107 protein-coding genes and 2 pseudogenes (2 of these 109 only partly in view) are annotated in these 115,343 nt (G+C 46.8%); 57 read left to right on the top strand and 52 right to left on the bottom strand.

Features of this window, described 5'->3' with window-relative positions:
- The 7 genes from hemC to ACUJFK_RS00825 form a co-directional block, all read left to right on the top strand.
- Positions 1-600 carry the 3' portion of a hydroxymethylbilane synthase gene (hemC, locus tag ACUJFK_RS00855; RefSeq protein ID WP_445425781.1) on the top strand. 327 nt of this gene lie to the left of the window's left edge, so 600 of the gene's 927 nt are visible here — the last part of the coding sequence; the start codon falls outside the window, past its left edge; the stop codon is at positions 598-600.
- Between the two features lie 8 nt (positions 601-608).
- The gene (locus ACUJFK_RS00850) at positions 609-1,346 is read left to right on the top strand and encodes a uroporphyrinogen-III synthase (protein WP_445425780.1); all 738 of its coding nucleotides are present in this window, start codon (positions 609-611) and stop codon (positions 1,344-1,346) included.
- Between the two features lie 115 nt (positions 1,347-1,461).
- Positions 1,462-2,466 carry a uroporphyrinogen-III C-methyltransferase gene (locus ACUJFK_RS00845; protein WP_445425779.1) on the top strand — a complete coding sequence of 335 codons (1,005 nt, stop codon included), beginning with the start codon at positions 1,462-1,464 and terminating at the stop codon, positions 2,464-2,466.
- Positions 2,459-3,541, top strand: a complete 1,083-nt coding sequence (locus ACUJFK_RS00840; RefSeq protein WP_445425778.1) for a heme biosynthesis protein HemY — start codon at positions 2,459-2,461, stop codon at positions 3,539-3,541. Before ACUJFK_RS00845 ends, ACUJFK_RS00840 begins: the two co-directional genes overlap by 8 nt.
- Positions 3,532-4,029 (top strand): DNA-deoxyinosine glycosylase, encoded by a 498-nt coding sequence (locus tag ACUJFK_RS00835; protein WP_445425777.1) that lies wholly within the window; start codon positions 3,532-3,534, stop codon positions 4,027-4,029. The genes ACUJFK_RS00840 and ACUJFK_RS00835 overlap by 10 nt, the downstream gene beginning before the upstream one ends.
- Positions 4,030-4,187: 158 nt before the next feature.
- A complete protein-coding gene (locus ACUJFK_RS00830) occupies positions 4,188-5,516 on the top strand; it encodes a TonB family protein (protein WP_445425776.1) in 1,329 nt (442 codons plus the stop codon).
- A gap of 203 nt (positions 5,517-5,719) precedes the next feature.
- Positions 5,720-6,442 carry a hypothetical protein gene (locus tag ACUJFK_RS00825; RefSeq protein ID WP_445425775.1) on the top strand — a complete coding sequence of 241 codons (723 nt, stop codon included), beginning with the start codon at positions 5,720-5,722 and terminating at the stop codon, positions 6,440-6,442.
- A gap of 161 nt (positions 6,443-6,603) precedes the next feature.
- On the opposite strand, the gene ACUJFK_RS00820 is transcribed toward ACUJFK_RS00825, so the two are convergent.
- Positions 6,604-7,011, bottom strand: coding sequence for an acyl-CoA thioesterase (locus ACUJFK_RS00820; protein ID WP_306178645.1), 408 nt, complete (start codon positions 7,009-7,011; stop codon positions 6,604-6,606).
- A gap of 159 nt (positions 7,012-7,170) precedes the next feature.
- On the opposite strand from ACUJFK_RS00820, the gene ACUJFK_RS00815 reads away from it, so the two are divergent.
- Positions 7,171-8,520, top strand: coding sequence for an SEL1-like repeat protein (locus tag ACUJFK_RS00815; protein WP_445425774.1), 1,350 nt, complete (start codon positions 7,171-7,173; stop codon positions 8,518-8,520).
- Positions 8,521-8,578: 58 nt separating this feature from the next.
- A complete protein-coding gene (locus tag ACUJFK_RS00810) occupies positions 8,579-9,928 on the top strand; it encodes a hypothetical protein (RefSeq protein WP_445425773.1) in 1,350 nt (449 codons plus the stop codon).
- Here ACUJFK_RS00810 and fre read toward each other — a convergent pair whose 3' ends face one another.
- Genes fre through ubiD form a run of 3 tightly spaced genes read right to left on the bottom strand, consistent with a single transcriptional unit; the run spans position 9,929 to position 12,418 of the window.
- Positions 9,929-10,636 (bottom strand): NAD(P)H-flavin reductase, encoded by a 708-nt coding sequence (gene fre, locus ACUJFK_RS00805; RefSeq protein WP_445425772.1) that lies wholly within the window; start codon positions 10,634-10,636, stop codon positions 9,929-9,931.
- A 22-nt stretch (positions 10,637-10,658) separates the two neighbouring features.
- On the bottom strand, positions 10,659-10,937 hold the full coding sequence (locus ACUJFK_RS00800) for a 2Fe-2S iron-sulfur cluster-binding protein (RefSeq protein ID WP_226751419.1): 279 nt from the start codon (positions 10,935-10,937) through the stop codon (positions 10,659-10,661).
- Positions 10,934-12,418: a 4-hydroxy-3-polyprenylbenzoate decarboxylase gene (gene ubiD / locus ACUJFK_RS00795; RefSeq protein WP_226751418.1), complete on the bottom strand. Its 1,485-nt coding sequence runs from the start codon at positions 12,416-12,418 to the stop codon at positions 10,934-10,936. The genes ACUJFK_RS00800 and ubiD overlap by 4 nt, the downstream gene beginning before the upstream one ends.
- A gap of 154 nt (positions 12,419-12,572) precedes the next feature.
- Between ubiD and ACUJFK_RS00790 the strand changes: the two genes are divergently transcribed.
- Positions 12,573-13,217, top strand: coding sequence for a class II aldolase/adducin family protein (locus ACUJFK_RS00790; protein WP_226751417.1), 645 nt, complete (start codon positions 12,573-12,575; stop codon positions 13,215-13,217).
- 85 nt (positions 13,218-13,302) lie between these two features.
- Positions 13,303-14,082 (top strand): EAL domain-containing protein, encoded by a 780-nt coding sequence (locus ACUJFK_RS00785; RefSeq protein ID WP_226751416.1) that lies wholly within the window; start codon positions 13,303-13,305, stop codon positions 14,080-14,082.
- A gap of 63 nt (positions 14,083-14,145) precedes the next feature.
- Here the strand turns inward: ACUJFK_RS00785 and ACUJFK_RS00780 are convergent, their stop codons facing one another.
- A complete protein-coding gene (locus ACUJFK_RS00780; protein WP_445425771.1) occupies positions 14,146-16,647 on the bottom strand; it encodes a TonB-dependent receptor plug domain-containing protein in 2,502 nt (833 codons plus the stop codon).
- A gap of 160 nt (positions 16,648-16,807) precedes the next feature.
- On the opposite strand from ACUJFK_RS00780, the gene ACUJFK_RS00775 reads away from it, so the two are divergent.
- Together ACUJFK_RS00775 and ACUJFK_RS00770 are read left to right on the top strand one after the other, a co-directional pair.
- Complete coding sequence (locus ACUJFK_RS00775; protein WP_226751414.1) at positions 16,808-17,977, top strand: cystathionine beta-lyase; 1,170 nt, start codon at positions 16,808-16,810, stop codon at positions 17,975-17,977.
- A 425-nt stretch (positions 17,978-18,402) separates the two neighbouring features.
- A complete protein-coding gene (locus tag ACUJFK_RS00770) occupies positions 18,403-19,248 on the top strand; it encodes an ion transporter (RefSeq protein WP_445425770.1) in 846 nt (281 codons plus the stop codon).
- Here the strand turns inward: ACUJFK_RS00770 and ACUJFK_RS00765 are convergent.
- On the bottom strand, positions 19,239-19,949 hold the full coding sequence (locus ACUJFK_RS00765) for a VC0807 family protein (protein ID WP_306178635.1): 711 nt from the start codon (positions 19,947-19,949) through the stop codon (positions 19,239-19,241). The genes ACUJFK_RS00770 and ACUJFK_RS00765 overlap by 10 nt on opposite strands.
- A gap of 163 nt (positions 19,950-20,112) precedes the next feature.
- Between ACUJFK_RS00765 and ppc the strand changes: the two genes are divergently transcribed.
- Positions 20,113-22,743: a phosphoenolpyruvate carboxylase gene (gene ppc, locus ACUJFK_RS00760; protein ID WP_445425769.1), complete on the top strand. Its 2,631-nt coding sequence runs from the start codon at positions 20,113-20,115 to the stop codon at positions 22,741-22,743.
- A gap of 314 nt (positions 22,744-23,057) precedes the next feature.
- Here the strand turns inward: ppc and ACUJFK_RS00755 are convergent, their stop codons facing one another.
- The 5 genes and pseudogenes from ACUJFK_RS00755 to ltaE form a co-directional block, all read right to left on the bottom strand.
- Positions 23,058-23,387 carry a hypothetical protein gene (locus ACUJFK_RS00755; protein ID WP_445425768.1) on the bottom strand — a complete coding sequence of 110 codons (330 nt, stop codon included), beginning with the start codon at positions 23,385-23,387 and terminating at the stop codon, positions 23,058-23,060.
- A gap of 267 nt (positions 23,388-23,654) precedes the next feature.
- On the bottom strand, positions 23,655-24,050 hold the full coding sequence (gloA2, locus tag ACUJFK_RS00750) for an SMU1112c/YaeR family gloxylase I-like metalloprotein (protein ID WP_445425767.1): 396 nt from the start codon (positions 24,048-24,050) through the stop codon (positions 23,655-23,657).
- On the bottom strand, positions 24,050-24,958 hold the full coding sequence (locus tag ACUJFK_RS00745) for a tetratricopeptide repeat protein (protein ID WP_445425766.1): 909 nt from the start codon (positions 24,956-24,958) through the stop codon (positions 24,050-24,052). The genes gloA2 and ACUJFK_RS00745 overlap by 1 nt, the downstream gene beginning before the upstream one ends.
- 81 nt (positions 24,959-25,039) lie before the next feature.
- Positions 25,040-26,335: an amidohydrolase gene (locus ACUJFK_RS00740; protein ID WP_445425765.1), complete on the bottom strand. Its 1,296-nt coding sequence runs from the start codon at positions 26,333-26,335 to the stop codon at positions 25,040-25,042.
- Positions 26,336-26,354: 19 nt separating this feature from the next.
- A pseudogene (gene ltaE, locus ACUJFK_RS00735) lies at positions 26,355-27,439 on the bottom strand (low-specificity L-threonine aldolase).
- A 114-nt stretch (positions 27,440-27,553) separates the two neighbouring features.
- Between ltaE and ACUJFK_RS00730 the strand changes: the two are divergent.
- The gene (locus ACUJFK_RS00730) at positions 27,554-28,171 is read left to right on the top strand and encodes a flavin reductase family protein (RefSeq protein WP_445425764.1); all 618 of its coding nucleotides are present in this window, start codon (positions 27,554-27,556) and stop codon (positions 28,169-28,171) included.
- Between the two features lie 10 nt (positions 28,172-28,181).
- Positions 28,182-29,741, top strand: a complete 1,560-nt coding sequence (locus tag ACUJFK_RS00725; protein ID WP_445425763.1) for a serine hydrolase — start codon at positions 28,182-28,184, stop codon at positions 29,739-29,741.
- A 52-nt stretch (positions 29,742-29,793) separates the two neighbouring features.
- On the opposite strand, the gene ACUJFK_RS00720 is transcribed toward ACUJFK_RS00725, so the two are convergent.
- Complete coding sequence (locus ACUJFK_RS00720) at positions 29,794-32,034, bottom strand: TonB-dependent receptor (RefSeq protein ID WP_445425762.1); 2,241 nt, start codon at positions 32,032-32,034, stop codon at positions 29,794-29,796.
- 228 nt (positions 32,035-32,262) lie between these two features.
- On the opposite strand from ACUJFK_RS00720, the gene ACUJFK_RS00715 reads away from it, so the two are divergent.
- Together ACUJFK_RS00715 and ACUJFK_RS00710 are read left to right on the top strand one after the other, a co-directional pair.
- Entirely contained in the window at positions 32,263-34,323 is a 2,061-nt protein-coding gene (locus tag ACUJFK_RS00715) for a protein-disulfide reductase DsbD family protein (protein ID WP_445425761.1), read from the top strand.
- A 40-nt stretch (positions 34,324-34,363) separates the two neighbouring features.
- The gene (locus tag ACUJFK_RS00710) at positions 34,364-34,963 is read left to right on the top strand and encodes a redoxin domain-containing protein (protein WP_229586094.1); all 600 of its coding nucleotides are present in this window, start codon (positions 34,364-34,366) and stop codon (positions 34,961-34,963) included.
- 21 nt (positions 34,964-34,984) lie between these two features.
- Here ACUJFK_RS00710 and ACUJFK_RS00705 read toward each other — a convergent pair whose 3' ends face one another.
- The 7 genes from ACUJFK_RS00705 to mtnK all read right to left on the bottom strand — a co-directional run bounded on the left by ACUJFK_RS00705 (position 34,985) and on the right by mtnK (position 42,273).
- Positions 34,985-35,893, bottom strand: a complete 909-nt coding sequence (locus ACUJFK_RS00705) for a sialidase family protein (protein WP_306178624.1) — start codon at positions 35,891-35,893, stop codon at positions 34,985-34,987.
- 12 nt (positions 35,894-35,905) lie between these two features.
- On the bottom strand, positions 35,906-37,141 hold the full coding sequence (locus tag ACUJFK_RS00700; protein ID WP_306178623.1) for an ABC transporter permease: 1,236 nt from the start codon (positions 37,139-37,141) through the stop codon (positions 35,906-35,908).
- Position 37,142: 1 nt separating this feature from the next.
- Positions 37,143-38,324 carry an efflux RND transporter periplasmic adaptor subunit gene (locus ACUJFK_RS00695; protein WP_445425760.1) on the bottom strand — a complete coding sequence of 394 codons (1,182 nt, stop codon included), beginning with the start codon at positions 38,322-38,324 and terminating at the stop codon, positions 37,143-37,145.
- Entirely contained in the window at positions 38,324-39,319 is a 996-nt protein-coding gene (locus ACUJFK_RS00690; protein ID WP_445425759.1) for an HlyD family secretion protein, read from the bottom strand. Before ACUJFK_RS00690 ends, ACUJFK_RS00695 begins: the two co-directional genes overlap by 1 nt.
- 1 nt (position 39,320) lies before the next feature.
- Positions 39,321-40,262: an HlyD family secretion protein gene (locus ACUJFK_RS00685; RefSeq protein WP_445425758.1), complete on the bottom strand. Its 942-nt coding sequence runs from the start codon at positions 40,260-40,262 to the stop codon at positions 39,321-39,323.
- Positions 40,250-40,930, bottom strand: coding sequence for an ABC transporter ATP-binding protein (locus tag ACUJFK_RS00680; RefSeq protein ID WP_306178620.1), 681 nt, complete (start codon positions 40,928-40,930; stop codon positions 40,250-40,252). Before ACUJFK_RS00680 ends, ACUJFK_RS00685 begins: the two co-directional genes overlap by 13 nt.
- A gap of 149 nt (positions 40,931-41,079) precedes the next feature.
- Complete coding sequence (gene mtnK / locus ACUJFK_RS00675; RefSeq protein WP_306178619.1) at positions 41,080-42,273, bottom strand: S-methyl-5-thioribose kinase; 1,194 nt, start codon at positions 42,271-42,273, stop codon at positions 41,080-41,082.
- Positions 42,274-42,361: 88 nt separating this feature from the next.
- Between mtnK and mtnA the strand changes: the two genes are divergently transcribed.
- On the top strand, positions 42,362-43,390 hold the full coding sequence (mtnA, locus tag ACUJFK_RS00670; protein WP_306178618.1) for an S-methyl-5-thioribose-1-phosphate isomerase: 1,029 nt from the start codon (positions 42,362-42,364) through the stop codon (positions 43,388-43,390).
- Between the two features lie 90 nt (positions 43,391-43,480).
- Here the strand turns inward: mtnA and ACUJFK_RS00665 are convergent, their stop codons facing one another.
- Positions 43,481-43,849, bottom strand: coding sequence for a PH domain-containing protein (locus ACUJFK_RS00665; protein WP_306178617.1), 369 nt, complete (start codon positions 43,847-43,849; stop codon positions 43,481-43,483).
- A gap of 238 nt (positions 43,850-44,087) precedes the next feature.
- Between ACUJFK_RS00665 and ACUJFK_RS00660 the strand changes: the two genes are divergently transcribed.
- The 5 genes from ACUJFK_RS00660 to lepB all read left to right on the top strand — a co-directional run bounded on the left by ACUJFK_RS00660 (position 44,088) and on the right by lepB (position 48,234).
- Positions 44,088-44,417 (top strand): ArsR/SmtB family transcription factor, encoded by a 330-nt coding sequence (locus tag ACUJFK_RS00660; protein ID WP_445425757.1) that lies wholly within the window; start codon positions 44,088-44,090, stop codon positions 44,415-44,417.
- Between the two features lie 29 nt (positions 44,418-44,446).
- Positions 44,447-45,502 (top strand): alkene reductase, encoded by a 1,056-nt coding sequence (locus ACUJFK_RS00655; RefSeq protein WP_445425756.1) that lies wholly within the window; start codon positions 44,447-44,449, stop codon positions 45,500-45,502.
- 336 nt (positions 45,503-45,838) lie between these two features.
- Entirely contained in the window at positions 45,839-47,026 is a 1,188-nt protein-coding gene (locus ACUJFK_RS00650) for a GGDEF domain-containing protein (RefSeq protein WP_445425755.1), read from the top strand.
- Between the two features lie 152 nt (positions 47,027-47,178).
- Positions 47,179-47,346, top strand: a complete 168-nt coding sequence (locus ACUJFK_RS00645) for a hypothetical protein (protein ID WP_445425754.1) — start codon at positions 47,179-47,181, stop codon at positions 47,344-47,346.
- 312 nt (positions 47,347-47,658) lie between these two features.
- Positions 47,659-48,234, top strand: a complete 576-nt coding sequence (gene lepB, locus ACUJFK_RS00640) for a signal peptidase I (RefSeq protein WP_445425753.1) — start codon at positions 47,659-47,661, stop codon at positions 48,232-48,234.
- A gap of 360 nt (positions 48,235-48,594) precedes the next feature.
- Here the strand turns inward: lepB and ACUJFK_RS00635 are convergent, their stop codons facing one another.
- The 3 genes from ACUJFK_RS00635 to ACUJFK_RS00625 are packed head-to-tail and all read right to left on the bottom strand — an operon-like array spanning position 48,595 to position 51,875.
- On the bottom strand, positions 48,595-49,269 hold the full coding sequence (locus ACUJFK_RS00635) for a response regulator transcription factor (protein WP_445425752.1): 675 nt from the start codon (positions 49,267-49,269) through the stop codon (positions 48,595-48,597).
- 32 nt (positions 49,270-49,301) lie between these two features.
- Positions 49,302-50,378 (bottom strand): sensor histidine kinase, encoded by a 1,077-nt coding sequence (locus ACUJFK_RS00630; RefSeq protein WP_445425751.1) that lies wholly within the window; start codon positions 50,376-50,378, stop codon positions 49,302-49,304.
- 12 nt (positions 50,379-50,390) lie between these two features.
- The gene (locus ACUJFK_RS00625) at positions 50,391-51,875 is read right to left on the bottom strand and encodes a TrkH family potassium uptake protein (RefSeq protein WP_445425750.1); all 1,485 of its coding nucleotides are present in this window, start codon (positions 51,873-51,875) and stop codon (positions 50,391-50,393) included.
- A gap of 183 nt (positions 51,876-52,058) precedes the next feature.
- Between ACUJFK_RS00625 and ACUJFK_RS00620 the strand changes: the two genes are divergently transcribed.
- The 5 genes from ACUJFK_RS00620 to ACUJFK_RS00600 all read left to right on the top strand — a co-directional run bounded on the left by ACUJFK_RS00620 (position 52,059) and on the right by ACUJFK_RS00600 (position 57,731).
- Positions 52,059-52,712 (top strand): potassium channel family protein, encoded by a 654-nt coding sequence (locus ACUJFK_RS00620; protein ID WP_445425749.1) that lies wholly within the window; start codon positions 52,059-52,061, stop codon positions 52,710-52,712.
- Positions 52,713-52,739: 27 nt separating this feature from the next.
- A complete protein-coding gene (locus tag ACUJFK_RS00615) occupies positions 52,740-54,107 on the top strand; it encodes a TrkH family potassium uptake protein (RefSeq protein ID WP_445425748.1) in 1,368 nt (455 codons plus the stop codon).
- Between the two features lie 208 nt (positions 54,108-54,315).
- Positions 54,316-54,732 carry a hypothetical protein gene (locus ACUJFK_RS00610; protein ID WP_445425747.1) on the top strand — a complete coding sequence of 139 codons (417 nt, stop codon included), beginning with the start codon at positions 54,316-54,318 and terminating at the stop codon, positions 54,730-54,732.
- A 160-nt stretch (positions 54,733-54,892) separates the two neighbouring features.
- Positions 54,893-56,335, top strand: a complete 1,443-nt coding sequence (locus ACUJFK_RS00605; RefSeq protein ID WP_445425745.1) for an IS1182 family transposase — start codon at positions 54,893-54,895, stop codon at positions 56,333-56,335.
- A gap of 889 nt (positions 56,336-57,224) precedes the next feature.
- On the top strand, positions 57,225-57,731 hold the full coding sequence (locus tag ACUJFK_RS00600) for a hypothetical protein (RefSeq protein ID WP_445425746.1): 507 nt from the start codon (positions 57,225-57,227) through the stop codon (positions 57,729-57,731).
- A 272-nt stretch (positions 57,732-58,003) separates the two neighbouring features.
- Here ACUJFK_RS00600 and ACUJFK_RS00595 read toward each other — a convergent pair whose 3' ends face one another.
- Entirely contained in the window at positions 58,004-59,446 is a 1,443-nt protein-coding gene (locus ACUJFK_RS00595; protein WP_445425745.1) for an IS1182 family transposase, read from the bottom strand.
- Positions 59,447-59,789: 343 nt separating this feature from the next.
- Here ACUJFK_RS00595 and ACUJFK_RS00590 point away from each other — a divergent pair, with 343 nt between their 5' ends.
- The 3 genes from ACUJFK_RS00590 (at position 59,790) to ACUJFK_RS00580 (ending at position 62,282) form a co-directional block, all read left to right on the top strand.
- Entirely contained in the window at positions 59,790-60,200 is a 411-nt protein-coding gene (locus tag ACUJFK_RS00590) for a hypothetical protein (protein WP_445425744.1), read from the top strand.
- 80 nt (positions 60,201-60,280) lie between these two features.
- Positions 60,281-61,465 (top strand): IS4 family transposase, encoded by a 1,185-nt coding sequence (locus ACUJFK_RS00585; RefSeq protein ID WP_445424681.1) that lies wholly within the window; start codon positions 60,281-60,283, stop codon positions 61,463-61,465.
- Between the two features lie 427 nt (positions 61,466-61,892).
- Positions 61,893-62,282, top strand: coding sequence for a DUF3703 domain-containing protein (locus ACUJFK_RS00580; protein ID WP_445425743.1), 390 nt, complete (start codon positions 61,893-61,895; stop codon positions 62,280-62,282).
- Between the two features lie 74 nt (positions 62,283-62,356).
- Here the strand turns inward: ACUJFK_RS00580 and ACUJFK_RS00575 are convergent, their stop codons facing one another.
- From ACUJFK_RS00575 to ACUJFK_RS00555, 5 genes are all read right to left on the bottom strand, one after another.
- Positions 62,357-65,479 carry an efflux RND transporter permease subunit gene (locus ACUJFK_RS00575; RefSeq protein WP_445425742.1) on the bottom strand — a complete coding sequence of 1,041 codons (3,123 nt, stop codon included), beginning with the start codon at positions 65,477-65,479 and terminating at the stop codon, positions 62,357-62,359.
- 9 nt (positions 65,480-65,488) lie between these two features.
- Positions 65,489-66,535, bottom strand: coding sequence for an efflux RND transporter periplasmic adaptor subunit (locus tag ACUJFK_RS00570; RefSeq protein ID WP_014611698.1), 1,047 nt, complete (start codon positions 66,533-66,535; stop codon positions 65,489-65,491).
- Between the two features lie 78 nt (positions 66,536-66,613).
- Complete coding sequence (locus ACUJFK_RS00565; RefSeq protein WP_305976153.1) at positions 66,614-67,858, bottom strand: TolC family protein; 1,245 nt, start codon at positions 67,856-67,858, stop codon at positions 66,614-66,616.
- Positions 67,859-67,908: 50 nt separating this feature from the next.
- On the bottom strand, positions 67,909-68,274 hold the full coding sequence (locus tag ACUJFK_RS00560) for a cobalt transporter (RefSeq protein WP_445425741.1): 366 nt from the start codon (positions 68,272-68,274) through the stop codon (positions 67,909-67,911).
- A gap of 53 nt (positions 68,275-68,327) precedes the next feature.
- On the bottom strand, positions 68,328-69,233 hold the full coding sequence (locus ACUJFK_RS00555) for a cation transporter (protein ID WP_445425740.1): 906 nt from the start codon (positions 69,231-69,233) through the stop codon (positions 68,328-68,330).
- Between the two features lie 73 nt (positions 69,234-69,306).
- On the opposite strand from ACUJFK_RS00555, the gene cadR reads away from it, so the two are divergent.
- The 3 genes from cadR to ACUJFK_RS00540 are packed head-to-tail and all read left to right on the top strand — an operon-like array spanning position 69,307 to position 70,988.
- A complete protein-coding gene (gene cadR / locus ACUJFK_RS00550; RefSeq protein WP_008224336.1) occupies positions 69,307-69,720 on the top strand; it encodes a Cd(II)/Pb(II)-responsive transcriptional regulator in 414 nt (137 codons plus the stop codon).
- Positions 69,721-69,751: 31 nt separating this feature from the next.
- Entirely contained in the window at positions 69,752-70,660 is a 909-nt protein-coding gene (locus tag ACUJFK_RS00545) for a cation diffusion facilitator family transporter (RefSeq protein WP_132581479.1), read from the top strand.
- A complete protein-coding gene (locus tag ACUJFK_RS00540) occupies positions 70,635-70,988 on the top strand; it encodes a YnfA family protein (RefSeq protein ID WP_049766853.1) in 354 nt (117 codons plus the stop codon). Before ACUJFK_RS00545 ends, ACUJFK_RS00540 begins: the two co-directional genes overlap by 26 nt.
- A 754-nt stretch (positions 70,989-71,742) precedes the next feature.
- On the opposite strand, the gene acuI is transcribed toward ACUJFK_RS00540, so the two are convergent.
- Both acuI and acuR read right to left on the bottom strand, forming a co-directional pair.
- A complete protein-coding gene (gene acuI, locus ACUJFK_RS00535) occupies positions 71,743-72,726 on the bottom strand; it encodes an acrylyl-CoA reductase (NADPH) (RefSeq protein WP_445425739.1) in 984 nt (327 codons plus the stop codon).
- A 35-nt stretch (positions 72,727-72,761) separates the two neighbouring features.
- Positions 72,762-73,388 carry an acrylate utilization transcriptional regulator AcuR gene (gene acuR, locus ACUJFK_RS00530; RefSeq protein WP_445425738.1) on the bottom strand — a complete coding sequence of 209 codons (627 nt, stop codon included), beginning with the start codon at positions 73,386-73,388 and terminating at the stop codon, positions 72,762-72,764.
- Between the two features lie 374 nt (positions 73,389-73,762).
- On the opposite strand from acuR, the gene ACUJFK_RS00525 reads away from it, so the two are divergent.
- On the top strand, positions 73,763-74,086 hold the full coding sequence (locus ACUJFK_RS00525) for a YajD family HNH nuclease (protein WP_226751378.1): 324 nt from the start codon (positions 73,763-73,765) through the stop codon (positions 74,084-74,086).
- A gap of 162 nt (positions 74,087-74,248) precedes the next feature.
- Here ACUJFK_RS00525 and ACUJFK_RS00520 read toward each other — a convergent pair whose 3' ends face one another.
- Positions 74,249-76,342: a choice-of-anchor I family protein gene (locus ACUJFK_RS00520; protein ID WP_445425737.1), complete on the bottom strand. Its 2,094-nt coding sequence runs from the start codon at positions 76,340-76,342 to the stop codon at positions 74,249-74,251.
- A gap of 140 nt (positions 76,343-76,482) precedes the next feature.
- On the opposite strand from ACUJFK_RS00520, the gene ACUJFK_RS00515 reads away from it, so the two are divergent.
- Positions 76,483-77,640 (top strand): serine hydrolase domain-containing protein, encoded by a 1,158-nt coding sequence (locus ACUJFK_RS00515; RefSeq protein WP_445425736.1) that lies wholly within the window; start codon positions 76,483-76,485, stop codon positions 77,638-77,640.
- A 467-nt stretch (positions 77,641-78,107) separates the two neighbouring features.
- On the opposite strand, the gene ACUJFK_RS00510 is transcribed toward ACUJFK_RS00515, so the two are convergent.
- From ACUJFK_RS00510 to ACUJFK_RS00495, 4 genes are all read right to left on the bottom strand, one after another.
- Positions 78,108-79,016, bottom strand: a complete 909-nt coding sequence (locus tag ACUJFK_RS00510; protein ID WP_226751369.1) for a LysR substrate-binding domain-containing protein — start codon at positions 79,014-79,016, stop codon at positions 78,108-78,110.
- A 178-nt stretch (positions 79,017-79,194) separates the two neighbouring features.
- A complete protein-coding gene (locus tag ACUJFK_RS00505; protein WP_226751368.1) occupies positions 79,195-79,737 on the bottom strand; it encodes a 1,2-dihydroxy-3-keto-5-methylthiopentene dioxygenase in 543 nt (180 codons plus the stop codon).
- Positions 79,738-79,743: 6 nt separating this feature from the next.
- Positions 79,744-80,418 (bottom strand): acireductone synthase, encoded by a 675-nt coding sequence (mtnC, locus tag ACUJFK_RS00500; RefSeq protein WP_445425735.1) that lies wholly within the window; start codon positions 80,416-80,418, stop codon positions 79,744-79,746.
- On the bottom strand, positions 80,415-81,056 hold the full coding sequence (locus ACUJFK_RS00495; RefSeq protein ID WP_445425734.1) for a methylthioribulose 1-phosphate dehydratase: 642 nt from the start codon (positions 81,054-81,056) through the stop codon (positions 80,415-80,417). The genes mtnC and ACUJFK_RS00495 overlap by 4 nt, the downstream gene beginning before the upstream one ends.
- Positions 81,057-81,157: 101 nt before the next feature.
- Here ACUJFK_RS00495 and ACUJFK_RS00490 point away from each other — a divergent pair, with 101 nt between their 5' ends.
- The 6 genes from ACUJFK_RS00490 to ACUJFK_RS00465 all read left to right on the top strand — a co-directional run bounded on the left by ACUJFK_RS00490 (position 81,158) and on the right by ACUJFK_RS00465 (position 87,575).
- Entirely contained in the window at positions 81,158-82,348 is a 1,191-nt protein-coding gene (locus ACUJFK_RS00490; protein ID WP_445425733.1) for a methionine aminotransferase, read from the top strand.
- Entirely contained in the window at positions 82,336-83,112 is a 777-nt protein-coding gene (locus ACUJFK_RS00485; protein ID WP_445425732.1) for an amidohydrolase, read from the top strand. Before ACUJFK_RS00490 ends, ACUJFK_RS00485 begins: the two co-directional genes overlap by 13 nt.
- 93 nt (positions 83,113-83,205) lie before the next feature.
- Complete coding sequence (locus tag ACUJFK_RS00480) at positions 83,206-84,381, top strand: MFS transporter (protein WP_445425731.1); 1,176 nt, start codon at positions 83,206-83,208, stop codon at positions 84,379-84,381.
- 54 nt (positions 84,382-84,435) lie between these two features.
- Complete coding sequence (locus ACUJFK_RS00475; protein ID WP_445425730.1) at positions 84,436-84,864, top strand: cytidine deaminase; 429 nt, start codon at positions 84,436-84,438, stop codon at positions 84,862-84,864.
- A gap of 2 nt (positions 84,865-84,866) precedes the next feature.
- Positions 84,867-86,177 (top strand): thymidine phosphorylase, encoded by a 1,311-nt coding sequence (gene deoA / locus ACUJFK_RS00470; protein WP_445425729.1) that lies wholly within the window; start codon positions 84,867-84,869, stop codon positions 86,175-86,177.
- A 213-nt stretch (positions 86,178-86,390) separates the two neighbouring features.
- On the top strand, positions 86,391-87,575 hold the full coding sequence (locus ACUJFK_RS00465; protein WP_445425728.1) for an IS4 family transposase: 1,185 nt from the start codon (positions 86,391-86,393) through the stop codon (positions 87,573-87,575).
- Between the two features lie 88 nt (positions 87,576-87,663).
- On the opposite strand, the gene rho is transcribed toward ACUJFK_RS00465, so the two are convergent.
- On the bottom strand, positions 87,664-88,929 hold the full coding sequence (gene rho, locus ACUJFK_RS00460) for a transcription termination factor Rho (RefSeq protein WP_226751360.1): 1,266 nt from the start codon (positions 88,927-88,929) through the stop codon (positions 87,664-87,666).
- A gap of 194 nt (positions 88,930-89,123) precedes the next feature.
- On the bottom strand, positions 89,124-89,450 hold the full coding sequence (gene trxA, locus ACUJFK_RS00455; protein WP_226751359.1) for a thioredoxin TrxA: 327 nt from the start codon (positions 89,448-89,450) through the stop codon (positions 89,124-89,126).
- A gap of 102 nt (positions 89,451-89,552) precedes the next feature.
- Here trxA and rhlB point away from each other — a divergent pair, with 102 nt between their 5' ends.
- Positions 89,553-90,842: an ATP-dependent RNA helicase RhlB gene (rhlB, locus tag ACUJFK_RS00450; protein WP_226751358.1), complete on the top strand. Its 1,290-nt coding sequence runs from the start codon at positions 89,553-89,555 to the stop codon at positions 90,840-90,842.
- Positions 90,808-92,364 carry a guanosine-5'-triphosphate,3'-diphosphate diphosphatase gene (gene gppA / locus ACUJFK_RS00445; RefSeq protein WP_226751448.1) on the top strand — a complete coding sequence of 519 codons (1,557 nt, stop codon included), beginning with the start codon at positions 90,808-90,810 and terminating at the stop codon, positions 92,362-92,364. Before rhlB ends, gppA begins: the two co-directional genes overlap by 35 nt.
- A 51-nt stretch (positions 92,365-92,415) precedes the next feature.
- Here gppA and hemB read toward each other — a convergent pair whose 3' ends face one another.
- From hemB to ACUJFK_RS00395, 10 genes are all read right to left on the bottom strand, one after another.
- Entirely contained in the window at positions 92,416-93,423 is a 1,008-nt protein-coding gene (gene hemB, locus ACUJFK_RS00440; RefSeq protein ID WP_229586055.1) for a porphobilinogen synthase, read from the bottom strand.
- On the bottom strand, positions 93,413-94,213 hold the full coding sequence (locus tag ACUJFK_RS00435) for a TatD family hydrolase (RefSeq protein ID WP_445425727.1): 801 nt from the start codon (positions 94,211-94,213) through the stop codon (positions 93,413-93,415). Before ACUJFK_RS00435 ends, hemB begins: the two co-directional genes overlap by 11 nt.
- 2 nt (positions 94,214-94,215) lie before the next feature.
- Complete coding sequence (locus ACUJFK_RS00430; RefSeq protein ID WP_445425726.1) at positions 94,216-94,725, bottom strand: hypothetical protein; 510 nt, start codon at positions 94,723-94,725, stop codon at positions 94,216-94,218.
- Positions 94,722-95,486: a twin-arginine translocase subunit TatC gene (gene tatC, locus ACUJFK_RS00425; RefSeq protein WP_226751354.1), complete on the bottom strand. Its 765-nt coding sequence runs from the start codon at positions 95,484-95,486 to the stop codon at positions 94,722-94,724. Before tatC ends, ACUJFK_RS00430 begins: the two co-directional genes overlap by 4 nt.
- Positions 95,464-95,844 (bottom strand): Sec-independent protein translocase protein TatB, encoded by a 381-nt coding sequence (gene tatB / locus ACUJFK_RS00420; protein ID WP_445425725.1) that lies wholly within the window; start codon positions 95,842-95,844, stop codon positions 95,464-95,466. Before tatB ends, tatC begins: the two co-directional genes overlap by 23 nt.
- A 2-nt stretch (positions 95,845-95,846) precedes the next feature.
- On the bottom strand, positions 95,847-96,101 hold the full coding sequence (gene tatA, locus ACUJFK_RS00415; protein ID WP_226751352.1) for a twin-arginine translocase TatA/TatE family subunit: 255 nt from the start codon (positions 96,099-96,101) through the stop codon (positions 95,847-95,849).
- Between the two features lie 41 nt (positions 96,102-96,142).
- Complete coding sequence (gene ubiB / locus ACUJFK_RS00410; protein WP_445425724.1) at positions 96,143-97,771, bottom strand: ubiquinone biosynthesis regulatory protein kinase UbiB; 1,629 nt, start codon at positions 97,769-97,771, stop codon at positions 96,143-96,145.
- Complete coding sequence (locus ACUJFK_RS00405) at positions 97,772-98,380, bottom strand: ubiquinone biosynthesis accessory factor UbiJ (RefSeq protein ID WP_445425723.1); 609 nt, start codon at positions 98,378-98,380, stop codon at positions 97,772-97,774.
- The gene (gene ubiE / locus ACUJFK_RS00400) at positions 98,380-99,135 is read right to left on the bottom strand and encodes a bifunctional demethylmenaquinone methyltransferase/2-methoxy-6-polyprenyl-1,4-benzoquinol methylase UbiE (RefSeq protein ID WP_226751349.1); all 756 of its coding nucleotides are present in this window, start codon (positions 99,133-99,135) and stop codon (positions 98,380-98,382) included. Before ubiE ends, ACUJFK_RS00405 begins: the two co-directional genes overlap by 1 nt.
- Before the next feature lie 123 nt (positions 99,136-99,258).
- Positions 99,259-100,281 carry a GGDEF domain-containing protein gene (locus ACUJFK_RS00395; protein WP_226751348.1) on the bottom strand — a complete coding sequence of 341 codons (1,023 nt, stop codon included), beginning with the start codon at positions 100,279-100,281 and terminating at the stop codon, positions 99,259-99,261.
- A 258-nt stretch (positions 100,282-100,539) separates the two neighbouring features.
- Between ACUJFK_RS00395 and ACUJFK_RS00390 the strand changes: the two genes are divergently transcribed.
- Positions 100,540-102,279 carry a DUF885 domain-containing protein gene (locus ACUJFK_RS00390; RefSeq protein WP_445425722.1) on the top strand — a complete coding sequence of 580 codons (1,740 nt, stop codon included), beginning with the start codon at positions 100,540-100,542 and terminating at the stop codon, positions 102,277-102,279.
- A 90-nt stretch (positions 102,280-102,369) separates the two neighbouring features.
- Here ACUJFK_RS00390 and ACUJFK_RS00385 read toward each other — a convergent pair whose 3' ends face one another.
- Positions 102,370-102,612: a hypothetical protein gene (locus ACUJFK_RS00385; protein WP_226751347.1), complete on the bottom strand. Its 243-nt coding sequence runs from the start codon at positions 102,610-102,612 to the stop codon at positions 102,370-102,372.
- A 42-nt stretch (positions 102,613-102,654) separates the two neighbouring features.
- Positions 102,655-103,113, bottom strand: coding sequence for an EVE domain-containing protein (locus tag ACUJFK_RS00380; protein ID WP_226751346.1), 459 nt, complete (start codon positions 103,111-103,113; stop codon positions 102,655-102,657).
- Between the two features lie 63 nt (positions 103,114-103,176).
- Between ACUJFK_RS00380 and tesB the strand changes: the two genes are divergently transcribed.
- Positions 103,177-104,046, top strand: a complete 870-nt coding sequence (gene tesB / locus ACUJFK_RS00375; RefSeq protein WP_229586042.1) for an acyl-CoA thioesterase II — start codon at positions 103,177-103,179, stop codon at positions 104,044-104,046.
- Here tesB and plsB read toward each other — a convergent pair.
- Positions 104,043-106,544: a glycerol-3-phosphate 1-O-acyltransferase PlsB gene (plsB, locus tag ACUJFK_RS00370; RefSeq protein ID WP_445425721.1), complete on the bottom strand. Its 2,502-nt coding sequence runs from the start codon at positions 106,542-106,544 to the stop codon at positions 104,043-104,045. The two genes, tesB and plsB, sit on opposite strands and share 4 nt — an antisense overlap.
- Before the next feature lie 80 nt (positions 106,545-106,624).
- Between plsB and lexA the strand changes: the two genes are divergently transcribed.
- The 5 genes and pseudogenes from lexA (at position 106,625) to ACUJFK_RS00345 (ending at position 111,736) form a co-directional block, all read left to right on the top strand.
- Positions 106,625-107,245 carry a transcriptional repressor LexA gene (gene lexA, locus ACUJFK_RS00365; protein ID WP_445425720.1) on the top strand — a complete coding sequence of 207 codons (621 nt, stop codon included), beginning with the start codon at positions 106,625-106,627 and terminating at the stop codon, positions 107,243-107,245.
- Between the two features lie 386 nt (positions 107,246-107,631).
- Complete coding sequence (coxB, locus tag ACUJFK_RS00360; protein WP_445426747.1) at positions 107,632-108,702, top strand: cytochrome c oxidase subunit II; 1,071 nt, start codon at positions 107,632-107,634, stop codon at positions 108,700-108,702.
- Between the two features lie 3 nt (positions 108,703-108,705).
- Complete coding sequence (gene ctaD / locus ACUJFK_RS00355; RefSeq protein WP_226751342.1) at positions 108,706-110,289, top strand: cytochrome c oxidase subunit I; 1,584 nt, start codon at positions 108,706-108,708, stop codon at positions 110,287-110,289.
- Between the two features lie 10 nt (positions 110,290-110,299).
- Positions 110,300-110,854, top strand: a complete 555-nt coding sequence (locus tag ACUJFK_RS00350; RefSeq protein ID WP_306178584.1) for a cytochrome c oxidase assembly protein — start codon at positions 110,300-110,302, stop codon at positions 110,852-110,854.
- Between the two features lie 2 nt (positions 110,855-110,856).
- Positions 110,857-111,736, top strand: a pseudogene (locus tag ACUJFK_RS00345) (cytochrome c oxidase subunit 3).
- Positions 111,737-111,742: 6 nt separating this feature from the next.
- Here the strand turns inward: ACUJFK_RS00345 and ACUJFK_RS00340 are convergent.
- Positions 111,743-111,952, bottom strand: coding sequence for a DUF2909 domain-containing protein (locus ACUJFK_RS00340; RefSeq protein WP_226751339.1), 210 nt, complete (start codon positions 111,950-111,952; stop codon positions 111,743-111,745).
- A 21-nt stretch (positions 111,953-111,973) separates the two neighbouring features.
- On the opposite strand from ACUJFK_RS00340, the gene ACUJFK_RS00335 reads away from it, so the two are divergent.
- The 5 genes in view from ACUJFK_RS00335 to ACUJFK_RS00315 are tightly spaced (at most 1 nt apart) and all read left to right on the top strand, a layout consistent with a single transcriptional unit that may run on beyond the window.
- A complete protein-coding gene (locus ACUJFK_RS00335) occupies positions 111,974-112,699 on the top strand; it encodes an SURF1 family protein (RefSeq protein ID WP_445425719.1) in 726 nt (241 codons plus the stop codon).
- On the top strand, positions 112,692-113,204 hold the full coding sequence (locus ACUJFK_RS00330) for a hypothetical protein (RefSeq protein WP_226751337.1): 513 nt from the start codon (positions 112,692-112,694) through the stop codon (positions 113,202-113,204). The genes ACUJFK_RS00335 and ACUJFK_RS00330 overlap by 8 nt, the downstream gene beginning before the upstream one ends.
- The gene (locus ACUJFK_RS00325; RefSeq protein ID WP_226751336.1) at positions 113,201-114,193 is read left to right on the top strand and encodes a COX15/CtaA family protein; all 993 of its coding nucleotides are present in this window, start codon (positions 113,201-113,203) and stop codon (positions 114,191-114,193) included. The genes ACUJFK_RS00330 and ACUJFK_RS00325 overlap by 4 nt, the downstream gene beginning before the upstream one ends.
- 1 nt (position 114,194) lies before the next feature.
- A complete protein-coding gene (cyoE, locus tag ACUJFK_RS00320; protein WP_226751335.1) occupies positions 114,195-115,106 on the top strand; it encodes a heme o synthase in 912 nt (303 codons plus the stop codon).
- Positions 115,096-115,343, top strand: the beginning of a protein-coding gene (locus ACUJFK_RS00315) for an SCO family protein (RefSeq protein ID WP_445425718.1). 388 nt of this gene lie beyond the right edge of the window; 248 of the gene's 636 nt are visible here — the first part of the coding sequence; it begins with the start codon at positions 115,096-115,098; its stop codon lies off the right edge, out of view. The genes cyoE and ACUJFK_RS00315 overlap by 11 nt, the downstream gene beginning before the upstream one ends.

The following is a 115,343-nucleotide window of genomic DNA, read 5'->3' as shown; positions in this document are numbered from 1 at the left end:
CAGTTCCGTAGTTTAGCTGAATTGCCACAAGGCGCTGTTGTGGGCACTTCGAGTTTACGTCGGCAATGCCAAATAAAAGCCTTACGGCCTGACTTACAAGTGCGTGATTTACGCGGTAATGTTAATACTCGGCTCAAGAAACTTGATAACGGGGAATTTGCAGCGATTATTTTGGCTGCGGCCGGGCTGATACGTTTAGGTTTTGCTGAGCGTATCGCCAGCTATTTAACCGTCGACAGCAGTTTGCCAGCTAACGGTCAAGGAGCAGTGGGTATCGAGTGTCGTAGTGATGATGCTCAGGTACAAGCCCTGTTAGCCCCTTTAGAGCACAATCTAACGCGGCAATGTGTGTTGGCTGAGCGAGCTATGAATCGCGCGCTACAAGGGGGTTGTCAGGTGCCTATTGGTGCTTTTGCTATATTAGAAGGTGAACAACTGTGGCTGCGAGGTTTAGTTGGCTCACTGGATGGTCAGCAGATTATTCGTGATGACGTTCGCGGTAGCATCGATGCTGCAGAGCAATTAGGTCAGCAATTGGCTGAACAATTGTTGGCAGCAGGCGCCGGAGAGATCCTCGCTGCTGTTTATCAGCAAAGTTAGCGCTTACTATGTTCTTAATTACGCGCCCTGCTGGCAAAGCAGACCATTTACTGGAATCATTAGACAGCTACGGTATTCCCTATCTGTATCAGCCGGTGATTACTACACAAATGGTGCAATTAAAACCGAAAGATATTCGCTGGCTAGAACAAGCGGATAGCTTAATTTTTGTCAGCATCAGTGCGGTGAACACCCTAGAGCAACAAGTTACAGTGAAACAATTGCCGGGGCGCTTATTTGCTGTCGGTGCCACCACCGGTGCCGCTTTGCAACGTTGGACTGGGCGTCAGGTGATCATCCCAGAAGATCAGCGCAGTGAAGGCTTGTTAGCACTACCAGAGTTGAACAGCGTTGCAGAGCAACAAGTGGTGGTGGTGCGAGGTAATGGCGGTCGTGAACTGATTAAACAAACCTTGGCGCAACGTGGTGCCACGGTGCGTTATGTGCAAAGCTATAGCCGTTTGCCATTGCCGTTAGATGGTGCTCAGCTGAAGCAGCAATGGCAACAGCAGGGCGTGCAGTGTATCGTAGCCACGAGTAATGAAATTTTGCAGCGCATTTTTGGGTTAGTGCCCACAGAGCAGCATGCTTGGCTTGCTCAACAACATTGGATCCTAGTTAGCCCACGGGCACGCGACAGTGCGCTGGCGCTAGGGATCCCACTACAGCATATTCATCTAGCAAGCAGCGCCAATGACGATGCCTTGTTAGAAGCGGTGACGCAGTTTAAGAGGAACATTCTATGAGTGAGCAAGGGCAGGCGACCGTTTCGGAAAAAGTGACAGCACCCGCTGAGGTTGCATCCGATACGACCCACACGGAATCATCAAATACACCGCCGCGCAAAAGTAATGGTCTGGCTTGGTTTGCCATTTTTCTTGTGTTGTCATTAACCGCCGCTATGGTGGCGGGGGGTATTGGTTATGGCCACAATGGCAATCACTCCAACAGCAGAGCCAGATCACAGAGCAGGAAATTGAACAAAAACTGCAGCAAACGACAGCGACGATCAGTCAGCAGCAACAGCAATGGTTAGAGGTTCAGCAACAAAAACAGTTACGCTTGCAGCAAGAGTATCAACAAGCGATGCAGCAAGATCGTGAACAATTGCAAATGCAAATACAGAGCTTACGCCAGCAAGTGCAACAGCGTGATGGCGCACCGCCACAACACTGGGTATTGATGGAAGTACGTTTCTTGTTAAAGCGAGCGAGTCAAAGTTTGGTCTTGCAACAAGATGTGCAAAGCGCGCGTTGGTTGTTGCAAGCAGCGGATGAGCAACTTGCTAAGCTAGATAATGTGCTGTTGTTAATCGTTCGACAAGCAATTAAGGATGATCTGGCTGCGCTGCAACAAGTCCCTAAAACGGATTTTTCACCGTTATATTTGCAGCTCGGTCAATTACGCCGGCAAAGCATGCAGCTACCATTAAAACAGCAAGAGCAACGTTTAATTCCTTCGCATCAACCGAATGATGATTTAGGCAATTGGCGTGAAAATCTGTCAAGTTATTGGGAGCAAGTATCAGGTAAATTATTCAATGTGCGTGCTGCGCAACCCCAAGATTTTTTCAGTTTATCTTCAGAGCAGCAAATTACGGTGCGCTTAAGCTTACAGCAGCAGTTATTGCTTGCGGAGCTGGCAATTTTACAGCAAGAGCCGGAAGTGTATCAGCACGCATTACAACAAGCCGCCGATTTATTGCAGCGTTACTTTGCTGCCGAAGATCCTATTGTGCAGCAAACCAGCGCTAGCATTGTCGAATTAGCTTCGGCTGCGATGCAAAAGCCCGCATTGCCCACTCTGCAAAGTATCAATCAGTTAGACCGACAACTTAGTATCATAACGGAGGCTAATTATGAGTAAGCTGTTGATCCTAACAGCAGTCTTAATTCTAGCCATGTTGCTGGGGCCGGTGTTCATTAATAACCCTGGTTATATCAAGATTGTTGCAGCAGGTTACACCATTGAAATGACCTTATTAGGCTTATTTGTGGCCGTCATCGCTGTGGTGTTAGTGTTAAAAATATGCTTAATATTGCTGCGGAAATTAGCTTATTGGCAGCAATTTTCGCTAAACTTCTTTCGTGGTAGGCGTCAACGCAAAGCGCGAGAATCTTTTGCCATTGGTCTGCAAGCGTATGCGCGGCAACAATGGCCTTTGGCCAGCGAAGAGTTACAACATGCTTTGTTAGATCCCCAATACGTGAATGAAAAACGCATGTTGGCCAGTTATGCCAGTTTTTATGCCGGCAATAGCGAGCATGCAAATGAATTAGCTGCGGCGTTAACGGCCGATGAAAGTAGCACGACCTTTGTGCAAGCTGATTTGATGCTACAACAAAATAAACCTGGGCAAGCATGTCGTTTATTGTCGGCACATCTTAATGCTGCGAAAACCGATCCCGCTTTAGGGCAATTGTATCTGCAAGCACTAAAACAAGCCGGCCAATGGCAAACGCTGCTGCAAACTATTCCGTTATCATTAACTCAGCAATGGTTTGGTAAAGCAGAATGGCCGTTGCAGCGTTATGCTGTTTATCCTGCGGCATTGAGCCAACTGAGTGCGCAGCAAGGTTTTAGCGAAGAGTCTGAAATTTGGCAAGCGTTACCGTCAAAAGAGCGTAAATCGGCGGCTGCGATGTTGGGCTTAGCATGGGCGCAAGCTCAGGCGGGGCAATGTGAGCGTGCTGAACAGCGTTTAGTTCAAGCACTCACCTTAGAAGACTTACCGGCAGCTTGGCCTTACTTAAAACAGATCCCGTTAAATAACTCAGTATTAAAGTTACGTAAAGAAGTGCAGCATTGGCTACGCTCTAGCCCCTCTAATGGCTATATTTACGCGGTACTTGCCTACTTAGCCGAGCAAGAAGGCGATCGTGAGCAAGCCAGTATGGCGTGGCAAAAAGTACGGCAATATAACCCCGAGCTGTGTCGGTAATTTTGCAAGGCTTGGCCGCGGTAACAAACCGCGATGCCAAGGTGTTAATTTTGGGGAGTATGCCGGGGGCTCAGTCGCTCGCCAGCCAGCAGTATTATGCCCACCCGCGTAACGCCTTTTGGCCCATTATGGCATCGTTATGCGGTTTCTCTGTCAATCTCGCTTATCACGAGCGCTTAGTCTTATTGCGACAACATGGTTTTGCGTTATGGGATGTGCTGGCGCATTGTCAACGTCAGGGCAGTTTAGACAGCGCCATTCGCCATGAGCAAGCCAACGACTTTAATCATTTCTTAGCCGAGCACGGTCAGTTAAAACTGATCGCTTTTAATGGTGCCAAAGCACAGCAAAGTTTTAACAAGCAGGTATTGCCAACGCTAGCCATCACACCCCCGCGATTGTTAACCCTTCCTTCAACTAGCCCGGCACATGCGGCGATGTCTTTTGATGCTAAATTGCAACAATGGCTGCACATTAAACAACGCTAGCTGTTATATGACGGCTAAGCATGAAAAATCGTGTTTTTCGCGCTTGAGAAATATGCAGCTGTAAAATGTCGACTGATGTTTTAATGTGGTGTTTGTTGTTGCGCTAAAGTGCTTTTGGTGTAGCATAAGTGTGTTTTTCAATATAGCAAGGATTAACAATGAAGCGCTTATGGATTTTGCTCCTGACATGGCTATGTAGCATGCCTCTTTCAGCTGATTGGAATACGGCAATGACGGCATACGACAAACAAGATTATGCGGTAGCTAAAACGGAATTTGAACGCTTGGTTCCTTTCGGCAACGAAGAGGCTATTTTTAATTTGGGCGCGATGTATCACCTCGGTGAAGGTGTACCGCAAGACAGTATTTTAGGTCTGGCGCATTTTATGTTGGCAGCAGAGCTAGGTAAGCCTAACATTTCCCATGTGGTCACGGGTTTACAGCAAAACCTAACCGCGTCGCAGTTAGCCCTAGTTGACACACAATTACAGCGTATCCGGCAACAAGTAAAAGTGCCAATGTTGACATCGATTGATGACAACGATAAAACTAAAGCGCCACAAGCGGTGAAGCGTGTTCAGGCAAAATACCCCGCGGCAGCGGCGGCAAAGGGGCAGTTTGGCTATGTGGCTATGCGCTTTTTGGTTGATGGCAAAGGTAATGTGCAAACCATTAATGTGGTGGACTCATTTCCTAACAACGTGTTTGATAGGGAGGCTATTAGAGCGGTAAGTCGTTGGAAATACGAAGCCAGTGGCAAAAGCCATATATTTAGCGCAGAGCTAAATTTTTTCCTCGAGGGTGGTGTCAATGTTGCAAAAGTTGATGATTTAATACAGCAGCATCAACTATGGCAAGGCGCGTTAATCGGCTCACCGCAACATCAATTTATGCTAGGCCATTTGTTACGTCTGGTTAATATACAAAACAGTAACTACATTTCTATCGACCGAGATATGCCGATTACGGCAGAGTTAGATTTATCTGTTTTTAAACCGATGAATAAATTGGAAGTCGATTTTAGTGGTTTTGTCGGTTATGCGGTGGTGCGAATAGCCGATGACGGCACTATTGTTGAGCAAATTTATGCCGATATTGACCCCAGTAGTCATGTGCAAAATTTGTTGGGGTTAAAGTTAAAAGGCAAGATAGATCACGACGTTTATCAAATCATGAAGTACAGTCATGTTTCAGCGCATCGTGCGCCCTGGGTTAGCGCTTCTTTTAAGATGCCGCAAAGTTATTCTGCACGTTTTTGGTGGGATAAAGCCGCGAAGAATGGCAGTAAAGAAGCGCAACGTATCATGGCCGCTTATGATAAGCGCTGGGAGCAGTATTTATTAGAGCAAGAAGATGCCGAGGCGATGGCCTGGGTAGGCAGCCGCTTACTGTTAGAAGGGCAGCGTGCGAAAGGTTTAGCCTTGTTAGATGCTGCTATCGCCAAGCAGTATCAACCGGCGAAAGAGTTAAAAAAGCAATTGCTATAAGCAACTCTAGTTATTATGAACAGCGGCGAAAAGCCGCTTTTTTTGAACTTCAATTAAGCGGGTTTGGATAGTTAGCCATTCATTAACTAGCGACAACAGTGCTATAAAATACTTAATGCAACTAAACGACGGTGAGCTTATCTAAACAGAACACTTTATCTTGAGGCCAGCAGTAACCTGGTTATGTGAGTGAACGTTGCTTAATGGTTAAACTAAAACAGCTATTTCGGGAATATGCAGCAGCCTTTGCTTGGGCATTATTGTTGCACAGCCTCGTGTTGGTTTTGTTATTACACACCACGCTACTAAAACCGGTTGCTTTGCCACAAGCCGAGCCGATCAGCACCTTTCTTTATCAACCAGCAATTAAATCGCCAGAGCCTGTTGCAGAAATGAAAGTAGAGCGTCCAGTAAAGGAACCTTTGGCTCATGCAGATAAGATCGCAGCAAAACAGGCTGCAGCTAGCCACATTAATCATTCCATCAAGCCGCTTCAAGTCAGTGCTACAATCGTTAGCAAAGCGCGGCAGGACGAGCCAGTGTTAGCCTCAAGAGACATTAACTCCTTGCCTATTACGCCAAGGTCCAGCTTAGCTGAGCGTAGTTTAAAGCAATTAGCGCAGCCTAATCAGCAAGCGTTAGCACAAGCCGCTGACGCGAGCTATCAACAATGGCAGCAACAGCAGCTGCAACCCAGGATAACGGTAGCCAAACAACATCAGCAAGCCAGTGCCAATCCAGAAAAAGCCGTGTTATTTACTTATAATGATGGCCAGCAATTGGTGAAGCTCGGTGACAACTGTTTAATCGTCGATCCACAACTCAGTGGCTTTGAACAAATGATGCAAGCTAAGGGCGCACCTTGCAAAGAGAGTGATGATGCGCTGTTGTTTCGTCAAACCATGGCCAAGTGGTTAAGCCGTTAATCACGCTGAACCTTATAAGCACAAAACGATATTAACTTGGGGCGCTATAGCGAGTATCAGCCACAATCATTGCTTATCATCATCGACTAAAGCTAATTTCGAGTTAGTGGCTTGCCTGAGATCATTGCGGGATAATTGATAAGGGCAAGCCAGCTGACAATTTACTCTGCTAAATGCTGCTCTAGACGCTGGCGCAGATCACCCTCAATGGCTACCGCTTTACCGGTTTTTTGATCCAGGCAAACGAATGTCACTTGAGCATCTGCCGCAATAGCGTCGGAACCGGCTATCCGAACTTCCTGAGTGACCACCGCGCTCTTGCCTCCCACTTTACTAAAACGTGTATACACTTCTAGGGTTTGGCCCATGGTCGCTGCCACGCGGTAGTTAATATTGATATTGACAATTACCCAGGCCAAATTGTGTTGGCTAAACCACTGAATATCCCCGCTGTCTTCTAAATACCCCCAACGGGCTTCTTCTAAAAACTCTAAATAGCGGGCGTTGTTTACATGTTGATAAATATCTAAATGATAGCCCCGAACTTTAATCACTGTTTTATGTTGCATCTATAGCACCTATTTTTAGTGTATTTGCTCTGATTTTGGCATAGTTCGTACACCGCTGCCAGTGACCATTATGTTTTAATAGTTGACGCTTAACACGCCTTTGTTAATATGCTGATAACTGCTTCATAAATAAAACGCTTATATGTTAAGGATGAATCGATGCGATTAATTTTAGTACTAGGATTATTGCTACTCAGCTTTGGAGTGCGGGCTGATTGGCTGAGCGCTTTGCAAGCATATGAAAATAAACAATACGCTGTGGCAAAAACAGGTTTCACTAATTTATTACCCTTAGGTAATGCCAATGCCGCTTTTAACCTTGGTGTGATGGCATATTATGGTGAAGGTCAGGAAGTTGATCTCGAACAGGCCTTAACTTATTTTTTACTTGCAGAACAATTACAGCATGAACAAGCTGGAGACATTGTTAAGCGTATTTATGAAGAAGCAAGCACAGCACAGCGAGCTGGTGCAGAAGAAGCTGCAGCTAAAGCATTAGCGGGAGTATTTATCAAAAAAAATGCTCAGCGCTATCAGTTAAGTAAAGAGCAACCGCCAGCTGAAATATCCACACCGATGCCCGACATTCCCAATGATGTCACCAGAAAGTATCCATTTGGTTATGTCGTTGTACAGTTTTTAGTGGATGGTGAGGGGCGGGTAAAAGTTGCCGATGCCGTAGACGGCTTCCCAGAAGGGGCTTTTGATCCTTATGTTTTCCGCACTATGGGGCGTTGGCAATATGAAGCAACCGGTAAAGCCCATTTGATGTCGGTACGTCTGAGTTTTTGGGCCACAGGTTCAATGAATGCGCGTTCTGCTAATCAGATTATCAAGGGGCAAAATTTATGGTCTTATGCGCAACTGGGCTCGAGTAAGCATCAAGAAATGCTAGGCAGCGTATTAAATTTAGTTTCGATGGTGTCAGGTGCTGAAGTGTATATCGACGAAGATTTGCCCGCACCAGCCAATGAACCCGATGTGTCGGCATGGTTTGAAAGCAGAAAATTTGATATCAACATCCCGGGTTTGGCCGGATCAGTCAGCGTAGCAACTAACGAAAAAGGTGAAATTGTTCGATTGTTGGATGCCAGTGAGTTAACTCATCCCGCGGCAGAAACACTGCAGGGAATGCGGATCCGTGGTGCTAATAGTGGCTTTTTCCGGTTAAGTAATAGTTTATCGCAAGATCGTTCGTTTAGCCGTGTTAGTAAGAAAAACAGCATTTTGGTTGAACAATATCATGCCGTTCATCAAGAGTTGACAGCGGGTTACTGGTGGAAAACCGCGGCTGCAAATGGTGATCGCCGAGCACAGCGTATTTTAGGTGCGCAACGCGAAGATTGGCAGTTCTATCTTATTCAACAGCAAGATCCGCTCGCGACGGCCTGGCATGGTGCACGTTTATGGTTAGATGGCGAAGCCGCAGAGGGTAAAGCGCTATTAGAGCAAGCGCAAGCCGCAGGTTACAAGCCAGCGAGCGAGTTATTACAAGCTTTAAGTTTGTAGTGCGCTTAGCTATTCAAACCGCGCTAATTGAGAAATAGTGAAAACTAAGGAAGATAGAATGCGTTTTATAACACTCGTATTGCTGATGCTGACAACCTTCGCCGTGCAAGCGGATTTGCTGGTGTCTTTACAAGCCTACGAAAATAAAAAATATAGCGAAGCAAAAGCGGGCTTTATTACGCTATTACCACTAGGTAATCCCGATGCAGCCTTTAATCTAGGCGTGATGGCTTATTATGGTGAAGGACAAGAGATTAATCGGGTAGAAGCATTAAGCTATTTTTTACTTGCAGAAAAATTACAGCATCCAGATGCCAGCACTATCGTGCAACGCGTGTATGCCGAAGCAAGCAGCGATGAGCGTTTGCAAGCCGACGCTGCGGCAGCTAAAGCTTTTGCTGCGGTCATTATTAAACAGGATGCGCAACCTTACCAGCTTAGTAAAGAGCAGCCTCCGGCCGCCATTAATACACCGATGCCGATAATCCCGGAAGAAGTCACCAGAAAGAATCCGTTTGGTTTTATCGTATTACAGTATTTAGTAGATGGTACGGGAAGGGTGCAGGTTGTTGATGTATTGGATAGTTTTCCGGTTGGTGCTTATGATTTTCACGCTATGCGCGAGCTGCGCCGCTGGGAATATGCAGCGACCGGTCGTCCGCATTTAATGTCGGTGCAGTTAAATTTTTGGATAGCCGGCGTGATGGATGCTGGCAGCGCGAATAGGATTGTTAATCAAAATAACCTCTGGACTTATGCACAAGCGGGCTCTGCTCGGCATCAAGAAACGTTGGGTAGCGCGCTAAATGTGATTTCTATGGTATCCGGTGCTTTAGTTTATGTAGATAAAGATTTGTCGGAGCCTGGTGATAAGCTGGATTTAACAACTTGGTTTGACAGTAGAAAACTGAAAATTAATATTGAGGCATTTGATGGCGAAGTAACAGTGCAAACCAATGCAAAAGGCGAAATCGAGCGTGTGTTGCAAAGCGATGAACTTATTGCACCCGAGGCAGAGACGTTGCTGGGCATGCGCATTCGTGGCGGCAAAGAAGGCATTTTTCGACTCAGTAACAGCACTAAACAAGAACGCACTTTTAGTCGCTTGGTGAATCGCCCGACTATTTTGATACAGCAATATGTGCCAGTGCATGAGCAGTTAACGGCAGAGTATTGGTGGCGTACAGCCGCGACAAATGGCGATCGTCGCGCACAGCGTATATTAGGCGCGAAGCGCGAAGATTGGCAGTTCTATCTGATCCAACAGCAAGACCCGTTGGCGGCGGCCTGGCATGGTGCACGTTTATGGTTAGATGGAGAGAAGACCGAAGCTAAAGCCCTGCTAGAGCAAGCGCAAGCCGCAGGTTACAAGCCTGCGACTGAACTATTACAAATATTAAGTTTATAGTTAGATATAAGCAAACGCATCAGCAAACATGTGCTCGCGATGGCCGCCTTGCGCGATAAAAGCCTCGCGAGCCACCCCTGCCATTGCAAAGGGGCCAGCCATATAAATGTCGTAGGCTTCAAGAGACACAATATCTTGCAACACGGCTTCATGCACTAAGCCGCGGCGACCTTGCCAATGTGCGCTAGGCTCTTGCACCACCGGGATCACTTGATATTTACGATTGCTGGCTGCCCAACTCGCCAATTCGGTCTGGTAATACAAGGCGTCTTCGCTTTTCACACCCCAGTACAATAATACCGGGATGTCTTTTTTCGCAGCCGCGATTGCCAAGGCAATACTGTGTACATAAGAGAACCCGGTGCCACCGGCTAATAACACGATGGGGCGATCACTGTTCGCTTGCCAAGCGGCATGACCCAGACCGACTTCAACTTGAACCGGCTCACCGGCAGCAAATTGTTGCTGTAGATGAGTTAACGCTGCGCCAGACCAGTTATCTCCCGCTGCCGCGCCAATGTGCAATTCCAACAACGGCTGTTCTGGGGTGCTGGCGATAGAGAAAGGTCTTTTATCTGTTGCGGTCAGACACAGTTGTAAGTATTGACCGGCAATAAAGTTAACGGGCGCAGCTGGCGCGAGTACAACTTTACTGACAACGTGAGTAAGAGCTTCAATGGCAACAACCTGACAAGCAATAGCGTTCATAAACATCTCATGTTAAGCGGGGTTAACCGCGTATAAAAGGGTGGTGTAGTTGCAGATCGGACTGGGCATAAGCCACGCAACAGTAAACAAATCGCTGCTGACGGTCAACGTCCGTTAATGGGCTTGGCTCGATATAGCTCACGTTACCGTCACGTAGTTTACACACGCAACTGGTGCATACGCCCTGCTGGCATCGATAAGGAAAATCAATACCCTGGCGCAGCGCGGCCTGCAGAATAGTTTCTTCAGGCAGCACTTCGAAACTTAACTGCGCTGGCAGTACCGTGACCTTATGGCTCATGGTTTGGCCGCGGGTAAAGTGATGCCCAGGCTTGGCCATAAACTATCAACCCGCTGCTTAATTTCGTCAGACATCACAATTGGCTCGCCCCATTCACGAGTGGTTTCACCTGGCCATTTATTGGTGGCGTCCATACCCATTTTTGACCCTAATCCCGATACAGGTGAAGCAAAATCAAGATAGTCGATCGGCGTGTTTTCAATCAGCGTGGTATCGCGCGCGGGGTCCATACGGGTGGTAATGGCCCAAATCACATCTTGCCAATCGCGGGCATTGATATCGTCATCGCAGACAATCACAAATTTAGTATACATAAACTGGCGTAAGAACGACCACACACCCATCATTACGCGTTTGGCATGGCCAGGATACTGTTTTTTCATCGTGACAACGGCTAAACGGTACGAACACCCTTCAGGGGGTAAGTAAAAGTCGGTAATTTCCGGAAATTGTTTTTGCAAAATGGGCACGAACACTTCGTTCAGTGCGACGCCCAAGATAGCCGGTTCATCTGGTGGACGGCCGGTGTAAGTACTGTGATAAATCGGATCTTTACGGTGTGTAATATGCGTTACAGTAAATACTGGGAAGTTATCGACTTCATTGTAATAACCCGTGTGATCCCCGTAAGGCCCTTCGGGCGCCATTTCACCCGCTTCAATGTAGCCTTCAAGCACAAATTCAGCGCTGGCCGGCACCTGCAAGTCGTTACTAACGCATTTAACCACTTCGGTGTTATCACCACGTAATAATCCGGCAAAACCATATTCAGACAGCGTATCAGGTACAGGCGTAACGGCACCTAAAATGGTGGCCGGATCGGCGCCCAGTGCTACCGACACCGGGAAGGGTTTACCCGGGTGAGCTTTTTGCCATTCAAAGAAATCTAAAGCGCCGCCACGATGCGATAACCAGCGCATAATCAGCTTGTTTTTGCCCAGCACTTGTTGACGATAAATACCCAAGTTTTGGCGGTCTTTATGCGGTCCTTTGGTTACGGTAAGACCCCAGGTAATCAGGGGGGCGGCATCGCCCGGCCAGCAAGTCATAACGGGCAACTGGGTCAAATCGACCTCATCACCACTAAGTACGACTTGTTGGCAAACGGCTTTTTTCACCTGTTTGACCGACATATTTAGAACTTGTTTGAAAATAGGCAATTTACTAAAGGCATCTTTCAGCCCTTTTGGTGGCTCGGGTTCTTTTAAAAAAGCCAACAATTTACCGACTTCACGTAAGGCCGCCACATCTTCTTGGCCCATACCCAAAGCCACTCGCTGAGGTGTACCAAATAGGTTGGCTAATACTGGGATCGAATACCCTTTTGGGTTTTCAAACAATAACGCTGGGCCACCGCCACGCAGAGTACGGTCGGCAATTTCAGTCATTTCCAATACCGGATCGACAGGCTGTTTGATGCGAATTAATTCACCACGTTGTTCTAACTGCGCGATAAAATCACGTAAATCTTTATATTTCATTGGTTGCCTTCATCAGTGACAGCGTAAGACGGTGCCTCATCTTGCGACTATTATACATTTCTACTGGACGACTGCCAGTTTTAGCCTGCTATGCGGCTGGCATCGCTGCTGACGCGACTTATACTGTTGTTAACACATTTCGACGGGTTATACGATGCAAGAGCAAGAAGGGGTTATAAAATTTCAATTGTTTTATCAAGCTGCGCCATTACCTGCCAACATAGATATTACCGAGTTAAATGCGTGGCGTACGCTTTGTGTACAAACGGGCATGTTAGGGCAGCATCCTGAGCGCTATGATAATTATGGTTTTGGGAATATTAGTCAGCGGGTCGCAGGTGGTGTACACTTTATCATCAGTGGCACGCAAACGGGTGGTAAACTGCAGTTAAGCGCAGCAGATTACGCGCTGGTCACCGCTTGTCAACCGGAATTAAACCGAATTAGCGCACAGGGCGTAACTAAACCCTCTTCTGAAGCGATGACACATGGCCAGCTTTATCAGTTACTGCCACAGGTTAATTTTATTATTCATGCGCATTGCCCGGCGATTTGGCAGCATGCAGATGCACTAGCGTTAGCGCAAACGGCTGCGCAAGTGCCTTACGGTACGGTGGCGATGGCGGAGGAAGTATCCCGCTTGTTTCAACAAAGTGAGGCCGCGGCACAAGGTATCTTCACTATGGCAGGGCATGAAGATGGTGTGGTGACCTTTGGCAAGAATGCTGAAACCAGCTTTCAAATTCTAATGCGTTATTATGCGGCTGCGCTGGCGCTTGGTGCGACACCAAATCGGTGATTGTCTTTGATAAATTATCAAAAAGCAGTCACAATCCAATAATGTTATTTTGTCTCATTTTTACTCCCAATAGAGAGCGCATTTTATGCAGTTTCCCGATTCAGTTAAACAACAGAGCTGCCAAGATTGTTTAAGTGGTCAAGATTTGGGTTTTGAGATCCGTATGGCATTTCAACCGATTATCGATTGGCACACGCAGCAGATTGTTGCTTACGAAGCGCTGGTACGCGGGCCAAACGGTGAAGGTGCAGGTTGGGTTTTCTCTCGGATAAACGATAGCAATAAATATTACTTTGATCAGGCTTGTCGGGTAAAAGCCATTGAAACCGCTGCGCGTCTAAAATGCAGTACCTATTTGAATATTAACTTTTTGCCGAACGCGGTGTATAACCCAGAAACCTGTATTAAAGCCACCATTGAAGCAGCCGATCTCTATGGCTTTGATTTAACCAAGCTAATTTTTGAAGTGACTGAAGGTGAGCAGATCCCAGATAAAGCGCATTTGAATCGCATTTTTCGCAGTTATGCTAAACGTGGCTTTCAAACTGCGATTGATGATTACGGCTCGGGTTTTGCAACATTAGATTGGCTAATTGAGTTAAGACCTCACTTATTAAAGCTAGATATGGAACTGATCCGGAATATTCACCTTAACTGCGCAAAACAATTTATTGTGGCCAAAACAATCGAGCAATGCGAGTTGCAAGGTACCAAGGTGTTAGCTGAAGGCATTGAAACAAAAGAAGAATTAGATTACTTAGTGGGTATTGGTGTGCGCTTGTTTCAAGGATATTATTTTGCCAAGCCGGCTTTAGAAGCGTTGACACCGCTAGAAGGCTTAACAGGGATGAAAGCGTTAAATTAAACGTATAACCCAAAACAAAATAAACAAGGCGCCTTAAGGCGCCTTGTTTATTTTGGTGGTAACTTAGAAGTTATAAGATACCCGGCCATACACTAAGCGGCCTGAACGTCCGAACGGTGAATAGTTCGAGAACGAGGTAGCACCTGTGGTATTTAAGTTAATGGGGTTAGCATCTGGATATTCATCAAAGATGTTATCAGCACCCACTGCCACGGTCCAACTATCGTTAAAGTCATAGCGGCCTTCCAAATCCATCAAGACTTTCGGACTTAATGTCAGATCAGTGGCTGCAGTAGTGCCCGGTGATAATACCTCACCGTAACGAGTTGCTTTAAAGGTCGCGCTGAAGTTGTCATAACTCCAGTTTACCGTGGCACCAAATTTATCTTTGGGTGCGCCTTTTTCAAACGTCAGTACATTAACACGACCAAATAATGTTGGCGCTGGATCAAGTGCTGACAACTCTGCGGTTGCTGGTACTGCGGTGACTTTCGTTTCGTTAATATTACCGACCACCGTAAAGCTGAACAAACCAAAATCTTCAGTTGGTGTTGACCAGTTAATAACAACATCCACACCTTGTGTTTCGGTATCTACACCATTGATAAAGAAACGACCACCACCGATACCGATAAAGCCTTGCGAGCTTAAATAATCGCGCACGTTTGTTTGAGTTAAGTTTTCTGATAACACGATACGATCATCGATATCAATGCGATAACCATCTACCGTGATAGAAACACCGCCCACGTTAAATACGGCACCTAATGAGTAGTTTACTGACTCTTCAGCATCTAACGGTTTGGCACCTAACGCTTGCGCAACCGGGTTGCTTACCGGGAAAGTCGTGATATCAAAGGGTACACCGTTGATAAAGTTAGTTGAGGTAGCAGTAAAGTTTTGTTGCTGTAGCGATGGGGCACGGAAACCGTTTTGTAATGAACCACGAATACCAAAGTCATCGGTAAAATCGTAGCGTAACGCAGCTTTACCGGTAACATTACTGCCAAAATCAGAATAATCTTCAGCGCGCAGCGCCACTGAGCCCAGCATGTTATCCGTGATATTTGCTTCTAAATCGACATAAGCACCAACAGCACGACGTGTTTCACGCACTTCGTTAGACGGGCGGAAGCCGGGGAACACCTGCGCGCCAGAAGCCGTTGGGTTACCATTGGATAATAGTTCGCCGCCATTGCGCCATGAATCAGGTTCACCGGCGAAAATACCGTAACGTTCACGGCGTAATTCAATCCCGGTAGCAATGTTTAACGGCGAGGCTAGCGAGTCAACATTAATCGATCGTACACCGGATAAGTTAAACACGGTTTGGCCATAACGGAAGCCACCAGCATCAAACTCGGTTTTGCTGGTTGGGCCGATTGAGCGGTTTAAGGTGTTTTCAATAGTGAAGGCCATACGGTTCTGACCCCAAACTAAAGACGTATCAACGGTCCACTCGCCGACATCAAATTCATAACCTACCGCAGCACTGGCATCCGTTACATCGGGTGCAATAATTGGTAAGAAACCGTCTGGGTAGATCGCCAGAATATTGCGGGAATCGTTGGCTGGGCGATAGAAACCGCCTGAACGCGCTTCACGATCTTGGTAGCTTAACCAAGCATAAATTTTACCGTTATCTAAGGTTTTACCGGCATTTGCAAACAAGGTAAATTGCGATAATTCAGGCTCACCATACCAAGCACTGAAGCGGTTGAAGTAGGTTTCACGCGTATCATATTGGCCATTGACCAAAGGATACTGTTGACGATAATCCCAGCCGCCACGCTCTGTGCGCTCGGCGTCTTTGTATTCTGCAGATACGGTGAGGAAAGCATCTTTGCCAAGTTCAAAACCACGCCAGCCGCTCAAGGTTAGCGTTTCACCGTCAGTACGACTTCGCTCAAGATTAGCTGGTGCACTCCAAGTGGCGCCTGTTGGGGTCGGTGTTGTTGGCGTGGTATAGCTGGTTTCACGCCAGCCATAAGACGAGGTAAAGTTACCGCCTTCACTCGCTTCGCGTAAACGAATGTTTAATACCCCGGCAATGGCATCTGAGCCATATTGGGCTGAAGCACCATCACGTAATACTTCAACTGCGTTAATCGCTGCGGTAGGAATGGTATTTAAATCAACAGCAGAAGAGCCACGGCCCACAGTACCGTTTACGTTAACCAAAGCAGCGGAATGGCGGCGCTTTGAGTTAACTAGCACCAGAGACTGATCTGGCCCTAAACCACGTAAAGTAGCTGGGCGCACGGTATCAGTACCATCGCTTAAGCCTGGACGCGGAAAGTTAAAAGACGGTAGCGCGGTTGATAGTACTTGATTCAGTTCGGTTGAACCTGCTCGAGTTAAATTTTCTGCGCTGATAATATCGATTGGCACGGCAGTATCAGACACCGAACGACCGGCAACCCGAGTACCCGTAACAATAATCTGCTCAATTTTTTCTGCTTTTTCATCGTTTTCGCTGGTATTGCTTTGTTGCGCTATTGTTAGCGGTGTAAACAACGCTAAGGTAATAGCTAACGCAATAGGATGCGGTTTTATTTGATGCATGAGAGTTATCCCTTTGTTATTTGTATTGAATCTAGTTGCTGAACTTGCTGGTGTCAAACGTGTAACAGAATTAAACATTGCTTGCAGCGGCAAAATAATGACATAGTATAAAGCAGACTTCTAGAAGTCTTTTCGCCTTTGGACAACGTTGGAGCAACATATGAAAAAGAATACCCAGTTAATTCATGCAGGTCGTGGCAAAAAGTGGACTGGCAGTGCGGTTAATCCGCCTATCGTACGTGCTTCAACGATTGTGTTTGAGACCATGGAAGAGCTTAAAAACGCCAGTAAAAATAAAGGTAACGCTGTGCCGTATTATGGTCGGCGTGGCACGGCTACACATTTTGCATTTCAAGAAGCCATGTGTGAGTTAGAAGGTGGGGCCGGTTGTGCTTTATATCCTTGCGGTGCCGCAGCAATCAGTGGCGCTTTATTGGCGTTTTTAAAAGCAGGCGATCACTTGTTGATGGTTGATACCGCGTATGAGCCAACACGAGGGTTATGTGAAAAAGTGCTCGCCGGTTTAGGAATTGAAACCAGCTATTACGATCCCTTGTTGGGTGCCGAGATTAAGACCTTAATTCGTCCGAACACGAAGGTAATCTTTTTAGAATCACCAGGTTCGTTGACCATGGAAGTGCAAGACATACCGGCAATTTGTCAGGTTGCAAAGGCGCATAATATTATCACTATGCTAGATAACACTTGGGCTTCGCCGATCTTATGTCGACCGTTTGAGCTTGGTGTGGATATTTCTATTCAAGCTGCCACCAAATATATCATTGGTCATTCAGATGTGATGTTAGGCACAGCGAGCGCGAATGAACAGCATTGGCCGCAACTACGTGAGCAGAGTTATTTGTTAGGTTATTGCGCTTCGCCAGATGATGTATATCAAGCTAGCCGTGGTTTGCGTACGTTGGGCGTGCGTTTAAAGCAACACGAAAAAAATGCTTTAGAAGTGGCAGAGTGGTTAGCACAGCGTCCAGAAGTTGAAACAGTGCGGCATCCTGCTTTTCCTGAGCATCCAGGGCATCCGTTTTTTCAGCGCGACTTTAACGGTAGCAATGGTTTGTTTTCTTTTGTATTGAAACAGGGCAGTGCTGCGCAGGTGCAAGCCTTTATTGAAGGTATGCAGCATTTTAAAATGGGTTTCTCATGGGGTGGCTATGAGAGCTTGATTACTGCGGTGCCTAATGTACAAGCGCTTCGTTCGGTGACTCATTGGCCCTATGCTGGGCCTTTATTGCGCTTACATATTGGTTTGGAAGATCCAGAAGATTTATTGGCTGATCTGGAACAGGCATTTGCGCGCATGGCGTTGGCTTAAACTTACCCCGCAAAACCCTACGTTGGTGCGCTTGGTGTTTAAGGAGCATGGCAAACGTTTAAAGGCAGCGTTAGTTTAACGGCAACGCAAGTCGCACGTTATATTATTGCTGCCTGATATCAATGCCCCAATCACGATCAGCCACACCTGACCATTACAACCAGTATTGGGGGAAAGTAGCAATGACGGTAAGCAGCGTGTTTTGTTTTAGCTGATAAAAACGGCCGACCAAGCGCTGTATGAAGCCAAAAGCCATGGTCGCAATCGCACCGAACTGTTTTGCACAAAAGCAGAATAAGCTGTTTGATTATGCCGTGCTGCCCGCAAGGAGTTATCTTAGCTATTGCAACGCTATAACGTTCGCAATGCATTGACCTGTTCTATGGTTCTTCTACAATAGCGCCTTGATCTTTATGGAGGCTGTTATGACAGAAGTTACCCGCTCAGCAGGCATCAGCATGCAGCAACAGGTTGCGACCTGGTTAAATAAAAATCTGGTGCAACGCACCTTATTGGCATTGATCTTAATTAATGCGGCAATTTTAGGTTTAGAAACATCCAGTGCAGTGATGGCCGCATTTGGCCCACCATTAATGCTGCTCGACAAGTGTATTCTTGCCGTCTTTGTCATCGAAATTGCGCTGCGCATTTACGCTCATCGTTTGGCGTTTTTTAAAGATGCCTGGAGTTTATTTGATTTTTCCGTAGTGGCCATTGCCTTAGTGCCAGCCAGCGGGCCTTTTGCGGTATTACGCGCCCTTCGCGTATTACGGGTACTGCGTGTACTAACCTTTGTACCGTCGATGAAGAAAATTGTTGGCGCTTTAGTGCAATCGTTAAACGGTATGCTGTCGATTGCGATGGTGCTGGGCTTGGTGTACTACGTGTCTGCTGTCATGGCAACGAAGCTTTTTGGTGAAGCTTTCCCAGAGTGGTTCGGCAGCCTTGGTGCCACCTTATATACGTTATTTCAGGTGATGACGCTAGAAAGCTGGTCGATGGGGATCTCGCGGCCGGTGATGGAGCAGTTCCCCTATGCTTGGGCGTTCTTTGTGCCTTTTATTCTGATCGCCACTTTTACTATGTTGAACTTGTTTATTGCCGTGATCGTCAATGCCGTACAAAGCATGCATGATGAAGAGCACAAAGACGAAATCGATGCCAAACAGCAATTACAACAGGATCTCGTGGCGCAAATGCAGCAGTTGCAGGCAGAGTTAGCGGCGTTACGCGCGCAACTGCCGCCTGCAGCTAAATCGGATCAAGGTTGATGCATAAAGGTTTCGAGTTCTTGGCCAGTCAGCTTGCTAATACTGCTAAACATAAACCACATTGCAAAAAATAATACCAACATACTGGGCAAAACGATAACGGGGTAACTCAGCCACGTCATCGTGCCCAGCTCTTCATTAAAGGCGGTGCTGCCAGGAGGGCTAACCAAGATCACCTTGGCCAAAATATAATTAAGTACCGACGATAAAAAGAACGAGCTCGCCACCAAATAACCGGCTATTGCCATTTTCTTTTCAAATTGTGCGCGTTGTTGTTGTGCATCCAAGGCTGCATAAAGCTTATCGTTATCCAACAACTCGCCATTCAATAAAAACTTTTTCACCAACGGATAGGGTGTGTATTGGCTAATCAAAACCGCTAAGCCTAAAGCGCCGGGGATCGCGGCTTCTTTAATGGCGATATAAGCGGCATCAAGTTGCAGAAGAGCAATGCCGCCCGTTAATAACACACTGATAACACCGAGCACCGAAAAGAAATTAACCTTACCGGCTTGGCGTAAATCCCAAATACCAAAACCAATAGGAAAAGCCAGTGCAACCACAATACCCCAGACGGGGCCAAGGTATTCTTCACCGCTGAATTTACTCAGGATAATCGCAGGGATCACCACGTTTAGCAGTAGGTTACTGATGAGACCTGTCGATTTTTTTGCTGGGGTAGGACGTGTTTCCGAAGTCATAAGATACCGTATTAAAAGTCGTAAAATACCGTTAAGCGCAGTATAGCAAGAACCCAAGTTATCGCCTATGCACAGTTGTTGCCCAGTTGGTAATCAATCATAGTTGAGTACCAACGCAGAACAGGCTAGGGTGTATTAATTCTAAACGCAGTGGAGCACTGAAATGGATCAATACGCCGCCCTTAGGGCGAATGTCGGGTTATTAGGTACGGAGTTGGGTGAGACCTTACGCCAGCATCTTGGTGATGCGGTATTGGCACGAGTGGAAGAGATCCGCCAGCTGTCGAAAGAAGCGCGCCAAGGCAATAGCCAGCAAGCCGAGCAGCTACGCCAAGTACTCACGGCACTCAGTGATGATGAATTACTGCCAGTCGCTCGGGCTTTCGCGCAGTTTTTAAATTTAGCTAACCTCGCCGAGCAACATTTTAGTATTAGCGCTGCAGGGCGCAGCAGCATTGAAAAGCCGGAACCGTTAACGGAGTTGTTTCAGCGCTTAAAAGACACGGCCATCGCCAAGGGCGACATTCAACAAGCGGTACGTGAGTTATCCATTGAACTGGTATTAACGGCGCATCCTACCGAAGTGGCGCGGCGTACTCTGATTCATAAATTGACCGAAATTGCCGCCTGCCTAGCGCAATTAGAGCATCCGCAAACCGACTGGCAACAACAGCAGTTACAACTGCGTTTAACCGAGTTAATTAGCCAAGCTTGGCATACTAATGAAATTCGTGAGCAGCGGCCAACCCCAGTTGATGAAGCGAAATCGGGCTTTGCAATCATTGAAAGTTCGTTGTGGCAAGCCATTCCTGACTTTTTACGTGAACTCGATGCCGATTTACGTCGTGATCTTGGCACCGGCTTACCGCTTGATGCCGCACCCGTGCGTTTTTCTTCTTGGATGGGCGGCGATCGCGATGGTAATCCTTTTGTTACCTCCAAAGTAACCCGTCAGGTGTTGTTACTCAGTCGCTGGAAAGCGGCAGATTTGTTTATTCGAGACTTAGATTTACTGTCTACCGAGTTATCGATGAATACGGGCTCTGCGGCGCTACTCGACGCCAGTGAGCAGGCTTCTGAACCCTATCGTGCGGTACTTAACAAGTTACGCCAACAACTAATCACTACCCGAGATTGGCTAACCGAAGCGTTAAAGCATGATCGCTTACAGCGCCCGGCAGATTTAATTTGGCATAATCAGCAGTTGCTTGAACCCTTATTACTGTGCTTTGAATCATTACAGCAAAGTGGCATGCAATTAATTGCCCAAGGCCGCTTAACCGATACGCTGCGCCGCGCCTATGCTTTTGGCTTAACGTTACTGAAATTAGATATTCGCCAAGATGCCGCGCGTCATGCTGATGTTTTTGCTGAACTCACCCGTTACTTAGGCTTAGGTGATTATAGCGCTTGGACTGAAAAGGATCGGCAAGCATTTTTATTGCGAGAACTGGCAAATAAACGACCGTTATTTCCGAAAAACTGGCAACCCTCCGCCGACGTTCAAGAAGTGCTGGATACCTGCGATATCGTGGCGCGCCATGGTAACGAAGCACTGAGTACTTATGTCATTTCGATGGCGGGCAAGCCTTCTGATGTGCTAGCAGTACAATTACTGCTGCAAGAAGCGGGTAGTAGCTTTGCTATGCCAGTCGCACCGCTGTTTGAAACCTTAAGTGATTTACAAAACGCGCCCGATTGTATGCGGCAATTGCTCATTATTGATTGGTATCGCGGCTATATTAATGGTCGTCAAGAGGTAATGATCGGTTACTCCGACTCGGCTAAAGATGCCGGTGTGTTCGCGGCCGCTTGGGCACAATACAGTGCGCAAGAAGCACTCGTGAAGCTGAGTAAAGATTATGGCGTGAAGCTGACGCTGTTTCACGGTCGTGGCGGTACTATCGGCCGTGGCGGCGGCCCAGCTCATGCGGCGATTTTATCGCAGCCGCCGGGTTCGTTAGCTGGGGGATTGCGTGTAACCGAGCAAGGCGAGATGATCCGCTTTAAGTTTGGTTTGCCTGAGCTAGCCATCCGTAGTTTGGCCCTGTATGCCAGCGCGGTATTAGAAGGCATGTTGTTACCACCGCCGGTACCAAAAGAAAGCTGGCGCAGCCTGATGAGTAAGCTAGCCGATGATTCTTGCAACGCCTATCGGGCCGTCGTGCGACATAATAAAGATTTTGTGCCGTATTTCCGTGCCGCTACGCCAGAGCAAGAGCTAGGTAAGTTGCCATTAGGTAGCCGACCCGCTAAACGTAACCCGACCGGTGGCGTTGAAAGCTTACGAGCGATCCCGTGGATTTTTGCGTGGTCACAAAATCGTTTAATGCTGCCAGCATGGCTCGGAGCCGGCAATGCCTTAGCCTTGGCAGTTGAGACCGGACAAACCGATTTACTGGATGAAATGCAACAAGAATGGCCATTTTTTGCAACGCGGTTGTCGATGCTGGAAATGGTGTTTTTAAAAGCCGATCCAGAAATTTCGGCCTATTACGATCAGGTGCTAGTGCCCAAAGCGCTGCAACACCTTGGTGTTGAGTTGCGGCAGCAATTGGCGGCGGATCGCGAGTTACTGTTAAAGTTGATCCACAGTGATACGTTGATGGCCAAAGAAGGTTGGATCCGTGAGTCGATAATGCTGCGTAATACCTATGTCGATCCGCTGCATATTTTACAAGTGGAGCTGCTAAAACGCTCTCGGCACGATCCGGAGAAAATCAGTGCGCAAAGTAATCGGGCGCTGATGGTCACTATCGCCGGTATCGCGGCAGGGATGCGTAACTCGGGTTAAGCAAAATAGGCGGATAAAGACCGGCCAATTTGTGTGATACCACTGCGTTTAGGGTTTCGCACAACGCGGTTTGCTCATATCAATAGGCCATGAATTATCCATGTGGCTTGATGATGAACTTCAGCAATGAGGTTCATCTTTTCAAGCCAGCAAAGTGGTTCACATGCTTTCTCTATGGATGAGTTCTGCTATCTATGGCCTTCAACGGTTTATTGAGAGCAAATCGGCTATTTTTTCGGGCAAGTGTTCGTTTTTGTGCCGGTTTTTCATCAGCGTTATGCCAGCCTTTCTGTAACCTGTGTTGGCTGAACCTTTTAGCTGGCTTGCCAAGAGCAAGCCTGATCGGTCAAAAGCTGCGCTTTTGCCAGCAAAGCTTTGTCATGATCTGATACCCGAGTATAAAACTTCAACATTTTATGAATATTCCAATAGTGCTCAATGCCACAACTAATCTCTTGCTGCAAAGCCTGTTGTATTTCTGCGCTTGGGTTGAGCTCTTTTATTTTTGCATGAAGAATTAAAGCATTAGCGAGTTTTTCAACGCTCATCGATTTGGCACCCTGTTCCCAAGAAATAATCATGGTTGCCAAAGATGAACAAACACATAAAAACAGAATGACGACGAATGTTTTTAGATTCAGCATTTAATTTCCCTCTTAATGTTTATCCGTGAAGTTTTAACTGAGGTATCAGTTGAATATTGACTATGCTTTAACTGGGTGTCGCAATATCACTAGACTCACTGTCCAGCATGTTTTTAACATACTCCATGTTCGCTTATTTCAAAATAAGCTGGCAAGATGTTAGCATGATGTGTTTTTTTTAAAAGTAAATTGTTTCTTGTAATGCTTTTAGCTTAGATTGTTGATTTTAAAACATTGCAGATTGTTGCCAGCGCGTTTTGCCGAACACTAATGTTCATACAACTCTAAAGGTAAGCCATCGGGATCTGGAAAAAAGGTAAAGCGTTTGCCGGTAAACTCATCGACACGAATGGCTTCGACTTCAACAGCGTTGCTTTGTAAATAACTGACCCAATGGTCGAGGTCGGTGACGGCAAACGCCAGATGGCGTAAGCCTTGTGCTTCCGGTTGGCTGGGTCTGGCGGGGGCCGCTGGAAAGCTAAATAACTCTAATTGGCTGCCATCTGGCAGCTGTAAATCCAGTTTCCAAGAGCTGCGCGCAGCCCGATAATTTTCGGCCAATATTGTTAAACCCAATATTTCCGTATAAAAGGCTTTGCTGCGCGGATAATCACTGACAATCAGCGCCACATGGTGGATCGCATTTAATTTGGGTGGCTGCACTAGAGGATCTTCTTAATTTCGGTTACTAGGGTGCTATCTTTGCTGCTGTTTTGCAATGGCTTCAGTATGGCTTCGGCAGCGCTGCGTTGTTCTGTCGCCAGGTACAGTTGGCCTAAGCGAAACTGTGCCCATTCTCGAAATTCGGGCAAGCCTTCTGCTTCAAGAAAGCGTTCTAACGCGCGAATGCCTTGTTGCTCTGCGGTTTTACCGACAGCGGCAGCACGACCGAGTTGATACAGCGACAATAAACGACTGCGGCTAGCTTCTTTATCAACGGCGGGCTGTGCACTGGCTTTGGCAAACTGTTCAATCGCTGCCTCATAATCACGGCTTTGCGCAAACTTTACCCCTTGCAAAAAATAGGGCTCAGGTCGAGTTTGTAGCGTCGTTGCTTTAGCTAATAACGCCTGCGCAGCGGCCGGGTCATCGAGTTGCAGTAGCAATTCCAGTTCCAGTAATTGGCCTTGCAGCGGTGAGGTAAGTTGCAGCTGCTTACTCAGTTGTAACGCTTGCGCTTTATCACCACCAGCAATACCTGGTGCCTGTGCATAATATTTCGCTAAGGCTTGTAAATACTGTGCATTGTCTGGTGCCAGTTCTACTGCCGTGGCAAAGGCTTTTGCGCAGCGTTTTGCCGCGCTGAGTGCACTGAACATACTGGCTTTTTGTGCGCTGTCGCAGTTAGCTTGGCCATACCAAAATTGGTATTGCGCCTGCTCAGGGGCGTTTTTCACCGCTCGGGCTAACAGCTTTTCGGCGAGTTCAACGTTACCCAGTGACAACTCGGTGCGGCCGAGCGCAGCCAATAAGGCCGCGTCTTTTGTTTTGGCATTCACCAAGGGCGTTAACAGGCTTTTTGCTTCTTGATAGGCCTGTTGTTGCCAAAGCCCTTGTACTTGTTGCGGCACATCTTGTTGTGCCGCAAGGGTAAAGCTGCCGCACAGCAGTGCGGCGGGAAAAAAGGCGAAACATGCTATTCCTTAAAGTGTTCACTCTTGCATGCTAGGGTAAGATAATGCCCAGTTTACATAAAGCTCGGTGCCGGTTTTTAACGCTTTTTCATCAGCATAGAAAAACGGTGAATGATTCGCAGGTGCTTTAGCTGCGTCTTGACCTTCAGGCGTAACGCCAAGAAAAACAAATAAGCCTGGTGTTTCTAAGGCGTAAAATGAGAAATCTTCGGCACCCGTCACTAGGGCGCTCTCTTCAACTTTTTCTTTACCCGCAACTTGTTGCAAAATTGGCAATGAGCGACGAGTCAGCACCGGATCATTTAACGTGACAGGATAACCTTCGAGGATTTTAACATCGGCAGTGGCACCGGTTACGGCAGCACTGGCTTGCGCGGCTTGTGTTAATAAACCAAAAATTTGTTGGCGAATACCCATATCAAAGTTACGAATCGTGCCTTCTAAATACACTTCATCAGGAATAATATTATTGCGTACGCCGCCTTCAACGATACCAAAACTGACAACGGCTGGCGCGCGGGTAATATTAATTTGGCGGCTGACAATGGTTTGCACATTATTGACGATTTGCGCTGCAGCCACGATCGGGTCAACCCCAGCCCAAGGCGCAGAGCCATGGGTTTGCTTACCTTTAACGGTGATTTGAAATTGATCTGAGGAGGCCATCAAAGGCCCTTGCCGATATTTCACAACACCGACATTGGCGGCAGACCAAACATGAATGCCGAAGATGGCTTCGGGTTTGCTTTTAGCAAACAAGCCTTCTTTTAGCATCAGTTCGGCACCGCCTTCTTCACCTGCCGGTGCGCCTTCCTCTGCCGGTTGGAAGATAAACATCACTTTACCGGTGAGCTGCGCTTTGTTTTTTGAGAGATATTCGGCCGCGCCCATTAGCATTGCCACATGTAAATCGTGGCCACAGGCATGCATTACGCCCACTTCTTTACCGCGATATTCGCCTTTGGCTTCTGAGCGAAACGGTAAGTCGGTTTGTTCGACAACCGGCAAACCATCCATATCAGCGCGTAATGCCAGTAAGGGGCCGGGCTTACCACTGTCTAAAATCGCCACCACTCCGGTATGCGCAATATCGGTTTGCACGGTCATACCGAGTTTTTTTAAGTGTGCGGCAACCAATTTCGAGGTGCGAAATTCGCGGTTACTTAATTCAGGGTGCTGGTGCAGATCCCGGCGCCATTCAATCACTTTCTTTTCTAGCTCAGGGCTAATGCGTTGGGTGTCAGCGAAAAGTGGCATGGCCATAAAGGCGAATTGGCTGGCTAGCAGGGCGGCTACAAGGGGGCGTAAGATCATGATGAGACTCCAGGAAAAGTTAGTGAGATCTACTATGCGCAAATTGGCTTAATAAATCCAGTGTCGTGGCAATATCTGCTGCTGATACATCTAAATGACAGACCCAGCGCAAGCGCGTGAGGTTGCCACTGGCACTGGCGTAATTGCTGCTGGTGAGTTTGACGTTATGCTTAGCCAGAAAATCAAGCAGCTCATTAGCCAAAGCCGGAGTGATATCTGTAAACACAATATTGGTTTGCGGCAAATCTAACTGCAAATGCCCAGCAAAACAGCCTTTAGAGCTTAATGCTTGTAACCCTTTCGCGAGCGTATCAGCATTATGATGATCCTCTGCCAAACGCTGAATATTATGTTGCAAGGCATATAAGCCCGCGGCGGTAAGCATACCGGTTTGGCGCATGCCGCCGCCGAGCATCTTGCGTACACGCCGCGCGCGCTGGATAAAAGCCTGCGAGCCTAGTAATAATGAGCCTACTGGTGCACCTAAGCCTTTGGATAAACAAATTGAAACCGAGTCATACCCCTGGCACAGGGCTTTAGCCATGGCGGTTGGGCTCAGTTGATGCTGTGGCGCTAAAGCCACTGCCGCATTAAATAAGCGCGCACCGTCGATATGGCATTGCAGTTTTTTTCTTTCGCTAGCGCGGCCACTTGCTGCATATAACGTAACGGCAATACCTTGCCGCCGATGGTGTTTTCAATCACGATCAAGCGCGTACGGGCAAAGTGTGGATCGTCTGGCTTGATAGCATCGCTGATATCTTGTAGCGCTAGGCTACCATCCGCTTGCAGCGCAATTGGTTGCGGTTGGATTGAACCGAGCACCGCCATACCGCCGGCTTCCCATTTATAGGTATGCCATTGTTGACCTACGATGGCTTCATCGCCGCGCTGGCAATGGCTCATCATGGCAATCAGGTTGGTTTGCGTGCCACTTGGTGCAAACAACGCATCTTCAAACCCCAGCATATCTGCTGCGTAGCGTTGCAGTGCTATAGTAGTCGGGTCATCATTAAATACATCATCACCCAACGCGGCGTTGAGCATCGCTTGTTTCATGGCGACAGAAGGTTGGGTTACCGTATCACTGCGAAAATCTGGCATCTGGTCTCATCTCTGCGGCTAACATCTGGCGTTCAGGCTAGATTGCTGGCAGGCTAAAAGCAAGTTGCTTGCGTTTGCTAGACGAGGTCTAGCGACAGAGTATAGAGGAAGAGCATGGCTGATTATTTTTTTGAACCACAGCAGGGGCATGGTTTGGCACATGACCCGTTTAACAGCATTATTGCGCCACGGCCCATTGGTTGGATTTCTAGCATTAGCAATGCTGGGCAGGTTAATCTGGCACCTTACAGTTTTTTTAATTTGTTTAACTATAAGCCACCGATTATTGGCTTTGCCAGCACCGGTTGGAAAGATTCGGTACAAAATATTGCCGAGCAAGGTGAATTTTGTTGGAACCTGGTGAATCGACCTTTGGTGGAGGCGATGAATCAAACCAGTGCCAGTGTTGCCGCCGACGTGAACGAGTTTGCCTTGGCCGGCTTAACGATGGCTGCGTCTAAATTGATTAAACCGCCACAGGTAGCCGAAAGCCCTGTGCGATTTGAATGCAAGCTAAGCCAGTTAATCCCATTACAGACAGCCAATGGCGAGCAGGTACCCACTTGGTTGGTGCTGGGTGAAGTGGTTGGGGTGCATATTGCGTCATCGTTATTAATTGATGGGGTGTTTGACACCTTGGCTGCAGATCCGGTATTACGGGCGGGTGGCCCTGGCGATTATTACACGTTAAATGCCGCGAATAAATTTAGCTTATTGCGACCAAAAACTTAAGGATGAACATATGCAACGGCAACTCTGCGCATTATTGTTAGGCTTAACTTCAGCGGCCATGTTGCACGCGGAACCGCTAACACCTGAAGCCGTATCGCTCGATTTGGCGCAAGTGGTGCCCGCGGCGCTGCAGCAGTTTGATACGCCGGGGATGGCTGTGGTTATTATTAAAGATGGCCAATTGGTGCATCAGGCGGGTTATGGTGAACGTGATATAAGTGCCCAAGCGCCAGTGACCGCGGAGACATACTTTCGCTTGGCCTCTGCGAGCAAAGCGTTTACCGCTGCCAGTGTGGCGATCTTAGTGGATGCCGGGAAGTTAAATTGGGACGACAAAGTGGTACAGCATTTACCGCAATTTCGTTTGCAAGATGCTTGGGTCACTGCCGAGTTTTCGATACGTGATTTATTGAGTCAGCGCAGTGGCTTAGCCAGTGGCGCAGGCGACAGTATGATTTGGCCTGAGCCCAGTGGTTTTAGTCGTGATGAAGTGATCAACAATTTACGCTACTTAACACCGTTAAGCAGTTTTCGCAGCCAATATGCTTATAGTAATGTGCTGTATATCACTGCCGCCGAATTAGTGGCCAAAGTCAGTGGCCAGCCTTGGCAGGATTTTGTTGCCGAGCAAATTTTTCAGCCGCTGGAGATGCAGTGTTATGCCGGTGCCGTGCCTGATAGCGCCTTAGCCGAAGCGGCACTACCGTATGAGTTTCGTGCCGAAGTGGGTTTTTTGCCGATCCCACGAAATGCGATTGACGGTAAAATGTTGATGGCCGCAGCTGCAGGTGGTGTGGTGTGTCGCGCCTCCGACATGGCGAAATGGTTAAGTTTTTTATTGGCTCAAGCCGATGCCGGTACCGCAAAAGCGGGGCCGGTCAGTCGTCAGCAATTACAACAAATGTGGACTGCACAAACGCTGATGCCCGTCAGTTCACTCGATTTGGAATTAGATTTCACCCATTTTAGTGCCTACGGTATGGGTTGGCGCATGGCGGATATGCATGGTTATAAGGTGATTCATCATACCGGCACCTTATCGGGTTTTCAGGCACATGTGTTGTTAGTGCCAGAGCAGCAGTTGGGGGTTGTGGTATTAAATAATGGTTCAAACAGTGGTGCACGCCAGTCGGTGGTGCAAACGGTGTTAAAGCATTATCTAGCGCCTGAACTGCAGCGTGATTGGGTCAGTTACTATGCCGATCAACGACAAGCCTTTGCGCAGCGCGCAGCGCCGCCGCAACCGGTGGGGACAGGTGAGGTGTTGTTGGCATTACAAGATTACGCAGGCAGCTATGTGGACCAATGGTTTGGTGGTATTGAAATCAGCCAAACGGATAGCGGTTTACGTTTTCAGTCAGCGAAAATGATTAATTTACAAGGCAGTTTGCAGCCGTTTGCCGATCATAGCTTTATCGTGCAATGGGATGATGCCAATGTCGCGCGCAATGCGTTAATCCATTTTGAGCTTAATAATCTGCGGCAAGTCACCGGCTTTAGGTTAGAGCCTTATGCAGCAGAGCCTGGTGAGCGCCACGAATATCGGGATATGCACTTTTACAAACAGTAAGGGCGAAACAAAAAAGGCAGCCGAAGCTGCCTTTTTCATGAGCGGGTATGACTTAGTAGAAGTTCATCCGGAAGTCGATACCAAATACCCGTGGTTCGTTAACAAAACCAGTCAGGTTACTGAAGTCAATGGCACCTTTCAGGTTGTCCTGATCAGTGATATTGCGGCCAAACACACCGACTTCATAACTGTTTTTGTAGTTAACGTAGGCCACGCGTAAGCCAGCTTCATTATTGTTTTTGCTGTTGAATTCTGCTGATTCATACAAGAACAAATTGGTGTCGCCTTGCACTTGGTAATCGGCATACACATAGATTTCACCGCTTTCTAACGGATAATCGTAGCGTGCATTCAAGGTTAAAATGGTTTCTGGAGCTTGTGGGAACGGGTTGCCGTTAATTAACGCTAAACCATTTACCACCGGATCTAACACCGTACACTGGCCAGAGCCACAAGGTGCAATAGTCAGGTTGTCGTCTTTTAGCTCGGTTTTGTTATAGCTAAAACCACCCCCTAACATCAGGTTTTTTAATACCCGATAGTCAAAATCTACTTCAAAGCCGTAGCCTGTGCCTTTGTCAGCATTGATTAGCTGGTTACCTTGGGTTTCACCACCAATGGCTGATAATTGAATATCATCAATGACGTAATAAAACAGCGCAGCATTTAAGCGTAAGGTGTTGTCGAGTAAGTCAGACTTAGTACCCACTTCAAATGAAGTAATGGTTTCAGCACCGGCGACTGACGGCGGCGCTTCAAATGCCACATCACGACCTTGGATAGTTTGCGCACGGAAACCTTCGGCGGCGCGGGTAAATAAGCTAGTCGTATCGGTTAAGCGATAGTTAGCGCTTAATTCCCAGCCTAATTGATCGTCTTTTACTTTGATCGGATCATATTGTTGCTCAGACGCGATACCAAGTACTACCGCAAAACCATCAACGTTTTGTTGGCCAACCGAGAAGGTTTTTTCATCATCGGTATAACGTAAGCCGCCCGTTACGGTTAGCTTTTCAGTCAGTTGATAGGTTGCTTGACCAAATAATGCCCAGCTAGTATTGCCGTGAAATACTTCGGTGGCACCAAAGAAACCATCAACGGTATTCACCGCAAAAGATGAGTCAAAATAGTAAGTACCGACCTGCCAGCTCAGCGCATTACTGGTATCACTGGCTAAGCGGAATTCTTGGGTAAATTGACGCAGACCATTCAGTTGATCTTCAGTAACGGCATCGGCTACTGCAGCATCACCCGCTTCATTCACATTACCACCGTCGATGTCACCAATACCGCCGCCACTGGCTTTTTCTAATGCGGTGATAGAGGTAAGGGTCATTTCTTCTAATTTCACGTCAACTTTCAGCGAGGTACCCCAAGCATCATAGTTTTGACGGTTATTACCTGGGCCATCATAAGCGACAACATCACGATCGTAATTGTTGTTTAGCTCGTTGCTGCCTTTCGTCAGGATATTTTTGCGGAACATGGTTGATGTGCCGTCGTAGTTACGATTATGCACATTTAACAAGGCATCAAATGCATCTGATTCAAATAAGAATTGTAGACGTGCCGCGCGCTCATCATAGCCGCCCATCACATCATTTTGGCCAGTAAAGCTATTGTCGATCCAGTTACTGCGATGTTGTGATAACAATGACAAACGAGCAGAGAGTGAATCAGTTAAACCGCCACCCACAGCACCTTCAAAGTGTGCGCTGCCTAAGGTGCCAGCCGTCGTTTTTACATAGGCATCGAATTCTTGGCGTGGCTTAACGGTATCAAATTTAATGATACCGGCGGTGGTGTTACGACCAAACAGCGTGCCTTGTGGGCCACGTATCACTTCTACTTGTTCGACGTCGAACAACGGGAAGCTTTTTAAGATCACGTTTTCCATAACAACATCATCCATGACGATAGACACAGGTTGTGATGCAGCGAGATCGAAATCAGTGTTACCTAAACCACGAATATAAAAACGTGGTGCGGCACGGCCGTTCGAACTTTCGGCGTAGAGGCCGGGTACTTTAATCGCTAAAGCGGTAATGTCATCACCCGATGAGAAAATACTGTCGAACTTTTCACCAGACAGTGTGGCCACAGAGATTGGCACTTCTTGAATGCTTTGGCTGCGACGCTGTGCGGTAATAGTGATGGTTTCCAGTTGTTTTTCTTCAGTTTCTAGATTTTTGTCACTTTCCTGCGCCAGCAGAGCAGGAGAAAAACCCAGTGTTGCACCGAACAGTGCTGCGTGCATCGCAGCGACTAGGGCAGATTTGCTGAATGGGGTCATTAACATTGCACCTTTTAAGTTGTGAGCGAATCGTCATTTTATGAGTTTATGTGCCTATAACGATGCCGTGCTGGAGTGACCACAGTGGCATGGTTAAAAAGCGGCCTTAATATACCAGCTTATCGTGTTTTTTGCTGCAGTTAGCCGAATTTTTCAACAAGAACACTAGTAAAGTGATCGCCGGTGTTGTAACAACGTAAACAGCGTAAATGGTTAAGGGATAAGACGATGCGTTTTTTAACGGTTTTGTGGTGCCTTGTGCTTTTGGGTGTTAGCCCGGGGTTATTTGCACATACCACCGGTTGGCAACCTGCACAGCATTTACGTGCAGAGTTAGTAAGTGAATACCAAACGGTAAAGCCTGGGCAAACACTGCAACTCGCCTTACATTTTATCCCTGACGAACACTGGCACACCTACTGGATTAACCCAGGTGACTCAGGCTTACCCACCAGTATTGATTGGCAGCTACCCGCAGGCGTGACGGCGGGCCCCATTCAATGGCCCACACCTCAGCAATTCTCTATTCCCCCTTTAATGAATTACGGTTTCGGCGGCCCCACCGTGTTGCTGAGCGAATTAACCGTACCGGCAGATTACGCCGCTACTGAGCTAAATATTGCGGCAAATGTTGATTGGCTGGTTTGTGAAGAGATTTGTATTCCCACCTCAGCCAGTTTTGAACTGACCTTGGCGGTGGCTGCACAAGCTATCGTGTCAGAAACCGCCGTTGACCTGATCAACCTAGGTAAAGTGAGTCAGCCCAATGTACTTGCGGTCAGCGGTCAATATGATATTGCCGGAGGCAGCTTGTCAGCCGCGATCAGTGGCTTGCCTGATATCGATTTTCAACATTTCTTCGTGCGCGCCACTGAAGTTGTAGATCACGCCGCGCCGCAGCAATTATTAGTCAGTGAAGGGGAGTGGATTTTACGCCAGCCGCTGAACACTTACTTTACCGGTGCGCCAGAGCAATTTGAAGTGGTGTTGGTCAGCGCTTCCGGGCAGGGGTACAGTGTGCAATTGCAAGTGGCCAGTGATGGTGCTGCAAGCAGCAGCCCTGCCACGAAAACAGCGCCAACGCTGTGGTTGGTGTTATTAATGGCCGCAGCAGGCGGTTTTATTTTGAATCTCATGCCGTGCGTGTTCCCGGTATTATCGTTAAAAGCCTTGAGTATTGCCGGTAACACCGGTTCGCAGCAACAACAGCGCTCAGATGCCCTGTTTTACAGTTTGGGGGTAGTGCTCAGTTTCGTCGCTTTAGCATTAGTGTTATTAGCCCTGCGCAGTGCCGGCAGTGCGGTTGGTTGGGGCTTTCAATTACAAAGCCCTTGGCTCGTGGCGGCACTGGCCTATCTGTTATTTGCCTTGGGCTTAAGTTTGTCGGGTTTGGTGCAGTTTGGCTTGGGCTTGATGAATACCGGCAGCGGCTTAACCCAGAAAAAAGGCGGTAAAGGCTCGTTTTTTACCGGCGTTCTGGCAGTGATTGTCGCTAGCCCTTGTACCGCACCCTTTATGGGCGGCGCGTTAGGGTATGCCGTGACGCAACCTCCGTTGTTAGCCTTGTTGGTTTTCGTAGCCTTGGGCTTAGGCATGGCGCTGCCTTTCTTGTTACTTGCCTATATGCCTCGCTTGGCAAAAGCCTTACCTAAGCCTGGCGCCTGGATGGAGACCTTAAAGCAATTATTGGCCTATCCACTGTATTTAAGCGCTGTTTGGCTGGCTTGGGTCTTTGGCCGACAAGTTGGTATTGATGCCTTGGCCATTTTGCTGTGTGGTGCGGTGGCCATTGCCGCAGCCTGTTGGTTATGGGGCCGCTGGCAAATTCGCCGACAAGGTATCGCTGAACCGATCTTTGCCGTGCTGCTGCTGGTGTTAGCCATGTATGTCGTGAGTTTTCCTGCACCTAATACCTCAACCAATACCGCTGATGCAGCACAGCAACATTGGTCAGCATGGAGCCCGCAACGTTTAGCTGAACTTAAAGCCGCCAATAAACCGGTACTGGTTAATATGACAGCCGATTGGTGTATTACCTGCTTAGTCAATGAACAGGTGGCACTGAATACCGAGAGCAGTAAAGCCGCCTTAGCCTTATATGATGTGACCTATTTGAAAGGCGACTGGACGCTCAAAGATGCCGATATCAAGGCCTATTTGCATCAATATCAACGCGAGGGCGTGCCTTTATATGTGTTGTATTGGCCAGGGCAGCCTGCCGAAGTGTTACCACAGATTTTAACGCCTGATACGCTCAGGCAAACCTTAGAGCGGTTAAGTCGTCAATAACACCGCTTCATTTATTTGAACATTTACAGGAGTTAACCCTATGAAAAAAATGACATTACTTGCAGCAGCCGCTGCTACGTTGTTTGCGGCTAACCTGTTTGCAGCACCGCAAGTAGGTGCGCCAGCACCTGACTTTACGGTAAAAGACTCAACCGGTAAGGTACACAGCCTAAAAGATTTTGCTGGCAAAGAGGTGGTATTAGAGTGGACCAATCATGATTGTCCGTTTGTGGTGAAACATTACAACGGCAATATGCAGCAGTTGCAAAAAACCTATACCGAGCAAGACGTAGTGTGGCTCAGTGTGATTTCCTCTAAGCCCGGCAGTCAAGGCCACATTGATGGCGCAAAATCAGCTGAACTGACCACAAGCCGTGGTGCCGCGCCAACAGCGGTGTTATTTGATGAAAGTGGTGTGATGGGTAAAGCCTATGATGCGCGTACCACACCACATATGTATGTAATTGATAAAGCCGGTGTACTGCAGTATATGGGTGGCATTGATAGCATCCCGTCTGCCAAAGTAGATGATATTGCTAAAGCTACACCGTATTTCGCTAATGCTGCAACCGCAGTATTAGCCGGTCAAACGCCTGATCCTGCGGTGACTAAGCCTTATGGCTGCAGCGTTAAATACTAAGAGGTGAGTATGCTGCCGGTTTCAAGCAGCCGGCAGCTCACTGAGCGCCACTGCAGCAAAATAAATCGCCGTTTTGCTCTCGTGTGACGAATAATAACTGATTAACAGCTTGTCATCTTGTAATACCATCCCTGCGTAACTGCAATCACCACCTGAAGGTAATGTTAGCCATTCTGTTAGCTCACCACTCAGTAAGTTAATACCACAGAGACCGGTACGCACCCTATCATCATATAATCTGACACACGCCACTACGCGCTGATCGGGCAGTTTCAGCCAAGTTGGACCACCAATGCGGGCGCTTAATGTTGTCCACTGCCAATCGGAATAAGGTGCTGAGCTGCGGCCTAACAATCCCGGCTCAGGATCGCGGCGTAATAAACATATTACATCGTTTGTCTCTAAAAAAAGGAGATGGTTTTCATTGGCATAGCTGCCCTGATAAACATCCTGTAATGATGTAAATTTTAGAGTGGCATCAGCAGAGTAAAGCCTGGAGAGGGTTGGTCTTTTAACGTGATAGGCAAGCGCGTAGGCGGTATCTTGCTGCCAGCTGATGCGCCAGAGCCAAAAGTTTATATCGCCGATGGGCTGCGGAGCAGACCAATTGATACCGTCAGACGATGCACAAATAAATGATTGATGACTGCCGGCACTTTTATCATGTAATGCGGCTACACCATTGATTAACAGCCGGCCATCAGGGTGTAGGCTAAATTTAGGATCGCGCAAATCGGCCTGCGGATCAACGATGCAGGCCACAGCTTGCCAGCTGGCGCCTTGATCTTGTGAGCGTAATAAACGGCACATGCCATCGCCAGAAACATGGTCAGCCGCTTCGCGAAACACACACCACAGCGCACCCTGCCAAGCAATTAAGTCGGTAAAGGCATTGTGGTCACCTTGTTGCCAAATACAGCGACTGTGCATGGTGACTCCGTATTAATCTGTTTGTAAGGCCGTGATCGGATCCAACTCTGAGGCTTTAATGGCAGGATAAACCCCAAAAGCGACACCGATTAGGGCACAGATACTAAAGCTTAGCACGATGGCCGGGATTGACCAGGACACGGCCCAGCCAGAATAAAAAGCAATTAATTCAGAGAGAATAATACCAAACAGAATACCGGCGATGCCGCCAACAATAGCAATGGTGAAGCTTTCGGCAACAAACTGCAGTTTAATATCGCGTTTTGTGGCGCCAATGGCTCTCAGCAAACCAATTTCTTTGGTGCGTTCTAACACCGTGGCCAGCATGATATTCATAATACCTATACCGCCCACCAGCAGCGAGATACCCGCCACACAGGACATCACAATATTAAATATTTTTTGTGTTTGCTCCTGCTGTGCTAATAACGCCGCGGGTACGATTAAGCGAAAATCATCAATATCATTATGACGTTGCTGCAATAAATAGTTTAGGGCGCGGGCTGCGACGGCGCTATTGGCGCCTTCGGTTAACTGCAAACGAAACGAGCTGAGTTCGGCATCTAGAGGAATACTGCGAAAGCGGCTGCGGGCGGTTTGTAGCGGCATAAACAGTTGGTTTTGTTCACCACCCAGCTTAATACCCTGAAATTCGTTTTGGCTATTATAGGGCTCGGCTAACACGCCGATAACCTCTAACCAGACATGATTGACTTTAACATAACGGCCAAGTGCATCGCCTTCAGGAAACAAATTAGCGGCCATTTGTGAGCCGAGCACGGCCACTTGTGCGGCATACAGGTCTTCTTGCTCGGTAAAGTTACGGCCGCTAGCAAATGGCAAGCTACTAAGTGCCATATAACTGGGTAATACACCCACGGCTAAACCTTCGCTTTTACCGGTGTGGCTGATAATGGCATAGGTTTCGAGCTGGCGCTCGGCGCTAAAGCCGGTGATGTTAGGTAACGTTGTCACGGCCGCTTGCAGATCGCTTTGGCTCAGCCCTAAAGAATGTTTGCGATGCTCTAATAAGGTTTTTTCGTCAAAGGTTTTGCTCTCAACAATAATGTTGCGCAGCCCCATGGTTTCAATGGTTTTTAAGGCTTCGCGTTCGGCGCCTTCACCAATATTGAGCATCGCAATTACCGCACCTACACCAAATATCATACCGAGTAAGGTTAGAAAGGTACGAAGTTTATGTTGTGCCAACTCGGCCAAGGTATCTTTTAGCATGGCGCTATGTTTCATGTTAGTTCTCCGGTGGCAATAAGCTGATACGATCGCCGGCGCTTAGGCCTTCGATAATTTCGGCGTGTGTTAGGCTTTTAGCACCTAAGCTCACGGCTTGTCGTTGCAAACTGCCGCCGCGTTGTTGCCACACATATTGGCCTTTTTCATCGCTGAAAATGGCTTGCAAGGGTAGCGCTAACACCTCCGGCAAGGTGTTAGCTAAAATCTCAGCGCGTACTTTTGCTCCCGGTAAAAAGAAATCTTGTTGGGCGCTTGGTGCCACGATAACTTCAATATAGCGGCGCGGATCGCGACGTTCGCGCGATTGCGCCACTTGACCCACGCTTTGGATGCGGCCCTCAAGTACTTGCTCTGGGCGAGCGGTTAAACGAAATAACACCGGTTGATCGACCGCTAAGCCAACCGACTCTTGTTCAATAATCAGCAGTTTGACATGTTGCAAGCTTAAGTCTGGAATACTGCCCAGCTTTTCACCGGGAAACACCATCCGACCCACCTCGGGTTTTTCACCGCGCCAATTGCTGTCATATAGCAAAATACCTTTGTGTTGAGCGCGGATTTCGAGTGCAGCTAAGCCCGTTTCAGCTTGGGTTAGTAAGCTTTGTTGCTGCCCTTTTTGCAGTTGCAGCAAGTCGAGTTCGCCTTGTGAGCGGTTGGCAAAACTTTGTTGTTGCCAATCTAAGTAAGACTGCTTTTCACCTAAAAACTCTTTATTTTGCATCGAGTCTAAGATTTCTAGGCGTGAGCGTATTTGGATATCATCAATACTAAAACGGTCGGCAAAAGCAAATTCTTGCTGCACAAGGCGCTGATCTAAGCCAATAGTGGACAGTTCCGCTTGTTGCTGAGTGCCTTTAAAGTCTTGATCGGCCAGCACGCCAGATAAAGCATTACTGGCATCACGCCGGCTGCGTTCTAACTGTGTCGCATCAAAACGGATCACCAAATCTCCGGGTGAAACACTGCTGTATTCTGGGGTGATCTCGGCAATAAAACGGGGGCCTCGGGTACTTTGAGGCGCATTAATGCTAATGGCGTTAACGGCAAATAACTCCCCTTCAGCTTGAATGCGGTGTTCAAGCGTGCTCGATTGCAGTGTTAATAAGGCTGCGTTCTCATCGGTTTCACTACAACCACTGAGCAGCAGCAAACTTCCGGCTAACATAACGGCAAAGCGCATTATTCACCTCCTGCCGCTAAACGAATTTGTAAGCGCGCACTCATACCCGGGCGCATAATAGCCAAATCTGTTTCATCGAGTTTGATACTGGCATCAACGACTCGGCTAAGATTTTCGGCTGTTTTGTTGCGCACCGCAGTACCTAAATCGGTCAGCACACCACTAAAGTTGCGCTCGGGATAGGCATCCAAGGTAATTTGCACCGTAAGGCCGCTACGAAGGTACTTTAAATCAACTTCATCAATTTCTGTTTTGATATACAAACTTTCTAATTGGCTAACTTCGGCAATGGGTTGGCCAAACTGAACGGTATCGCCAACCGATGACTTTTCACCGTTATAATTGGGTACATATACCATAATGCCGGCAAAAGGCGCGCTAATTTTTAACGAGGCAACTTCCCGTTTTAGTTGTTCCACTTCGGCGCTTAAGCGGGCGATTTTCGAGGAAATAATTTGTTGCTCGGCATCGCGTTGTTGTTGATGAAAATCTAAACGACTTTGCGCTAATTGATACTGACTTTTCGCAATAGTGAAGTCGATCTGCGATTTTCGGCGATCATTTGCAGAGCGAGAGTTATCCACTATCTCGGCCTTACGCTGTTCACGATCATGGTCGTTTTTGCGTTCGGCTAATTGCAGTTTTAATTCCTCAAAACGTTGTTCATCAGCGGTTAAACGGTTGGCTAATTCTTGCTCTGCACTGCGCAGTTCAATATTTTTATTACGCAGCTCGTCTTGTACGCTTTGGCTATCAAAGCCAATTACCGGCATGCCTTGTTGCAACAAACTGCCTTCTGGCGTCATTTCTTTAATATTGTATTGCCATAAGCGGCCGACACTGGGAGGGGTGATGGTAAAAAAAGTGGCTGCGGCTAACTGACCCGTTGCTCGTACCGTTTGGCGTTGTTGCTCATTATTGCTCGTTTCTGGTGCGGGTGTGCAGCTAATTAAGCCGAAACAAACCAGGCTAGAGAGTAGCAGTCGAAATGGCATGTTAGCGTACCTCTAATAGCAAGCCCATGCCCAGCAACGGCTGAGATATGGGTAGGTTGCTCGCGCTAAATTGCGCTCGATAATACAAGGCATTGCCCCAGGCTTGACGCTTTTCGCCTTGACCGGCCAGTTGTTGCAGTGTTACGGGGAATTGCAACTCAGGGGAAATATCAAAACGAGCGCTAATGTGTTTAGCTTGCTGCAAACGCGCTACATCCACTTCATGTACCCAGGCTTCAACATAAAGGCCATTTAATTCGGTCACTTCAGCAATCGACCATCCGGGCTGTGCGGTAACACCGCCAAATAATTTGGTGCGATACCAAGGATGTAAGCCATAACTGATGGCGCCGTCCCGTTCAGCGTACACGCTCATTTTGGTCAGGTTTAACTCTGCTTCAGCGAGCTCTGCCGCTGTTTTATCAATTTGCAGTTGCTGTTTGAATAACGTGGTTTGTTGTTCTTGCTTGGCAGTAACGAGGGTTTCCCGGGCTTTTTGCAATTCGGTAGTAGCACGTTGCTGTAATAGCTGGTTATTTTCATAGTCGTACAAACTGAGGTTGGTTTTAGGCACCGCTGCGTCAATGTTGGCTTTCTCTAATAATAATTCGCGGCGCTGCAGTTCATACTCTGCTTCCATCACCTTTAAGGCTTGTTGGCTTTCGAGTTGTTTTAATTGCTCTTGAGTGCTGACTAATTGGTTTTTGAGCCGTTCAATGTTGGCTTGAATGGATCCGGCATCAAATACTGCCACCAAGTCGCCGGCTTTAACCACTTCTGCTTCGGGTTTTAGCCATTGAACTTGAATACGCCAAGTGTCGCTCATTGGCGCGACAATGGTTTGCCGATATTCAGACACTAAACTGCCGGTAAGCAACAGCGGTAATTCACTTTGTACTTGCTGGCTCAGAGTGGTGGCCAGGATCAAACTTAAACCGAACATTGGCTGTCCTCAAGTATTTGGCCGTCACGCATTCTAATAACCCGCTGGGCATAAGCGGCAATGTCATCTTCATGCGTTACCATCACGACGGTATTGCCTTGCTGGTGAAGACTGGTGAGTAATTGCATGATTTCTACTGAGGTTTTACTGTCTAGGTTGCCGGTAGGTTCATCGGCAAAAATCACTTTGGGGTTGTTGATCAGTGCACGCGCAATCGCGACCCGCTGGCGCTGGCCACCTGACATTTCTGCTGGCTTATGATGCATGCGATGGCCTAACCCAACTTGTTCTAATAACGCTTCTGCACGTTGTAGCGCTTCAATGGCGGGGGTGTCGGTATAGCGTAAGGGCAGCGCCACGTTTTCGGCGGCACTTAGCCGGGGGAGCAAATGAAATGATTGGAAAATAAAACCAATATGCTGATTGCGCATGGCCGAGAGTTGTTCATCATTCAGCGCACTAACATCAGCACCGGCCAGCTGGTATTGACCACTGCTCGGGGTGTCGAGACAACCCAGAATATTCATCAGTGTTGATTTGCCTGAACCCGAACTGCCCATAATGGCCACAAATTCATTTTCTGCGATGGTTAAACTGACCTCTCGTAGCGCTGCAACCTGAGTATCACCGCTACCAAAAATTTTACTTAACGCTTGAGCGCTTATCATGGAGCAACCTTACAACAAAATCATTATGGCAGTTTGGCATAAGGTGCAGTGCAAGAACCAGTTTAGTAGGTAGCTATAGTGTAACTAAATGTAAACTTGGCTTTAATAACCCCTGCGCTCAGTGTCGCTTGGGCAGGGGTTAACTCGACTTATACCGGCAATAAATCTAAAACTTGCTCAATACTGTTCAGGCTTTGGCGCTGCATAATAAAACGGCGGCCAAGCTCGATAGCCTGTTTTTCGATGCTGGCGCGCTGTTGCTCACTGCTGACTTTATCTAAGTCGGCCACATGCGCTAACCCTACGGTACGCCGGATCAGCTCACAGCCAGCATAGCCAATGGCATCAGCAAAAACCTGCTGCAAAAATTGTTTTTGATATAAGCTGTTACGCAGCATCGGATCTTGGCTGTCTTGGCTCATTAACTGGCTAAATTGTTCAGCGAATACTTGCCACAGTGTTAGGCATTGTTGGCGCACATAGGTTTGGTGTTCAGTGACCGCCTCGGTATCTGCCAGTAACCCAGCGCAACCAAGATAGTTCAAACAAAAGTTAGCCAGTAACGAGCCAACATCAAAGCCGATAGGGCCATAAAAGCCAAATTCGGCGTCGATCACCTTGCAGTTTTCAGCATTGACAAAAATACTGCCGCTGTGCAAATCGCCGTGTAACAAGGCTTGTGGCTTAGATAAAAAGTCGGCTTTTAGTGCGGCGACTTCCGCTTGTAGCGCTTCGTCTTGCCATAGTTCGCGTGCGGTGCTGATAATCAAATCATGGATGTTATTGCGCTCGTGATTGCAGTAGGGATCGGTAAAAAATAAATCTTCGGTAATTTGGCAAAGATCGGGGTTAATAAACTGCGCCACGGCAGCTTTTTTTGCGGGCCCCGTCAGCACAAAATCACTGGTATAAAATAAGGTGTGCGCTAAGTAATGGCCAATTTGCGTTGCAACATGCTCATACTGTTTGCCTTTAATCAGTGCCGTGCGCAAGATGGTATATTGCTTTAAATCTTCCATCAAAATGGCCGACAGCTCAGCATCAAAATGGCGGATTTCAACGGTATGCTCAGGGCAAAAACGCGCATGTACGCGCAATACTTCCGCTTCAATACGGGCGCGGTCGGTGCTTAAAGGCCAACTTTCGCCCACACAGCGAGCATAGGGCAGGGCTTGCTTTACAATCAGCGAAGTCCCTTTATCATTCGACACACGAAACACTAAATTGAGATTGCCGTCACCAAACTCTTCGGCAGACAGCTTACTGTGATCGCCAAAGAGTTCACTGTGCTTGTCGGCAAAACGCATGGCGTCGTCGTTATTGAAAATGCGGTAATCAGTCATCGGGTTACCTATTTACTTGAGAAGAAAAACGCGTGGCAGCATAATCGCAAACCTTATAGACGTCTGCAACGCCAAATAGGAATAAGCTATGAAAAACTTGTCTGCACTTAGTCTGAAAACGCATCAGGGAGAGCTATACGTTTTAGATCAAACCTTATTACCCCATCAACAGCAATGGCTGCATTGCACAACGGTAACGCAGATGGTGACGTTGATCCAGCGTTTACAATTACGCGGCGCACCGGCTATCGGCATTGGTGCCAGTTTATTATTAGCCTATCGTGCTACTCAGGGCGATAGCCAAGCACAACTGCAAAAAGACGCCGAAATATTACGGGCCGCACGGCCAACGGCGGTGAATTTAATGAATAACTTAGATAGCATGCTTGAGGCTATTCAGCAGACGGATTTTGTCAGTGCCACGGTCGCCTGCGCCGAAGCATTATTTGCGGAAGATGTGGCGTTGTGTCAACTGATGGCAGAGCACGGTGCGGCCTTAGTGCAACCGAATGAACAGTTATTAACCCACTGTAATACCGGTGGTTTAGCTACCGCAGGCGTGGGTACGGCGCTAGGTGTGATTAATTTAGCGCATCAACAAGGCAAAAATATTCGGCTGTGGGTAGATGAAACGCGGCCACTATTGCAAGGTGGTCGTTTAACCGCGTGGGAGTGCCAGCAATTGGGTATTCCGTATCAGCTAATTTGCGACAATATGGCCGCGATGTTAATGGCGCGCGGTCAGGTCGATCGCATTTTTGTGGGGTCAGATCGTATCGCGGCCAATGGTGACTTTGCCAATAAAGTAGGTACTTACAGCCTTGCGGTATTAGCGCACTATCATCAGGTCCCCTTCTATGTGGTGGCACCGCATACCACCGTCGATTTAGCCTGTGCCGATGGCAGTGTCATCCCTATTGAACAACGAAATGCCGATGAGGTACGCGGGGTCAGTGGCGCCTTTGGTCAAACCTTGTGGGCACCCGAGGAAGCACCGGTGTTTAACCCCGCGTTTGATGTCACGCCAGCCAGTTTAGTCACCGGTTGGGTGCTGGATACCGGAATTTACAGCCAGCAAGATATTTCCGCAGGGGTATTGCAGCAACTATTTGGCTAAGGCCTTTAGCGACTCAGCAACTAGCAATGATAACGAGAGCAAAAATGCCGGTTATCCGCCCGAGGTTAAGGGTGGCAACACCGGTATTTTTTACAGAATGCTTAGCGAGATATGCTTTGAGATCTCAACAATGGCAGTGCTGCCTGTAAATTCAAATCTTACCTTACCGACTGCAGATAAATAAATTTCCAGCTCAGAATCGAGATCGAACGTGCCCGACGTTTCTACTGAGTAAGCCACGATATTTTTGTAGGGTAGCGAAGTAAAGTCCTTTTTGCTGCCGGTAATACCTTGCACATTAACCGCAATAATTCTTTTATTGGTGAATACCACGCCGTCACGCATCGATTTATACGAATCGATCACGGTTTCATTGTCTAACAACAGTGCCGAGACTTTTTCAGCAAATTCACTGTTTTGTTTCAGTTTAAAGACGCTTTTGTTATTAAAATCGATCATGAAATATCCTTGTTAGCGATGTTTGGTCAACAAGCAAAAAAGACAGCTTAAAATAAACAATGCAATAACGCTAATGTGGCTTTGTTTATTTGCCTTAAATCGTGCTGGTGGCTATTGAAAAAGCGTTAAGCCGTTTCGTGCTGCCACCTTGGCATTATTTTGTGTTTGCCCCCTTGAAATCGCTTGCTGCCATCTACATATATCGGCTTATCGCGATATATAAATAAACCTATGCCTGATGACGACAACCTCAACAACACCGCTAACAGCCAAGCAATTGGACGACATGATCAAAGCGCTGGCGCATCCGGTGCGTCGCGACATAGTAATCTGGTTAAAAACCCCAGAGCAGTATTTTGCTGATCAAGAACATCCACTAAGTTTAGGGGTGTGTGCTGGCAAAATTGAGCGGCAAACCGGTTTGTCGCAAAGTACGGTATCAGCGCATCTCGCTACGCTGCAGCGTGCCGGGATTATCTGTAGCCAGAAGGTCGGGCAGTGGCATTTTTTCAAACGTAACGAGGCGCTGATGCAGCAATTTTTGTTGCAGCTTAGTGCCGAGCTTTGATTTTTCTTTTCAACGTACAGGACAACACTATGCCAACCTTATTTGATCCTATTCAAGTGGGCGATTTACAGCTAAAAAACCGCATTATTATGGCACCGTTGACGCGCTGTCGCGCCAGTGCCGGACGCGTACCCAATGATTTAATGGTGGAATACTATACACAGCGCGCCAGTGCGGGCTTAATTTTAACCGAGGCAACCTCAGTAATGCCTATGGGCGTGGGCTATCCTGATACGCCTGGTATTTGGTCAGCAGAGCAAGTGGCTGGCTGGCGCAAAATCACTTCCGCTGTGCACCAGGCCGGCGGCAAAATTATGCTGCAATTATGGCATGTGGGGCGTATTTCTGACCCGCATTACCTAGATGGTGAACTGCCGGTAGCGCCAAGCGCCATTGCTGCTAAAGGGCATGTTAGCTTAATGCGCCCGAAAAAAGATTATGTCACCCCACGCGCGCTGGAAACCGCAGAGTTGGCGGATATTGTAGCAGCCTACCGCCAAGGTGCTGAAAACGCGAAGTTAGCGGGTTTTGACGGCGTAGAAATTCACGGCGCCAACGGTTATTTACTGGACCAGTTTTTACAAGACAGCACTAACAAGCGTACCGACAACTACGGCGGCAGCGTAGAGAACCGTGCCCGATTGATGTTAGAAGTGACCGATGCCGTAATTGAAGTGTGGGGCGCAGGGCGTGTGGGTATGCATTTAGCACCGCGCGCAGATGCACATGATATGGGCGATTCGCAGCGTGCCGATACCTTTGGCTACGTTGCCAGCGAATTAAGTAAGCGTGGTATTGCCTTTATCTGTAGTCGCGAAGCACAAGCAGCCGATAGCTTGGGGCCTAAGCTAAAACAGCTCTTTGGCGGTGTTTATATTAATAATGAGAAGTTTGATAAGGCGGCTGCAAATAAAGCCTTGGCTGAGGGCATTGCCGATGCGGTGGCCTTTGGTGTGCCTTACATTGCTAACCCGGATTTGGTGGCGCGCATGCAGCAAGATGCACCACTGAATGAGGCTAAGCCTGATTTGTTTTATGGCGGTGGTGTAGAGGGTTACACGGATTATCCGTTTCTACCTCAGTAATTAGCCCTCACGTTAGGCTGGGAATAAAGAGCAGTTGCCACAATGGCACTGCTCTTTTTTATTATGTTCAGCTACGTTAGGGTTATCGCTATTGCAGAGGGCGTGTTAAGCGCATGTGTTACTCAATGAGTGCAAATAACGGCTTTAGACCTTGCTAAATCTTAATGAGAGTCAAAATGTTGCCAGCATTCTTCGGAAAGCTTGCGGCTTTTTATGACTAACTGTATAAATCAGGCAGGGTAGCGGTTGGCTAAGGCTCACCCAACCAATGGCCTTATTTAAGGCACCGAAGAGTTTTTGCTGTGCGCTTCGCACCCTGATCTGGGTTTACTGTTAATGCCGTTATTTTTGTTATCACCCATTTTTATGTTGTTACTGGTGCACTGGCAGTTTGCGCCACAGGCTGAGGCGATCAGCCAGCTATTTCCTGTGTTGGTGTATGCGATGCTGCTGTTAACCGCAGGGTTGGCGGTGCTAATGCGCCAATGGCATTGGTTGTACAGTGCCGTGTTGTTAGCTAGTCATTATTATGTGGTTGAAATGGCGCTGACCAGTGAGCAACTTGCAGCAATAACGATGTTTCTGCCCTTGCTGATCACCCTGTTATTTGTGTTACTGCAATTAAAACCTAAACCACAACCTAGCACGCTATCAGGCGTGTTCCTGCTGCTTGTCATACTGTTTGCACCGCCCGCCATGCTGGTATTACCGCTTGCTGATATTGTGACGCAGTTATCCCTGCCGGAAACGTTTTTAAAGCCGGTTTCTGACAGCGTTGCTATTAATTGGGGCACCCTTTGGTGGATGGCCTTAGTGGCGACGGGCTGGTTAAGCATGCTCAGTTATCATAGTGCTAATGGCCAGCGTTGGGGGCAGTTTGCGGCGTGGTTAGCGCTGATGCTGTGTTATCCCTTTATCTTGTTTGAGCAAGCCGCCGGTTGGGTCACTCTGGCGGCAGGTTTAAGTTTGCTGCTCAGTTTAACCAGTCAGATGCTGCACTTAGCTTATATTGATGAACTGACCCAATTACCTCAGCGGCGAGCGCTGCTGAACCACTTAAGTCGCTTAGGTAAACGCAGCGCGGTGACCATGCTAGACGTTGATCACTTCAAAAAGTTTAACGATACGTATGGCCATGACGTGGGCGATCAGGTGCTTAAGTTGCTTGGCTCGATTTTGGCAAATCAGTCGGGTTTAACGGCTTATCGTTATGGCGGCGAAGAATTTACCTTGGTGTTTCATCATAACAATCAACAAAAGCTGGCTGAAAAGCTAGAGCAAGTGCGTGAAGCCGTGGCAGAGTATCCATTGGTGATCCGTCAGCAACAGCGACCCTCCGACAGTAAAGATGGCAAGCAACAACGCGGCAGTGCCGCAGCAAACAAAACCGTGCATGTCACCATCAGTTTAGGTTGCGCCTTGCGCAATAGCGGTGAAAGTACCGAGCAATTACTAAAACGCGCCGATGAAGCCCTGTATAAAGCGAAAAAAGCCGGGCGTAATAAAGTGGCGTTTGCTAGCTGATAACAGCGGTATAAGACATTGTTTTGTTTGAAGCTGAGTGTTTAACTTGCAGTTGCTTAGGGTGCAAATTTTTCAAGTCGGTGACGAATTTACAGTCTAAACTGTCAACTTCCAGGTGGTAACACCTGAACCTTAAGTAGGGGGAATATACTGTGAAAAAAAATTTACTCGCCATACTTACTGCACTTGCCATAACCGCTTCATACTTTTTGTTAAATGCGGTTTCCCCAGAGATGACATTAGGTATCAAGGCCACGTTGATGGCGGTAATCGCCACAGTGTTTTACATACTTTTCGCAACGCTACTAAAGAAAAATTAAATTCGATTGTGAGATTCATCGGAAGCCATCTGATGAGGTCTCGTTAAACGCCAAGTACTGTAGCGATTAGCTGATCAGGCTATCGGTATCTGACTCCGAAGCTTTTCCCGAAGCTTTTTGGATCGTAATTTATTGTACCAATGGCAAGGTTTTTAAATATAAAGGAACGCTGAGTGAAAGAGACAAGAAATCTTAAATTTGTTTTTTTTAACTTAACTTTCTTTACTATATGCTCCTACATGCTCCTACATGCTTCATAGCTACGTTATTTACTTTGGTTTTCTTTATGAGCTTTTATCAGCAGTGTTGTTAATGATTTTAGCTTTTATGCAGAGCTTCGCTGTATTTAAAAAAAGAAGGTCACTTGGCGTTATCTATTCAATAACCGCGCTCATGATACTATTTTATTCAATCAGGGTGGGCGGAATTAATGGGTATTATACAACCTATGCTACTGGGCTCTCTAGTTATCCAACAGTGAATGATGGTGACTATCTGATGGTGTCACCAATGTTTATGAGTGTGAGAAGAGGTGTTTTCATCCATTTTCAGCTTGATGACGGGCGGGATTTCGCAAAACGTCTATATGGTTTACCCGGGGATAAAATACATATTTGTAATAATTCAGTTTATGTTAACAACTACCACTATTCGCTAGCGAATGATTGGATTGGTGATCATATTAATGAGGGTCTTGTTTGCTCGTCAAGAAATCACAACTTCACTTTAGGAACGGATGAATTTTTTGTGCTTGGCGACAACACAGTTGCAAGTATAGATTCGAGGCACTTTGGGCCAATTAAAGCTACACATATTCGAGGAGAAATTATTTATAAATATGGTGCAAGATATGGGTTTAACAGTTTTTCTATTGACGAAAGTTTTTAGACTATGACTTTAATTGAAGCATTTTTTTGCTGAATGCTATCAGATGCCGAGCTTTCAGAGCTTAACGTTTTCGCCGTTGGCGAGATACTTTCTTTTGCGTCGTCAAAAGAAATTATCCAAAGAAAATGCAACCCCACGCCGCTCGAAAGCCCAACTGCTCATGCGTTGTCCAAGGCGAAAACGTAACTCGCGCTATGCTTCGTCGCCGCACTCAAACACCCGTTTTCTTAAAACGTTGGCCAACGATGTTCAGTCGGCTCGCTCAAAGGTCGACAAGATAACAAGTAACAACACCGCTAACAGTCAAATTTTCATGCTCTGCTCTCAGACAGACGACAATTCTTATATTCAGTCATAGTGTTAGCCCAGTGTCAGGCGATACCCGACACCAGGCTCAGTCTTAAGGTAACGGGGCGCTGCCGGCAGCTCTTCCAGTTTCTGCCGTAATTGCCCTATATGCACCCGCACATATTCAGGCCTGTCGATATAGACCGCGCCCCAGACCTGGCTGAGAATTTGATTATGGGTTAGCACCCTGTCCGCATGCCTTAGTAACAACAGCAAAATATCATATTCGGTTTTGGTAAGATGAATATCCTGCTCTGCCCGACTAACTTTGCGTTGTACCGGGTCAACCTGGATCTGTCCAAAACTAAATACCTGCTGCGAAGGTATGCTTTGGCGTAAGTTAGCCCGGATCCGGGCTAATAACTCGGCCGAGCTAAAGGGTTTTGTCACATAATCATTAGCGCCGTTGTCCAGTGCCTTTACTTTGTCTTGCTCGCTTTGTCGCGCCGAAATCACAATAACAGGCGTATCAGACCAGCTGCGTAATTGCTCTAACCAGAGCTGACCATCCATATCTGCCAGCCCTAAGTCCAATAAGATCAAATCCACGCTTTGCTGCACTAAATACTGCAGCGCCGGCAAACCTTGATCGAAACTCGCCGGTTGATAGGCTTTGGTTTTCAGCAAGGTAGTGAGAAAACTTTGCATCGCCGGATCATCCTCCAGCACCAAGATTCGTTCAGCCAAAGACAACTCCTTGTGGGGTGATACGGACATACTTAGACATCTGTTCGCTCAGGTTGCTCATGATCCAGCGGATGCTCAGGCCAACTCAGGCTAGCCGTAAAATACCCATTCTCGGCGACAGCCGCAGTAAAATGGCCTTGATGCAGGTGCATCACCGCTTTACAAATCGCGGTACCTAGGCCACTACTACTATCACGCTGCGCCTTGCGCTCGCTGACGACCGGATTTATCACCTGCAATCGATAGTTTCCCGCCTGCCGCATAAAGGTGATTTGCAGCGGTGGCTTACCATACTTAACTGCATTTTCCAGCATATTGGCTAGTGCAATTTCCAGTAAGGTCGCATCGGCAATACTGTCTGCGGCAGCTAACTGTATCTCGAACTGCTGTTCTGCTAACAGCATCGCTCGCCTTGCGATCGCAGCAGAGATGATATCGTTGATACTGTGGGCAGCCAACACCACAGAGCTTTGCATTTGCTGCACACGGCTTAACTCCATCACTTTATCGAAATGCGCATTCAACAAACTGGCTTGGCGATAAATATGACCTGCCTGTTCACGGATCTGCTCGGCAGTAAGCGTCACATCTTGCTCGGCTAGCATGCTGGAAGCGCCCATAATGGTTGCCAGTGGAGTACGTAAATCGTGCGATAAGGAGCGCAACATCATGGCGCGACTATGCTCAAGCTCGGCTTGCATTCTTGCTTGCCGGGCCTTACCCGCCAGTAATTGGCGTTGGCGCAAGTGTTTTTTGGCGCGGACCAGTTCGAAACGCAGCCGGCCAGATAAACGGGCAATAAAAATACCCAACAACAGCATTACCACGAAGGTGATCAAGTAATTGCCTTGATGTACAAATAAGGTGTAGTAAGGCTCAACAAAGAGAAAATTTAGCAACAGCACACTGATAAAGGTACAAATAATGGCCCAGCGTTGTCCCGCATATTGGGCCACCCAGGTTACCCACAACAGCTGTAACATAACGACATCGGTTGTGGTTGCCATCATCCGTGCCGGCAATAACAGCAAGGCAATAACAACTGGCATGACCAGCGTAAGCAGCACAAGTTGCCACCAGCTTACACGCTGTGCAGAACGATTCTTCATAATAAGTTCAACTTAATAACGCCAGTACATGGGCGTAAATAACAATAGCATAGTTAAAATCTCCAGTCTGCCCAGTAACATACCAAAGGTCAGGCTCCACTTTGCACCGTCGGGTAAGCCGGCAAAGTTACCGGCCGGGCCGATAATCTCGCCCATCCCAGGTCCAACGTTACTTACCGCCGTAGCCGCCCCGGTTAAGGCTGTGACCAGATCCAGTTCAAACATCGATAACACCAATGCCAGCGCAGCGATGGTGGCAAAATAGATAAAAGCAAAAGCCAGCACTGCGCCCAGCAGGCTATCATCGACTTTTTTAGATCCATACTTCTGAACCCAAACCGCATTGGGATGGATGAGAAGATTAAATTGCTTTATCAATAAGTATCCCGCTAGCTGCGTACGAAAAATCTTTAGACCTCCTGAAGTTGAACCCGAGCAGCCGCCGGAAAATGTTAGATAAAAAAACAAAACCACTGCCATACTGCCCCAAAGCGTGTAATCTTCAGAGGCATAGCCACAAGTAGTAATGACCGACACTACGTTAAATACACTGTGCGTCAGCGCATCCCACCAAGGGCGCTGATGATGCCATACCTGATAAAGGCTTAACAGCAATGCCACCATCACGACTATCGCTAAAAAGGCTTTAACCTGCGGATCGCGCAGCAAAGCCCACTTGTCGCCTTTGGCCATGCCGACAAAGAGCACAAAAGGTAAGGCCGCTAACGTCATCCACAAACTGGCCAACCAGAGCAGCCAAGGTTTAGTATTAAAATGCCCAAAGGAAGCGTCGTAATTGGCAAAACCGCCGGTGGCGGAAGAAGTCATGCCATGAGTGATGGCATCAAACCAGGACATGCCCCCCAGTTTGTAACTCAGACTAGCAGCCAGCGTAATCGTCAGATAAACCAATAAAATATAGCTCGACAAACTGCTACTACGCGGCAGTATTTTTTCTGAGATATCAGAGCTTTCTGTTTTAAACAGCTTCATGCCGCCAATTTTTAACGCCGGTAAGATGGCAATCGCCATCACAATAATACCGATGCCACCAATCCATTGCAGCATAGCCCGCCAGAACAGCACGCCCTTAGACATCGTATCCAGATTGCTTAATACCGTAGAGCCGGTGGTGGTAATAGCCGAGACCGTCTCAAACCAGGCATCGGTAACGCTTAATCCTGGAATACTCAGATACAACGGCAAGGCAGAAAAAATACAAATACTTAGCCAGCATAGTGTCGTTAATAAGAATAAATAGCGTTTTTTCAGATGCACAGCACCACCGGATAGCATGACTAGCAACACTCCGATGATCACAGTTACAACGGCAGAAAGCAGAAAATTCCAGAACTCCCGCTCGGCAAAACTGAAGCTGACCATCATCGTTACTAACTGCGCTGCGCTAAGGCTCACCAATAAATAGCCCAATACCCGGTAGAAAAAATGCTGGGTGTGGGTCTGGCGATCGGCAAAAGAATAGGAATATGTCGACATAAACTACAACAGTTATCTGGATCAGTTTTTAGCTTATCCGGCGCAGAGAAGGCTTGCTGTAAAGCTTTTCTAAAGATTAGCGCCTCGCCTATAAAGATTTTATAAAATTTCGCCGCCAAGGGCTGACATTCAGAGCTTTAGTGTCTTTAATGCTGTCAATTTCCAACCGGGAAAAAAGCGATAATGTCAAAATTTGCTGTAATAGGTCTGGGCCGATTTGGCTCTGCCGCTTCACTAGAACTGATGCGGCTTGGACATCAGGTCATTGGGATTGATAGTAACGTAAAGTTTATCAACCGGCTGGCCGACCACCTTAGTCATGCTGTGATAGCAGATGCTACGGACGAGCAGGCTTTAGCTGAGCTGGATATCCCAGGTTGTGATGCGGCGCTCGTTGCCATCGGCGAAAATCTCGAGGCAAGCATTTTGTGTGTGCTCAATCTGAAAAATCTCGGGGTAAGTCAGATTTGGGTAAAAGCCACCTCGAAAGCGCATCACACTATTCTGACTCGGCTGGGTGTCAGCCGGATCATTCATCCAGAGGAGGAAATGGGTGTCAAAGTCGCGCAAGCGCTGAACTACCCGATGGTGAACCAATATCTTGCTTTGGGGCAGAATCAGTATTTGGTAGAAATCGATATTATCCCGCGTTTGCAGGGTAGCCGCATTCAGGAATTACTCGCAGATGGTCAGGCCTTTGTCAAAGCCGTATTGGTAAAGCGACGCGATAAGGTTTTTTCGCCGGTACAGCCCGACTTCATGTTAGAGAGTCATGACAGTCTGGTACTGGCGGGTAGTCTGGACATTTTAAAGTCATTAGCCCCCAAATTAAGCTAATCAGACATAGCTGATGATATAACGACGATGAAAAACTGGTTGCCCCATAATCTGCCGTACAAGCGGCTTCGCCCTCTTAATCAGGTTAGATTGAAATTAAGCCCGCCGGCAGTGCTGGCACTGGGTTTTATGGCGCTGATCGCCCTAGGATCCTTGCTGTTAATGCTGCCGCTCGCTACGACAGCACCACTGACGCCATTACAGGCACTTTTTACCGCCACCTCGGCTGTTACTGTAACAGGGTTGGTAGTGGTTGATACCGGCAGCCACTTTACGATGTTTGGTCAGTTGGTGATTGCCGGTTTGATCCAGGCGGGTGGATTGGGGTTTATGACGTTTGCCGTAGTGGCGGTGATCAGTCTTGGCACCCGCATTGGCTTAACCCAACAGAAAATTGCTCAGGAAGCGATGAATCAAACCAGCCTGGCCCAGGTTGCGCAGATAGCTAAAGCCGTTTTACTTTATTCTGTGGTGATAGAAGCACTTGGCATCGTCTTTCTGACAATAGTCTGGTATCAGGAACTCGGTTTGTCGACTGCCTTTTATCATGCATTTTTCTATACCATATCTGCCTTTAATAATGCCGGCTTTGCGCTGGACAGTGCCAGCCTGATGCCTTACGCCGCCAGTATTCCGGTTAATATGATTATCAGTGGTTTGTTTATTGTCGGTGGCATTGGTTTTACCGTGCTGATTGACCTGAAAAAGCACCGTCGTTGGCAACAGCTCAGCGTCAACACTCGACTGACCCTGCTTGCAAGTCTTTACATAAATCTGCTGGCTTTTTTCTTGATCTGGCTGTTAGAAGCTCAGAATCCGGCAACTTTGGGCGCGATGGCATTACCGGAGCAGGCACTTGCGGCCTGGTTTCAGGCGGTTACCCCCCGCACTGCCGGTTTTAATACGCTTGATTACAGTCAAATGACGGACGCGACCAATGTACTGACCTTGTTGTTGATGTTTATCGGTGGTGGCTCACTCAGTACCGCCAGCGGTATTAAGCTAGGCACTTTTGTAGTGTTAATGATGGCGACCTATGCATTCTTGCGGCGGCGCGATGAGGTTTGCGTACTTCAACGGACGATTCCGCATCAAACAGTCATAAGGGCATTAGCCTTAACCTTCGTATCGCTGGCTCTGGTTTTTATCGCGATTTTCGCATTAACAGCATTAGAGCGTGCGCCTTTTCTGGATATTGCTTTTGAGGCAGTGTCTGCCCTCAGTACCGTCGGCTTATCACGCGGTTTAACGGCGGAGTTGTCGACACCCGGTCAATTTGTCGTGATCTTTTTGATGATAACCGGTCGTTTAGGGCCATTAACGCTCGCCTATTTTCTGGCAACCCCTAAACAACGTAAAAGCCGCTATGCCGAGACAAAAATTCAGGTTGGTTAATAAGAGGGACGCTTAAATGTTTTAATTGGCGCAAAAGATTTGTTGAATGTCGGCTTTTAGCTCGTAGCTGCTTCCGAGTAGTTAAGGCAGGTCAGTGCCACTAATTGACGTTGTTCTTAACACTCTGTAAGCTACTTTTACTCAATCAATCAATTACATATTATTTAAAATGGAATTTGAACTGCGAGAACTCGGCCAAAGTGCTGGCATGAAATTAGCAAAAATCGCGATAGCGAATATCGTCATATTAGTTGCGACATTTATTGGTTACAGGTACTTGCCAGATATTCTTAATTTGGAGCTTCATGGCTCCGGTAAATTGATTGCCGTTATCGCTATGGTGCCAGCAATAGCTTTGGTAAGCACTATACAAATCGGATTACGGCAGCAACGAATTTTTGCTACTGGCGCCAACGGTATTAGATTTGGTGATTCTGTATCAGGGGTTCAGTCTTATTCCTGGGAAGACATTTCTTCTTTCAACTTATCACCCGACACGAAAGTACTCCATTTCGCTTCGGGTTGTATGGGCATTACCGAGACAATTCCGCTAAAGAAATTTGGCATTAATGAATTGCAATACAGTAGGCTGCACGAGTTATCTTCAGCTTTAATAAGGAAATAGTAAATATTTCAGCTTAGTGCCCAGGCTGTGTGAAAACTGCTGATCACCTTTTGGTCTAAGTAGCAGGTTTTTATGATCAATTATTCTTAATAAAACGCCCCAAGCCAACTGCTTGTTTACTAAAATTAATAGCATACGAAGCAATAGTAAGTGTGCTGATATGACCCACCATATAAAAGGCTCAGGCAGACATCAAGTAACATTGTTTCCTGAGGCACTGGATGATTTTGTTATTGAAAATAACCCTGTCCGAGTAATCGACATCTTTGTTGATGGTCTGCAACTTGCTTCTCTCGGCTTCGAAAATATTAATCCAAAACAGACTGGGCGGCCTGGGTATCACCCGGCCACCATGCTTAAACTGTATATTTATGGATATCTGAATCGTATCCAGTCTTCCCGCAGATTAGAAAAAGAAGCGCATCGAAATGTTGAATTGATGTGGCTGCTTGAGCGATTAACCCCTGACTTTAAAACCATCGCTGATTTCAGAAAAAATAACGGTAAAGGTATTAAGAATGCTTGCCGTGCTTTCATTGACCTATGCAAGCAAATGCAAATGTTCACTGATGTGATTGTTGCCATTGACGGTAGTAAATTTAAAGCGGTAAATAGCAAATCGAATAACTACACTCCGAGCAAGGTTAAAGGCCACATCGAAAGAATTGAGCAAAGCATCAGCTTATATCTGGATAAGCTCGATGATGCCGATAAAAAGGCAGAGCTTGAAGCTAACTCAGAATTAACAGCAACAAAGTTGGCATGGCTTCAAAAGCGTTTAGAAGAGTTAAAGCAAGTGCAGCAAGCCGTAGAGCAACATCCTGATAAACAGCTGTCATTAACAGATCCTGATTCTCGGCTGATGAAAATAAACAATGTTAACCGCCAAGTTAGCTATAACGTACAGACAGCAGTAGATGCAAAGCATCATCTGATTGTTGCTCACGAGGTAACCAATATCCCTGACCGTGGCCAGCTAACGACTGTGACCAAATTAGCGCAAGAGGCAGTGGGTAAGACTGATATTACTGTTCTTGCCGACAAAGGGTATTACAGCCGGAGTGATATTAAAGCGGCTCAGGACTTAGGAGCCGTAGCCTTAGTTCCAAAAGGTGATACCTCTGGAGCTGACCGCAAAGGGCTTTATAACCTCGCACTGTTTAAATATAACCAGGAAAAAGACATCTACATTTGTCCTGCGGGTAACGAGCTTCAGAATCGGTTTACCACCGTTGAAGATGGCTTAGAATTGCAAATGTACTTTAATTGTATTGCTTGTAGGGATTGCAGCCAGCGCGCCAAATGCACCACGTCAAAAAGTGCAGCTAGGCGGATCCGTCGTTGGGTGCATGAATCTGAAATGGAAAACATGCAGGCTAAGTTAGATGCTGCACCACAATCAGCTACGATACGAAAGCAAACCGTGGAGCACCCGTTTGGAACGATCAAAATGTGGATGGGTGCGACTCACTTCTTGATGCGACGATTTACCAATGTAAGCACTGAAATCAGCTTACACATACTGGCATATAACCTGAAACGGATGATATCGATTTGGGGCGTTGAGGGATTGAAAATTAAGCTAAAGGAGCTTTATGAATAGTGAATATTATTGCGTATAAGCCATTGTCAGTCACAAAGACCACTTGGGTATGTCGATTTAGTCAAAGCCAAATCCCCATAGAACAAAATTAAACTTTAGTTAGCCAAGTTGAGCGAAATTCTATTGCTGCTATGGAATAACTTGGTGGCAAAGCAGAAATTTTGAGTTTTTACACAGCCTGTGCCAAAAGCGGAAATTCATTGAAATTTTATTAAATCGGCGCTTTTAACTGAAAGCGGACGTTTGCTAAGTAACACTTCAGAGAGCTCTCGAAATTTTTGAGATGTTCTCGCATCGCCCACAGGTTAAAAATACGAGCGCTATTCATACCTTTTTGAGTTACTGGCCAGATTGTAGTTATCAGTACGGTGAATCCAAAGATTTTAAATATATAATTTAAAATGACTTTACGGGTTTGCCCACATTTGTTCTTGCCGCTAAAGTCCTGAAATTCATGTGTTTTTACGCTAGCGTTGCAGGATGTTAAAAAGCTCAAGAGGACTGCCTTGCTTAAAAGCGTGGATTTTTCTTTTGATGAAATTGTTATGCCTTAATTGTTCACTATATCCTTTAGCTCTTGAGAGGGTTAACGCGACAGCCTCCCGACCTAAGTTGTACTCCTATACTACCTCCCTGACACAGTTGGCTGTGCTAAAATGTGAGCGTTAAAAGCTAGTAACAATCGCCTAAAGTATTGTGATATCATTAACGAAGAGGTGGAAAAATGAACAATGCATCAGCACCAAGTAAGCAGCAAAAGAACGTGGGTATCCCAGAGTTTTCTGCTGCAGCCATAAAACGGGCTAAGTCTACCAAAATATCTCCAAGGCTATTTGCTGCGATCAAGTATGTCAAAGCGGAAACGAAGCATGCAGTTGAATAGTGGTTTATGAGGTTTGAAAAAAAGAATCTACCGACATCGTTTCGTCTACCGAGCGTTGTTTCCAAAGAGGTTAGACTATTCAACCCCCTAAACGGCTATGAACGAGATTGGCTTGAAAACTGCTTTCGCCGTGCTTCAAGCCGAGAGTTTACGCTCTACTATGCCATGGGAGATACTGGACTTCTAGTAGGTTTGTATGCTTTGTCGTTAGCTAATCCTGAAAGTAGATCCAACTGGCTAGTAATTGACTTTCTCTATGTACTCCCAGAATTTAGGGGGACACCATTTGAAGACTCACCTTTCAAAGCTTCTGAATTGATCTTGGCTGAAATAATGATTCAAGCACAGAAGATTTCCGAAATTGTGAATTTGTCTATTGTCGCTTTACAACTTGGACATGACAACCTGCAACGTGTATACGAGCAGATGGGTTTTGTTGTACTGAAAGCCCGTACAAAAAAAAGTCTAGATCTTTGGATGGGAATAACTTTCCCGGATGAGAGCGAAGTGTAGCTAAGTACCATTGTACTGGCACATTGAATGTGGGCGCCTAATTAGATGTAACACGCAGGGTTCACGAAAAATCGAATGTCTGCACATAAGGCAGGCTGTGTAAAAACTCAAAATTTCTGCTTTGCCACCAAGTTATTCCATAGCAGCAATAGAATTTCGCTCAACTTGGCTAACTAAAGTTTAATTTTGTTCTATGGGGATTTGGCTTTGACTAAATCGACATACCCAAGTGGTCTTTGTGACTGACAATGGCTTATACGCAATAATATTCACTATTCATAAAGCTCCTTTAGCTTAATTTTCAATCCCTCAACGCCCCAAATCGATATCATCCGTTTCAGGTTATATGCCAGTATGTGTAAGCTGATTTCAGTGCTTACATTGGTAAATCGTCGCATCAAGAAGTGAGTCGCACCCATCCACATTTTGATCGTTCCAAACGGGTGCTCCACGGTTTGCTTTCGTATCGTAGCTGATTGTGGTGCAGCATCTAACTTAGCCTGCATGTTTTCCATTTCAGATTCATGCACCCAACGACGGATCCGCCTAGCTGCACTTTTTGACGTGGTGCATTTGGCGCGCTGGCTGCAATCCCTACAAGCAATACAATTAAAGTACATTTGCAATTCTAAGCCATCTTCAACGGTGGTAAACCGATTCTGAAGCTCGTTACCCGCAGGACAAATGTAGATGTCTTTTTCCTGGTTATATTTAAACAGTGCGAGGTTATAAAGCCCTTTGCGGTCAGCTCCAGAGGTATCACCTTTTGGAACTAAGGCTACGGCTCCTAAGTCCTGAGCCGCTTTAATATCACTCCGGCTGTAATACCCTTTGTCGGCAAGAACAGTAATATCAGTCTTACCCACTGCCTCTTGCGCTAATTTGGTCACAGTCGTTAGCTGGCCACGGTCAGGGATATTGGTTACCTCGTGAGCAACAATCAGATGATGCTTTGCATCTACTGCTGTCTGTACGTTATAGCTAACTTGGCGGTTAACATTGTTTATTTTCATCAGCCGAGAATCAGGATCTGTTAATGACAGCTGTTTATCAGGATGTTGCTCTACGGCTTGCTGCACTTGCTTTAACTCTTCTAAACGCTTTTGAAGCCATGCCAACTTTGTTGCTGTTAATTCTGAGTTAGCTTCAAGCTCTGCCTTTTTATCGGCATCATCGAGCTTATCCAGATATAAGCTGATGCTTTGCTCAATTCTTTCGATGTGGCCTTTAACCTTGCTCGGAGTGTAGTTATTCGATTTGCTATTTACCGCTTTAAATTTACTACCGTCAATGGCAACAATCACATCAGTGAACATTTGCATTTGCTTGCATAGGTCAATGAAAGCACGGCAAGCATTCTTAATACCTTTACCGTTATTTTTTCTGAAATCAGCGATGGTTTTAAAGTCAGGGGTTAATCGCTCAAGCAGCCACATCAATTCAACATTTCGATGCGCTTCTTTTTCTAATCTGCGGGAAGACTGGATACGATTCAGATATCCATAAATATACAGTTTAAGCATGGTGGCCGGGTGATACCCAGGCCGCCCAGTCTGTTTTGGATTAATATTTTCGAAGCCGAGAGAAGCAAGTTGCAGACCATCAACAAAGATGTCGATTACTCGGACAGGGTTATTTTCAATAACAAAATCATCCAGTGCCTCAGGAAACAATGTTACTTGATGTCTGCCTGAGCCTTTTATATGGTGGGTCATATCAGCACACTTACTATTGCTTCGTATGCTATTAATTTTAGTAAACAAGCAGTTGGCTTGGGGCGTTTTATTAAGAATAATTGATCATAAAAACCTGCTACTTAGACCAAAAGGTGATCAGCAGTTTTCACACAGCCTGAAGGCAAAGTAGACATTCTCTTTTCGAGATTGCCTGTTCTGAACAGCTGCTTCTCGCTCGTAGCTGCTTCCGAGTAGTTAATGCAGGTCAGTGCCACTAATTGACGTTGTTCTTAACACTCGGTAAGCTGCTTTTACTCAATCAATCAATTACATATTATTAAAAATGGAATTTGAACTGCGAGAACTCGGTCAAAGTGTTGGCATGAAATTAGCAAAAATCGCGATAGCGAATATCGTCATATTAGTTGCGACATTTATTGGTTACAGGTACTTGCCAGATATTCTTAATTTGGAGCTTCATGGCTCCGGTAAATTGATTGCCGTTATTGCTATGGGGCCAGCAATAGCTTTGGTAAGCACTATACAAATCGGATTACGGCAGCAACGAATTTTTGCTACTGGCGCCAACGGTATTAGATTTGGTGATTCTGTATCAGGGGTTCAGTCTTATTCCTGGGAAGACATTTCTTCTTTCAACTTATCACCCGACACGAAAGTACTCCATTTCGCTTCGAGTTGTATGGACATTACCGAGACAATTCCGCTAAAGAAATTTGGCATTAATGAATTGCAATACAGTATGCTGCCTGAGGTATCCCCAGAAATTCTCTAGTTAAAATAAAATGTTAGGCGATTAGGGAACATTCATGGTGGTTCCCGATCTGATCATTCGCCAAAACTCACAAAACGCGGATGGTCACCATGAATGTAAAAACTATGCTCGCTGATTTCCTTGCATTTGTCACCCCCAAAACGATGCATAAAACCCGATTTTCGGTGTTATTAGATGCTGTAACAGCTTTGACCAAAGACGCGCGGTGCACCGTCACAGCGATTGGTCGCGCTATGCCAGGCACTTCTGACAAAGTCAGCATTAAGCGCGCGGATAGATTGCTCAGCAATGCCAATCTACAACGGGAACTGCCTCTGATCTATGCGGCAATGACTCATTTGATTGTCAGTAGCAAAACGCAGCCGCTCATTTTGATTGACTGGAGCAACGCTGATACCGCGAAGCGCCATTTTATTTTGCGAGCCAGCATCGCTGTTGATGGCAGAGCACTCACGCTATTACAAAAAGTAGCGGCGGCAGAAGATTACACTTGCCCACATTTGCACTGGGCGTTTTTAAAGCAACTCAAGGCCATGTTACCTAGCGACTGTAAGCCTGTTATCGTCACCGATGCTGGCTTTAAAGTGCCCTGGCTTAAGCAGGTACGCAAATTAGGCTGGCATTATGTCGCAAGAGTCAGAGGTAACGTGAAGCTTAAGCTGGCAGAGCAAACAGAGTTTATGACCGTAAATGCGCTTTATAAAAAAGCTCGCGCCACCCCTAAACACTTAGGCGCAATCGTGCTGACTCAGACGCAACACTATGAAACCCGCGCGATTCTAGTTGGTAAAGGCTATAAGCTATTGAAGCGAGACAAAAATAAGTCTTACAAAGAACCTTGGTTATTGGTGTCATCTTTGCCTGATTGCCATGGCTACGCAGATAAAATCGCCAAGTGCTACAGTAGCCGGATGCAAATTGAAGAAAGCTTCAGAGACCAGAAAAGCTCACGTTATGGCTTAGGAAGCGACCTGCACGGCACTAAAATCAAATCACGTTTGGGTATATTGCTGTTACTGGCGGCACTGGCAAATTGGTTCCACTACCTGATGGGTGCGGCGGGTGAAAAGGCTGGCTTACATTTGCGATATCAGGCTAATACGGTAAAAAATCGGCGAGTGCTGGCACTGAACTTCCTCGGGATACTGCTTTGTAAGGAACCGAAACTGCCTATTCGCAGACACGATTATCAGCAAGGGCTAAAGCAGATCTTGCACTGGGTTGCACAGTGGGACTGGGCGCTAATCAAATTGGCAAAGAGCTAATACTATGGGGTGTAAATTTGTGGGGATCCCTCAGGTATGCTGCACGAGTTATCTTCAGCTTTATTAAGGAAATAGTAAATATTTCAGCTTAGTGCCAAAAGCTGACATTACTGGTTTAATCAGTCACAATTCAAAGTTGTTTTACATATTGTTAATGTTCACTAAAATAGTGACAGCAGTATCGAAAATAACTATGTCAGTGACAAGGTATGCACTTTGGGGCAGATCCATTTGAAGATCTGCACTTTAATGCACATTAAAGTGCAGAATAGAATCTATGTCTTATCATTATCTAATGTATGTAGTCTCTAAAGAGTACACTTAAGTTAAGCTTTAATTTAATAATCAGTGATATGCTTCGCGTATCTTATTTAGCGAGCGAGGATTGCTCTTTTCTTTCGCAGACTCATTATCTTAGTGATAGTAAATGAATAAAAAAATTAAACATGAGTACCAAATCAGCATGCGCTCAGCCATGGAGGCTGAACAAGTCAATGATTTAGACAATGCGTTTAAGTCTCTTGAAAGAGCGCATATTTTAGGGCAGAGATATTTTATACCGCATATAGCGACGCACTGGCAGATGTTGCGGATTGGGCTTAAACGCAATGATAATCGCGAGGTTATTGGTCAGATCGTCCGTTTGATAGCAACGGTTCCGGGTTTTATATTTGGTTGGGTTCCAAGGGGAAATCCTGGTGGGGCGAATATCTCTGCTTTAAAGCCAGTGCCCTTGCCAGCTGACAGCCCCATTTGGCGGGACGTCTTAATACGCCTGACTATTTACGCGGTTATCGTTTTAATCGTATTGGCATAAACACCCATCTTATTGCCAAAACGTTCGAAAGCCTGCTTCGCTGAGCATTGGGCTACAGCGAAGCAGATTAATGATTATTCCGTTTGCTGTTTGCGGCTATCGTTTTTGTGTACCAAATGATATAGCACTGGCAATACCAGCAAGGTCAGTAAGGTTGACGAGATAATACCGCCAATCACCACTGTCGCCAGCGGACGCTGCACTTCAGCACCGGTGCCAATATTAATCGCCATCGGTACAAAGCCAAGGCTCGCGACCAAAGCGGTCATTAGCACAGGGCGCAACCGGGTAAGCGCGCCTTCCGTTATCGCAAGCAGCAAGTCACCTTTTTCACGCCAGAGATCGCGAATAAAGCTCAGCATCACCAGGCCGTTCAGCACCGCCACACCTGATAAGGCGATAAAGCCAATGCCGGCAGAGATTGATAAAGGCATCCCCCTCAAGTACAACGCCAGCACGCCACCGGTAAGCGCCAACGGCACACCGCTGAAGATAATCAGCGCATCTTTTAATGACGCAAAAGCCATCACCAGAATACCTAAAATCAGCAGCAACGTAACAGGCACCACTATGCTAAGGCGCTGACTTGCTGACTCCAATTGCTCAAAAGTACCGCCATAATCCAGCCAGTAACCGGCTGGTAATGCAACGTCGCGGTTGATTTGGGCCTTTACCTCTTCTACAAAACTGCCAAGGTCTCGCCCACGCACATTCGCGGTTACCACTACCCGGCGTTTGCCATTTTCACGACTAATTTGTGCCGGCGCAGGCGATAAATCTAAGGTAGCCACTTCCTGCAACGGCACAAAGTCCCCATTTGGCAATGGCACCGGCAACACTGCCAGTTTGTCCAGATCGCGACGCAGGGTTTCCGGCAAGCGCACTATCAGCTCAAAGCGTCTGTCACCTTCATACAGAATACCGGCCGACGTACCACCAATTGCCGCTGCTACCCAATCCTGTAGTTCAACCACATTTAAGCCGTAACGGGCAAGCGCGGTTCGATTGGGGATCACCGACAAGGTTGGCAAACCAGTGACTTGTTCGACTTTAGTATCCGCAGCACCTTGCACCTTGTTGACCGCTTGCAGAATTTGATTAGCGCTTGTAACCAGCTGATCTAAATCATCACCAAATACCTTAATACCCAGATCTGCCCGTACACCGGAAATCAGTTCATTAAAACGCATCTGAATAGGTTGGGTAAATTCATAGTTATTGCCAGGCAATGTCGCCAAAGCAGCTTCCATTTCAGTGACCAATTGGGCTTTGGTTTTATCCGGATTGGGCCATTCACTGCGCGGTTTTAATATCACAAAGTTGTCAGCCACATTGGGTGGCATCGGATCGGTCGCCACTTCTGCCGTACCAATTCTGGCAAACACTTTATCAACCTCAGCAAAGGTTTTGATCTTCTGCTCCAGAATTTCCTGCATTGCAACGGCTTGTTCTAAGCCGGTGCCCGGAATACGCATGGCATGTAAAGCGATATCGCCCTCATCAAGCTGAGGCACAAACTCCGATCCCAGGGTGGTGGCCAGCCACAGACACACACCAACCAGAGCACTGGCCAAACCGATGACCAGAGCGCGCCATTTCAGTGCCAGCGCTAATAGCGGTGCGTACAAGGTTTTAGCGCTTCTGATAACCGCACTTTCTTTTTCACTGATTTTACCATTTAAGAACACCGCCACAGCGGCTGGTACAATCGTCAGTGACAACACCATGGCGGATAACAGCGCAATAACGACAGTCGCTGCCATAGGATGAAACATTTTACCTTCGACACCGGTCAGCGAAAAAATAGGGATATACACTATGGTAATGATGGCCACACCGAACAAACTGGGCCGGATAACCTCTGCTGTTGCCAGATACACTGTATTTAAGCGCTCTCTCAGCGGTTGGATACTGCCGTTGTGTTGTGCCTGTGCCAGGCGGCGAACCGCATTTTCGACAATAATCACCGTGCCATCAACAATTAAGCCAAAATCCAGCGCACCCAGGCTCATCAGGTTGGCAGAAACGCCGGCTTGTACCATGCCGGTAATGGTCATCAGCATTGATAGCGGGATCACTGCCGCAGTGATTAACGCTGCCCGCAGGTTACCCAGCAGGATAAACAACACTACGATCACCAATAATGCGCCTTCCAGCAGGTTTTTACTGACGGTTGCAATGGCTTTATCCACTAAGGTGGTGCGGTCATATACTGCTTCAGCAATAACACCCTCTGGCAGAGAGCTTTTGCTCTGCTCCAGCTTTTGCGCCACATCCCGTGCCACTGTGCGTGAGTTTTCACCAATTAACATCATGGCTGTACCCAGCACCGCTTCTTTGCCATCCTGAGTTGCCGCACCGGTTCGCAGCTCTTTGCCAATGGCAACGTCGGCAACGTCACTCAGCTTTACCGGTATAGCGTCGTATTGCGTAATAATGACATTGGCAATGTCATCCAGTGAGGTTAACTGACCGGGCGAGCGTACCAGCAGTTGCATGCCTTCACGTTCAATATAACCAGCGCCTCTGTTGTCATTGTTGGCTTGCAGGGCCAGCTCAATATCCTTAATACTCAGGCCATAATTAAGCAGTTTCAGTGGGTCGGGTAACACATGGTATTGCTTGTTATAGCCGCCAATACTGTTTACTTCCACCACACCTTTAACTTGTGCCAGCTGAGGTTTTATTATCCAGTCCTGAATTTCCCGCAGTGCCATGGCATCGTAAGGTGAACCATTTTGTTGCAGTGCACCCGGTTTGGCCTGCACGGTATACATAAAGATTTCACCAAGCCCGGTTGAAATAGGGCCCATTTCAGGCTCTATGCCCTCAGGCAACATATCCTTGATAGCGCCCAACCGGGTGTTGATTAGATTGCGGGCAAAGTAGATGTCCGTGCCTTCTTCAAATACCACCGTTACCTGTGACAAGCCATAACGAGACAAAGAACGGGTATAACTTAAATTGGGTAAGCCATACAGGGCAGTTTCTACCGGATAGGTAATACGCTGCTCGGCCTCAAGTGGCGAATAACCCGGTGCTGCGGTGTTTATTTGTACCTGAACGTTAGTAATATCCGGCACTGCATCAATCGGTAACTGTTGGTAGCTCCAGCTACCAATGGCAATAATCAACAGTGTCAGCGTTAAAAATAGATACCGCTTCGCAATAGCCAGGCGCAACATGGATTCAATCATAGTGCCCCCTTAATGCGCGTGCTCGGCTTCAGATTTCTCAATATCCGCTTTTAACAGATAGCTATTTGTCGTGACATACCACTGGCCGGGCTTTAAACCGGCAATCACTTCGACATAATCCATGTCGCTACGGCCAAGCTGTAATGGGGTAAAGGCATATTCGCTATTGTTTTTTACGAAGACTCCGCTTTTATTGTCCAGTATTTGAATGGCCGACTTTTTAACGGCAAGCTCAACGTTGAATTCACCGCTTATTACAGCACCCTCGATTAATTGCCCGGACGACAGTTTACCGTCACGGTTATCCAGCTTAACTCTGGCCAGTTGATAGGGCTGGGTTAATGACGGAATGATATGCGCAATTACGCCGTTAATCTCAGTGTCAGCGGCCATAATGACCACTGTTTGTCCTGTCGCGACAGCAACTTGTTGTGATGGGTACACGCGAAAATCGGCCCACAGGCTGCCAAAATCAGCAATGCTGAACAGCGTCTGCTGCTGTGCGATTTCACCAACATTGGCGCTGCGCTGAATAACAACGCCGTCAATTGGTGCTTTAATGGCATAGGTATTTAAGCTCTCATTTGACTCGACAACGGCCAGCACATCGCCTGCTTTTACGCTGTCACCCAGTGAGAATTTCACCGAGGTAAGAAGACCGGGAAAACGGGCATTAACATGGCTTATGCGGTTTGGATCAGCACTAAGCTTGCCATAAACCACCTGATGTTGGCGTAATAACTGGCTGTCAGCACGATCAGTGACAATATTTACCGCCGTAGCCATATCATCACTAATGCGGCTGCTTAGGGTTTCATTGTGTTCATGCTCGTCGTTTTCGTCGTGCCCTTCATGCTCATTGTGTTCTTCATGTTCTTCATGTTCTTCGTTCTCGCCGTGTTTTTCGTGCTCTTCATTTTTCTTAGCGTCAGATTGCGGTTTTACCGCTTGCTCTTTGGCATGGACATGCGCATGTTCTTGCTCATTGGCAGCCATTACTTGCATCGGCATCAGCCAGGCTGCAATAAACATTGCCAGTGTTAGATGTGACTTCATAATGCTATCTTCCTGTATATTCTGTTTGCCACGTCGCACAGTTAATGAAGTGCGGCACCGGGGCAATAATCTTGTCAGTTACTGCGTTACCGGCTCGGCGGTAAGCTGTTCAATCGTCGCCTGGCTCAATAGCACCGCAGTGGCGGTTTCCAGTATTTGTCTTTTTGCCTGCAACAATTCTTGCTGGGCATTAAGCCAATCTTGATAATTTGAGCGCCCGCGCTGGTATGCATCACGCGTAAGATCCAGCGCTTGTTCCAGGTTGGGGATCACGTACTGCGCCAACTGTTGGTGACTGGTAATGAATTGCTGCCGTTGCGAGTAGGCATCAAACAAGCGTTCATGCAGGATCAGTAAGCTATCCTGCTGCCGATACTCGACATTGTTTCGCTCTGCCAGCGCAGCTTCGATGGCTGCACTATTGCGACGTTCAGCAAATAATGGCACTGAGATACCAAAGGTAAGGCCTGTATCGTCACTGGCCTGATAGCGTCTTACCCCTACTTGCCAACTCAGATCTGCGCGGTTTTGGCTTTGCGCCAGTCGCACTTCAGCGTCTTTTAACCGACGTTCAGAGGCAAAAATGGTTAACGCCGGCGATTGTTGCAGCCGCTGATACAGCTCGGCAAAAGGGCGGCTTTGACCAAAAGCAAACAAATTACCTGCCACAACGTTAAAGTTGGCGCTGGTATCACCCCAAAAACGTGCTATGGCTATTTTTTGCCGCTCAATGCGCTGCAACAGGGCGTCCCGCCCGATCTGAACCTGAGCCAGTTGCGCCTTTGCCCGCATGATTTCAGCATCTGACAAGGCACCGCTGGCGGCACGTTTTTCTGCGCTTTGCAGCAGGGCTTCTGAGAGCTCTACTGCCTCTTCTGTCAGTGTCAATTCCTGCTGGCTGGCCAATAGATTAATATAATTGCGGGTAAGTTCGGCCAGCACATCGAGGGTTTGCGCTTGTTGCTGCCAATCAAGAGTATTGAGCCTGGCGTCTACTACCGCAGCGCGCCACTGAGCTTTGTTATCCAGCTCTATCACGGAAGATAAGGCGACTGTCAGCTCAGCACCGGCCAGCCCTCTGGCCTCTCCGGTGCCCGCAACGTTCTCAAGCTCTACACCGAGTTGATAACCGGGTTTAAGGCTTTGCACATCACGCTCTGCCAGCAGTCGCTGTTGGGTAAATTTAAACTGATGCAGCTGCGGGTTGTGTTGCAGTGTTTTATCTATTGCCTGTTGTAATGTCAGTGCTTGCGGCTCGGCACATAGCGGAAGCGCGCAAAATACCGCCGCCAGTATTGCTGGCAGCATTAGTGTCATACGCATGGGTATGCTCCTGAAAGTTAATCGTTAATAAAAAGGATAAACAAGCAGGATCAGATATTTGGCGGCGGCACCGGTGGGCGATAGCTAATGAGGTTTAACCCTGGTTGGGTAGCGGCTATAACGCTGTCACGGAAGTTAAGCACCTCCATGCCCTGAAAAAAAGCGATATAGCAGGTGACATGAGCATGATTACTGTGTTCGTCGGTATCATGCTCAGAGTTATGTTCAACGTTATGTGCAGTGACTTGCTCACTGCTTACGTCGAAAAGGGTATCTGAGTGGCAGTGTTCATGTTGCAGGTCAGTGTAGGTATGGGCATGATCGGGCAAATGCATAACTAACGCATCACAGGCCATCACGGCATGATTCAGCAAAGTCAGCAACAGTAATAATAAGCCTGATGTACGACCTAACATAAATCCCTCAGTAAGTTAGCGCTATGGTAGCGCTATTGCGACTTAACAACAAGCTACGCTTTTAGCTGTAAAATCCTGCGCGCACCATTGAGTACAACTAATCCAATGATGAACCCTATTACCAGATCCGGATAGCGTGACCCGGTCCAGGTGACTAATAATCCGGCCAAAATCACCCCTGCATTTGCGATAACGTCATTTGCAGAAAAAATCCAACTGGCTTTCATATGCGCGCCGCTTTCTTTTTGTTGATGAATTAACGAAAGACAGATCACATTAGCAACCAAAGCAATAGCGCCCATAATTAACATCAACGTCGACACAGGCTCGCTACCAAACAGGTAGCGCCGTATCACCTCACTGATCACCCCTAAGGCTAAAGCCAATTGCAGCCAGCCGGCAAGCTGTGCGGCGTTTAATTGAACCTTGCTACTACGCCCGACTGCGTATAGCGCAACCCCGTATACCGCTGCATCGGCAAACATATCCAGAGAGTCAGCTATTAACCCGGTTGATTGGGCCAGCCAACCGGTCACAAACTCTACTGCAAACATCACCGCGTTAATGCCCAGCAACCACTTTAAAATTAACCCCTCACGCTGCGAACCTGATGCTGTGGATTGTCTGGCCTGCGTTACCTCTTCGTGTTTCACCGGCCTGGTCTTTGTCAGCGATGCGCCCAGCCCTAAGCTGTGCATTTTTGGTGTAATTTCATTGGCATTAACTGTGTGAAAAACGCGAACCTGCCGTTGTGGGATATCAAACTGTAACAGAACACCAGGCTCAACTGTTTCCAGCGCCATACGGATCAAACGCTCTTCGGCAGGGCAGTCCATTTTAGGCACCCTAAATTCACTAAGGTAGGCATATTTTGCATGCTTATCAGGTGCATCAACGGCGCTATTTTCACTGTTGCCCGTTTCGCTACACTTATCATTGGAACAGCATTTTGGATTCATAACCGATAAACCTTGGGTTGTTATGGAACATAGTTTAAAGTCTATAGTAACTATAGAGTCAATAGGCCGCAGCATGATAATAAAAATTGGTGAGCTGGCAAAAATCTCCGGCTGTTCTGTTCAAACTATCCGTCACTATGACAAGGAGCAGCTTCTTTCGGCGAAAATACGTAGTGATGGCAATTTTCGTCTCTATGATCAGGCCGACATCGAGCGACTGCTATTTATTAAACACTGCCGGAGTTTAGATCTGAGTTTGGCAGAAATTCGTCAGTTACTGAGTTTGAATGACTCGCCAATGTCGCAGTGTGATGATGTCAATCAGATGATTGAACAGCATATCGAACAGGTAGAACGTCGCATAGCGGATTTAACGCAGCTTAATAAACAACTAAAGGCTTTACGTCTTAGCTGCAACTCGAAGCGCACGGTAGAGCACTGTGGTATTTTAAAACAACTGAATGAAGCCGTTAGTCAAACCAACTAAGTTGTTATCAGCAATAAATAGGTGAGTCTTAATGCACCAGCACAACCATTCACATATCAAAGACGACAGCGACAACCGGATCGCTATGGCTTTTTTTCTTAATGTGGGTTTCACCATAATTGAGTTTATCGGCGGTTGGTTAACCAACAGCACAGCAATTATGGCAGATGCAGTGCATGACCTGGGTGATAGCTTATCTATTGGCAGTGCATGGCTGTTGAACCGGCTTGGCCGAAAGTCTGCAAACCGACAATTTACTTACGGCTACCGCAGATTGTCATTGTTTGGCGCCTTAATTAACGGCTTGGTATTGATTGCCGGATCGGTTTGGGTACTGACTGAGGCAATACCGCGGCTGGCTAACCCGGTAATGCCAGTGACAGAGGGAATGCTGGCTTTAGCTGTGCTGGGTGTTGCAGTCAATGGCTTTGCCGCTTACCGCTTGAGTAAAGGAAATACACTGAATGAAAAAGTGCTGAATTGGCATTTGCTTGAAGACGTTCTTGGGTGGGTTGCAGTTTTGGTTGTGGCTATTGTGTTGCAATTTGTGGATTGGCCTATCCTTGACCCTTTGCTTTCTATTGGTTTCACCTTATTTATTTTGGTTAATGTTTTACGAAACCTCAGCACAACTGCGCGTTTATTTCTGCAAGCCGCGCCAGACAGCAAATTGCAAAATGAAATCCAAGATACTTTGCTGAAGATTGATGAGTTAGACAGCATTCATCACCTGCATCTCTGGTCGCTTGATGGTGAACATCATGTACTCACCGCACATGTGGTAACCAATGCCAGCAAGGCATTTACTGCAAACCATTATGCCGATATTAAGCTGCGTATTGCTAACGCATTGGAGCAGTTTGATTTAGCACATACCACGATAGAACTGGAGTTAACACAAGAACATTGTCGGGATGAAGTCCCGGATAAGGTGCAGTGAAGTGACCGTCATTACAACGTTAGGTTTATTTATCATTACTGCAATAGCAGAAATTGTCGGTTGCTATTTGCCTTACTTGTGGCTGAAAAAAGGAGCTTCAGCCTGGGTGCTGTTACCTGCTGCAATCAGTCTGGCATTATTTGCCTGGTTGTTAACGCTTCACCCAACGGCTGCTGGACGTGTTTACGCGGCTTATGGCGGAGTATACGTGACAATAGCAATAGTCTGGTTGTGGGGAGTAGATGGCATTCAACCACACCGCTGGGATCTGGCTGGCGTCGGGCTAATGCTCGCAGGCATGGCAGTGATAATGTTTGCGCCGAGATAAACAATTTGTTTTGAGCACGGTATTACTAGAAGAAAGACTTGGGTACTTTTGTCATTTATATCAATGGTCTTTTGAGCAGCAATTAAGAAATTTTCAGAATAAATTGTTTGTTAAATGTAAGCTTTATCTGAGGTGGTGATAGCAATAATTTATCTTTGTTGGTGACAAGGTATGTGCTTTGTCACTGATTCAGTTAAAAATTTGCACTTTAATCACTTTTAAAGTGCAAAATAAGTATGATTTCATTTTATTGACGTTAATGTCCGCTAATCGCTCAAAGCAGTCATAATCTTAAATCGAAATACTCCAAAGGCTGAAGTGCTTTTAAATCCCATTACGTTGCAAGCCGAGCAAGTTTGCACGACCAAGGTTTTAAGACGAGGGGTGTTTGAGTGAGGAGCGGTAGCACCGAGCGAGTTACCTCGTCGCCTTGGGCGGGCAAAATTGAACGGGCTTTCGCTGCAACGTTGGTCGAATTTTCTTTGGTGACTTTCTTTTGGCGAGACAAAAGAAAGTTACTCGCCAACGGCGAAAAAGTGGTTCATTTATGAGTAATTGCGGACATGCGCATAGACATTTTGATGCGGCAGAAATTTCTGTTGTTCGCTCAATGCAGCTATTTAATACTTTTAGGCAAGAGAGTAGGGGTTTAATTTTTTATTAATTAAACTCAGTGATGCAGGCGAATTATTTCGCTGCTGTTAAATCAAAACTGCCCGCTAAAGCGGGCAGGTTATCGATGTAACGCTAAGCATTACTCAGCGACTTTCACAATAACTCGGCCGCGTACCTTACCTTGTAGCAAGTCGTTAGCGGTGCTGATCACTTGCTCTAGCGAAATGACATGGCTTATCGTGTCAAAATCTTCAGCGGTTAACAATTCACTTAACCGTTGCCAGGCTTCAATGCGATCTGCTAATGGGCGCATCACGCTATCAATGCCGTATAACACGACACCGCGCAGGATAAAGGGCGCCACGGAAGAGGGGAAATCCATGCCTTGTGCCAAGCCGCAAGCGGCAACGGCACCACCATAACGGGTGCTAGCACAGGCGTTGGCGAGGGTATGGCTACCGACGCAATCGACAACACCCGCCCAACGTTCTTTTTGCAGCGGTTTGCCCGGCGCACTTAATTGTTCACGGGCTAAAATGTCGGTTGCCCCAAGCTTTTTCAGATAGTCACTTTCTTCAGGCCGCCCGGTGGCCGCCACCACGTTAAAACCCAGCTTGCTGAGTAAGCGCACGGCATAACTACCGACACCGCCATTGGCACCCGTCACTAAAATTTCACCTTGCTCAGGGGTAACGCCATGTTTTTGCAGCGCGAGCACACAAAGCATCGCGGTATAGCCTGCCGTACCTACACCCATCGCTTGCGCTGGGCTGATGCCTTTAGGAAGCGGGATCAGCCAATCACTTTTTAAACGGGCTTTTTCAGCTAAGCCACCCCAATGACCTTCGCCCACCCCAAAGCCGTTGAGCAGCACCTTATCACCGACTTGAAAACGGCTAGAATCAGATTGCAAGACTTCGCCAACCAAATCGATGCCGGGCACCATGGGGAATGCGCGCACAACCGGCGCTTTGCCGGTAATGGCTAAGCCGTCTTTATAATTGAGGGTACTGGTTAACACTTTTACGGTGACATCACCGGCAGGCAGTTGTTGCTCGTCTACGGTTGTTAACTCGGCGCGATAACCTTGGTCATCTTTATTAATTAAAATGGCCTTAAACATACGATTCTCCGTTTTACAGTGGGGTGTAATTAAAATTAATGGGTAAGTTGTTTCAAAAAGAACTGACCAAATTGTTGTAACGGTTGTGCGGATTGCAACAAGCGCGCTCGCGCGACCGCACCTTCCCAACCGATCCAAAATACTTCTGCTAAAGCTGCTGGGTCTTTATCTGCCGTGATCTCAGCTTGGGCTTGTGCTTGTTTTAAGCAATTCGCGACCAATGCTTGCCAGCTGCTATAGGTCGCCACAATAGCGTGGCGAAAGGTGTCGGGTAATTGCGGTAGTTCCAGTTCTAAATTGCCGATCAGGCAGCCCCGACTAAATTGATACTTGGCCATACCGTTACTGGCATCGCTCATAAAATGGCTAAGCCGTTGCAAAGGGGGATAACGGGTGTCGTTAAGATGTTTGCTTAATTTCGCTTCAAAGTACTGGCGATAGTGAGCTAATACTTCTAACCCATAAGCTTCTTTGTTTTCGAAGTAATGATAAAACGAACCTTTGGGGACCTGCACCGAGCTTAATATAGTATCCAAACTGCTTTGGTTAAATCCTGACGAGGTCAACCATACTAAGCCTGCGCGCAGCAGCACGGCCTTGGTATTCGGATCGGCATCTTGGTTTTTCTTCGGTCGGCCGCGTTGGCGCTTTTGGTTATCCATAGCTCACTTTAATAAATTAGACTGCTTGGTCTAATTTAGGCCAGTTGCGGCCATTTTGCAAGCGACATGGCTGTCGACTTTGGTCTAGGTGTTGAGAATGTTTAGTCTAAAAGACGCGGTAAGGATCACAATGGTTTAAAAATGGGTGGCAGCCGCTAAGTCATTTAAGCTCAGGTATTAACCCCTGCGGTTACGCCCACTCAATGGTGTTGCTGCAATAGAGAGAGCCGTTGTAATAAGCTGCATTTTTTGCGGTGACGCAGCGCTGATGAATTGCATCAATCAAACAGGCTGGTAAGATAACCCTTCATCGAAATGGTTTGCCTCGCAGTGGCGGTTATCTGCCATGCCAACCCAAAAATACTAGGACAGTCATGAGCAAGAGTGCCTATCAGCAACAAGAGCAAGGTTATCGCGATAAAGCGTTAAAAATGTATCCCTGGGTTTGTGGCCGTTGTGCCCGTGAATTTGTGCACTCAAACCTGAGAGAATTAACGGTGCATCATATTGATCATAATCACAGCAATAACCCTGCAGATGGCAGCAATTGGGAGCTGTTGTGTATTTATTGCCACGATAACGAGCACAATAAATTCCACGAATATGTGTTGTATGGCGGCACCACCGAGCAAAAGGTCGCAGCGGCAACGCATAATCCTTTTGCTGATTTAAAAGCGCTGCTGAATAAACCTAAATAAGGACGGTTACTCTCTTTTCTGACCTGGTTTTGGCTGTCCGTAGCGGCAAACCTGTTACTGCTCAGTTACGTTATTGGCAAATGGTAGTTTAGGCGTTGTACTAAGGCCTAACACCTGCGTGGTTTCGCAGCAGGTGTTAGGCGATAACGTCAAGCGCAATGTTTACTGTAACTGGATATGATATACGCTAGTGGTGCCACTGACTTCATTGCCAACAAGCAGCATGGGTTGGCCGCTAGGTGAATGTTTTGCGGGTACAAAAAATAAACCTTCAGGACCCAAGTCGCCGCTGTTGCTTAAATTGAGTGACGGATCAGCTTCATCCCAAAAATCACGGCTATTGAAGTAATCTTGAAAAATCGGCTCAGCAGGATTACTGATATCAAATACCACTATACCGCCCATCCGCTCTAAGCCTATAAAAGCATAATGCTTATTACCAATTTTGCCGACAGCTAAGCCTTCTGGCTCGGGTCCTTTATTATCGCTGCGATTGTCAAAGGCATCACCTTCTTCATGGTTGCTGTTAAACCAGTCTTTGCAAGGTATGTCGCGGTTACTACCCAGCCTACAATCGTCACTGGCTAGCAGCTGTTCTAAAAAGTCGCCAGAATCATATTTTAATGACATATCTGTGGTATCCCAGATGGCAAAGGAGCGCGCACCGTAGGTATACAGTTTGTCATACATCAATCTGTCGCCTGTTTCACCCAACGCAGGTAAAGTGCCATCAGCTTTGTAAAGCAATGGCGAGCCATCAGCATGAGTTTGGTAACCCATGGTCCAACTCACGTTTACGCGGCCTAACAGATCATCTTCGCGACAGTTGCCGGGTTCGCCCAGCGCTGCGCCACAGTAAGCGAAAACGCTGGGGTTAAGTAGGGCGCCGGCTGCTAACTCACGTAAATGGGCGGGTAAGTCATCGCCACAGCGGCGATCAAAACCATTACGATGCACTAAATGTTTAACGCGGAACTCTTCGATAAACCCCTTGTTGGTATCGCCATTACAAGGAGTGTTGCCGGCGGTACCAAAATAAGCGGCGTTGTTTTCGCCCCAAGCTCGGGCATCCCCCTCGTTGGCCGTGATGAGATAAGTGGTATTGCCCACTTGATAAGCGGCCATCGCATCAGGTTGGTACATACCGGTGATACCGGGCCATTGCGCAATATTAATACCGTCTTCAGTATCACTGAGGTCAAGGCCATGGCCACTGGCAGCATGATCTTTAAAGCCTAAAGGCAAAATAGCGCTGATACTGGCGCTTTCAATATCTATCACCGCAACGGCATTATTTTCTTGTAAGACCGCCCATGCGGTTTTACTGTCTGGTGCAACGGCAAGATATTCAGGTTCCAGATCTTGAGCCACGCTAGCATTGGGGCCATACACCCGAACACCGGTGGTTAAGAGTTCGGCTTTTGCTGTGTTGAAGGCGTTAAATCCGGCCGTGCGCACTTGTGCTTGAGTGATATTATTCAGATCACTGACACTAATTATGCTGATTGAACCTTCAGGATCAACTTGATAATCGTCACTGGGCTCACCTTCATTAGCAACTAATAAAAACTGGCCATTTGGGGTAAAAGTGAGCATATCGGGTAGCGCACCTACTTGTACCTGCGCCAGTTTGCTCAGATCTTCAGCGCGATAAAAGGCGACAAAGCCGTTATCTGTTTTATTTGCAGCTTCAATGGCTACTGCAATAAGCCCTTTGTATATTGCTACGCTGTTAACTTGTGCACCCGCAGCAATATCTGCCACAGAAATGGTACCTATTTTAATTGGCGCGATTGGATTGTCCATGGCTAACACATCCAGCTCACCCAGTTGAGCGTTAACGACAAAGCTGGGTTGTGTTGCAGGATCAAATGTGACTATTTCAGCCGCGCTCTGCCCAAAAACACCGCTTTCATATCGGCCAGTAAATGCCAGCTTGATGCTATTTGGTGTAATTTCTGCCGCCGCGGCATTACACAATAAAGACGTTTGCGAGACTTCATTATCATCGAGCTGATCATTACGATTGCTGTCTAAGCCTGTTTCCAGTTTTACCCCTCCGACATCACAATCACGATCTAAGCCAATGTGAGTTGTGCGGATCAAGGTGTTGAAGCCAGCGGCGCCATCCGAACCGGCTAAACCGTTAGCGCCATCGCTGCCATTTTCACCATCGTCACCAGAACAGCCGGCCATTATTAGCGCCATGCTAGAAAAACAGATTAACCGAGCCAGTCGAGTTTTGTTAAAGCGCATTATCATCTCCAGGGTATGTGCAAATGAAAGCACTTTAAGCAGTAAAGATGACAGCGGGGTGTTGTTTACATGACCAAGTTGTGACAGTGGCGCCATTACTGTTAGCATGGGCTTTAAAACCAATTTTAGAAGAGCCCGCTATGAAGTTAACGTTGATCAGTGCCTTAATGTTATTTAGCAGCGTTGCGATTAGCGCTGAAACTTACTTTCCCCCGGCCGGTACTTGGCAGCAGGTTAGCCCACAAAGCTTGGGCGTTAACGCCAGTAAACTGCAACAAGCGGTTGATTATGCGATTGCCAGCGAAAATCCCGCCGCCAAAGATCAAGCCCTAGTACAAGCAACCACCTTTGGTGCACGCGAACCCTATGATCAGATTATTGGCCCAATGTCGGTAAGAGCCGCGGCCAATGGCATGGTGATTTATCAAGGTAAAGTGATTGCGACTTGGGGCGATACGCAAAGTGTCGATATGACACACAGTATCAGTAAAACCTTTTTAACCACGGTAACCGGTTTGGCGTTGCAGCAGGGCTTGATCCACAATGTGCAGGATTTAGTTGGCCCTTATTTACCTTCAGCGAGTGAGCTCTTTGCCAGTGAGCACAATCGGCAAATTCGCTGGGATCATTTGCTGCGGCAAACCAGTGATTGGCAGGGAACCTTATGGGGTAAACCGGATTGGGCCGATCGCCCGGAAGGCGAAGCAAAAGACTGGCCTAATCGGCCACTTTATACGCCGGGTAGCCGTTACAAATACAATGATGTGCGCATTAATGTGCTGGCGCTGGCTACCACCTATGTTTGGCGCAAACCGCTGCCGGTGGTGTTAAACGAACGGATTATGCAGCCAATTGGTGCCAGCAGCACATGGCGTTGGCACGGTTACGACAACAGCTGGATTGAACTGGATGGCCAGAAAATCCAAAGTGTTTCTGGTGGGGGGCACTGGGGCGGCGGTATGTTTATCAATGCTTGGGATTTAGCGCGTTTTGGTTATTTATTTTTACGTGACGGCAATTGGCAAGGCCAGCAATTAATTAACCAAGACTTCATTCGTGCTGCCAGAACGGGCGGCAGTGCCAAAGCCGATTATGGTTATGCTAATTGGTTTCTCAACCCCGGCCGGCAAGCGTTACCGGCTGCACCAGAAAGTGCAGTAACCTTTCAGGGCGCTGGGCGTAACGTGATTTACCTCGATCAAGAGCATGATGTACTGCTGGTTGCACGCTGGATTGGAAATGGCGATGAGTTGAACCAGTTGATTGCTAAAGTGTTGGCGGCGTTACCAAAAAAATAAGCAAAGCACTTCATTGTCTAATTCATAACACTGAGACAGTAAAAGTTAACGGGGTATTTTTGATAAAAAAATGCCCGGTTTATAAAAACCGGGCTAAGACAAGGTAGACAGGTAAGGGTAGGTTACACCCTTCAACAACTTTAACCGCTGCATTCGAATCTCGAACACGGGTTAACTATAGAATTTTGTAGCGATCGGTACAAACGATAAAAAAAAACCTGATAGATTAAATTTATTCAACTGTATTATGGGAACTTTTTAAGGTTAATAAAGCGGCGATAATAGCCTAAAATGCAGTAAATGCGGGGTATTTGCGCAAAGAGTAGTCGATTAGGCTGGAAAATTCGCAGCTGCGAAATAAAGAAAAAATAGTCATTTACGCGACTTGGCAATTATTAATAAATTAACTTGAGCGAGGAAGAAGGCGATTGGCTGTTATGGTCTTAGCGCATATTGCAGAGAAATCATCACTTAGTCATGGCGGGTAAAGAGAAGTCGGCGGTATGAAAGCTTTTTAAGATCCAATCAATCAGCAGTTTAATTTCTGGACGGTCGGTATCATCATTATGTTGCACGAGGTAATAGCGATCGCGACTGACTAACTCTTGTTCAAATAATTTAACTAAAGAGCCGCCAGTAAACCATGCGTGGCTGATGGGCATTGGAATTAACGCAACGCCCAAACCCTGTTGCGCAGCACGTGCCACACTAAACATACTATCGAGTTGGATAATTTGTTTCGGCTGAAATTGATGATAACCGACACGTTCGGCCCATTGATGCCAAGCAGTTGGCCGTGCTTGATGCAAAATCAGCGGTGTTTTTTCTAATACCCGGTAGCCTTTGTTATGCAATTTTTGAAACAGCGCCGGGTTACAAGCGGGTAAGTAACTGATTGGGAATAAATCGTAAACGGAAGCGTCTTCAGGTTTTTTACCGGATAGCACCACAGAGACATCGGTATACTTAGTGTTTTCGCGTCGTGATTTAACGGTTTCTAACTTTAAGTTGATATTGGGGAATTGCTCTGACCATCCCCGCAAACGTGGCACAAACAGTTCACTGGCAAAGAATTCAGGCATGGAAATACTAACTTCACGCACGCGCTCAACTTGGCTAAATTGGGTAATGGTTTGGCTTAACTGTTCCAGTAACGGTTTTATTTCAAGATAAAATTGCTTGCCCGTTTCGGTTAATTCTATGGCCCGTGTTTTCCGTTCAAATAAGCTTAAATTTAAATTGTCTTCAAGTTGTTTGATCTGATGGCTGACAGCAGAAGGCGTTAAGTACAGCTGTTTAGCCGTATCTTTGAAGCTTAAACATTCAGCTGCAACACAAAAACAACGTAGACCGCGAAGCGGTGTTTGCAAAGACATAAAAGACTTACCTGCAGTAAAGCATGGGATAAATTGGTTAGTTTAGGTGTTAAGTATGACAAAATTAATGCAAGAGCTGAACCACTAAATGCAATATCTTCGCATTCAGTGGTTTACTGGCAACAATAAGCTGACTTTAAGCACAAGATGCACGAAGTTGGTGCATTTTGCGCTAAATTTAGTCTAACAGCGGAAACTGACGAGACACTGCACTGCCGGTAAAATGGGCGACCCAGCCTTCGGTATTATTAAAAAAACGGATAGCGGTAAAATCTGGGGCACTGCCCATATCAAACCAGTGCGGTGTGTTGGCAGGCACGCTAATTAAATCATTTTGCTGACATAACACTTGATAGATTTCATCGCCTAAATGTAAGCAAAATAAGCCTTGGCCTCGCACAAAAAATCGTACTTCATCTTCGGTATGAATATGCTCATCCAAAAACTTTTGTCGCAATACCGCCTTGTCAGGATGGCTTGGATGCAAAGAAATGACATCGACAGTGCTGTAACCTTGCTGTTGTTGTAGTTTGGCAATATCTGAAGCATAAGCCAACATTACTTGCTCAGCGCTGCTGTTTTCATCAATAGGCGCATTGGCTTGCCACTGCGTAAATTGCACGCCTTGTTGTTGTAACTGTGCACTGATCTCATGCGCGTTGCTTGAAGAAAAGCGAGCTTGTTCCGGTTGATTAATAGCGAAAATACGCAAAACACTCATGCTTATTTATACCTCTATTTGATAAAAGTTTTCGGCAACGGGGTGATCGCTAGCGGCTTGTTGTTCACGGATTAACTGCACCGTAGCCATGCCTGCTTGTCGGGCGGCATCTAATTCTGCGACGACATCGGATAAAAACAACACCTGTGCTGGCGGCAATTGCAGCTGTTTTAAAATAGCTTGATAACTGGCTAAGTCGCGTTTCCCCCCAATGCGCGTATCAAAATAGCCACTGAGTAAGGGAGTAAGATCACCCGCGTTAGAGTATTTAAACAAGAGTTGTTGGGCAGTAACAGAGCCTGAGCTGTAAATGTACAATGGAATACCGCGCTGTTGCCACGTCTGCAATTGCGCTACGGCATCGGGATACAGATGGCCCGTAAAATGACCTTGCTGATAACCCTCTTGCCAAATCATGCCTTGCAGGCTTTTTAACGGCGTAATTTTTTGATCGGCATCTAACCAGGACAACAAGGCACTAATGCATTGTTCAACATCTGCTTCTGGTTGCTGTAGCTGTTCGCGCACGGCGGTGAGTTCCGCTAAGACCGCAGGTTGCTGTTGATGCTGACGAACAAAAGCCGCTAAATGTAAGCGAGCATAAGGAAACAGCACCTCAGTGACAAAGCTAATGCGTGTTGTGGTGCCTTCTATATCGGTAATAATGGCTGAATAAGTCACGGTTTTCCTGTAATTTTTAGACGTTCAAGCTCGCAGTTTATGAGAAATTCCCAGCCTTCTAAATGCCTTTTTGCTTCAGCTAAACTGTATCCCCACACATATAGGCCATGGCCTCTAACTAACAGCGCAAATGGCAAGGCTTTACTTTTCCAGCGTTGCTGTAATTGTCGAGCTAAAGCCGGAATATCTTGGGTGTTGTCAAAAATCGCTAAAGTGAGTGTTTGCTCATGGCTCTGAATGCCGCTGATGGCTTTTTGCATTTCGTAACCACGAAATGGGTAGTTATCGGCACCGATCAAGCGAGAAAAAACGGTAGCATGCACGGAATGGGTATGCAGAACGGCTTTGATCTGAGGGTCTAGTTGATAAAGCTGAGCATGCAGTGCGGTTTCTGCCGAGGGAGTACCATATTGGCAATGCAGTTGATCGGCTTGCCAGCTCACCGGTAATAAATCTTGTGGGCTAAGTTCACCTTTGTCTTTACCTGATGCGGTAACCAACGCCATATTGTCAGTTTGACGGATCGAGAAATTGCCGCCGGTGGCGGGTACCCAGTGGCGGCTGGCGATCCAACGGCCTAAAGTGCATAGCGCAATAGCGTTTGGATTAAGTTGTTGCACCTGTGCGGTATTATTCATCAGAACCTTACCTTCATAACGGTTTGCCTCATCGCGGGAAATAACAAAGCCATACGTTTAAGTGTTTAAGCGTATAGATGTCTATACATGGAATAAGCCAAATGATAGCATTGAAAGCGGTTTTCGCAACTTTTTCTGCACTTATGTCGATAGTTTCCAAGTTACCTGCGGTAGGTACCACCATCTTTAGTCAGATGTCGCAATTAGCGGCAGAGCATCATGCCATTAATCTGTCGCAAGGTTTTCCGGATTTTGCGGCTAATCCGTTCCTGTTACAGCGCTTAGCTAAGCACAGTGCGGAGGGTTTAAATCAATATGCGCCGATGCCTGGTGTGCCGATGTTACGAGCACAAATTGCGGCGTTAACCGCGCGTTGTTATCAGCGACAGGTCTGTGCCGATAATGAGATCACGGTAACGTCAGGTGCAACGGAAGCCTTATTTGTGGCAATCCAAATGCTCGTGCAGCCTGGTGATGAGGTGCTGCTGTTTGATCCCGCCTACGACAGTTATGCTCCGGCAATTCAGTTAGCCGGTGGTACGCCCGTGCATGTTAGGCTGCAAGCACCTGATTATCAGGTTGACTGGTCACTAGTATCCGCGGTGATGACGCCTCGGACCCGATTAATTATCGTCAATAGCCCGCATAACCCCACCGGTATGGTGTTTAAGGAATCAGACTGGCTGGCTCTACAGCAGTTGGTGCTGACACATCAACTGTATTGCATCAGTGACGAAGTGTATGAGCACATGGTGTTTGACCAGGCCGCACAACTGAGTGCGCATTGTTTCGCGGCATTAGCGGAGCGTACCGTGGTGGTATCCTCTTTTGGTAAAACCTTTCATGTTACTGGCTGGAAATTAGGCTATGCCATAGCCCCGCCTTCGTTCACCGCTGAGTTTAGAAAGATTCATCAATATGTCACCTTTGCCAGTTTTACGCCCGCCCAATATGCCATTGCGGATATGTTGCAACAGCAGCCGGAACAGGTTGCCGAGTTGGGGCAATTTTATCAGCAAAAGCGCGATTTTTTTGCTGCGGCGCTAGCGACTAGCCGATTTACCTTGCTTCCCTGTGCCGGCACTTACTTTCAGTTGTTAGATTACCGTGTAATTGCTGCCGAAATGACCGATGTGCAGTTTTGTCAGTGGCTCACCACTGAGCATAAAGTGGCAGCCATTCCGCTTTCTGTGTTTTATCAGCAAGGTTCAACAGATCGGATTATTCGTTTATGTTTTGCTAAAGAGCAACATACTTTGGCGCAGGCTGCGGAGATCTTATGTCAACTTTAAAGGTCGCGGTGCTGCAAACCACGTTAGTGTGGCAAGATTGCCACGCAAACCTGACTCAGTTGACGGCGCAATTAGCTGATTTAGAGCAGGTAGACTTAATTGTGCTACCCGAAATGTTTAGTACTGGCTTTAGTATGGACAGCTCACAAGTGGCAGAGCCTGAACCGGGTGAGGCCTTGTTGTGGTTAAAACAGCAAGCTGCGTTGTATCAGGCGGCCATCACTGGCTCAGTTGCTGTGCGCACGGCAGAAGATCATCGGGTAAATCGATTATATTTTGTGACGCCGGATGGCGCAGTGCAATTTTATGATAAGCGGCATTTGTTCCGTATGGCCGGAGAGCATCATGCTTATCAGGCTGGGCAGCAGCGCGTTATTGTTAATTACCGTGGCTGGCGCATCTTGCTCCAAGTCTGTTATGACCTGCGTTTTCCCGTATTTAGCCGTAATAAAAATGACTATGATGCGATGATCTACGTGGCTAACTGGCCAGCACCGCGCAGTCGTGCCTGGTGGGTGTTATTGCAAGCGCGGGCGATTGAAAATCAAGCTTATGTGTTTGGCTGTAATCGGGTGGGTCAAGATGGTAATGGTATGCAGTATGCGGGTGACAGTTTAATTGTGGACTATCTGGGTAAGCCAATAGCAGAGCTTGCCGCAGACGAAGCCGGAGTGCTCTATGCCACAGCCGATCTTAAGGCACTACATGCCTTTCGTGAAAAATTTCCAGCCGCTTTAGATGCCGACCACTTTAACTTGGTTTAGCCTTAAAACGTGATCCGCCCTACTGCCTAGCAGGGATGAAGCAATTATTTCGCTGATACCGAAGCTCATTCGGTCAGCATTTTGGAGTAGGTTATGTCGCGTGCAGCGCCAACCGCAGTGATTTTTAGTGGTTTTTTTCTGTTAGGTAATTTGATCATTTTATGGGGTATTTTATTGCCTGATATGGCCAAAGACCTACAGATGTCGACCAGTATCAGTGGTTTATTTTTTAGTTTGTTGTCGATGGGCGCCATTTTTGGGGCGGTGATGGGCGGCAAATATGCGCAGCGTTTTCACTTTTTAAGGTTGTTTGCCAGCTTGGCGTTGGTTGAAACCTTGTTACTGTTATTGTTCTCATTTATTACCCGCTGGCAGTTATTATTGCCGCTCATCGTGTTAGTGGGCATGACTTACGCGGTGATGTTCACTGTGGGCCACACCTTGATCGCGAGATTGTTTGCGAATAAACGCGCCGCGATGATGGGGCTGATGGATTTTATGTTTAGTTTAGGGACCTTGGCCGCGCCATTATGGGTCGTGGTGTTATTTTGGGTGCTAGACGATTGGCGCTGGCCGCTGCGCTTTATTGCGTTGGGTTTATTGTTATTAGGGTTCTACAGCTTATATGTCGCCAAGGCTCAGCCACAAATGGCCAGTAAGGCGGAGCACAAAGGCAGTAGTTTGTCTTATGTCAAAGTGCTGCGCCAGCCGCTATTTTTTTTAATGTTTTTGGTGATGATTGGCTACGGCGCAGCCGAGTGGGGCCAAGGTAATTGGTTTGTCAGTTACGCAGCAGACGGTATCGGTATAGAAACCGAGCAAGCGCGATTATTACTTGCTTGGTTTACCGGTGGTATGGTGCTCAGCCGCTTGGGCTTCGCTTTACTACTGCGGTGGTGTAGCCCAGCGCAATTAATGTTGCTGCTAGCCTCGCTCGCACTGAGTGGTGCTTTGTTATTAAAACTGAGTGTCGGTTTGCCACAACTTACCGCAGGTAATGTATTACTGGGCTTAGGCATCGGCGGCTTATTTCCACTGATGTTGGCAACCGCGATGGGTATGGATAGTGATAATGGCCCTGTGTTATCGGGTATTGCCAGCATTGGCACTTCTGTGGGCTTTCAATTTGCCGGTTTAGCCACTGGGGTATGGGCGGAACAGGCTGGTATTTTAAACGCTTACTGGTTAGTACCTTTAGCCTGTGGCTGGCTACTGCTGATGATTATGTTGTTTTGCCGTCGTTTAACGTCATTAACCGCAAGCGCTTGACCGCAGCCGAAAACCCAGCAAAACTATATGCCCATTAGTTACTGAGTTTTAGCTGTGAAGACAATTAATTGGGCCGCGTTAGAAGCGGCCGCCAAAGACGCTGCGGCACAGGCTTATGCCCCTTATAGTCAGTTCCCTGTCGGCGTAGCTGTGCAGGCCGAGAATGGCCAAATCTTTTCAGGTTGTAATGTTGAAAATGCTTCTTATGGTGCGACGGTGTGTGCGGAGCGCAATGCCATCGCCGCTGCCGTGTTGGCGGGGCATCGTAAATTACTGGCCGTGATGGTCTATACCCCACAAGAAAAGCTGACACCGCCTTGCGGTATGTGTCGTCAAGTAATTGCTGAGTTTTTCCAACCAGACAGCCCTATCGCCAGTTGTAACCATTTAGGCGAACAGCAGCATTGGGAACTGCAATACTTATTACCCGATGCCTTTACCCCTAACTATTTAGCTGCTAGTAACAAGATATCAAAGGATTAAGCATGGCGATCCCACAGGAAATTATTAAAACAAAACGGAATGGCCAAGTATTAACTGAGGCCGAGATTAAACAGTTCGTACAAGGTTTAACATACGACAACTTTAGCGATAGCCAAGCGGCTGCGCTGGCCATGGCCATTTATTTAAACGGTATGACGGTAGCCGAGACCGTATCCTTAACGTTAGCGATGCGCGATTCAGGCACGGTATTGAATTGGCAAGGTCAGTTAAATGGTCCGGTAGTTGATAAACACAGTACGGGCGGTGTGGGTGATAAAGTCACGCTTATGTTAGCACCGATGGTCGCAGCCTGTGGTGCCTATATGCCAAGTATTGCCGGCCGCGGGTTGGGCCATACGGGGGGCACAGTAGACAAACTGGAAGCGATCCCAGGCTATAGCTGTACGCAATCACTGAACCGTATTCGCCAACTGTTACCTGAGTTAGGTTGCGTTATTGTTGGTCAAAGTAGTGAGCTCGCCCCTGCAGATCGTCGTTTGTATGGCATTCGTGATGTGACGGCCACGGTAGAATCTATACCACTGATTACCGCGTCTATTTTGTCGAAAAAGTTGTCTGAAGGCTTAGATGTGCTGGTGATGGACGTTAAAGTGGGCAATGGGGCCATTATGGCCACGGCGGATGATGCTGCTGCGCTGGCGAACAGCATTGTTAACACTGCAACCGGTGCAGGTGTCGCTACCCGCGCGTTAATTACTGATATGAATCAAATCTTAGGGGCTACTGCGGGTAATGCGTTAGAAGTGATGGAAACGCTGGATTATTTAACCGGTAAATACCGAGAGCCAAGATTACATCAATTAACTTTAGAACTCGGTGCGAATATGCTGGTTCTAGGCAAGGTGTATGCCGATAAAGCCGCTGCGGTAGCCGCACTTGAACACAGTTTGAGTTCGGGTAAAGCGGCAGAGATTTTTGCGAAGATGGTCAGTGCCATGGGTGGCCCCGCAGACTTGTTTGAAAAGCCTGAGCAATATTTAGCGGCAGCACCAGTGAGTTTAGTGATCGAGTCACCTCAAGCAGGAGAACTGCACTATGCCAACACCGTTGGTTTAGGCATGGCCGTTGTAAGATTGGGTGGAGGGCGTTCGCATCCTGCACAGAAAATTGACCCTGCGGTTGGCTTTAGTCAGATTGTAAGTGCGGGAAATCAAGTCAGTATCGGGCAACCTTTAGCCACCGTGCATGCGGCAACCACGGCTGCAGCCGAGATGGCAAAAGCAGAGTTTTTAGCTGCGTGTCGTTTTGACCTTACCGCGGTAGCACCGTTAGTACATCAAGTGATTGGTTAACGGGAGTGACGGTTTGCTATTGAGATTTTTTAAGCGGTGTTTTTACGCACGAAACGAGTAGTGCATAACGCGCTATGCGGTTCGTTTTGTTAAATGCGGCATACAGTCTGAGGTATCCCCAGAAATTCTGTAGTTAAAATAAAAAGTTAGGCGATTAGGGAACATTCATGGTGGTTCCCGATCTGATCATTCGCCAAAACTCACAAAACGCGGATGGTCACCATGAATGTAAAAACTATGCTCGCTGATTTCCTCACATTTGTCACCCCCAAAACGATGCATAAAACCCGATTTTCGGTGTTTTTAGATGCTGTAACAGCTTTGACCAAAGATGCGCGGTGCACCGTCACAGCGATTGGTCGCGCTATGCCAGGCACATCTGACAAAGTCAGCATTAAGCGCGCGGATAGATTGCTCAGCAATGCCAATCTACAACGGGAACTGCCTCTGATCTATGCGGCAATGACTCATTTGATTGTCAGTAGCAAAACGCAGCCGCTCATTTTGATTGACTGGAGCAACGCTGATACCGCGAAGCGCCATTTTATTTTGCGAGCCAGCATCGCTGTTGATGGCAGAGCACTCACGCTATTACAAAAAGTGGCGGCGGCAGAAGATTACACTTGCCCACATTTGCACTGGGCGTTTTTAAAGCAACTCAAGGCCATGTTACCTAGCGACTGTAAGCCTGTTATCGTCACCGATGCTGGCTTTAAAGTGCCTTGGCTTAAGCAGGTGCGCAAATTAGGCTGGCATTATGTCGCCAGAGTCAGAGGTAATGTGAAGCTTAAACTGGCAGAGCAAACAGAGTTTATGACCGTAAATGCGCTTTATAAAAAAGCTCGCGCCACCCCTAAACACTTAGGCGCAATCGTGCTGACTCAGACGCAACATTATGAAACCCGCGCGATTCTAGTTGGTAAAGGCTATAAGCTATTGAAGCGAGACAAAAATAAGTCTTACAAAGAACCTTGGTTATTGGTGTCATCTTTGCCTGAGTGCCATGGCTACGCAGATAAAATCGCCAAGTGCTACAGTAGCCGGATGCAAATTGAAGAAAGTTTCCGAGACCAGAAAAGCTCACGTTATGGCTTAGGAAGCGACCTGCACGGCACTAAAATCAAATCACGTTTGGGTATATTGCTGTTACTCGCGGCACTGGCAAATTGGTTCCACTACCTGATGGGTTCGGCGGGTGAAAAGGCTGGCTTACATTTGCGATATCAGGCTAATACGGTAAAAAATCGGCGAGTGCTTGCACTGAACTTCCTCGGGATACTGCTTTGTAAGGAACCTAAAATGCCTATATGCAGGCACAATTATCAGCAAGGACTTAAACAAATCTTGCTCTGGGTTGCACAGTGGGACTGGGCGGTAATCAAATTGGCAAAGAGCTAATAGTATGTATCTTAATTTTGTGGGGATCCCTCAGGCATACAGTAATAAAAAAACCGGCTTGCGCCGGTTTTTTTATTAACAACTCAACTTAAGACTTTTGACGTTTCATCGCATCAAAGAATTCGTCGTTTGTTTTAGTCATTAACAACTTATCGATAAGGAATTCCATACAATCGGTTTCATCCATGGGATGTAAGATTTTCCGCAGGATCCACATTTTTTGTAGTTCTTCTGGTGACGCCAGTAATTCTTCACGGCGCGTACCTGAACGGTTAAAGTCGATAGCAGGGAACACACGGCGCTCAGCGATTTTCCGCGATAAGTGCAGTTCCATGTTACCGGTACCTTTAAATTCTTCGTAGATAACCTCGTCCATTTTAGAACCGGTATCCACTAAGGCTGTGGCGATAATGGTTAAACTGCCGCCTTCCTCAACGTTACGTGCCGCACCAAAGAAACGCTTTGGTTTGTGCAAGGCGTTTGCATCCACACCACCGGTTAATACCTTGCCTGAGCTAGGGATCACGGTGTTGTAAGCGCGAGCTAAACGCGTAATCGAGTCAAGCAGGATGATCACGTCTTTCTTGTGTTCAACCAAGCGCTTGGCTTTTTCGATAACCATTTCAGCAACTTGTACGTGACGGCTAGCCGGTTCATCAAAGGTAGATGCAATTACTTCCCCTTTCACTAAACGCTGCATCTCGGTGACTTCTTCTGGGCGTTCGTCGATTAACAACACCATCAGTACACAATCAGGATGATTGGCGGCGATAGATTGGGCGATGTTTTGCAACAGAATGGTTTTACCGGCTTTTGGTGGCGCGACAATTAACCCGCGCTGCCCTTTACCGATAGGTGAGGCTAAGTCTAGGACACGTGCCGTGATATCTTCGCGGCTACCGTTACCCCGTTCCATGCGTAAACGTGAGTTCGCATGCAGCGGCGTTAAGTTTTCGAATAAGATTTTGTTACGAGCATGCTCAGGTTTGCCGAAGTTAACTTCGCTGACTTTTAGCAGGGCGAAGTATCGCTCACCTTCTTTAGGTGGCCGAATTAAACCGGAAATGCTGTCACCCGTACGCAAGTTAAAGCGGCGGATCTGGCTAGGCGAGACATAGATATCGTCTGGGCCAGCTAGGTACGAGCTGTCAGAGGAACGAAGGAAACCAAAGCCATCCTGTAAGATTTCTAAGCAACCATCACCGTAAATTTCTTCACCGTTTTTGGCATGGGATTTAAGGATGGCGAAAATGATATCTTGTTTGCGCAGACGAGCCATGTTCTCTTGGCCCATAGACTCAGCTAACTCAACCAGCTCGCTAATTGGCTTCAGTTTCAGTTCTGTTAAATGCATATTTGATGGGTTCTTGTTGGTGGAAACAGATTAAATGCTTATCAATTCGATAAATATGGGATAGAAGTTGGTTTATTCGACAGACAAGCGTGGTTCAGGGTGTTTGCTACTGCACACAATAGCAGCTGCGATAACGTCCGTCCAGCGGACAATAGAAAAAAGGCGTACAAAAAATACGCCTTTTTAGCACATCGTTAGATATTGCTGTCTAAAAACTGCTTTAATTGCGTTTTTGACAGGGCACCTACTTTAGTAGCGGCAACTTGACCATTCTTGAATAACAGTAAGGTTGGAATGCCACGAATACCAAATTTTGGTGGTGTGTTCGGGTTTTGGTCGATGTTGACCTTGGCCACTGCAACTTTACCCGCATATTCAGATGCGACATCATCCAGGATCGGCGCGATCATTTTACATGGGCCACACCATTCCGCCCAGAAATCAACCAGTACTGGCGTTTCTGCTTTTAATACATCAGCTTCAAAGCTGTCGTCAGAAACCTGTAAAATATGTTCGCTCATCTATTTCTCCGTTCATGCTGTGCAGTTACACTGCAAAAAATATATTATCAATTTAATCGCGGCTGTTTCTTATTGCAAGCGTAACAGTTATGCTAGGTAGATATGAATAAAACACACTTAACATCGCATAAATTCGCCGATTTCGGATTGGCACCACAGGTTCTTGACGCTCTTGCAGCGCAAGGTTATGACTATTGTACGCCAATTCAGGCACAATGTTTACCCCTAGCGCTTGCTGGGAAAGACATTGCAGGTCAAGCACAGACGGGTACGGGTAAAACACTCGCTTTCCTTACTGCGACCTTCCATCATCTGCTTACGCATGAACCCAAGGGTTCAGGTCAACCTCGCGCCATCATAATGGCTCCTACGCGAGAGTTGGCCGTTCAGATCCATAATGATGCCGTTATGCTAGCGCAAAAATCGAATCTGCGCCTTGGCTTGATTTATGGGGGCGAGGGTTACGATTCTCAACGCCAATTGTTAGAACAAGGCGTAGATATTTTGATCGGCACTACCGGTCGCTTAATTGATTATTTAAAACAAGGCTTATTTGAGCTGTCACAAATTCAAGTGGTGGTGTTAGATGAAGCCGATCGCATGTTCGATCTGGGCTTTATCAAAGATATCCGCTTTATGTTTAATCGTATGCCGCCAGTCACTGAGCGGTTAAGTTTACTTTTTTCAGCTACTTTGTCTTACAAGGTACAAGAACTGGCCTTTGAAAAAATGAATCAGCCAGTGCATATCCATATCGCACCAGAAGAAATGACCGGCAGCCGGATCAGTGAAGAGCTGTTTTATCCAGCACATGAGCACAAAATGGCTTTGTTGCTGACGTTATTAGAAGAAGAATGGCCAGATAAAGCCATTGTTTTTGCGAATACTAAGCACGCCTGTGAAGACGTGTATCATTGGTTAGATGCTGATGGTCACCGCGTCGGTTTACTGACTGGCGATGTTATTCAGAAGAAACGATTAAAAATTCTCGACGATTTTACTACCGGTAAGTTAGATATTTTAGTTGCCACCGATGTGGCTGCGCGTGGTTTGCATATTCCGATGGTAAGTCATGTATTTAATTATGACTTACCCGATGATTGCGAAGATTATGTGCATCGTATTGGTCGAACCGGCCGTGCGGGTGAAAGTGGTAAAGCGATCAGTTTTGCTTGTGAGCGTTATGCCCTGAATTTAACCGCGATCGAAGAGTATATTCGGCATCCAGTACCTGTTACCCAGTATGATGCCGACGCTTTGTTAACGGATGTTACACCACCGAAGCCACGTGTTAGACGCCGTCCAGCACAAGCACGAAGTGGTGCAGGTAACCGCGGTAATAGTGGACGCCCGAGTAATGGCACAAGATCTCCTCGCAGCCGCCCTAGATAATCACTCCCTCGACAGCGATCACGCTGCCTCGATACGCTCACCGCATAGTGATATTTATGCGGTGATTGATCTCGGCTCCAACAGCTTTCATATGTTGATGGTCAAGGTGGTTGGCGGTTCTGTGCAAGTTATTGGCCGGGTTAAACGCAAAGTACGTTTGGCTGCGGGTTTAAATGACAACTTAGTCCTTAGCCACAAAGCCATGAAACGTGGTTGGGAGTGTTTGGCGTTATTTGCCGAGCGCTTGCAAGATATTCCGGCTGAAAATATTCGCATCGTCGGCACTGCCACCTTACGTTTAGCCCAAAACGTCAAAGTGTTTTTGCAAGAAGCAGAAGCGATCCTTGGCCAACAGGTGCAAGTGATTAGCGGTGAAGACGAAGCGCGCATTATTTACTTAGGTGTTGCACATACCTCCAATAGCGACAGCAACCGCTTGGTGATCGATATTGGCGGTGCCAGTACCGAGGTCGTCATTGGCCAGGGTTTTACACCGACTTTACTATCTAGCCTGAATATGGGCTGCGTAACCTACCTTGAGCGTTATTTTACAGACCAACAATTAAGCGAAGATAATTTCTCGGCGGCGATTCAAGCGGCTGAAACGGAGATCGTTAAGATCCGTGATTCTTTTCTTAATGAAGGTTGGCAAATTGCGGTGGGGGCGTCAGGCACCGTGCAAGCCATGCAAGAAATCTTGGTGGCACAGGGCAAAGACGAAGTGATTACACTGCGCCGTTTAGAAGACATTATGCAGCAAGCCATGGCGTGTGGTCCGGTTGAGCAATTAAGTATCTTAGGTTTAGCGCAAGAACGTAAACAAGTGTTTGCCTCTGGTTTAGCGATTTTGATTGCGCTGTTTCGGCAGCTACAAATCAGTGGCATGACCTTATCCGGTGGCGCTTTACGCGAAGGCGTGCTGTATAGCATGTTGCCGGGCCTGCAAGACAGTAATGTGCGTAATCGTACGGTAAACAGCTTGATGGTACGTTACTTTATTGACCAGCAACATGCCGAGCGGGTTGCCGAGATGGCGACGGAGTTGGCTGGGCAATTACAAGGCCGTTGGGATCTGCAAAAGTTTGAAGGGCACAGTATGCTTCGTTCAGGTGCCTTATTGCATGAGCTGGGCTTACTGATTGAATATAAAAATCACCATCATCATGGTGCTTATATTATCAATCATTCTGACTTGCCCGGGTTTACCCGTGCGCAACAGCAGTTAGTGATGGCTTTGGTGTATAACCATCGTGCTGATATTGCACGGGAAGTGATCGCCAGACAAACCATGACCTCGGTGTTATTAACCGTGCGTTTAACGCGGATCTTACGTTTAGCAGTGATTATGTCGATGCGGCGTCGGCTGGAGGCTTTACCGCAGGTAACGATTAGCGCTAAGGCAGAAACCCTAACCTTAACCATGCCAGCGGGTTGGCTAGAGCAGCATCCGTTAATGCGTGCCGAGTTAGAACAAGAAGTACAATATCAGCAACAGGCGGGTTGGGAATTAATTATCAATTAAGTCTGCTTGCCGCCATTACTAAAAGCAGGGCAGCAAGCATCCTCTTGTAACTTAACCGTTTTGTTTTAACCAGATCGCGACCTTCTTCGCAAAATACGTCAAGATGCCATCTGCGCCTGCCCGTTTAAAGGCTAATAACGACTCCATAACCACCGGTTGCTCTGCAAGCCAGCCATTTTGGATAGCGGCCATATGCATGGCGTATTCACCACTAACCTGGTAGGCAAAAGTTGGCACGCCAAACTCATCTTTCACGCGACGGACAATATCCAGATACGGCATACCAGGCTTTACCATGACCATATCTGCACCTTCTTCCAGATCCATGGCCACTTCGTGCAGGGCTTCATTGCTGTTTGCCGGATCCATCTGATAATTCTTTTTATTACCGCCTTTTAGGTTGCCAGCTGAGCCAACCGCATCGCGGAACGGGCCATAATAGCTGGAGGCATATTTAGCAGAGTAAGCCATGATGCGGGTATTCACATAACCGGCTTCTTCTAATGCTTCGCGGATCGCCCCAATTCGACCATCCATCATATCAGAGGGCGCCACCACATCGGCACCGGCTGCGGCATGCGACAATGCCTGTTTGACCAGTGCTGCGGTGGTAATGTCGTTTTGAACGTAACCCTTTTCATCAATAATGCCGTCTTGGCCATGCGTGGTAAAAGGATCTAATGCCACATCGGTAATGATGCCCAATTCGGGTGTATGTTCTTTTAATAACTGAACTGCGCGCTGCGCTAAACCATCGGGGTTCCACGCTTCCTCAGCGGTTAATGATTTATTGGCGGCTGGGGTGACTGGGAACAGCGCGATAGCAGGGATCCCCAGTGCGACTAATGCTTTGGCTTCTTCGAGTAGCAAATCCAGTGTTAGCCGCTCTATGCCAGGCATTGAGGCAATGGCTTCGCGTTTATTAACACCGTCGATAATAAACATCGGATAAATTAGGTCGTTCACTGTTAGCTGATTTTCTGCCATTAAACGTCGGCTAAAATCATGCTCACGCATGCGGCGTAAGCGGCTAGCAGGAAAAAAACGGTTAGTGTGCATCAATAATATCCTCAACGGGTAATTGCAATAAACGACAGCTATTTTGGTAACTCTGTTCGGCCACTTGCGCTAAGCTTTGCCCCGTTAAACGCGCAACTTCGGCACCAATAGCGGGCAATAAAGCGGGTGTATTATGCCGAGGGCGCGGTCTGATAGTTCGGGGAGTTAAATAGGGGGCGTCGGTTTCTAAGATTAAACGATCGGCCGGTAAATATTGAATAGCTTGTTGTAAGGCTTGGCCTCGGCGCTCGTCACATAACCAACCGGTAATACCAATATAAAGTCCAAGCTCAAGGTAGGCTTTCAGTTGGTTAGTATCGCCCGTAAAGCAATGGGCAATGCCGCCGCGAAGCGGGGGTTGTTCTTTTAGCATGGCTATTTGTGTAGCAAAGGCATCGCGTTCGTGCAGATACACGGGTAATTGATACTGCTTAGCCAGCACGAGCTGTTCGGCAAAGACCTGTTGTTGTTGGTCGCGTGGTGAAAAATCGCGATTAAAGTCTAAGCCACATTCGCCTATCGCCAATACATGGTTTGCTTGCAGCTGCAGGGCAAGTTGTTGCAGCCAGTCTGCCCCGACGTTGGCCGCTTGGTGCGGGTGCACGCCAGCAGTACTGTAACAACCGGTATGTTGCTGGCAAAAGTTGAGATTTTTCTGGCTTTCGGCTAAGTCGCTACTAATTAATAAACAATCAGTGACACCCGCGGCATTTGCTGCAGCGATAATGGCGCTTTCTTGGGCCGCGAATTGGGCACTAAAAAGATTAAGCCCACAGTCAAACCAGCGCATGATTAGTCAATGCGTCTTACTTTAAGCGTACGGTTGTTTTTATCATTGGCTAGATAAAACGATCCGACCGCGCCACGCTTAATGTGATGTATCTCACCTACACTGATGGGATAAAAAGCAGAATTAGTTTGACGCCACACTTGGTCATTCTCAAATTCCACAATGACCTCTTTGCGTAAGCTATAGCTGACTTTCCGCACGATAGAGGTGATTTGCTCAATATTATCCACGGCTTGCTTACGTTCGTGACCAAATTGGCTTTCTATCGTTTTCAGATCAGCTTCTGCTGCAACCTCAGGGTTAGTTTGCACGACTTCTGCAGGTGCAAGTGTCGGTGCTGAAGTACTTAACGTATTGGTCGATGTATTAATGGCATCATAACAGGCCAAGCGTTGCGCTGTTTGCGCTAGCGTGCGGCACTGTTCAAGTGCATTCGCAAGGGGGCTTTGTGCCATGCTGATCGGGCTAAAACACAGCAGTAAGCTGCTAGTTGTTAACAAGCGTGTGATCATGGTTGTTGCTCCTCAGTGTTGTCTGCTGCACTGTTATCGGCTTTAGGCTCATAAAAGCGGCTAAGCCACAGGCCCACTTCAAATAGCATCCACATTGGAATAGCCAATAACGTTTGTGATAACACATCTGGTGGGGTTAATAGCATGCCGAGAATAAAGGCCCCGACAATAATGTAAGGCCGTTTTTCTGCCAATGTGGCACGGCTAACGCTACCACTCCATACCAGTAATAGAATGGCGATAGGAATTTCAAAGGACAAACCAAAAGCAAAAAACAGCTTCAGAACAAAGTCTAGGTAACTGGTAATGTCAGTGGCAATGGTTACACCTTCTGGCGCGACGCTAGTGAAAAAGGCAAAAACCAATGGGAAAACAATAAAATAAGCGAAAGCGATGCCACCATAAAATAACAAGGTACTGCTCGCCACTAACGGCGCCATTAAGCGTTTTTCCCGGCTGTATAGCGCTGGGGCAATAAACTGCCACACTTGCAGTAAAATATAGGGAATCGCTAAACAAATAGAGACCATAAAGGTTAATTTAAACGGCGCAAAGAAAGGCGCAGCCACATCGGTGGCAATCATGCTGGTACCTTCTGGTAGCACCGCCAGCAAGGGTTTAGCTAGTAAAGCGTAGATGTCGCGTGCAAAGTAAGCCAAACAAAGGAATACCAGTAATACTGCAATAACAGAGCGCAGTATTCTATTGCGTAATTCAATTAAATGACCAAGAAGGCTATTAGGATCCGGTTTTGTTTTCATTTTTTACGACAGTCTCACTGGAAGTAGGGGTGAGGTCTTTGCCAAGTTGTTGAGTCAAGTTGTTCAATGACATTTGGGCATTGGTTGGTCTTACCGAATTTGCCGCTTCAGTTAATTCTTTGATGGCTGCTTTTTCATCATCACTAAGATTAAGTAAGTTTTTGGCTTCAGCATCTTTAAGTTTTTGATGTAATTCGTGTATCCGGAGGTTGTCGCTGAGTTCGGCTTGCATTTGTTGGCCAAACTGCTTCACGCTACGCACCGTTTTCATGGTACTACGGATAGCACCTGGTAAACGTTCTGGCCCAAGCACGAGTAACGCTACTATGGCAATGACGAGGAGTTCCCAAAAGCCCATAGTTAGTGTTTATCTTTCTCAGAGTTAACAGACTGTGTAGAAGTTGACTCAGTTGCACCATGCGATTTCTCAGCAAGTTGCTCTGGTTTTTTAAAGCTTTCGTCTGTTTCGTCGTCGGCTTTTTCATCTTTTACTGAGTTACGAAACCCTTTGATAGCAGCGCCAAGATCATTGCCTATGCTGCCTAGACGTTTCGTGCCAAACAATAACACCACGATGACTAAGACAATTAATAATTGCCAAATACTGATACCCATGTTGCACTCCTCATCGATGCTAAAACTATGTTATGCGCTGGCTAAGCCAAGAGGGCTTTAATTACAAAGAAGGCGGCGAACAGCCCCAGTGTGGTAGAAAGCCAAGTGTTCCCTTGATTGAGCGTTATACTAGCACTAATCACGCTGGCTGCAGCAAGAATAGCGTTAATTATTTGCCGTTTGCTTTGTTGTTGCTGCAGTTGCAGTTGTTGTAGTTGCAATAACAAGGCTTGCTGTTGTTGTGGGCCTTGCTGCAAATAGCGATGAAATAATTCCGGCATTTGCGGCATCTTTTCAGCCCAAAACGGCAGGTTCTCTTTTACCTGGCGCCAAATAGCGGGTAAACCGACTTGTTGTTTTACCCAATTTTCTAAAAAGGGTTTCGCTGTTTTCCACAGATCCAGCTGCGGATAGAGCTGGCGACCCAGCCCTTCGATATAAAGCAAGGTTTTTTGTAAAAGTACCAGTTGCGGCTGTACCTGCATTTCAAAGCGTCGCGCGGTATTAAATAAATTGAGCAGGACTTGGCCAAAGGAAATTTCGGCCAACGGTTTTTGAAAGATAGGTTCACACACGGTACGGATTGCGCTTTCAAACTCTTCTACTTTGGTATGAGCCGGTACCCAGCCCGAATCCAGATGAAGCTGTGCCACTTTGCGATAATCACGGTTAAAAAAGGCGACAAAGTTTTCAGCTAAATAGCGTTTATCTTCAGCATTTAAGGTGCCCACGATGCCACAGTCGATGCCGATGTACAGTGGGTTCTCGGGGTGTTCACGCGAGACAAAGATATTACCCGGATGCATATCGGCGTGAAAAAAACTGTCGCGAAACACCTGCGTAAAAAACACTTCTACACCGCGTTTGGCCAGCAATTCCATGTCGGTGCCTTGTGCTTGCAGCGCCGGAATATCCGATACTGGAATACCATAAATACGTTCCATCACCATGACATTGTTGCGACAGTGATCAGCGTAAACCAAAGGAATATACAGCGAATCTGAGCCTTCGAAATTACGTTTTAATTGAATGGCATTGGCGGCTTCACGTTGTAAATCTAATTCATCTAAAATGGTTTTGCGGTATTCCGCGACGACTTCGCGTGGTCGCAAACGTTTGCCGTCAGGTAAAAACCGTGCTGCAATTTGCGCTAAGCTATCCATTAGCGCTAAATCAGCCAAAATTTGTTTACGAATACCGGGGCGGATCACTTTGATTACAACGTCTGCGATACGGCCATCGTCTTGGCGCAATTGCGCGGTATGCACTTGGGCAATCGAGGCTGAGGCTAAAGGTGTCACATCAAAATCGGCAAATAAATCACTGATGTGGTTTAACCCTAGTGCTTGCTCGATCAGTTGCTGTGCTTCCTCTCCAGGAAAGGGCGCCACTTTATCCTGCAAAATACTTAATTCATCCACCAAGGCGGCGGGAAGCAGGTCACGGCGAGTTGAGAGCATTTGGCCAAATTTAATCCACACCGGCCCTAAACTTTGCAAGGCTAAACGCAATCTGGCGCCCACGGCGTGTTCTGGATAACGATTACGTAACCAAAAGGCACAACGACGGAATAAACGCGCGTACCAAGGTTGCCAGTGTTTTGGCAGTAGTTCGTCCAGACCGTATTGCAGCATAGTTTTTTGGATCTGGTAAAAACGACTTATCCGCACCTAAAGCTCCTGGTATTGTTTTAACTGGCGACGTAACATTTCTAATCGTGCCTGTAGCTCGCTAAGTTCTTGGGTAAATTGATCTGCTTCTAAACGGGTTGGGCTGAGCCGCAGTTCATCTTGAACCAACTCCAGTTGTAATTGACTGAGTAATTTTACTTTTTCTTGCAAATAGGCTTGTAACTGGCTCAAGGTAATACTGATTTTATGTGCTGCGGCATCACCGATATAGCCCGATAAAGTGTGCTGCCAATCGGGATTTAATTGCTGTAAAAAATAAGAAAATTGCTGGGCAACTTGTAAATCACCATCAATGTCTAGAGCATCACTTTTAATCAATTTAGTGAGCTGGCTGGGATCACGCAGCTGGCGTAAGGTCGCTAAATTTGTGGAGATTTTACAATCAGTAGCCTCGTTATGCATATTAATCAGTAACGAGTCATGACTGGCGCTGACCACTAAGGTTAAGTTTAAGTCGCGTAAACAAAAAGACAGCTGCTTGCCTTGCAGACGCTGTAAAGCAGGCTTACAAGCAGGATCCATCGCAATTAACTTACGGCTGAGTTTTTCAGCAATGGCACAAAGTAATTGCGGTAGTAAGGGTAACATTAGAATTTATACCCGCGGTGTAACGCTACAATACCGCCGGTTAAGTTTTCGTAGGTGACTTCGGCAAAGCCCGCAGCGCTCATCATGGCTTTTAAGGTGTCTTGGTCAGGGTGCATACGGATAGATTCTGCCAGATACTGATAGCTTTCTTTATCATTCGCAATTAATTGCCCCATAAAGGGCAATAAGCGGAACGAATATAAGTCGTAGGCCTTACTTAACCATTCATGGCTAGGCTTAGAGAACTCCAGTACCAATAAGCGCCCCCCCGGCTTTAATACGCGAAAGATGGAACGTAAGGCGGCGTCTTTGTCGGTGACATTGCGTAAACCAAAGCCGATAGAAACGATATCGAAGCTGTTATCGGCAAAGGGCAGGGCTTCTGCATTCGCTTGCACATATTCAATATTATTGACCAAGCCCAAATCACGTAATTTATCACGGCCAACATTGAGCATCGATTCATTGATATCGGCTAATACTACCTTGCCAGTGGTGCCGACGCGTTTTGAGAAAAGTGCGGTAATGTCACCTGTTCCTCCGGCTAGATCAAGGACCTGCTGGCCAGGACGCACACCACTACAATCAATGGTAAAGCGTTTCCACAACCGATGAATGCCCAGTGACATGACATCATTCATAATATCGTACTTGGCAGCTACCGAATGAAACACATCCGCAACCATGGCAACCTTTTGTTCTGCCGGTACCGATTTAAAGCCAAAATGTGTCGTGTTGTTGTTGGAATCGCTCATAACAGTGCCTGATTTAAATACTAGACTGTTAGTGTAAAAGATTACTGCAGCCGAGCCAACAGGCGTAACTGCAGAACAGGGGAAAATTCGGTAGTCAAGTCAACGACTGCCGTAAACGGCAACTTAGGCAAATGCTAGCATGCTTTCACTGGCAACTTGATTACGCCCACGCTGTTTAGCGAGCAGCATGATGCTGTCAGTACGTGCTAAGAACTGATACCAGTTTTCTGATGATTGATACAGGGCGACACCAAGAGAAATGGTGATTTTAGGCAAACTCTTTTTGTCTTTTGCAGAAATAAAACGGAGTTTTTCTACGCCTTTACGCACTTGTTCGGCAATTTCATTAGCAGTGCGTAAATCAACATCGGGTAGTAATAACAAGAATTGTTCGCCACCAGAACGAACAGGTAGGCCGCTTTCTTGCACATAACTGCGCACTTTAGTTGCCACTTTAGACAATATTATGTCGCCAATAAGATGACCATAATCCCGATTAAAGCGGCTGAAATGGTCTAAGTCGACCGCGATAGCCGCAATTTGTCGATCAGGCTGTTCACTAAGCCATAAATCAACTTGGCTTTGCATCGCTACGCGGTTATACAAGCCGGTTAAGGGGTCTTGTAAACGCTGTTGCTTGATTTGCTCAAGTTCATTGCGTAGTTGGTGGCTTTGTTGATTGGCACTTACCAGCTGTTGATTTAGCTGTTGCTGTTGTTTGCGGTAAGTCAGGGTAACTTGTTTTAACTCTGCTAATGCCGGTGGCATTGGCATGGCATCTTGTTCAAGTTTAAACACGGTATGATCAAGCTGATCAATAAAATCTTCAGTGGCTTCAGCCGCTAAGTCGGTATAACCAGACAGGCGCGTGACCATACCAGAAACATCTTGCAGTAACTGCTCTTGTTGTTGTTGTTCGGGAAGCAAATGACGGTTGTATAACTCCGCCATAATAAAATCATCAAAGCGGGCTTTTGCAGCCAGTTTTTCTTCAATTGCTTGGCACAACGCGTTGTTGTTACCACTGATATACTCATACCCAACCGTGTAGTTTGTCGGATGAGCCGCCAGCTGGTTATGTTTCAGAAAAGCAACGACTTGAGCGGCTTTATCCGTGGCTTGCTGCATCGTATCTTTATACTTCATAGCACGACTTAGAGCTCCGTTAACGGTAAGCTGTTAATTTACAAAACCATAGTACGTGATATAACGTCAGTGGCAACAGGTTTTATGGATAATTTGTTATATTCAGTGAATAAATCCCAAAGTTGATACGGAATTTAAAATTCCATTACTTAATTCTCACGATAGACATCAGTAATACTGCGTTTCGTAGGGCTGCTATCTGAGAATAAAGCCGCTACAATCAAGAATGAGCGATTAAAACAGGGTGTGTTTATGCTAATGACAATAAAAAGAGTGGCAGGCGTATTAACCGCATTAGCCTTGCTGAGTGGTTGTGCTTCAAAAGCGCCCGCACCAGCAGCCTTAAGTTTTGAAGAGGTGGCAAATACCATTTGGTTGGCGGAAAGAGCTCTTCAAACTGCCGCACCAGGGCAGTTAATGGATATGTCTGCTGAAGCCATGAGCTTGCGGCAAAATCAGCGTTTAGCATTACAGCAACGTTTATTGGCGATTGACAGCTCGCAGTTAACTGAACAAGAGCAAATTGACCATGCCATTTTGGCCTATCGTTTAGCTGATGAAATTGACCAGTATCGTTTTAATGCCCATCTGATGCCGCTGACATCTGAATCCGGTTTTCATACTGCTTTAGCGTTTAGCTTGCAGCGTACTGCCATCAAAGACATTAACGATATCGAGCAGTACTTACAGAAGTTAGCAGCGGTACCCCAGTATATGTCGCAGCAAATTAGCTGGATGCGTCAAGGTTTAAGCCAGGGTATTACTCAACCTAAGGCCGTGCTGGCGGGATACGAGCAAAGTATTAGCTCTTATATTGTGACAAATATAGAACAAAGCGTATTTTTTCAGCCTTTATTGCAAAAGCCGGCGGCTGTAACCGATATGCAATGGCAGCAGTATCAACAACAAGCCAAAAATGTGATCAGATCAGAAGTGAATACGGCTTTTCAAGCGTTTTATCAGTTTATGATTGATGAGTATCTGCCTGGGGCGCGGGATGATATTGCCGCAAGCAACTTGCCCGATGGTAAGGCGTTTTATCAAAATCGTTTAGAGCATTACACAACGTTAAAATTAACACCTGAACAGGTGCATGCTACCGGTGTGGCTGAAGTAAAACGTATTCGAGCTGAAATGCAGCAAGTGATTAATAGCTTGGGATTTGACGGCAGTTTTGCTGACTTTGTTCAGTTTTTACGCACCGATCCACAATTTTATCCGCAATCAGCAGACGAACTGCTGCGTTACGCCGCGTATTTGTCAAAACGCGCCGATGCGCAATTACCGCGTTTTTTCAAGCTATTGCCGCGGACACCTTATGGTGTGGTAGAAGTCCCTGCTGAAATTGCTCCTAAATACACAACCGGTCGTTATTCGGGAGCAACCCGTGATGATCAAGCGGGTTTTTACTGGGTTAATACCTATGCGTTAAATCGGCGGCCATTATATGAAATGGAAGCGTTAACGCTGCATGAAGCGGTGCCGGGCCATCATTTACAAATTTCCTTGGCCAGAGAGCAAACAACACTGGCTGATTATCGTCGTACTTTTTACACCTCAGCTTTTGGTGAAGGTTGGGGCTTATACGCGGAGTACTTAGGTATTGAGATGGGTTTTTATCAGGATCCCTACAGTAACTTTGGCCGCTTAACTTATGAAATGTGGCGCGCCGCCAGATTAGTTGTGGATACCGGTATGCACAGTTTAGGTTGGAGTCGGCAACAGGCTATCGATTTCTTAGCACAAAATACCGCACTGTCGTTACATAATGTGCAAACCGAGATTGACCGTTACATCAGTTGGCCAGGGCAGGCTCTGTCGTATAAGTTGGGTGAGCTAACCATTAAACGTTTGCGACAAGAGGCCGAGCAGAAACTTGCTGAGCGTTTTGATATTCGAGAGTTTCATCAGGTGGTATTAGGTAATGGCAGTGTGCCATTAGCGGTGTTAGAGCAACAAGTTCGGCGTTATATTGCTCAAAAACTGGCTACAGAGTAGATAAATCAGTCTAAATAAGTATGCCGGCAAGTGCCGGCATACTTATTTTAAACCTGAAGCGAAGCTGTAATAAGCAGCAGGCAAACAAATTTAATGACGTAAGACAATATTGGGTGCGGTATCTATTTCACCATGATGATCAATGGCTGCCAGCTTGCCATCAAAATCAAGCACCGCAATTTTTCCAAATGCCATATTCCTAACAAACTGTAATTGGTAACCATACCGCTGCAGTTCAGAAACAGCAAATTTCTGAGCTAAGCTAAGTTGTTGCCAAAAATAATCAATGTCCCTATTAATCCGGCGCCTTTCTTGTGACTGAGTTGCAAACATACTGGGCTCCAAGATGGTTAAGATCGATTAATCTGCACTGCATTACTGTAAATCAAGTAATGATTGCCACTGTTCTTTAGATAACGGCATGACAGATAAACGATTTCCTCGTTGGGTTAACGAGTGATTTTTCATCATAACTGAGCTTTTGATTTTGTCCAACCTGACCACTTGCGAGAATCGTGTCAAATATCGCAAATCCACGGCGGTCCATCGCGGTTGCTCAGTTGTTGCTGTTTTATCATAGTATGGGCTGTCAGTTTGAAACTGACTGGGATCAGCGTAAGCCGCCCGGACAACTTCTACTATTCCTGCCAAACCTATAACGCGGCAACTGGAATGATAGATCAGCACTTGGTCGCCAATTTTTACGGCATCTCGTAAAAAGTTACGTGCCTGATAATTGCGCACACCCTCCCAAACAATAGCTTGTTCTGGCGCATTAGCAAAGTCATCAATGCTACATTCGGCCGGTTCTGTTTTAAATATCCAATAGTTCATTTTGCCAGTCTCCATGAATTACGGCAGAATAACAGGACTTTTTATCATGGAACAGGCCGGAATATGAGTCAGGTATTAGCAAATCTATTGTCTTTACTGAAGCTAGAAAGCATTGAGTTAGGGTTATATCGTGGCCAAAGTCAAGATTTAGGCTTCAAAGCGGTGTTTGGTGGCCAAGTGATGGGGCAGGCATTATCTGCGGCGAAAGAAACCTTACCTGAAGAGCGCAAAATCCATTCGTTTCACTCTTATTTTTTAAGACCCGGTGATGCCAGCAAACCGATTGTCTATGAAGTAGAAAACATCCGCGATGGTAAGAGTTTTAGCACCAGACGGATCAGCGCTATTCAATTTGGCAAACCCATTTTTTATATGACCGCGTCGTTTCAAACCGGTGAAGTGGGTTTTGAGCATCAAATTGCCATGCCCGAAGTACCGGCACCGGAAGAATTAGTTTCTGATTTAGACTTTTATCAGCAACATGCGGCACAAATTCCAGAGAAGTTACGCAGTAAATTTATCTGCGAAAAACCGATTGAAATGCGACCTGTCGATTTTCAAAACCCTTTTTCGCCACAAGTGAGTGCCGCTAAGCGTTTTGTTTGGTTTAAAGCTAATGGCAATATGCCGGATGATTTACGCGTGCATAAATATCTCTTAGCTTATGCCTCTGACTTTAATTTTTTACCCACGGCACTGCAACCGCATGGTCGCTCATTTTTAGCGCCAAACATGCAAGTGGCCACGATTGATCATGCCATGTGGTTTCACCATGATTTCCGCTTTGATGACTGGTTGTTATATGCAGTAGATAGCCCTGCGGCATCAGGCGGCCGTGGTTTGGTGCACGGCCACTTCTTTACGCGTGAGGGCCGCCTTGTAGCAACCACCATTCAACAGGGCGTTATTCGCGAGTATGCCAGTGCTGATTAAGCCCGACATTCTTTCGGCATAATGCTATTAATACTTTGCAGTACGTCACTGCGAAGCAGCACATTCACGGTTTGAGATAGGGTGCTAAGCTCTGCCGTGGCACATACTCGGTTGTCTTGATCCAACTGAGTATAGCCTGCCTGTTTTAGTGCCTGACTTAACGTGGCAAATAAATTTTTATCGTAGTATTCCGGCGCATTAATACCGTGTAGTGTTAGCAAGCGTTGCGCCAACTGATGGCTTTGCTGCTCTAAATCTGCACGATCTAATGGGCCATGCGCGCGCAATAAATTAAAGACCACAGCATAACGCTGTAAAGTATGCTCGGCATTATGTGCGAGCAGCTCCAGCATCACATATTCGCGACTGTGTTGAGAGGGCGCACGATAATACTCATCATCTAACCGGACTAAACCCTGATGCGTAAGTTGTTGCAAGATGGTTTTTACGTAGTTGCCTACCGAGGGCACATACAAAAATAATTCCTGGCGTAGCAAACTATACAATTGTTCGGCAATACGAATTAGCTGGCTTTGGCTCGTTTGTTGTTGATGTAAAACGGCTGAGGCTAAGATGGCTGGGATAATAAATAAATGCAGAATATTATTGCGATAATAGCTCATCAATACGGTATTAGCTGGCGTTAAGCTGATGACATCACCGAAACTATCCCGACTGACTTGGATTTTTTTCATCTGCAGGGCATGATCAATCATGTCTGTGGCAGACATATGCGGCAGTGTCACCAAGCTATGATAAGGGGCACCTTGTTGTAGTTGCAGGTAGCAGTCAAGTTGCTGGATCAGCTCTTGCCGACTAATGGCTTGTTTATCGCTGGCTAATAGCGCCAGTGACAGCAAATTAATGCTATTCAATGCCGCGGCCTGATTGATATGTCGCATAATTTGCTCAGACAATTTAGCCACCAGCGGGTTCAGCCACTGCGGTTTAGGCGCTTCAAGAGAATTAATCTCGCTTTTCCAATCCGGTATTTGCTGCGTTAAATACTGATTGAGTGAAATGGGTTCACCAAAATTAACATAGCCAAAGCCATAATCGCGTAAATTTCGGATCGCCTTAAGTACACCACCAATCGATTCCTTTTTCTTGCCAGAGCCCTGCAATTCACTGAGGTAAGTGTTTACTTCCATGACATGCTCATAACCCAGATAAACCGGCACTAAAGTAACGGGGCGATCGATGCCACGCAGCATTGATTGTACGGTCATCGCCAGCATGCCGGTTTTAGGGTTTAATAAACGTCCCGTGCGACTCCGGCCACCTTCGGTGTAGTACTTCACCGCATAACCTTTAATAAACAGCAAGCTTAAATATTCGCGAAAAACGGTTGAATACAACTTATTGCCACTAAAACTGCGTCGAATAAAAAATGCCCCGCCACGACGAAAAATCGTGCCTGCAGGCCAGAAATTTAAGTTAATGCCTGCGGCGATATGCGGTGGCACTAACCCCTGATGATAAATAATATAACTGAGTAGCAAGTAATCCATATGACTTCGATGGCAAGGTACATAAACAATTTCATGTCCTTTTTGCGCCAGATCGCGCAAAGTGTCGACATTATTGACCTTAATGCCAGCATAAAGCTTTTGCCATAACCATGTCAGAATACGATCACCAAAACGTAAAGTTGACGTGCGGTAATCGGCTGCAATCTCTTGCAGTAATTTGCGAGCTTCTTGTCGCGCTGCGGCGTAATCTCCATTGCGGTTAGCCGCTTCATCGGCGATGGCTTTTTTAACCGCAGGCGTGGCTAATAGCGCATTAAATAACTGACTGCGGTTCATCAGTTTTGGCCCTGTTGCTGCCAGTCTCTGTCGATAAAAGTGGATCCGTGACATGCGCAGCAGTTTTCTGGCAGTGCTGGCTTCAGCGCCAAATTGTCCAGCCATTTGTTGTAGATCTACTGGTTTACTTAAGCGCACCAGCGTGTGTCGACCTGAGATAAATACAATCAGTAACTTAGCTAACCAGTTAGGTGAATGTGCTTCCCCCAGTAACCATTTAATACTGTCTTCCTTACCTGGTGCACGGCCCCATAAGATCGAGATCGGCATCAGCTGTGCCTGTAATTTGGGGTTGGCTAAATGAGCCGCGAGTAATGTTTGTCCTTGCTTTAATGCACGGGTATCGCTGCGGCCACCAATGATTTGGTGAGGTTTTTCGAGAAATAAGATGCGTGATAATTTCTGCCCCCGCAGTTCGACATGGCTAAGCGGATCGGGCAAGGCTAGTTGCTGGCAAACGCGACGCAGCGTGGCGACATCACTGGCTGATTCGGTGTGGCATATATAAAATAATGGCCGTTCTTTATTAACTCCCAGTTGTTGTAGGGGGTTATCAGGAACGATTTTGAATTTAACGAGTAGGCGAATAGGCCATTTTAATAATAAAGTCAGTAACGACAAGCTTGAGAACATAATGATACCGAGCAAACTGAACAGTGCTAAGAATACCACAGCTGCGTAAGCTGGCAAATTCAGCTGCAGAACAACGCTTGGCATTTCGAAAAAGGCTGTATATACTGACAGTACTTACTGTATAGGTAGCCAGCATTATGAGACCATTAACGCCTCGTCAGGCCGAAATTCTGCAATTAATCAAAGATTACCAACAAGAAACCGGAATGCCACCCACGCGTGCCGAGATTGCGCTGCGTTTAGGTTTTAAATCTGCCAATGCAGCGGAAGAACATCTCAAAGCCTTAGCTAAAAAGGGGGTACTGGAAATGATGCCCGGTACCTCGCGAGGCATTCGTTTATTGGAAGACGATTCCGTTCCCGAGCAATTGGGTTTGCCTTTGGTGGGTAAAGTTGCCGCTGGCCAACCTATCTTAGCCGCTGAGCATGTACAAAATCATTATCAAATTGATGCGCATTTATTTAAACCCCATGCTGACTTTTTACTTCGGGTACAAGGTATGAGTATGCAAGATATCGGCATCCTCGATGGCGATCTGTTAGCCGTGCATAAAACCACTCAAGCAGAACATGGCCAAGTGATTGTCGCCCGTGTCGATGATGAAGTAACGGTAAAGCGTTTCCAGCGGCAAGGACATGAAGTTTTATTGCTTCCTGAAAATCCAGATTTTGAGGTGATTAAAATCGATTTACGTGAACAGCAATTTGCCGTTGAAGGCCTTGCTGTAGGTGTGATCCGTAACGGCAGTTGGCTATAAAATAGTCGCTGTTCAACAAGTTAATTTATAATTGCACTGGTATGACCTCTTGGTTTTATCGGTGCTTTTGCATTTTAGGGGTTTACATAACGCTCATACTGGACAATTCTTAAGCGGTAACTGTTCAAAAAATAATTAAAGTTAACAGTTGCTGGTTTCAGCGCTTGCTTCGAAATCACAAAAAATAATAAAAATAAGAAATTGCGAAACTTATCACATAGATTCGGTCAGGATGGGTTTACATAAAAGCCGTGTAGTTCTGTGTTCTTGGTTTCTGCAGTTTGCAATGCAAATGACAGAGGAGAAGTACAGTGACAAACACGCGTTGTCTGGTTTGGTCGCTGCCGACCCTATTTTTTGCCGCATCGGCAAATGCATCAACATCTATGCCTTTGAATATGACCAAAGGCGCTACGGAGATCAGTCAGCAGGTTTATCAACTGCATATGACCATCTTCTGGATTTGTTGTGCTATCGGTGCAGTGGTGTTTGGGATTATGTTTGTATCCATGATCCTTCACCGCAAAGCAAGAGGGGTGCAGCCGGCTTCATTTCATGAAAGTACCAAGGTTGAAATTCTGTGGACGACCATTCCGGTCGTTATTCTTGTTGTGATGGCATTTCCCGCCACGACCACCCTATTGGCGATGGATGACACCTCTGCTGCCGATGTGACCGTGCAAATTACCGGTTCGCAGTGGAAATGGCATTATAAATACCTTGAACACGATGTTGAGTACTTTTCATTATTAGCGACACCCAGAGAGCAAGTGGCCAATAAACTGGCCAAGGGTGAAAACTATCTATTAGAGGTCGATCGGCCCTTAGTGATTCCTGTTGGGAAAAAAATTCGCTTCTTAATGACCTCAGATGATGTGATTCACTCGTGGTGGGTACCTGCATTTGCCATTAAAAAAGATGCGAACCCTGGCTTTATTAACGAAGCATGGACTCGGGTAGACGAGCCTGGCACTTATCGTGGGCAATGTACTGAGTTATGCGGTAAAGACCATGGCTTTATGCCAATCGTGGTGATCGCCAAAAGCGAAGAAGATTATTTAGCGTGGATCCAGCAAGAAGAAACGCGGATCGCCGGTGAAAAAGCCGCCGAACAAGAATTACTTGCCATGAATATGAGCATGGCAGAGTTAATGAGTACCGGTGAAAAAATCTATCAAGGTTGGTGCGTCGCCTGTCATCAGGCTACTGGTATGGGGTTACCTGGTATTTTCCCTGCGTTAAAAGGCAGCGAGTTAATCCTTAACGATCGCAACGGCCATATTAATGTGTTGGTTAATGGTCGCCCGGGTACCGCGATGCAGGCATTTGGTAAGCAACTCAGCTTAAAAGAATTAGCAGCGGTTATCACCTATACCCGTAATGCTTTTGATAATAATACCGGTGATACCGTGCAGGCTGCCGATGTGTTCGCTGTCCAGCAAGGCAAGGGAGAATAACCGATGTCAGCAATTACTACTGAACATGATGATCATGCGCATGATCATAAACCTAGCGGCATAAAACGCTGGTTGTTTACCACGAACCACAAAGATATCGGCAGCATGTACCTTATTTTCGCTTTGGTGATGTTTTTCCTTGGCGGCAGTATGGCAATGGTTATTCGTTTGGAGTTATTCCAGCCGGGTATGCAATTTGTCGAACCTCACTTCTTTAACCAAATGACCACAGTGCATGGCTTAATTATGGTATTTGGCGCGGTAATGCCGGCCTTTACCGGTTTAGCTAATTGGATGATCCCAATGATGATTGGTGCGCCAGATATGGCGTTACCACGGATGAATAACTGGAGTTTTTGGATCTTACCTTTTGCGTTCTTGATCCTTTTACTTAGTTTATTTATGCCAGGCGGTGGCCCCAGTTTTGGCTGGACGTTCTATGCCCCGTTATCGACAACCTACAGCGGTGACAGTACGGCGCTGTTTGTGTTTTCGGTGCATATCATGGGTATTTCTTCCATTATGGGGGCAATTAACGTGATCGTCACCATTTGGAATTTACGTGCTCCTGGTATGACATGGATGAAAATGCCATTGTTTGTCTGGACGTGGTTTATCACAGCGTTTTTACTGATTATGGTTATGCCTGTATTAGCAGGTGCCGTGACCATGGTGTTGACGGATAAATTTTTTGGTACCAGTTTCTTTGATGCTGCCGGTGGCGGTGATCCCGTGCTGTTTCAGCATATTTTCTGGTTCTTTGGTCACCCCGAAGTGTACATCATGATTTTGCCAGCCTTTGGCATTATCTCCGCCATTATTCCAACTTTCGCCCGTAAACCGTTGTTTGGTTATGCCTCTATGGTGTATGCCACCGCCAGTATCGCTATCTTGTCGTTCTTGGTTTGGGCCCACCATATGTTTACCACGGGGATGCCGGTGTTTGCGACCTTGTTCTTTATGTATTGCACTATGTTAATTGCGGTACCTACCGGGGTAAAAGTGTTTAACTGGGTGGCCACAATGTGGCGAGGGGCCATGACGTTTGAAGTGCCGATGATGTTTGCCTTAGCCTTTATTGTGCTGTTTACCATCGGTGGCTTCTCGGGCTTGATGTTGGCGATAACGCCAGCTGACTTCCAGTACCATGATACCTATTTCGTGGTAGCACACTTTCACTATGTGTTAGTAACAGGCGCAGTGTTTTCGATTATTGCGGCGGCTTATTACTGGTTGCCTAAATGGACCGGCTACATGTATGACGAGCGTCTTGGCCAGTTGCATTTTTGGTGTTCTTTGATTTCTGTAAACATGTTGTTTTTCCCAATGCACTTCGTTGGTTTAGCGGGTATGCCACGCCGTATCCCTGACTATGCCCTGCAATTTGCTGACTTTAATGCTTTTATCAGTATCGGTGGCTTCCTGTTTGGCCTGTCGCAACTGATCTTTGTGTGGGTGTTGGTTAAATGTGCGCGCGGCGGTGTGCCCGCTACTGCGCAGGTTTGGGAAGGTGCTGAAGGTCTAGAGTGGGAAGTGCCGTCACCTGCGCCTTATCACACCTTTGAAACACCACCCGTAATTAAGTAGCGGAGGGCTTATGCAGCTGCATCGTACGCTGGTCAGTAAATTACTACTGGTTGTGTTACTGATGTTTGGCTTCGGTTTTGCCTTAGTACCTTTATATGACGTGTTTTGTGATATTACCGGTATTAATGGCAAACCCTCGGCAACGCCAGCCACTGTGCTGGCGAATAATATCGACACTAGCCGCGAAGTGACCATTGAGTTTTTGGCGCGACCAAACAAAGACATGCCGTGGATTTTTAAACCCGAGATCCGCCGTTTGACGGTGCATCCAGGTGAAATTTACGTGATGAACTATATCGCAGAAAACCCCACCAGCCGCATGATTGTAGGCCAGGCGGTGCCATCGGTTTCGCCAGGCCAAGCTGCACTCTACTTACACAAGATTGAATGTTTTTGTTTCACCCAACAGCAACTGGCGGGCGGCAATAATATGCTGATGCCTGTGCAGTTTTATGTCGATCCGGCGCTACCGGCGCAGTTCAGCACGATTACATTGAACTACACCCTGTATGACGTGACTGCCAGTTGGCAGCCGGACACTGCTACAGCAAAAAGTGGGGAATAATAATGAATAAGACCTATGAAAAATATTATGTACCGGCACAAAGCCCTTGGCCAATAGTCGGTGCGGTAGCGATGTTTTGTATTGCCTTTGGTGCTGGGCATTACGTGATTGATGTCAGTAAGCAACAAAGTGGTTTTGGCGGTTGGTTATTGCTTGCCGGTTTTGCCATCCTCATTTTTATGTTGGTAGGTTGGTTTAGAAATGTCATCGATGAATCTATGGCCGGTTTATACAGTGCGCAAATGGATCGGTCTTTCCGACAAGGTATGATTTGGTTCATTGTGTCTGAAGTGATGTTCTTTATGGCCTTTTTTGGTGCCTTGTTTTATGGCCGGGTGATTGCGATGGAATGGCTCGGTGGTGCCAGTAACAATGCGATGACTTTTGCTATTTTATGGCCCGATTTTCAGCCGTCATGGCCACTACTAAAAACGCCCGGTGGTATTGAAACACAAGCGATGCCAGCATGGGGTTTACCGACCATTAATACGGCGCTCTTAGTGATTTCGTCTGTCACATTGCATTTTGCGCATGTGGGGTTAGAAAAAAGAAAAGCGTGGCCAATTAAAGTTGTTTTTGTTGCTGACGTTGCTCTTAGGCGCAGTGTTTTTGTGTTTACAAGGCTATGAGTATATTCATGCTTATCGTGATCTTGGCTTACGCTTAGACTCTGGCTTTTACGGTAACACTTTCTTTTTGTTAACCGGTTTTCACGGCTTACATGTCACGCTGGGTGCAATCATTCTACTGTTTATTTTTTTTAGAGTGTTAAAAGGGCACTTCACGCCAGAAAAGCATTTCGCTTTTAAAGCCGGTGCCCTGTATTGGCATTTTGTTGATGTGGTTTGGTTATGTTTATTTGTCTTTGTCTACATCATTTAAACGGCTTTAATAAGGGCGGGCATTAGGTGCAATCAGTCCGGTCGCCATCGCGATAATAATTAAGGCGAGGGCGATCGCTGAAAACAACACCCGTTTACCAAGATAGTGAGACAAGCTGTGGCTGGATTCGGTTTGACGCATAACGCTAAAACCGGCTTTTACCAGATTAACCACGATATAGATCAGCAATAGAACGATGGCTATTTTTATTATCATTTCATCTCCGGAGTTTGACTGATGCAGTTTAAGTTGTTCGGTCACTTATTTAACGTTAATCGGCTGTGGTGCTTTATTACTCTGGCCGCTTTTTTAATATTAATCAAGCTGTCGTATTGGCAATGGCAACGTGCCGCAGAAAAAACCGAGCAATTACAACAGTTGGCCGTATTGCAGCAGCAAGGTGCTATCTCTGCGTCGCAACTGTTTAACTTGGTCAGTGCCGAGGCCGATGGTGTGTTAGTAGAAGATGCTGGCCGTTGGTTAGCCCCTTACGTGTGGTTATTAGATAATAAAATTGTCGAAGGCCGCGTCGGTTACGATGTGTTAATACCGGTGCAATTTCAAGCAACGGCACCCGTGTTACTCGTTAATTTAGGTTGGGTTGCCGCGCCAAGCAGTCGTCAAAGTTTACCTGAAATAACCATCCCTGCTGAAGTCAGTGTATCGGGTCTAGTGAGAACAAAATTAGGTGGCGTGCTGCTTGGGCAAAACCTTGAAGGCAATTCTTACCCGATGCGTATGCAACAAGTCGATATCACTGCTTTACAACAACAACTGCCGGTACCGCTTTATGCGGCCGTTATTTATCAGCAAGCGCCCTCTCGTTTTATTCCGCACTATAAAGCCGTGGTGTTACCGCCCGAAAAACATCGCGGTTATGCCGTGCAGTGGTTAGGTTTAGCCATCGCGGTATTAGGTGTTGCGCTTGCAGCTAGTTTGCAATTGGAGAAAAAACATGAATAAAAACAAATTTCTGCTGTTGTTTATCCTCTGCTGTGCTCTGCCATTGGCCTTGGCTAAGCTGGTGTTAGAGCTCGGTTGGTTTTCACCTGGTTCGAGCAGTCAGGGGGCTTGGTTGGAACAAGAGATCTATTTACTCGATGATGCCAGTGCACGCCAAGATCATTGGCGTATTGCAGTGGTTGCTGCAGCGTGTGATCAAAAGTCCTGCCAGCAAGCTTTATACACCGTAAAGCAACTGTATACCGGATTAGGTCGCAAGCAAAACCAAGTGCAAACGGTGTATGTTGGCCAGCAATTACCGGCTGACTATGCCAATTTTCCGCAGTCAGATGTAACCAATGCGGCAACGGCGGCATTACAAAACCAAATTGTGTTAGTTGATCAACGCGGCCTGGTGTTATTGCGTTATCCGATGCCAGAGCAAGCAGAACAAATGGCGGTTACGGCTAAATCGATCCGCAGCGATTTAATGAAGTTGATGAATTACGACAGGACCAGCGTATGACATTACATAAAAAATTGGTCACTTTGACCCTATGCTGGACCATGTTCGTGATCATTTTGGGCGCTTACACCCGTTTAACGGACGCCGGTTTAGGCTGTCCAGATTGGCCAGGTTGTTATGGTTTTTTGAAGGTGCCGGCCCATCCAGAAAAAGTGTTAATAGCTGCTGAGCGTTTTCCCGAGCGCCCCTTAGAAACGCATAAAGCGTGGAATGAAATGGTGCATCGCTATTTGGCCGGTACTTTAGGTCTGCTGATTGCCGCACTCTTTATCAGTAGTGTTTGGCAACAACGGCGTTTAACTATTATTCCCACGGCGTTAATTATCTTAGTGTGTTTTCAGGCCTTGCTCGGTGCACTAACGGTTACGATGGGCCTATTTCCATTGGTAGTGATGGCACACTTACTGTTTGGTTTTGGCATTTTTTGCTTATTGGCTTTATATTGGCTTAAGGTGCATCCTCATTGGCTTAGTCGAGAGCCTCAATTGCTTCGTCTAAAACCTCTCGCCATCTTGGCGGCTATTGTGGTGTTGATGCAAATTGCTCTAGGCGGCTGGACTGCAGCAAATTATGCGGCTTTGGCCTGTTTAGATTTACCCCTGTGTGAAACGGGATGGTCAAATCGTTTAGCTTTTGCAGAGGCCTTCGATTTACATCTTGGTCATGGTGATTACGAATATGGCGTGATGTCGCAAGATGCTCGTGCCACCATCCATGTATTACACCGCATTGGTGCGCTTATTACTTTTAGCGTGGTGGCCTTTTATGCGTGGCGTTTATTCAAGAATGCCCAATCTTTGCTAATGCAGCGCTTAGCACTGGCCATTGGCGCGACCTTGTTACTGCAATTTACCTTGGGCGTGCTCAATATTGTGCTACACCTACCTTTAGCAAATGCAGTTGCACACAACTTTGTCGGTGCCAGTTTGCTGATGTTCGTTGTGGTATCGGTCTATCAAATTAATCAGCAACAAGGCAGGGAGAGATAATATGGCAACCTTATTATTATCAGGGATGCACAGCCGGCTGTGGCGCGACTATTTAGAGCTTACTAAACCTAAGGTTGTCGCTTTGTTAGTGTTAACCGCTTGGGTGGGAATGGTGTTGGCGACAGATCAATGGATTTCCTTTGGTTTGTTGTTTTCAGCGACGGTGGGGATCGGTTTATTGTCGGCTGCCGCCGCAGCGTTAAACCATGTAGTTGATCAGCGCATTGATGCACAAATGGCTCGTACCCACAGTCGGCCAGTGGCTCGTGGTCGGGTTAGCAGCAAACAAGCGGTGATTTTTGCTTGCAGCTTAGCCTTAGCGGGCTTTGTTTTGCTGTACTTTGCAGTAAACCCGCTGACAGCATGGTTAACCTTACTCAGTTTGTTTGGGTATGCAGTGGTCTATACCATGTTTTTAAAACGGGCCACCCCGCAAAACATCGTGATTGGTGGTTTAGCGGGCGCCATGCCCCCTTTATTAGGTTGGGCTGCTGTTACCGGTGATATTCATGGTCATGCTCTGCTCTTAGTGATGATCATCTTTGCTTGGACACCGCCGCATTTTTGGGCGCTGGCTATCCACCGTCGCGATGATTATGCCAAAGTGAATATGCCCATGTTGCCAGTAACGCATGGCATTGAATATACAAAAAGTGCCATTCTGTTATATACCCTAATACTATGCATTGTGTGTCTCTTACCTTATATTGTCGGCATGACCGGCGCTATTTACTTAGTGGCCAGTACGTTACTGAATTTACGGTTTTTGCAGTACGCGTGGAAACTGAAATTCTTTGCAGAGGCCAGCACAGCGATGGCCACCTTTAAGTTTTCCATTGTGCATTTAATGTTGCTATTTTTGGTGTTAGTGGTCGATCATTATTTTAAGGTATTAACGCTTTATGTTTCGTAGTATTAGTTATTTATTATTGACCGTAGGGGCATTGGTCGCCGGTGTGCTAACATTTTTGATGTTACAACAACCCGCAGCGCCGAAGCAGGCATTGGTGTATCCTCAGGCGCGAAATTTAGCCGAGTTTAGCTTAACCGATCAACATGGTCAGACCGTTGGTCGACAAGATCTGTATGGGCAATGGACGCTCGCTTTTGTTGGCTACACCTTTTGCCCAGATATTTGCCCGCTGACCTT

Source organism: Alishewanella sp. HL-SH06, assembly GCF_052656265.1.
Note: the sequence above shows the minus strand (reverse complement) of the source record. Positions and strands in the feature narration are given on the sequence as shown.

Excerpts from the sequence above, each read along its gene's own strand:
- ACUJFK_RS00465 (WP_445425728.1), top strand. The coding sequence starts at position 86,391 with ATGGTCACCATGAATGTAAAAACTATGCTCGCTGATTTCCTCACATTT.
- ACUJFK_RS00700 (WP_306178623.1), bottom strand. The coding sequence starts at position 37,141 with ATGAAACATAGCGCCATGCTAAAAGATACCTTGGCCGAGTTGGCACAA.
- ACUJFK_RS00665 (WP_306178617.1), bottom strand. The coding sequence starts at position 43,849 with ATGATCGATTTTAATAACAAAAGCGTCTTTAAACTGAAACAAAACAGT.
- lexA (WP_445425720.1), top strand. The coding sequence starts at position 106,625 with ATGAGACCATTAACGCCTCGTCAGGCCGAAATTCTGCAATTAATCAAA.
- ACUJFK_RS00565 (WP_305976153.1), bottom strand. The coding sequence starts at position 67,858 with ATGCGTATGACACTAATGCTGCCAGCAATACTGGCGGCGGTATTTTGC.
- ACUJFK_RS00520 (WP_445425737.1), bottom strand. The coding sequence starts at position 76,342 with ATGCGCTTTAACAAAACTCGACTGGCTCGGTTAATCTGTTTTTCTAGC.
- mtnK (WP_306178619.1), bottom strand. The coding sequence starts at position 42,273 with ATGACTGATTACCGCATTTTCAATAACGACGACGCCATGCGTTTTGCC.
- ACUJFK_RS00600 (WP_445425746.1), top strand. The coding sequence starts at position 57,225 with ATGAGGTTTGAAAAAAAGAATCTACCGACATCGTTTCGTCTACCGAGC.
- cyoE (WP_226751335.1), top strand. The coding sequence starts at position 114,195 with ATGGCAACCTTATTATTATCAGGGATGCACAGCCGGCTGTGGCGCGAC.
- ACUJFK_RS00775 (WP_226751414.1), top strand. The coding sequence starts at position 16,808 with ATGAAAAAGAATACCCAGTTAATTCATGCAGGTCGTGGCAAAAAGTGG.
- ACUJFK_RS00350 (WP_306178584.1), top strand. The coding sequence starts at position 110,300 with ATGCAGCTGCATCGTACGCTGGTCAGTAAATTACTACTGGTTGTGTTA.
- ACUJFK_RS00620 (WP_445425749.1), top strand. The coding sequence starts at position 52,059 with ATGTCAAAATTTGCTGTAATAGGTCTGGGCCGATTTGGCTCTGCCGCT.
- ACUJFK_RS00655 (WP_445425756.1), top strand. The coding sequence starts at position 44,447 with ATGCCAACCTTATTTGATCCTATTCAAGTGGGCGATTTACAGCTAAAA.
- fre (WP_445425772.1), bottom strand. The coding sequence starts at position 10,636 with ATGAACGCTATTGCTTGTCAGGTTGTTGCCATTGAAGCTCTTACTCAC.
- ACUJFK_RS00830 (WP_445425776.1), top strand. The coding sequence starts at position 4,188 with ATGAAGCGCTTATGGATTTTGCTCCTGACATGGCTATGTAGCATGCCT.
- ACUJFK_RS00595 (WP_445425745.1), bottom strand. The coding sequence starts at position 59,446 with ATGACCCACCATATAAAAGGCTCAGGCAGACATCAAGTAACATTGTTT.
- ACUJFK_RS00395 (WP_226751348.1), bottom strand. The coding sequence starts at position 100,281 with ATGAAGTATAAAGATACGATGCAGCAAGCCACGGATAAAGCCGCTCAA.
- ACUJFK_RS00430 (WP_445425726.1), bottom strand. The coding sequence starts at position 94,725 with ATGATCACACGCTTGTTAACAACTAGCAGCTTACTGCTGTGTTTTAGC.
- tatC (WP_226751354.1), bottom strand. The coding sequence starts at position 95,486 with ATGAAAACAAAACCGGATCCTAATAGCCTTCTTGGTCATTTAATTGAA.
- tatA (WP_226751352.1), bottom strand. The coding sequence starts at position 96,101 with ATGGGTATCAGTATTTGGCAATTATTAATTGTCTTAGTCATCGTGGTG.
- ACUJFK_RS00630 (WP_445425751.1), bottom strand. The coding sequence starts at position 50,378 with ATGAAGAATCGTTCTGCACAGCGTGTAAGCTGGTGGCAACTTGTGCTG.
- ACUJFK_RS00770 (WP_445425770.1), top strand. The coding sequence starts at position 18,403 with ATGACAGAAGTTACCCGCTCAGCAGGCATCAGCATGCAGCAACAGGTT.
- acuR (WP_445425738.1), bottom strand. The coding sequence starts at position 73,388 with ATGGATAACCAAAAGCGCCAACGCGGCCGACCGAAGAAAAACCAAGAT.
- ACUJFK_RS00575 (WP_445425742.1), bottom strand. The coding sequence starts at position 65,479 with ATGATTGAATCCATGTTGCGCCTGGCTATTGCGAAGCGGTATCTATTT.
- ACUJFK_RS00435 (WP_445425727.1), bottom strand. The coding sequence starts at position 94,213 with ATGCGCTGGTTTGACTGTGGGCTTAATCTTTTTAGTGCCCAATTCGCG.
- ACUJFK_RS00650 (WP_445425755.1), top strand. The coding sequence starts at position 45,839 with ATGCCGTTATTTTTGTTATCACCCATTTTTATGTTGTTACTGGTGCAC.
- ACUJFK_RS00755 (WP_445425768.1), bottom strand. The coding sequence starts at position 23,387 with ATGCTGAATCTAAAAACATTCGTCGTCATTCTGTTTTTATGTGTTTGT.
- ACUJFK_RS00385 (WP_226751347.1), bottom strand. The coding sequence starts at position 102,612 with ATGTTTGCAACTCAGTCACAAGAAAGGCGCCGGATTAATAGGGACATT.
- rhlB (WP_226751358.1), top strand. The coding sequence starts at position 89,553 with ATGAATAAAACACACTTAACATCGCATAAATTCGCCGATTTCGGATTG.
- ACUJFK_RS00480 (WP_445425731.1), top strand. The coding sequence starts at position 83,206 with ATGTCGCGTGCAGCGCCAACCGCAGTGATTTTTAGTGGTTTTTTTCTG.
- coxB (WP_445426747.1), top strand. The coding sequence starts at position 107,632 with ATGCCTTTGAATATGACCAAAGGCGCTACGGAGATCAGTCAGCAGGTT.
- ctaD (WP_226751342.1), top strand. The coding sequence starts at position 108,706 with ATGTCAGCAATTACTACTGAACATGATGATCATGCGCATGATCATAAA.
- mtnA (WP_306178618.1), top strand. The coding sequence starts at position 42,362 with ATGAAAAACTTGTCTGCACTTAGTCTGAAAACGCATCAGGGAGAGCTA.
- ACUJFK_RS00590 (WP_445425744.1), top strand. The coding sequence starts at position 59,790 with ATGAAATTAGCAAAAATCGCGATAGCGAATATCGTCATATTAGTTGCG.
- ACUJFK_RS00505 (WP_226751368.1), bottom strand. The coding sequence starts at position 79,737 with ATGAGTGTTTTGCGTATTTTCGCTATTAATCAACCGGAACAAGCTCGC.
- ACUJFK_RS00810 (WP_445425773.1), top strand. The coding sequence starts at position 8,579 with ATGCGTTTTATAACACTCGTATTGCTGATGCTGACAACCTTCGCCGTG.
- ACUJFK_RS00790 (WP_226751417.1), top strand. The coding sequence starts at position 12,573 with ATGCAAGAGCAAGAAGGGGTTATAAAATTTCAATTGTTTTATCAAGCT.
- acuI (WP_445425739.1), bottom strand. The coding sequence starts at position 72,726 with ATGTTTAAGGCCATTTTAATTAATAAAGATGACCAAGGTTATCGCGCC.
- rho (WP_226751360.1), bottom strand. The coding sequence starts at position 88,929 with ATGCATTTAACAGAACTGAAACTGAAGCCAATTAGCGAGCTGGTTGAG.
- ACUJFK_RS00560 (WP_445425741.1), bottom strand. The coding sequence starts at position 68,274 with ATGTTAGGTCGTACATCAGGCTTATTATTACTGTTGCTGACTTTGCTG.
- ACUJFK_RS00555 (WP_445425740.1), bottom strand. The coding sequence starts at position 69,233 with ATGAATCCAAAATGCTGTTCCAATGATAAGTGTAGCGAAACGGGCAAC.
- cadR (WP_008224336.1), top strand. The coding sequence starts at position 69,307 with ATGATAATAAAAATTGGTGAGCTGGCAAAAATCTCCGGCTGTTCTGTT.
- ACUJFK_RS00340 (WP_226751339.1), bottom strand. The coding sequence starts at position 111,952 with ATGATAATAAAAATAGCCATCGTTCTATTGCTGATCTATATCGTGGTT.
- ACUJFK_RS00815 (WP_445425774.1), top strand. The coding sequence starts at position 7,171 with ATGCGATTAATTTTAGTACTAGGATTATTGCTACTCAGCTTTGGAGTG.
- ACUJFK_RS00705 (WP_306178624.1), bottom strand. The coding sequence starts at position 35,893 with ATGCACAGTCGCTGTATTTGGCAACAAGGTGACCACAATGCCTTTACC.
- gppA (WP_226751448.1), top strand. The coding sequence starts at position 90,808 with ATGGCACAAGATCTCCTCGCAGCCGCCCTAGATAATCACTCCCTCGAC.
- ACUJFK_RS00490 (WP_445425733.1), top strand. The coding sequence starts at position 81,158 with ATGATAGCATTGAAAGCGGTTTTCGCAACTTTTTCTGCACTTATGTCG.
- ACUJFK_RS00610 (WP_445425747.1), top strand. The coding sequence starts at position 54,316 with ATGAAATTAGCAAAAATCGCGATAGCGAATATCGTCATATTAGTTGCG.
- ACUJFK_RS00840 (WP_445425778.1), top strand. The coding sequence starts at position 2,459 with ATGAGTAAGCTGTTGATCCTAACAGCAGTCTTAATTCTAGCCATGTTG.
- ACUJFK_RS00615 (WP_445425748.1), top strand. The coding sequence starts at position 52,740 with ATGAAAAACTGGTTGCCCCATAATCTGCCGTACAAGCGGCTTCGCCCT.
- ACUJFK_RS00545 (WP_132581479.1), top strand. The coding sequence starts at position 69,752 with ATGCACCAGCACAACCATTCACATATCAAAGACGACAGCGACAACCGG.
- ACUJFK_RS00585 (WP_445424681.1), top strand. The coding sequence starts at position 60,281 with ATGGTCACCATGAATGTAAAAACTATGCTCGCTGATTTCCTTGCATTT.
- ACUJFK_RS00325 (WP_226751336.1), top strand. The coding sequence starts at position 113,201 with ATGACATTACATAAAAAATTGGTCACTTTGACCCTATGCTGGACCATG.
- ubiE (WP_226751349.1), bottom strand. The coding sequence starts at position 99,135 with ATGAGCGATTCCAACAACAACACGACACATTTTGGCTTTAAATCGGTA.
- ubiD (WP_226751418.1), bottom strand. The coding sequence starts at position 12,418 with ATGAAATATAAAGATTTACGTGATTTTATCGCGCAGTTAGAACAACGT.
- ACUJFK_RS00515 (WP_445425736.1), top strand. The coding sequence starts at position 76,483 with ATGAAGTTAACGTTGATCAGTGCCTTAATGTTATTTAGCAGCGTTGCG.
- ACUJFK_RS00825 (WP_445425775.1), top strand. The coding sequence starts at position 5,720 with ATGGTTAAACTAAAACAGCTATTTCGGGAATATGCAGCAGCCTTTGCT.
- ACUJFK_RS00390 (WP_445425722.1), top strand. The coding sequence starts at position 100,540 with ATGACAATAAAAAGAGTGGCAGGCGTATTAACCGCATTAGCCTTGCTG.
- ACUJFK_RS00725 (WP_445425763.1), top strand. The coding sequence starts at position 28,182 with ATGCAACGGCAACTCTGCGCATTATTGTTAGGCTTAACTTCAGCGGCC.
- ACUJFK_RS00495 (WP_445425734.1), bottom strand. The coding sequence starts at position 81,056 with ATGAATAATACCGCACAGGTGCAACAACTTAATCCAAACGCTATTGCG.
- ACUJFK_RS00625 (WP_445425750.1), bottom strand. The coding sequence starts at position 51,875 with ATGTCGACATATTCCTATTCTTTTGCCGATCGCCAGACCCACACCCAG.
- ACUJFK_RS00850 (WP_445425780.1), top strand. The coding sequence starts at position 609 with ATGTTCTTAATTACGCGCCCTGCTGGCAAAGCAGACCATTTACTGGAA.
- ACUJFK_RS00580 (WP_445425743.1), top strand. The coding sequence starts at position 61,893 with ATGAATAAAAAAATTAAACATGAGTACCAAATCAGCATGCGCTCAGCC.
- ACUJFK_RS00740 (WP_445425765.1), bottom strand. The coding sequence starts at position 26,335 with ATGATCTTACGCCCCCTTGTAGCCGCCCTGCTAGCCAGCCAATTCGCC.
- tesB (WP_229586042.1), top strand. The coding sequence starts at position 103,177 with ATGAGTCAGGTATTAGCAAATCTATTGTCTTTACTGAAGCTAGAAAGC.
- ACUJFK_RS00380 (WP_226751346.1), bottom strand. The coding sequence starts at position 103,113 with ATGAACTATTGGATATTTAAAACAGAACCGGCCGAATGTAGCATTGAT.
- ACUJFK_RS00525 (WP_226751378.1), top strand. The coding sequence starts at position 73,763 with ATGAGCAAGAGTGCCTATCAGCAACAAGAGCAAGGTTATCGCGATAAA.
- ACUJFK_RS00335 (WP_445425719.1), top strand. The coding sequence starts at position 111,974 with ATGCAGTTTAAGTTGTTCGGTCACTTATTTAACGTTAATCGGCTGTGG.
- ACUJFK_RS00510 (WP_226751369.1), bottom strand. The coding sequence starts at position 79,016 with ATGTCTTTGCAAACACCGCTTCGCGGTCTACGTTGTTTTTGTGTTGCA.
- ppc (WP_445425769.1), top strand. The coding sequence starts at position 20,113 with ATGGATCAATACGCCGCCCTTAGGGCGAATGTCGGGTTATTAGGTACG.
- ACUJFK_RS00730 (WP_445425764.1), top strand. The coding sequence starts at position 27,554 with ATGGCTGATTATTTTTTTGAACCACAGCAGGGGCATGGTTTGGCACAT.
- ACUJFK_RS00695 (WP_445425760.1), bottom strand. The coding sequence starts at position 38,324 with ATGCGCTTTGCCGTTATGTTAGCCGGAAGTTTGCTGCTGCTCAGTGGT.
- ACUJFK_RS00720 (WP_445425762.1), bottom strand. The coding sequence starts at position 32,034 with ATGACCCCATTCAGCAAATCTGCCCTAGTCGCTGCGATGCACGCAGCA.
- ACUJFK_RS00685 (WP_445425758.1), bottom strand. The coding sequence starts at position 40,262 with ATGTTCGGTTTAAGTTTGATCCTGGCCACCACTCTGAGCCAGCAAGTA.
- trxA (WP_226751359.1), bottom strand. The coding sequence starts at position 89,450 with ATGAGCGAACATATTTTACAGGTTTCTGACGACAGCTTTGAAGCTGAT.
- ACUJFK_RS00660 (WP_445425757.1), top strand. The coding sequence starts at position 44,088 with ATGACGACAACCTCAACAACACCGCTAACAGCCAAGCAATTGGACGAC.
- ACUJFK_RS00820 (WP_306178645.1), bottom strand. The coding sequence starts at position 7,011 with ATGCAACATAAAACAGTGATTAAAGTTCGGGGCTATCATTTAGATATT.
- ACUJFK_RS00540 (WP_049766853.1), top strand. The coding sequence starts at position 70,635 with ATGAAGTCCCGGATAAGGTGCAGTGAAGTGACCGTCATTACAACGTTA.
- ACUJFK_RS00710 (WP_229586094.1), top strand. The coding sequence starts at position 34,364 with ATGAAAAAAATGACATTACTTGCAGCAGCCGCTGCTACGTTGTTTGCG.
- ACUJFK_RS00680 (WP_306178620.1), bottom strand. The coding sequence starts at position 40,930 with ATGATAAGCGCTCAAGCGTTAAGTAAAATTTTTGGTAGCGGTGATACT.
- ACUJFK_RS00765 (WP_306178635.1), bottom strand. The coding sequence starts at position 19,949 with ATGACTTCGGAAACACGTCCTACCCCAGCAAAAAAATCGACAGGTCTC.
- tatB (WP_445425725.1), bottom strand. The coding sequence starts at position 95,844 with ATGGGCTTTTGGGAACTCCTCGTCATTGCCATAGTAGCGTTACTCGTG.
- ACUJFK_RS00690 (WP_445425759.1), bottom strand. The coding sequence starts at position 39,319 with ATGCCATTTCGACTGCTACTCTCTAGCCTGGTTTGTTTCGGCTTAATT.
- ACUJFK_RS00715 (WP_445425761.1), top strand. The coding sequence starts at position 32,263 with ATGCGTTTTTTAACGGTTTTGTGGTGCCTTGTGCTTTTGGGTGTTAGC.
- ACUJFK_RS00570 (WP_014611698.1), bottom strand. The coding sequence starts at position 66,535 with ATGAAGTCACATCTAACACTGGCAATGTTTATTGCAGCCTGGCTGATG.
- ACUJFK_RS00800 (WP_226751419.1), bottom strand. The coding sequence starts at position 10,937 with ATGAGCCATAAGGTCACGGTACTGCCAGCGCAGTTAAGTTTCGAAGTG.
- ACUJFK_RS00485 (WP_445425732.1), top strand. The coding sequence starts at position 82,336 with ATGTCAACTTTAAAGGTCGCGGTGCTGCAAACCACGTTAGTGTGGCAA.
- hemB (WP_229586055.1), bottom strand. The coding sequence starts at position 93,423 with ATGCACACTAACCGTTTTTTTCCTGCTAGCCGCTTACGCCGCATGCGT.
- ACUJFK_RS00405 (WP_445425723.1), bottom strand. The coding sequence starts at position 98,380 with ATGTTACCCTTACTACCGCAATTACTTTGTGCCATTGCTGAAAAACTC.
- ACUJFK_RS00605 (WP_445425745.1), top strand. The coding sequence starts at position 54,893 with ATGACCCACCATATAAAAGGCTCAGGCAGACATCAAGTAACATTGTTT.
- deoA (WP_445425729.1), top strand. The coding sequence starts at position 84,867 with ATGGCGATCCCACAGGAAATTATTAAAACAAAACGGAATGGCCAAGTA.
- ACUJFK_RS00780 (WP_445425771.1), bottom strand. The coding sequence starts at position 16,647 with ATGCATCAAATAAAACCGCATCCTATTGCGTTAGCTATTACCTTAGCG.
- lepB (WP_445425753.1), top strand. The coding sequence starts at position 47,659 with ATGATTTTAGCTTTTATGCAGAGCTTCGCTGTATTTAAAAAAAGAAGG.
- ACUJFK_RS00785 (WP_226751416.1), top strand. The coding sequence starts at position 13,303 with ATGCAGTTTCCCGATTCAGTTAAACAACAGAGCTGCCAAGATTGTTTA.
- ACUJFK_RS00330 (WP_226751337.1), top strand. The coding sequence starts at position 112,692 with ATGAATAAAAACAAATTTCTGCTGTTGTTTATCCTCTGCTGTGCTCTG.